This is a genomic window from Streptomyces sp. NPDC026377, from assembly GCF_055567715.1.
On record NZ_JBVHPV010000005.1, the window covers coordinates 1 to 115,343 of the forward strand.

The following is a 115,343-nucleotide window of genomic DNA, read 5'->3' on the forward strand; positions in this document are numbered from 1 at the left end:
ACCACCACAAAGGCATCACCCGCAACCCCACCACCGGCGACCTCGAAGTCACCGAAATCACCCCCCACAACGAACACCACGTCCTCATCCACGACACCCACAACCCCTCCCCCACCACCGCCTTCGCCCTCTCCCGCCTCGCCGACCCCGACACCCTCCACCACACCCCCATCGGCGTCTTCCGCAGCACCCAACGCCCCGTCTACGACACCCAAATGACCGACCAACTCGACCAAGCCATCGAACAACACGGCAAAGGCGACCTCACCACCCTCCTCACCGGCAACGACACCTGGACCGTCACCAACTAGGACCGGCTGGAACCAGCTGGAACCAGCGCGAGACCACCACGCGGGCCCCCGATGGCAAACCGGGGGTCCGGTTCGTTATTGTCCCTCTCGTCCGAACACGTGGGGGGGCATATGAGAGCGCAGCTCTGTTCCGTCGTGCCGTCCGACCTCGTGGGCGCTCCGCACCACGAGACGGCCCCGTCCCTGCCGCCGGGCGCCCCGTGGGAGTTCACCCGGGCCCCCGGCCCCGGCGGGTGTCCCACCGTCGAGGGCGCGCCGGGGAACGGCGGCCCCGTCGACGCCCCTCTTCCCTTGCGCCCACAGTGGTCGGCACAGCAGTAACGCGGCACAGACCACACGCCCTCACCCCTCCCTACGGAGCACCTCCATGCCCCAGCAATGCCCCTTCGCCATCGACGCCTCCGGGACCGACATCCACGGCGAGATCGCCCGTATCCGCGAGCACGGCCCGGTCACCCGGGTCGAGCTGCCCGGCGGCGTGCCCGCCTGGTCGGTCACCAGCGCCGAGGCCGCCAAGAGCCTGATGACCGACCCCCGCGTGTCCAAGGACGCCGAGCGCCACTGGCCCGCCTGGATCAAGGGTGACATCCCGCGTTCCTGGCCGCTGGCCCTGTGGATATCCGTGCGCAGCATGATCACCGCGTACGGGGAGGAGCACAGCCGGCTGCGCAAGCTGACGTCCCGGGCGTTCACCGCGCGCCAGACGGCGGCCCTGCGCCCGACGATCGAGCAGATCGTCTCCGACCTCCTCGACAAGCTGGCCGACACCCCGCCGGGCCAACCGGTCGATCTGCGCCGCGCGTTCGCGAGCCCGCTGCCCGTCCAGGTGATCTGCGAGCTCTTCGGGGTCCCGGAGAGCTCCCGCGACCGGCTCTGCCGCCTCATCGACATCACCTTCCTCACCGAGGTGACCCCCGAGGAGGCCGAGGCGACCGGCCGCGAACTCTACGGAGCGCTCCACGAGTTCATCGCCTTCAAGCGCGCCAACCCCGGCGACGACATGACCACCGGGCTGATCACCACGCACGACGAGGACGACGGCAGCGGCCTGACCGAGGTCGAGCTGGTGGACACGCTGCTGCTGATGATCTCGGCCGGGTTCGAGACCGTGGTCAACCTGATCGACCAGGCCGCGTACGCCCTGCTCACCCACCCCGAGGAGCTGGCCCGCGTCCGGCGCGGCGAGGTCTCCTGGGAGGACGTGATCGAGGAGACCCTGCGCTGGGAGCCGCCGGCCGCCCATGTGCCGCTGCGGTACGCCGTGGAGGACATCGAGATCGGCGGTGTGGTGATCCCCCGGGGCGAGCCGATCCTGATCGCGCTCGCCGGTCCCGGCCGCGACCCCGAGGTGCACGGCGAGAGCGCCGACCGCTTCGACCCGTCGCGTCCGCTGCGCCGCGAGCACCTGGCCTTCGGCCACGGCGTCCACCACTGCCTCGGGGCGCCGCTGGCCCGGCTGGAGGCGACGGTGGCACTGTCGGCCCTCTTCGAGCGCTTCCCGGACGTGGCCCTCGCGGCTCCGGGCGAGCGGCTCGAACAGCTTCCGTCGTTCATCTCCAACGGCCACCGGGAAGTCCCGCTCCTGCTGAACAACCGCTGAGGTGACGCAGTCCTGCTGACCGACCGCCGAGGTGACGGAAGAAGGGGCCCTGCCGGTCCGGTCACGGCGGGCCACTCCCCGTACGGAGGCGGCGCGGGCGGGTCAGGCGAAGGCGGCCGCGTGGTCGCGGGCCCACTCGGCGTACGAGCGCGCCGGGCGGTCCGTCAGCTCCTGGACGTCCCCCGAGACACCGGCCTTCGCCCCGGCCCGCTGGCGCTCGGCGCTGTGCAGCAGCGCCTCGGCCACCGGCCGCGGATAGCGCGTCAGGAGCGCGGCGCGGGCCTGTTCGACGCCGAGCTCCTCGAAGCGGAGCGGCCGGCCCAGGGCGTCTGCGAGGAGCGCGGTCTGCTCGGCGGCGGTGACGGCCGCCGGACCGCAGAGCGCGTAGGCGCGGCCCTCGTGGGTGCCCGGCTCGGTGAGTACCCTCGCCGCCACCTCGGCGATGTCGCGCGGGTCCACGGTCGCGTTGGGCGCGTCCCCGTACAGCGCGCGCACCACGCCCTCCTCGCGCACCGAGCGCGCCCAGGAGAGGGTGTTGGTCATGAAGGCGCGGGGCCGCAGCAGGGTCCAGGCGAGCCCGGACTCCCGTACGGCGCTCTCGTTCTCGCGCTGGCGGCGGGTGATGAGGTCGTCGGCGGCCGGGTCGGTGACGGCCAGCGCGGAGAGCTTGACCAGATGGCGCACCCCGGCCGCCCGGGCGGCCTCCGCGAACCGCAGGTCGTCGGGTTCGCCGATGCTGCCGGTGACCAGGAAGGCCGCCCGTACGCCCGTCAGGGCGCGGTCCAGGCTGTCGCGGTCGGCGTACTCGCCGCCGACCACCTCGACGGCCGGTCCGGTGGCCGTCACCCGCTCGGGACGCCGGGCCAGGACGCGCAGCGGGTGGGCGGGTGCGAGCAGCCGGGCGACCTCGCCTCCCACGGTCCCGGTCGCGCCGGTCACCAGAATCATCGTCGGTCGTCCCCTTCTTCCCTTTCTTCCCCTTCTTCCCCGCGGCCGGTCCCCGCCGTGCCCGTCAGTCGGCGCGCGGCGCCGAGAGCGTGGCGAGGAAGACCAGGCTGTCGTCCTGGTGGCCGGTGACCTGCACACTGGTCATGCCGGGACGCCGGGGCGCCGCGTCGGTGACCTGTATCCAGCAGGTGCTGTCGAACTCCGCGTACCGGTGGAACGCTATGTCTCCGGCGATCGGGACGTACGGCGCGGGTCCCAGGGCCGCGCACGCCGCCTGGCGGGCCGCCTCGAGCAGGAGCATGCCGGGCACGTGGTCGTTGGGGCGCTGGAAGAGCGTGGGGTGCGTGGTGTCCACGCGCAGCCGCCAGACGCGCTCCTGCGGGCACGGCGACAGCACCACGTCGGCGGCGCGGGTGCGGCCCGCGAGGTCGGCGGGGACGGGCAGCGGAAGGTGTCCGGTGGTGCCCGGGGCCGTGCGGTCGCCGCGCAGGCGCCGGTAGACGCCGGGGCTCAGCACCCGGGCCTGCCCCGAGCCGGTGGCCACCAGGCGTCCCAGGCGGCGCAGCACCCAGTGGACCTTGAGCCGCGAGAGCTTGCCGCCGCGCCGTTCGAGGCGGGAGAACTCCAGCTCCACGTCGATGAGCGCCGGCTGGCCGCCGACGTCCAACTGGCTGTCGTTGGCGGTGTATTCGAGGTCGGTGAGCATGAAGTGCCAGTCGAGCGGCACCTCGTAACCGGCGTGCACTATCAGCATCGCGGCCTGCCGCATCGTCTCGACAACCAGCAGCGGGTCGTGCAGGTCCCCCGCGACGGGCTCGAAGAAGACGTGGTCGTGCGGCCAGTGCGCGGTGACCGTGAAGGTGTGCTCGTCCCGTCGGCGCCAGCCGTGCGGGAAGGCGTCGGCCGGCCTCGCCCGGTGGACCAATTCCGGTGAGACCGGGTGCGATTGCGTCATGGTGGTGGGCCCGGCCCCGGTTATGGGTATGGCGCTGGTCAATACTGCTTCTGTTTTGGACATGGCTCCCCCCGAGGCATGTACGAAGAAACATAGTCATGCGTTGCACTGTTAAGATACAAACTAGACGGTTTTTTTCAAGTGCGGGGCGCGGGCGGTCCCGAAGGTTCACGGCGTCGACATGGCGGCGCAACACGAGGAGGCAGCGTGGCGAAGCAGGACCGTGCGATCCGCACCAGGAGGGCCATCCTGGAGGCCGCGGCCATCGTCTTCGAGAAGCAGGGGTTCCAGGCCGCCACGATCACGGACATCCTGAAGATGGCCGGGGTCACCAAGGGCGCGCTCTACTTCCACTTCCAGTCGAAGGAAGCGCTCGCGCACGGGGTCCTGAACGAGCAGGGCTCCGGCCCCTCGCTGCCGCCGCAGCCCGTCAAGCTCCAGGAGCTGATCGACTCCGGCTCGGTGCTCGCCCACCGCCTGCGCACCGACCACCTGGTCCGGGCCAGCATCCGGCTGACCCTCGACCAGCAGGCGACGGGGCTGGACCGCACCGGCCCGTTCCGGCACTGGAGCGAGGTGAACGTGGAGGTGCTGACCCTGGCGCAGCAGCGCGGCGAGCTGATGCCCAACGTGGTCATCTCCGACACGGCCGAGCTGTACGTGGGAGCCTTCGCGGGGCTGCAGATGATGTCGCAGACGCTCAGCGACTACCAGGACCTCTCGCACCGCCACGCGGTCCTGCAGCGCCATGTGATGTCGAGCATCGCGGTGCCCTCGGTCCTCGCCGCCCTGGACTTCTCCGAGGACCGCGGAGCCCGGCTCAGCGCCGAACTGGAGCTGGCGGCCGACGACGAGTGCGCGGCGGCCGCGGTCTGAGACCCGGCCGCCCGCCCCCGCGCGCCGTCACTCGGACGCCGTGACACCGTCCTGCCGCGGGATGTCCATGTTGGGAAGCGCCCCGCCGAAGCGGCGGTCGCGCTGCGCGTACTCCAGGCAGGCCCGCCACAGGTCCCGGCGATCGAAGTCCGGCCACAGCACGTCCTGGAAGACCATCTCGGCGTAGGCGCTCTGCCAGAGAAGGTAGTTGGAGGTGCGCTGCTCCCCGCTGGGGCGCAGGAACAGGTCCACGTCCGGCATGTCGGGGTAGTACAGGTACTTGGCGAAGGTCTTCTCGCCGACCTTCGACGGGTCGAGCCGGCCCGCCTTCACATCCTCGGCCAGCGCCTTCGCCGCGTCGGCGATCTCCGCCCGGCCGCCGTAGTTCATGCAGAAGTACAGCGTGAGCCGGTCGTTGTCCTTCGTCTGCTCCTGGGCGACCTGGAGCTCCTTGGCCACCGAGCGCCACAGCTTGGGCATCCTGCCGACCCAGCGCACCCGGATGCCCAGCTCGTCGAGCTGGTCGCGGGTCTTGCGGATGAAGTCACGGTTGAAGTTCATCAGGAAGCGCACCTCGTCGGGCGAGCGCTTCCAGTTCTCGGTGGAGAAGGCGTACAGCGAGATCGACCCGACGCCCATCTCGATCGCGCCCTGGAGCACGTCGAGGACGCGCTCGGCGCCGACCTTGTGGCCCTCGGTGCGCGGCAGCCCGCGCTCCTTCGCCCAGCGCCCGTTGCCGTCCATGACGACCGCGACGTGCTTGGGCACGAGCTCGCCGGGGATCTTCGGCGGGAGCGCACCCGAGGGGTGCGGCTCGGGGGCCGTGTACTCGCGCCGTGACCGGCCGCCCAGGATTCCGCGTCGTGCCATGTGGCCTTCTTCTCCCTCAGTTCTTCTCTACGTACCGCAGTGAGCGCAGACCGCGCTCCAGATGCCAGTGCAGATAGGCCGACACCAGACCGCTGCCCTCGCGCACATGCCGGGGCTCGCTCGCGTCGGCGGTCGCCCAGTCCCCCGTCAGCAGCGCGCTCAGCAGTCCGACCGCCTCCGCAGAGGGTACGACGCTGCCCGGCACCCGGCAGTCGGCGCAGACCACCCCGCCGCTCGCGACGGAGAAGAACCGGTTGGGGCCGTGGATGCCGCACCGCGCGCAGTCCTCGAAGCTGGGCGCGTAGCCGTTGACCGCGAGCGAGCGCAGCAGGAAGGCGTCGAGGACCAGGGTGGGGGCGTGCTCGCCGCGCGCGAGGGTGCGCAGCGCGCCCACCAGCAGCAGGTACTGCTGTACGGCGGGCTCGCCCTCGTGGTCGGTGAACCGTTCCGCCGTCTCCAGCATGGCGGTACCGGCGGTGTACCGGGCGTAGTCGGTGACGATCGCGCCACCGTACGGAGCGATCGTCTCACTCTGGGTGCACAGGGGCAGACCGCGCCCGACCAGCTCGCTGCCGCGCGCGAAGAACTGCACGTCCACATGGGAGAACGGCTCCAGGCGCGCGCCGAACTTGGACTTGGTGCGGCGCACTCCGCGGGCGACGGCGCGCACCCGCCCGTGTCCGCGGGTCAGAAGCGTGATGATCCGGTCGGCCTCACCGAGCTTCTGGGTCCGCAGCACGATGCCGTCGTCCCGGAACAGACTCATGGGCCCATTGTTTCACCGCGGGCGGCGGGCTCCGTCAGGACGGTGGTTCAGGACGGGGTCCGGGCCGCCGCCAGGAGGCGCGCCACGTCGTCGGCGCACAGCTGGAGCGCGCCGCCCACCGTGGTGAGGACCTCGCGCTCGGCCGGGCGGTAGGGGCCGTCGGCCAGCGCGATCCGGGCGCCCTGGAGCAGGATCGACTCACGGCCGGCCGGGGCCAGGTGCGGGGCCAGCGGCTCCAGCGACTCGTGCAGCTCGATGGCGAGGGCCGCACCGCACGGGTCGGCCTCGGTGTCGGTGAGGAAGCGCCCGGTGTCGGCGGCCAGCGCCTCGATCAGGGTGATCAGCTGCTCCTCGGTGCAGTCGTCGTACCCGGCGGCGCGGACCGTGGCGACGGCGGTCGCGGTGACCGTACGGGAGGAGGTGCCGCCCGCGGCCAGGACGGCGAGGGCGACGGTGTGCACGGCGTCGCGCAGCATCGCCGAGAAGCGGGTGGTGGTGGGGTGGTCGAGGGCGTCCGTGCCGAAGTGGGTCTCACAGGCCGCGCACTCCACCACGGGCCCTGCGGCGCCGCGCGGCAGCAGCGGGACGCCGAGGACGGCCAGACGCCGACGGCCGGTGCGGCGGCGGAAGTTGCGGTCGCCCCCGCACTGCGGGCAGAAGAACTCCCCGTCGCCCACGGTGGTCCAGGCGGTCCGCACCGTCCACACGCGTTCGAGGATGCCCGCGGCGCGAAGGTTCGTCGCGTCGTGTCCCCGGCCTAGCACCACCGCACACCTCCGTAACGGACCGGCAACATTGCCGCGTTGACGTGATGTTAGCCACATCGGCGAGGCGGCGTCAGCACCCCGGAAGGAGGAGTGGCGCAAAGACGGCGCCCCACCGGCCGCCGGGGGCCGGTGGGGCGCCGTGCGAGCTCGGGGGCTACGGACGGGCCGAGCGGTTGACGGCCGAGATGACCGCCTTCAGCGAGGCGCGCGTGGTGTTGGCGTCGATGCCGATCCCCCACAGGACCTGCCCGTCGATCGCGCACTCGATGTACGAGGCGGCCTGCGCGGACGCCCCCTCGCTCATCGTGTGCTCCTGGTAGTCCAGCAGCCGCGCGTCCACGCCGATGGCGGCCAGCGCCTCGAAGAAGGCCGAGATCGGACCGTTTCCGGTGCCGGTCAGGACCGTGTCCGCGCCGTCCACGACCGCCTCGACGGTGAGGGTGTCCCGGCCGTCCTTGTCGGTCGTGGTCTGGCCGGAACGCAGCTGGATGCGGCCCCACTGGTTGGCCGGATTCGGCAGGTACTCGTCCTGGAAGACCGACCAGATCTGGCCGGGCGTGACCTCGCCGCCCTCGGCGTCGGTCTTCGCCTGGATGATCCGGGAGAACTCGATCTGCATCCGGCGCGGCAGGTCCAGCTTGTGGTCGTTCTTCAGGACGTAGGCGATACCGCCCTTGCCCGACTGGGAGTTGACCCGGATGACCGCCTCGTAGGAGCGGCCGACGTCCTTCGGGTCGATGGGCAGGTACGGGACGGCCCACTCGATGTCGTCGACGGTGACGCCCCGGGCGGCGGCGTCCGCCTCCATCGCGTCGAAGCCCTTCTTGATGGCGTCCTGGTGGGAGCCGGAGAAGGCGGTGTAGACCAGGTCGCCCGCGTAGGGGTGGCGCGGGTGGACCTCCATCTGGTTGCAGTACTCGCTGGTGCGGCGGATCTCGTCGATCTGCGAGAAGTCGATCTGCGGGTCGACGCCCTGGCTGAACAGGTTCATGCCCAGGGTGACCAGATCGACGTTGCCGGTCCGCTCGCCCTGCCCGAACAGACAGCCCTCGATGCGGTCGGCCCCGGCCATGATCGCCAGCTCGGCCGCCGCCACGGCCGTACCGCGGTCGTTGTGCGGGTGCACGGACAGGCAGATGAACTCGCGGCGGGTCAGATGGCGGCTCATCCACTCGAACCGGTCCGCGTGCGTGGAGGGCGTCGAACGCTCCACCGTGGCGGGCAGATTGAGGATGATCTCGCGGCCCTCCTCGGGCTGCCACACGTCGCAGACCGCCTCGCAGACCTCCAGGGCGAAGTCCAGCTCGGTGTCGGTGAAGATCTCCGGGCTGTACTGGTAGCCGAAGGTGGTCTCCGGGCCCAGGATCTTCTCCGCGTACTCCATCACCAGCCGGGTGCCGTCCACCGCGATCTGCTTGATGTCCTCCTTGGAGCCGCGGAAGACGACCCGGCGGAAGGTCGGGGCGGTGGCGTTGTACAGGTGCACGGTGGCCCGGTGGGCGCCGCGCAGGGACTCCACGGTCCGCTCGATCAGGTCCTCGCGGGCCTGGGTCAGGACGGAGATCGTCACGTCCTCGGGGATCGCGCCCTCTTCGATGATCGAGCGTACGAAGTCGAAGTCGGTCTGCCCCGACGACGGGAAGCCGACCTCGATCTCCTTGTAGCCCATGCGCACCAGCAGGTCGAACATCTCGCGCTTGCGGGCGGGGCTCATGGGGTCGATCAGCGCCTGGTTGCCGTCGCGCAGGTCGGTGGAGAGCCAGCGGGGCGCCTTGGTGATCCGCTTCTCCGGCCAGGTGCGGTCGGGGATGGGCACGGCCTCGTAGGAGCCGTACTTGTGGATCGGCATCCCGGACGGCTTCTGGGTGTGGGTCGCGTTGGTGACGGGCGTCGGACGACCGACAGACACGGAGTTCTCAGACATTGGCGTAGGGCTCCTCGGGGCCTTCGGGCTGGGGGTCCCCCTGCTCCTGAAGAGCTTGGGGGAGGCCGACTGGTCGAAGCAGCACCAGGTCCCGCGGGGAGGGGGTCGGCCTACGACTACAGGCCCTCGCCGCGGCAGCTAAGGAGAAGCAGCCCGAAACGCATGATGTGCCGCAGCCTAGCCGAGAGGCGCCGAAAGCGCCGGTCCCGTTTCAGTATGCGGGACGTTACGGAAGGGGCCAGGGACCAAAGTCCCGACGCGGGGCCGCGTACCGGGGGCGGGGGCGGGCGTGACGGCGGTGTGACCGCGAGCCGGCTTCGCGCGGGGCCGGGCGGTGCGCCGGGCCCCGCGCGCTGCTAGACAGGGAGCATGCGCATCCAGGTGACCCGCACAGGAGGATTCGCCGGCATCGAGCGCCGGGCCGAGGTCGACACTTCGGGCCGGCCCGACGCGGCCCAGTGGCAGGCCCTGGCCGAGGCCGCCCTCGCCGACGGCCGGGCCGAGCCGTCCCCGGGGGTGCCCGACGGCTTCCACTACGAGATCACGGTCGACGGCCGCACGGTGCACTGCGCGGACCCCCGGCTGTCCGAGGCCCAGCGGACGCTGGTGTCGCGCGTACTGAAAGAGGGTGCGTAGGGGGGCGCCGGCTTGCTTTGATGCGCGGCATGAAGACAAGCACACCCGACTCGCCCGACCCCGCCCGGTCCACGGGGTCCCCGCTCCCCGCCGGCCTCCGGCTCCTGGAGGAGTACTACGACGCGGTGCCGCGCACCTCGGCGCGGGCGGAGGACTTCGGCCCGCTGACCCTGTTCGTACGGGAGGGGGTGGGCTGGCCGTTCTACGCCCGGCCCGCGCTCGGCCGCACCGGGCCGGTGTCGGTGGCGGACGTCGACCGGGTGCGGGCGCGCCAGCGGGAGCTCGGGGTGCCCGAGGCCTTCGAGTGGGTGCACGAGGTGACGCCCGGGCTGCGGGCGGCGGTGGAGGCGTCGGGCCTGGCGGTCCACGCCCACCCGCTGATGGTGCTGTCCCCCGGCGCGCCGGACGCGCCCGCCCATCCCCTCGTACGGATGGTCGGCGCGCAGGACCCGCTGCTGCACGCGGCCCTGGTGGTGCCGCACCTGGCGTTCGCGGCTCCCGGTACGGCGGTGGGGGCGGCGGGGCCCGGGGAGCTGGCGGCCGAGATCGCGGCCCGGGCGGGGGACGGACGCGCTGCGCAGGTCGCGGAGCGCATCCGGGCCGGGCTCACGGCGGTGGCGGCGGCCTTCGAGAACGGCCTCCCGCTCTGCTCGGGCATGCACCAGCCGCTGGGCGGGGTGACGGAGATCGTCGGCGTCGGCACCCTGCCCGCGGCGCGCCGCCGGGGCCTGGGCGCGGCGGTCACGGCACGGCTGGTGCGGGATGCGCGGGAGGGGGGTGCGTCGACGGTGTTCCTGTCGGCGGGGGACGAGGATGTGGCGCGGATGTATGGGGGGTTGGGGTTTGTGCGGGTGGGGACGGCCCTGATAGCAGAGGCCTGAGCCCCCGACCCCGAGCGGGGCCTGCGGCCCCGACCCCGCTGTCTCGCTTTCTTTCCCCCGCGCGCCGGTGGGGGCCGATCGCGCAGTTCCCCGCGCCCCTCAAGGCGGGGCTTCGCCCCGACGCGCGTGCGTGGTGCGGCGGCCCGGAGGTGCCCTTCAGGGGCGCGGGGAACTGCGCGCCCAGCCACGGACGGTCCGCAGACGAAAGGAGGCCCGGGGTGCAGGGGCCGCAGGCCCCGCGACCGGGGGCCGGGGCCGTAGCCCCGGGGGGGGTCAGAAGCCCAGTTTGCGGAGCTGCTTCGGGTCCCGCTGCCAATCCTTCGCCACCTTCACATGAAGGTCGAGAAACACCGGCGTCCCCAGCAGCGCCTCAATGTGCTTGCGCGACTTCATCCCGACCTCCTTCAACCGCTTCCCCTTGGGCCCGATGATGATCCCCTTCTGGCTCGGCCGCTCGATGTACACGTTCGCGTGGATGTCGAGCAGCGGCCGGTCGGCCGGACGGTCCTCGCGCGGCAGCATCTCCTCCACCACCACCGCGATGGAGTGCGGAAGCTCGTCCCGTACCCCCTCCAGCGCCGCCTCGCGGATCAGCTCGGCCACCATCACCTGCTCGGGCTCGTCCGTGAGGTCGCCCTCGGGGTAGAGCGCGGGGCCCTCGGGCAGGAGCGGGACCAGGAGGTCCGCCACCAGCTGGACCTGCTGGTCGCCGACGGCCGAGACCGGCACGATCTGCGCCCACTCGAAGCCCAGCTCCTCCCCGAGCCGCTGCACGGCGAGCAGCTGCTCGGCGAGCGCCTTGGAGTCGACCAGGTCGGTCTTGGTCACGATCGCGATCTTCGGGGTCTTCTTGATCCCCGCGAGCTCCTTGGCGATGAACTTGTCTCCCGGCCCCAGCTTCTGGTCCGCCGGCAGGCAGAAGCCGATCACGTCGACTTCGGCCCAGGTCGTACGGACCACGTCGTTCAGCCGCTCGCCCAGGAGCGTGCGCGGCTTGTGGAGCCCGGGGGTGTCGACCAGGATCAGCTGCGCCTCGGGCCGGTGCACGATGCCGCGCACGGTGTGCCGCGTCGTCTGCGGACGGTTGGAGGTGATCGCCACCTTCTGTCCGACCAGAGCGTTCGTGAGGGTGGACTTGCCGGCGTTGGGACGGCCGACGAAGCAGGCGAAGCCGGCCCGGTGGGGGGCGTTGTTCTCAACAGTACGAGCGCTCATGCCGCCCATTCTCCCCGATCGGCACGCCCCCGCTGTACGCACGCCCCCACGGCTCAGCCGCGCCGCCCCCGCGGCCGCCGCAGCCTCCACCCCAGGACCCCCGCCGCCACGGCCGCGACCAGCGCCGCGAGGCCGAGCCAGGGCAGTGCGAGGAAGGAGGCGCCGCCCGAGCCGGTGACGCCCCTGGCGCTGGCCGTGAGCCGTACGTCACCCCGGTCCACCTGCGGCGACCCGGCCCACGGCTCGGTGAGTCGGACCTTCTCGCCGGGCAGCAGCTCGGCCGGGACCCGGGTGAGCGCGCGGCTGAGCAGCGTCCGTCCGAACAGGCCCGTCGCCCTCAGCTCCACCTTCGGGTCGAGGGTGACGTTGCCCCGGTTGTGCAGGGTGTACGAGATCGTGGTCCGGCTCGTGCCGGTGCCGGGCACCAGCGGCCGGTGCTGGGCGAGGGTGACGTCCTCGACGGCGAGCGCGGGCACGGTGGGCCCGGTGACCCGCAGATAGACGCGCGCGCCGACGGCCTGCCGCACCCCCATGGCCAGCTCCCCCCGCCCGGCCGCGACCTTCTCGTCCAGGGCGACCAGCGCCCCGGGGTGGTCGCCCGGCTCGGCGTCGGCCGGGACGGTGAGCGTGAACGGCACGGTGACCGAGGCGTGCGCGGGGACGGTGACCGCCGGCCGGTCGGGCCTGGTCCAGGCGCCGACGCCGTGCTGCGGTTCGCGCTGGGTGCGCACCGCGAACCCGCCGTCGCGTTCGGTGTTGTACGCGTCGGCCCCGTAGAGCCGGAAGGCCATCGGCGCGGCCGTCTTGTTGGTGACGGTGACCCGGTCGGTGAGGGTGGTGCCGGGGCTCGCGGAGAGGTAGAAGTACGGGCGCCGGTCCGCGCCGGAGGAGACGGGGAAGACGGCCCAGTCGCCGTTGTCGGCGGCGCGCGCGGGCGTACCCGGGGCCGCCAGGAGGGCGACGGCGACGGCGATGACGGCGGCGATCAGCAGCGGGACGGAAGGTCTGCGCACGGTGCGCTCCCCCGGGGACGGGTGGGCCGGCCGGGTGCGCGCCCGGCCCACGGGCGGATCAGGTGGATCTGGGTGGATCAGGCGGATCTGAGTGGATCAGGCCAGCGTGAGTGTCAGCACGCCGGAGTACGCGCCGGGCGCGGTGAACGCGGGAACGTTCAGCGAGACCCGGGCGTCGACGGTGAACTCACCTCCGGTGAGCGCCGCGTTGGGCGTGGTCGCGAGGGTCGCGCCCGCGCTGCCCACGGTGCCCGGCGAGCCCGCCGCGCAGGTCGACGGGGAACCGGCCTTGGTGGTGCAGACCGGCGTCCAGCCGAGCTTCGAGGCGTCGATCTTCGCCCCGGCGGGGCCGGTGAAATCGGTGACCTTGCCGGTCAGGGACCAGCCCGCGGGGCCGCCGCGGAAGTCCTGGACCGTCACCGTCCGGAGCGAGCCACGGGAGAAGCCGCCCTTGCCGAAATCGACGGCGTCCAGGGAGACGGCGTCACCGGTGTGGGTCATGGAGAGCGTGCCCGCCTTGACCGCGGAGGTGAGCTTCTGGCTGTTCGGCGGCGCCGGGGTGTCGTCGACGACGGTGTACGCCGCCGGTCCCGCCCCCTTGTCGTCGCTCCAGCTCGCTCCCTCGTAGGCGACGATGCCGCTGGTCGCCTTGTCGTTGACCGTGAGGGTGGTGGAGAACGCGCCCTGCGCGTCCGCCGTCACGGTCGCCCTGTCGGCGGTCTCCGCCGCCCCGGCCCGGCCCGCGACCGTGACGGTCGCGCCCGCGGTGAACTTCGACCCGGTGACGGTGACGCCCGCGCCGGGCTTGCCGGAGGCGGTGCCCAGCTGGACGGCCCGCTGGTTGGTCTGGCCGCCGCCGGTCGCGGTGACCGTCTCGGAGACGGGCGCGGGCGGGTTGGTGACCGTGCAGGGGGTGTCCAGCTCCATGATGTAGCTGGTGTGGATGTTGTAGTCGCCGGGCGACAGGGTGATGGCGCCGGGTGCGGTGACGGTGAACGTCCCGGTCATGGAGAACGGCGGGAAGGCGCCCTTCCCCGGTACCGGGTCGTTCTTCTTGGGCCCGGCGACCGTGACGTCGCCGCTCTGGGCACCGCCCAGGGTGACCTTTCCGGTGGGGGTCATGATGTCGGCGGGCAGCGCCAGGTCCACCGGGTTGCCCGCGGCGGGCTTGGTGACGGTGTACGTGACCGTGACCGTGTCACCGACCTTCGGCGCGGCCTTGTCCACGGTGATCCGGGCGGACGTGGTGCCGTCGATCGCCGGGATGCCGGCGATGGGCGGTGGTACGCAGTGCGTGGCGAAGTCGACCGGCGTCGCGGCCAGGGCCTGCGCGGGCGCGACGAGCGCCCCGGTCCCGGCCATGAGCGCCGCGGCTCCCAGTACGGCGGCCCAGCGGCGCCGTCTTCGTGGTGAAGGCATGACTGCCCCCCTCTGCGGTCGTGGCGCAGCAGCGGCTCGGCTGCGCCGGCAGGGAGCCATTGACCTGGGGGCGCGAAAAGAAGTCAATGGAATCGAAATCCCATGACTGATGGGCCATCAGATACTGTCAAGATCCGCGTTCCCGCAGGTCAGCCAAGGGGTCAGGGGGAACCCGTCCGGCGGGGACAGGGAGGACCGGCGCCGCTGGCGGCGGCGCCGGTCCGGTGAGACGTGGGGGGCTCGACGTGTGCCCGGGGTCAGCTGAACACGAACGGGCCGGGCGCCTGGGCGGCGGTGGAGGTGCAGGTCACCGGGATCCCGAAGACCACCATCTTCACCGTGCCGGGGTGGGCGTTGGCGGAGAGGCCGGGCGAGACGGTCCCGCTGAGCGGACCGACCGCGACCCCGCTGCCGGCCGCCATGGCGGGGTTGCGCTTCCCGCTGAAGACCAGCGTGCCGCCTCCCGCCTTGGCCATGGTCAAGGTCGTGGTGATGGTGTCCTTGCCCACGGCGAGCGGGGTGGTGATCTCGGCGGAGGTGAGGGTGACGGTGGCGGCCGTGCCGTTCTGGGTGGCCGTCAAGGTGGCCTCACCGCCGCCGTAGAAACCGCAGTCGTAGACCTCGGTGGCCGACCCCGGGGAGACGGCCGCGGCCGTCGGGGCCAGCACCAGTGCACCGGTGGCCAGGCCGCCCGCGGCGAGCGCCGTGAGCACCAGTGGCCTCTTGCGTAACATCGTTTCCCCTTCCCGTACTTCCCGTACCGGGAGAGTTGGCGGAGTGCCGCGCTGAAGCGCATGCGCATGCGCGTGAAACCGGCCGCGGGCGGGGTGCGCACGCCACGCGGGAGGAGGGCGGCCGACGCGGCACGGGGGCCGCGGCTCGCGCCCCCTGCCCGGCTGCCGTATCTGACGGTCCGTCGGATGGATTGCTGTTCATTGACGCGCGGGGGGTGTGGGGGCGCAAGGGGGGCCGGGGGCTTTCTTCGGCCTCGGCCACGGACGGCCGGAACGCGCCGGTACACCGGACCGGATCCGGCCGAGGGTTTGACGCCACGAACCGGCCACGGAGCGGGGGCGGCCTGGGGCCGTGCTGGGTGCCGCCCGCAGCTTTTGGGGGCCTGGTTTCTGTCTGCGGACCGGTGGGGGCTTGTCGCGCAGTTCCCCGCACCCCTGGGGGCGTCCGGGGCTTTGCCTGCGGGCCGTCGTGGGTCGCTCGCGCGGTTCTCCGCGCCCCTTCAGGGCTCGATGGTTGTCTGCGGGCCGGTGGGGGCTCGTCGCGCGGTTCCCCGCGCCCCTATGGGGTAGGCCGCAGTCAGAGAAATGAGCTCGGCCAAGTCTTTGAGGGGCGCGGGGAACTGCGCGAGCAACCCAGCACGGCCCGCAGACGAACGACGGCCTTTCAAGGGGCGCGGGGAACCGCGCGACCAGCCACGCACGGCCCGCAGACAATGGCCCGGCCCCCGAGGGGCGCGGGGAACCGCGCGACCAGCCACAGACCACCCGCAGACGAGCCCCTGGCCCCCGGGAACGGCCCCCCACAGACGCCCACGGGCAAACCTCAGCCCGCCTCCACCCGCGCCCGCAGCTCCCCGTCCGGCCCCGCCACCAGCACCGGCGTAGCCGCCCCCCCGAGGTCCCGCACCGCCGCCCGGTCCTCGGCGGACGCCGTCCCCGCCTCGGTCACCACCGCCGCCGCCTCGAGCGACTTCGCCCCGCTCGCCACGGCCATCGCGACCGCCGTGCGCAGCGCCGACAGCTTGAGCGAGTCCAGCTCCACGGTCCCGGCGACGTACGTACGCCCGGTCTCGTCCCGTACGGCCGCGCCCTCCGCCACCCCGTTGCGCGCCCGGGCGCTGCGCGCCAGGGTGATGATCTTGCGGTCCTCGGGGGCGAGTTCGGTGCTCAGAGTCATAGCGAGAGCATAAGGAGTGCGCCCGGACGGACCCGCGCGCAACCCCCCGCACGCACCCCCGCCACACCCCGCGCCCCCACACGGCCCCGCCCCGGATGCGCTGCTCGGCCAGGGCCCCGTTCATCGCCCTGCTGCTGGGCATCCTGGCCACGACCGGGGACGACCTGTTCAGAGGCGTACGGACGGCGCTCCTGGTGTCGCGGTGATCGTGGTCGCGGCGGCGACCCTGGTGGCGGTCGGTCCTGGCCGCCGCGAGGCCTCGCGGGTCACGCCCGGTCGAGCCGCAGCCGCTCGGACTTCGGCAGCCCCGCCACCACCAGGTCGTACGAATCCTCGATCAGCTCACGGACCAGCCGGTCCGGGAGCCGATCGATGTCCACCGTGTTCCAGTGGCGCTTGTTCATGTGCCAGCCCGGCACGATCGCCGGGTACTCCGCGCGCAGCCGCACCGCGTCGTCCGGGTCGCACTTGAGGTTGGCGGTGAGCGGGGTGCCGCCCAGGTTGCTCAGCGCGAACATCTTGCCGAGGACCTTGAAGACGGAGGCGTCCGGGCCGAACGGGAACTCCTCGGTCGCGGCGTTGAACGCCAGACAGAAGTCCCTGAGCTCCTGAGGGGTCACGCCTCTTCCTCCTCCTTGACGGCCACCGGCTCCACCAGCACGGTCACGATCTTGTTCCGGCGGCCCGCCGGCGACTCGGCCGTCAGCCGCAGCGCCCGCCCGTCGGGCAGGTCCACGACCGCCGTGGCGCCCGCGATCGGCACCCGGCCGAGCGCCTTCGCGAGCAGTCCACCGACCGTCTCCACGTCCTCGTCGTCGAACGCGTCGAGCCCGAACAGCTCGCCCAGATCGCCGATGTCGAGCCGCGCGGTGACCCGGAAGCAGCCGTCCGCCAGCTCCTCGACCGGCGGCAGCTCCCGGTCGTATTCGTCGGTGATCTCCCCGACGATCTCCTCCAGGATGTCCTCGATGGTGACGATCCCGGCCGTGCCGCCGTACTCGTCGATGACGACGGCGACGTGGCTGCGGTCCTGCTGCATCTCGCGCAGCAGGTCGCCCGCGTTCTTGGTGTCGGGGACGAACGCGGCCGGGCGCATCGCGGTGGAGACCAGGTCGGCCTCCGAGTCGCGGTTGATGTGCGTCTTGCGGACCAGGTCCTTCAGATACACGATCCCGACGATGTCGTCCTCGTTCTCGCCGGTCACCGGGATACGGGAGAAGCCCGAGCGCAGGGCGAGCGTGAGCGCCTGGCGGATGGTCTTGTAGCGCTCGATGCAGACGAGGTCGGTGCGCGGCACCATCACCTCGCGCACCAGCGTGTCGCCGAGCTCGAAGACCGAGTGCACCATCCGGCGCTCGTCGTCCTCGATGAGCGACTCCTGCTCGGCGAGGTCGACCATCGCCCGCAGCTCGGCCTCGGAGGCGAACGGGCCCTTGCGGAAACCCTTTCCGGGCGTGAGCGCGTTGCCGAGGAGGATGAGGAGCTGCGGCACCGGGCCCATGATCCTGGCGAGCGGCAGCAGGACGTACGCGGCGGCCGTCGCCGTGTTCAGCGGGTGCTGGCGGCCGATGGTGCGCGGCGAGACGCCGACGGCGACGTAGGAGACGAGCACCATCACCGCGATGGCGACGAGCAGCGCCGTCCAGGTCTGCGCGAAGTCCTCCAGGCAGACATAGGTGACCAGCACCCCGGCCGCCATCTCGCAGGCGACCCGCACCAGCAGGGCCACGTTGAGGTAGCGGGTCGGGTCGGCGGCCACCTGGGCGAGCTTCGCCGCCCCGCGCCGCCCCGACCGTACGGCCTCGGCCGCGCGGAACGACGACGTACGGGCGATACCGGCCTCCGCGCAGGCGGCCAGCCAGGCCACCACGACCAGCGCGACGGCGCCGACGAGCAGCTGCCCGGTCATGAGACGGTCGGCGCCGGGGAGGGGCCGGTGTGGCCCTTCTCCGCCCGCCAGCCGTCCACGATGGCCGCCTGGAGACCGAACATCTCGGCCTTCTCGTCCGGCTCCTCGTGGTCGTACCCGAGCAGGTGGAGCACGCCGTGGACGGTCAGGAGCTGGAGCTCCTCGTCCATCGAGTGCCGGGTCGGCGCGTCCTCGCCCTGCTGCTTGGCGACCTCCGGGCAGAGCACGATGTCACCGAGGAGCCCCTGCGGGGGCTCCTCGTCGTCCTTCATCGGCGGACGCAGCTCGTCCATCGGGAAGGACATGACATCGGTCGGTCCCGGCAGGTCCATCCACTGGATGTGCAGCTGCTCCATGGCCTCGGCGTCCACGACGATCACCGAGAGCTCGGAGAGCGGGTGGATCCGCATCCGCGTGAGCGCGTAGCGGGCGATGTCGAGGATCGCCTGCTCGTCGACCTCGGTTCCGGACTCGTTGTTGACGTCGATCGACATGGTGCGCTCTGACTACTTCCCGTTGCGGTCCTGCTGGCTGTCGTACTTCTCGTACGCGTCGACGATACGGCCGACGAGCTTGTGCCGGACGACGTCCTGGGACGACAGCCGGGAGAAGTGGACGTCCTCGACACCCTCCAGGATCTCCTGGACCTGGCGCAGACCGCTCTTCGTGCCGTTCGGGAGATCGACCTGGGTGATGTCACCCGTGATGACGATCTTCGAGTCGAAGCCGAGACGGGTGAGGAACATCTTCATCTGCTCGGCGCTGGTGTTCTGCGCCTCGTCCAGGATGATGAACGCGTCGTTCAGCGTGCGGCCGCGCATGTACGCCAGCGGGGCGACCTCGATCGTGCCGGCCGCCATCAGCCGGGGGATGGAGTCGGGGTCGAGCATGTCGTGCAGCGCGTCGTAGAGCGGGCGCAGATACGGGTCGATCTTCTCGTAGAGCGTGCCCGGCAGGAAGCCGAGGCGCTCGCCCGCCTCGACGGCGGGGCGGGTCAGGATGATCCGGGTGACCTGCTTGGACTGCAGGGCCTGGACCGCCTTGGCCATGGCGAGATAGGTCTTTCCGGTACCGGCGGGGCCGATGCCGAAGACGATCGTGTGCTTGTCGATCGCGTCGACGTACCGCTTCTGGTTGAGGGTCTTGGGGCGGATCGTGCGACCACGGCTGGAGAGGATGTTCTGGGTCAGGACATCGGCCGGGGTCTCGTGGCCGTCCTCCGCTCTGCCGTTCTCGCTCGCTCTGAGCATGGCGATCGAGCGTTCCACTGCGTCCTCCGTCATCGGCTGACCGGTGCGGAGCACCAGCATCATCTGGTCGAACAGGCGTTGGATGAGCGCGACTTCCGCCGGGGCCCCCGTGGCACTGATCTCATTGCCCCGGACATGGATGTCGGCCGCCGGGAAGGCCTTCTCGATCACGCGCAGCAGCGAGTCCCTGGATCCGAGCAGCATCACCATCGGGTGCTTGGCAGGGACCTCGATCTGGGCACTCGCCTGCGGCTGTGTGGGTGTCTGAGTCATGGGCCGGCTCTGTGGCCTGCGCATACCTCCCGTTGCAGGGTTCTCGCTGCTCGACAACCTCTGGACTACCAAGCGTACGACCTGGCGCTGACAGCGCCGAGAGGTTTTCGGACGGGGCCTTGTGTTGCCCGGACTTTGTCTGCGGGCCGTGGCGGGCTGGCCGCGCGGTTCCCCGCGCCCCTCGAAGGGGCCGGTCTTTGTCTGCGGGTCGGTCGTGGTTGCTCGCGCAGTTCCCCGCGCCCCTAGGGGGTCGTGCCTGCTCCGGCCCGTAAGGAGCACCCTGAGGGAACGCCCGCAGGGCGCCCTGAAGGGGCGCGGGGAACTGCGCGAGCAACCCACCACCGTCCCGCAGGGACAGACGGTGACCAGCCCACGAGGGGGCGCGGGGAACTGCGCGGCCGGCCCACCACCGGCCCGCAGACAAAGACCGGGTGAACATGCGGCGCGGGGAACTGCGTGGGCAGCCCGGCACGGGGGCGCAGGGGGACGGTCACGCCGGGCGGCGGAAGCCGATCGTGGGGACGGCGCGCCGCAACGGCCACGGCCGGGCCGCACCGGGCAGCAGGGCCTCCAGGAACTCGTAGCGCCGCAGAGCCGCCGGATCCTGGCCGGACCGAGTCCGCACGGCCTGCCACCACGCCGCGATCTCCGCCCACCCCGGCGCCGAAAGCGAACCCCCGAACTCCTGGACGGACAGCGCGGCCGTCAGCCCCGCGAAGGCGAGCCGGTCCGCGAGCGGCCACCCGGCCAGCGTCCCGGTGACGAACCCGGCCACGAACACATCCCCCGCCCCCGTCGGGTCGAGCGCCTCCACCGCGATCGCGGGGACCTCCGCGGTCTCCCCGGTCGAGCCGTCCACGGCGTACGCGCCCTCCGCGCCCAGGGTGACCACCGCGACCGGCACCCTGTCGGCCAGCGCGCGGGCCGCCGCGCGAGGGCAGTCGGTGCGGGTGTAGCGCATCGCCTCGCCCGCGTTGGGCAGGAACGCCTCGCAGTGCTCCAGGCCGGTCAGCCCCGCCAGGTCCCAGTGCCCGGTGTCGTCCCACCCCACGTCGGCGAAGATCCGCGCGCCGCGCCGTGCGGCGTCGGCGATCCACTCCTCGGTGCGGCCGGGCACCAGCGAGGCGATCGCGGCACGCGCGCGGGGCGGCACGGCCGGGGCGGCCTCCTCCGGGGGTGCCTCGTGGCCGTGCGAGACCATGGTCCGCTCGCCCTCGTACGCCATGGAGACGGTGACCGGCGAGTGCCAGCCGGGCACGGTCCGCGACAGCGACAGGTCGATGCCCTCGCCCTGCTCCAGCGCGTCCCAGCAGTACTCGCCGTAGTGGTCGTCGCCGAAGGCCGCCGCCAGGGAGGTGTGCAGCCCGAGGCGGGCGAGCGCGATGGCCATGTTGGCGACGCCCCCGGGGCTGGAGCCCATGCCGCGCGCCCAGGACTCGGTACCGCGCACCGGGGCGGAGTCGAGGCCGGTGAAGATGATGTCGAGGAAGACCGTGCCGGTCAGGAAGACGTCGCACTCCGGGTCGCGGGGCCCGCGCACCTTGCCCAGCGGGTCGACACCCGCGCTGTGCCCCAGGTCTGCGCGGTCCTGCTGCTCTCTGCTGGATGTGGTCACGGCGGACTCCCGTTCGCGTACGGATGGGGCCAGTGTGCCCGATCCGTACACGCCGGGAGCCGCCGCCGGGGGTCGGGGGCGCGGCGGGCGGCCGCGTCTACCAGCGCGGCAGCTCCGGCGTGCGCCACCGCTCGTACCCGGGAGCCCGGCGCATCGCGGCGGCGTCGTCGCGGTCGCGGCAGGCGCCGTCGTCGGCCAGCCAGCGGCGGTGGAGCCGGTCGAGGGCGTCGCGGTCGAGGGTGACGCCGAGCCCGGGAGCGTCGGAGACGGCCAGGCGCCCGTCCCGGAAGACGTGGCGGTCCACGATGACGTCCTCACTCTGCCAGGGGTAGTGGCTGTCGCACGCGTAGTCGAGGTTGGGCACGGTCGCGGCGACGTGGGTCATGGCGGCCAGGCTGATGCCCAGGTGCGTGTTGGAGTGCATGGACAGGCCGATGCCGAAGGCACGGCAGATCGCCGCCAGTTCCCGGGTGTTGCGCAGCCCGCCCCAGTAGTGGTGGTCGCTGAGGACGACCTGCACGGCGTCGGTCAGGAACGCCTCGCGGATCTCGGGGAGCGTGGTCACGCACATGTTGGTGGCGAGCGGGACGGAGGTGGCCGCGGAGACCTCCGCCATCGCGCGCGTGCCGGACGCCGGGTCCTCCAGGTACTCCAGTACGTCCGCGAGTTCGGCGGCGACGCGCAGTGAAGTGGCGGTGCTCCAGGCGCCGTTCGGGTCGAGCCTCAGCGGGCGCCCCGGGAAGGCCTCGGCGAGCGCCCGGATCGCGGCGGTCTCCTGCTCGGGCGGGAAGACACCGCCCTTGAGCTTGAACGAGCCGAACCCGTACTCCCGCACGAACCGCCGGGCCTGCGCCACGATCCCCTCCGGGCCGAGCGCCGCGCCCCAGTCGTCCTTCTCCCCCGCCCCGCCCGGGTGTTCGGCCCACCGGTAGAAGAGATAGGCGCTGTACTCCACGCTGTCGCGGACCTTGCCGCCGAGGAGGGTGTGCACGGGCATAGACAGCGTCTTGCCGAGCGCGTCGAGGCAGGCGACCTCGAAGGCGGAGACGACGGAGAGCCGCAGCTTGTCGGCGCTCTGCACTCCGCGCAGCCCGCCGACGTCCAGGGAGTGGTCGACGTAGGCGTCGTCCACGGGCAGCTTGTTCATCATTGTGAACAACCCGTTGAGGTCCGCCAGGGCGTGCCGGGCAGCCAGGAGGGCGTCGGCGTACGGCCGGGCCAGCTCCAGGTACTTGGTGTCGCCGTAGGTCTCCCCGACCCCGATGACGCCATCGTCGGTGATCACTTCGACGACGAGGCGGGGGGTGTAGGGCTGGTGGACGCCCTGCGCGTTGAGGAGCGGGGGGTCGGAGACGAGGACGGGGGTGAGCCGGACATCGACGAGACGGATCGACTGCGACGGTACATCCATAGGAATGGAGACTAGATATGTGAACAATCGAGGTCAAGGGAAAGGGCGCTGACGACGCACGCGGGCACTGCCACTACCCGGCCCCTCACCTTCGGAAACAGAGAAGTGACCTAGATCACCAAGGGTCGGCTTTCACGGGCTCGGGCGGCTTGATACAAATTGGGCCGCGTTCCCGTACGTGACAACACCGGGCGCATCCCCCCTCTTTGCCCCCGTCTCCCCGCCTTCTGCCCGTTCGGGCACCGCTCCTGGGAACGCCCATGTCCGCACGCCCCCGTGCCGCCTGGCCGCTGGTCGCCGTCTTCACGGCCGGCTATCTGGCCGCCTATCTGCTCCCCACCGTCGTGGGCCGCCTCTCGTCGGGCCTCGGCCTGCCGCCCACCGGGGCCGGACTCATCGGCTCCGTCCTGCTGTTGAGCTCCGCGTCGGCGGGCTTCGCGCTGGCGGGGCGGGTGGAGCGGTACGGGGAGCGACGGCTCGCGCGGCTGGGTCTGCTGCTCGCGCTGGCGGGTTACGGAACCGCCGCGCTGAGCTCGCTGCTGCCGCTGGTGGTGGCGGGGGCGGTGGTCGGGGGCTTTGGGTCCGGTACGGCGACGGCGGTGGCGGCGTCGGGGATGGCCGCGCGGCGGGACCCGCACCGGCTGACCACGCTGGGACTGCTGTCGGTCTCGGCGACGGCCGGGGCCCTGTATCTGACGCTCCCGCACCTCGGAGGCGGCCACGGGCTGCCGTTCGTGGCGATCGCGGGGGTGGCGGGGCTGGTGTGGCCGGCGACGGGCCGTCTGGCGGGGCGGGCCACCGCGCCTTCCACGGGGGCCGGGCCGTCCTCGCTCCTGCCGCACCGGCGGACCGGGGCGGTGCTGGCGGCGGCGATGCTGTGCTGGTCCCTGGCGCAGAACGCGCTGTGGGGCGTGAGCGGGCGCATCGGCCTGACCCAGGCGGGGCTGGACGAGGTGACGGTGGGGGCGGTGTTCGCGGTCGCGCTGCTCGCGGGGCTGCTCGGGGTGACGGGCGCGGGGGCGCTGGGCGCGCGGCTGGGGCGGGCGGTGCCGATCGGGGGCGGGACGGTGGTGATCGCGGGGTGCGTGCTGGTGAGCGCGTCCGCGCGGGGGCTGGTGTCCTTCGCGTCCGGCGAGATCCTGTGGAACGTCTTCTACCCGGTGGTGCTGTCGTACTTGATCGCCCTGGCGGCGTCCCTGGACCCGCGCGGCCGCTGGGCGGTCCTGGCGGGCTCCGCGTCGTCGCTCGGGGTGGCGTGCGGGCCGCTGACGGGGAGCGTGCTGTCGGCGTGGGTGGGGTTCGGGGGGATGGGGGTGGTGCTGGGGGCGCTCCTGCTCCTGGTGGCGGCCCCCCTGACGCTCCTGGCCCGCCCCGGCGCGCGCCCGGTCCCGGTGCTGGAGCCTGCGGCGCAGCGGGTGGGGCACTTGGTGGGGCAGCCGGTGGGCGGGGAGTTCGGGCTGTCGGTGTGAGTCCGTCTGCGGGCGAGCGGGGGCTGAGCGCGCAGTTCCCCGCGCCCCTGGGCAGTCCGGCTCGCCCGGCATCCGGAGGCCCCAGGACCGGGGCGCGGCCCCGTCCCACAGGGGCGCGGGGAACTGCGCGACCAGCCCCCACCGGCCCGCACACCACCACCGCCGACAGGCGCCCCCGGAGGGTTCAGGGAACGGGCGGGGTGGGGAACTCGTACGCCTCGACCTCCGCCAGGTACCCCTCCCGCTCCCCCTCCCCCAAAAACGCCGCCACGAACGAATTCCGGGCCAGCGCCCGCAGCTCCTCCTCCGACAGCCCCAGCGCCGCCCCCACCGCATCGAACGTGTCCCCGACGTACCCGCCGAAGTACGCCGGATCGTCGGAGTTCACCGTGCACACCAGCCCCGCGTCCATCATCCGCCGCAGCGGATGCTCGGTGAGCGTGGACACCGCCCGCAGCCGTACGTTGGAGAGCGGGCACAGCGTCAGCGGGATACGGTCGCGGACCAGTCGGGCCACCAGCTCCGGGTCCTCCAGGGCCCGCAGCCCGTGGTCCACCCGCTCCACGCCCAGCACGTCGAGCGCCTCGGTGATGTACGACGGCGGCCCCTCCTCCCCCGCGTGCGCCACCTTCCGCAGCCCCAGCGAGTCCGCCATCGCGTACACCTCGCGGAACTTCGCCGGCGGATGCCCGACCTCCGCCGAATCGAGGCCGACGCCCGTGATCCGGTGCAGATGCGGACGCGCCGCCTCCAGCGTCTCCAGGGCTGACTCCGCCGACAGGTCGCGCAGGAAGCAGAGGATCAGCCGGGTCGTGACGCCGTGGCGCGCCTCGCTGCGGTCCAGGGCCCGACCGAGCCCCTCCACCACCGTCCCGATCGGCACCCCCCGTGCCGTGTGCGCCTGCGGGTCGAAGAAGATCTCCGCGTGCCGCACCCCCTGCGCCGCCGCCCGCGCCAGATACGCCTCCGCCAGCGCCTCGAAGTCCTCCTCCGTACGCAGCACCGCCATCAGCGAGTAGTACAGGTCCAGGAAGGACTGGAGGTCGTCGAAGAGGTACGCCTCGCGCAGCTCCTCGGTGTCGGCGTACGGCAGCTTCACACCGTTGCGCGCGGCCAGTTCGAAGGCGAGCTCGGGTTCGAGGGTGCCTTCGATGTGGAGGTGGAGTTCGGCCTTGGGGAGGGGGAGGGGGAGGGGCATGGAGGTACTTCCTGAAAAAGAGCGGCCCTGCGGCCGGATCGTCGATGTGGTTGCGGCGACGCGGTTACGGCGTACGTCTCGGCAGCGGCACCCGCGTCAGGTCCGCCGCGACCGTCAGCTCCCCCTCGAAACCCGCCGCCCGCGCCTGCCGCGCGAAGTCCGCCGGGTCCGCGTACCGCTGCGAGAAGTGGGTGAGGACGAGGTGGCGCACCCCGGCGTCCCGGGCGGCCCCGGCCGCCTGGCCTGCCGTCAGGTGCCCGTGGTCCTCGGCCAACGTCGCGTCCTCGTCCAGGAACGTCGACTCGATGACCAGCATGTCGCAGCCCTCGGCCAGCGCGGGCACCGCGTCGCAGAGCCGGGTGTCCATGACGAAGGCGAACCGCTGGCCGCGCCGCACCTCGCTGACGTCGGCGAGCGTCACCCCGCGCAGTACGCCCTCGCGCTGGAGGCGGCCCACGTCGGGACCGGTGATGCCGTGCTCGGACAGGAGGGCGGGCAGCATCCGGCGCCGGTCCGGCTCGGTGATCCGGTAGCCGTAGGACTCGACGGGGTGCGAGAGCCGGCGCGCTTCGAGCGTGTACGCGTCGGTCGCGGCCAGCACCGCGTGCTCGCCCTCGACCGGGGCCTGCGCCAGCTCGACCGTCTCGCGGTAGGCCGTCGCGTACCGCAGCCGGTCGAAGAAGTGCCGGCCGCTCGCCGGGTAGTGCGCGGTGACCGGGTGCGGCACCCGGTCGAGGTTGATCCGCTGGATCACCCCGGCGAGCCCCAGCGAGTGATCGCCGTGGAAGTGCGTGACGCAGATCCGGTCGAGGTCGTGCGCGGCCACCCCGGCCCGCAGCATCTGCCGCTGGGTGCCCTCGCCGGGGTCGAAGAGGATGCCCTCGCCGTCCCAGCGCAGCAGATAGCCGTTGTGGTTGCGGTGCCGGGTCGGGACCTGGCTGGCGGTGCCGAGCACCACCAGTTCACGTACGGACAAGGGGGGTTACCGGTCCTGTCCCGCTAGCCGGGCGGCCACTGCAGGCCGCGCCCGCCCAGCACATGGGCGTGGGCGTGGAAGACGGTCTGGCCCGCGCCGGTGCCGGTGTTGAAGACGATCCGGTACCCGCTGGTGTCGATCCCCTCGGCGACGGCGATCTCCCCGGCCTCGCGCAGCAGGTCGGCGGCGACCGCCGGCTCGGCGGCGGCGAGGGAGGCCGCGTCGGGGTGGTGGACGCGCGGGATGACCAGGACGTGCGTGGGCGCCTGGGGGTTGATGTCGCGAAACGCCACGACGGTCGCGGTCTCCCGGACGACGGTCGCCGGGACGTCCCCCGAGACGATCTTGCAGAACAGGCAGTCCGCCTGCGGCTCTCCGGCCACGGTCCTGGGCTCCTCGGTCGCGGTGGGACAAGGGGAAACGGGTGGGCACAATCGATCAGTCAGCAGCATGCTACTGACGTCTGCCCGCCGATCCCCACGCGCCCCGGTCCCGCCGGGCCGTCATTTGCCCTGGAACGTCTCCGTCACGGTCACCGTGACCGTCACCGTCGGGCGGCCGCCCGGCTTGCCCGGCTTCCCCGGGGGCCTCGGCGTGCTCCGGTTCGGCGGCGGCGCGTTGCAGTCGCCCAGGACGCTCGCGCGGAAGACCGTGCGGTCCGCGACCTTCGCCGTCAGATCGCCCCGGACACAGCGGTCCTCGCGCTCCTCCGTCACCTTGCCGGTGACGCTGATCTTCTTGTTGTCGTCGGTGCGGCCCCGGCAGTCGACCGTGGCGACCGTACGGGTCGAACCGGCCGACGGCGTACGGGTCGACGAGCCGCCGTCGACCTTCGCGGTGCAGGTCAGATACCGCACCTTGAAGCCCTCGTGCTCCAGCTTGCTCGTCGCGACCTTGTCGGTGGTCACCGAGACGGTGACCGAGCTCATGCCGCCGACCGGGTCGCAGGCCGCGGCCCCGGCCGCCGCCGAGGCGACCAGGCCGAGCGCGGCGAGCGCGCGCCGGTGCCGCAGCGGCCACGTGACGTATCTCCTTGCCCCCATACGCGCCAGCGTCCCACCCCCGCGCCGGACGCGGTAGACGGCTTTACGACGCGGGGCGGAGGCCGGCCGGGGGCCGGCCTCCGCCCGCGGCCTCACGACCAGCGGCCGGTGCGTCCCATCAGCAGCGCCGCCGCGGCCGTACCCGCCGTGGAGGTGCGCAGCACGCTCGGACCGAGCAGATACGGCCGGGCGCCCGCCTCCGCGAAGAGGGCCAGCTCCTCCGGCGACACGCCCCCTTCGGGGCCCACGACCAGGACGATCTCGCCCCGGACGGGCAGCTCGGCCGTGGCCAGCGGCTCGCTCGGGACGTCGCTGCCCTCGTGCAGCACGGCGGCGAAATCAGCCGTGGCCAAAAACGCGGCAACCTGCTTGGTCGTCATCGCGTCCCGTACCTCCGGGAACCGCACCCGGCGCGACTGCTTGCCCGACTCGCGGGCCGTGGCGCGCCACTTGGCGAGGGACTTGGCGCCCCGGTCGCCCTTCCACTGCGTGATGCAGCGCGAGGCCTGCCACGGCACCACGGCGTCGACGCCCACCTCGGTCATCGTCTCGACCGCGACCTCGCCCCGGTCGCCCTTGGGCAGCGCCTGGACGACGGTGATGCGCGGCTGCGGCTCCGGCTCGTCCGTCAGCGAGTCGAGCTGGACGATCAGCCGGTCCTTGCCCTCGGTCTCCAGGACCACGCAGTCCGCCCAGGTGCCCGACCCGTCGGTGAGGACGACGTCCTCACCGGGCTTGAGCCGCTTCACGGAGACGGCGTGCCGCCCCTCGGGGCCGTCCAGGACGTACCGGCCGCCCGGCCCGGACTCGTGGAAACGCTCGACGACGAAGACCGGGGCGGTCATGACGTACTCCTCATGTGTTTCGGTTTCTCGACGCGGCGGCCACCGCTGCCAGCGCCGCGTCCATCTCGGCCGCCAGGACCTCCACCAGCTCTCCGGCGGGCAGCGCCCGCGCCAGCCGGTGCCCCTGGCCCGCCCACAGCGCCATGCCCTGGGCGTCGCCGGCCGCCGCGGCGGCCCGCCGCAGCCCGGCGGTGATCTGGTGCACCTGGGGATAGGCGGCCGGGGCGTACGGCCCGTGCTCGCGCATGAAGCGGTTGACCAGGCCACGAGCCGGGCGTCCGGAGAACGCCCGGGTCAGCTCCGTACGGACGAAGAGGGGGTTGGTCAGGGCCTGCTTGTGCAGGGCGTGCGCGCCGGACTCGGGGCAGGCCAGGAACGCCGTGCCGAGCTGCGCCGCGTCCGCGCCCGCCGCGAGCACCGCCGCGATCTGGGCTCCGCGCATCAGGCCGCCCGCCGCGACGATCGGCAGCGTCACGCTCTCGCGGACCTGGGTGATCAGCGTCAGCAGCCCGAGCCCGGAGCCGTCGGTCTGCGGGTCGTCGCGGTGCGTCGACTGGTGGCCGCCGGCCTCGGTCCCCTGGACGCACACGGCATCGGCCCCGGCGACCTGCGCGGCCAGCGCCTCGTCGGGGGTGGTCACGGTGACGACGGTGTACGTGCCGAGGGCGGCGAAGGCGGCGAGCACCTCGCGCTCGGGGCAGCCGAAGGTGAACGAGACGGCCGCGACCGGGTCCTCGCGCAGGATCGCCAGCTTGGCCTCGTAGCCGTCGTCGCCGCCGGAATCTGCGTCGCCCAGCGGTGTCCCGTACCAGGTGGCCTCGCCCGCGAGCTGGTTGCGGTACACCTCGACGACGGCCGGGTCGGTGTGCGGCGGCTGCGGCATGAACAGGTTGACCCCGAAGGGGCGCCCGGTGAGCCCGCGCAGCTGCTTGATCTCCTGGTACATGCCGTCGGCCGTCTTGTACCCGGCGGCCAGGAACCCGAGTCCGCCGGCCTCGCAGACCGCGGCGGCCAGGCCGGGGGCGGAGACGCCACCGGCCATGGGAGCCTGCACGATCGGATACCGGCAGAGATCGGTCAAAGCCATGCCCGCATCGTGCCACGGGTGCGCTCGGGCACCGAATCGCCCGTCCCGCCGTGGGCTGGGCCCCGCCCCCGTGGCCTGCGGCCGTCCTGGGCTCCGCCCCGGGTCCGGACTTCCGCCTGCGGACCGTGCGGGGTTGCTCGCGTGGTTCCCCGCGCCCCTGACTACCTGGGGACGCGGGGAACCACGCGAGCGACCGACCGCACAGCCGCAGACGAACAACCGGTCCCAACGGTCACCGACCGTTGAACGCGTCCTTCAACCGGGAGAACAGCCCCTGCTGGCCGGGCTGGAACTGGCCCGTGGGGCGCTCCTCGCCGCGCAGCTTCGCGAGCTGGCGCAGCAGATCCTCCTGCTGCGGGTCCAGCTTGGTCGGCGTGGTGACCTCGACGTGGACGATCAGGTCGCCCCGGCCGCCGCCGCGCAGATGCGTCACACCGCGCGCGTGCAGCGGGATGGACTGGCCCGACTGGGTGCCCGGGCGGATGTCCACCTCCTCCATGCCGTCCAGCGTCTGCAGCGGCACCTTGGTGCCGAGCGACGCCGCCGTCATGGGGATCGTCACCGTGCAGTGCAGATCGTCGCCGCGGCGCTGGAAGACGTCGTGGTTGAGCTCGTGGATCTCCACGTACAGATCACCGGCGGGGCCGCCGCCGGGGCCGACCTCGCCCTCGCCCGCGAGCTGGATCCGGGTGCCGTTGTCGACACCGGCCGGGATCTTGACCGTGAGCGTGCGGCGCGAGCGGATGCGGCCGTCGCCGGCGCACTCCGGGCACGGCGTGGGCACGACGGTCCCGAAGCCCTGGCACTGGGGGCAGGGGCGGGAGGTCATGACCTGGCCGAGGAAGGAGCGGGTGACCTGGGAGACCTCGCCGCGGCCGCGGCACATGTCACACGTCTGCGCCGAGGTGCCGGGAGCGGCGCCCTCGCCGGAGCAGGTCGTACAGACGACCGCCGTGTCGACCTGGATCTCCTTGGTCGTACCGAAGGCCGCCTCGTTGAGGTCGATCTCCAGCCGGATCATGGCGTCCTGGCCGCGACGGGTGCGCGAACGGGGGCCGCGCTGCGCCGCGTTGCCGAAGAACGCGTCCATGATGTCCGAGAAGTTCCCGAAGCCGCCCGCGCCGAAGCCACCGGCGCCACCACCGCCGGAGGACGACAGGGGGTCGCCTCCGAGGTCGTAGACCTGCTTCTTCTGCGGGTCCGAGAGGACCTCGTAGGCGGCGTTGATCTCCTTGAAGCGCTCCTGCGTCTTCGGGTCCGGATTCACGTCCGGGTGGAGTTCACGCGCCAGGCGCCGGAACGCCTTCTTGATCTCGTCCTGCGATGCGTCGCGGCGTACGCCCAGTACGGCGTAGTAGTCCGTGGCCACTTACGACTCCGCCAGGATCTGTCCGACGTAACGTGCCACTGCGCGTACCGCTCCCATCGTTCCGGGGTAATCCATGCGGGTCGGTCCGACCACGCCGAGTTTCGCGACGGCTTCGCCGCCCGAACCGTAGCCGACCGAGACGACGGACGTGGAGTTCAGCCCTTCGTGGGCGTTCTCATGCCCGATTCGTACGGTCATGCCCGATTCTTTGGCCTCGCCGAGCAGCTTGAGGAGCACGACCTGCTCCTCCAGCGCCTCCAGCACCGGCCGAATGGTCAGGGGGAAGTCGTGTCCGAAGCGGGTGAGATTGGCGGTGCCGCCGATCATCAGCCGTTCCTCGGTCTCCTCCACCAGGGTTTCGAGCAGGGTGGCGAGCACCGTCGAAACGGTTCCTCGGTCCTCCGGCTCGAAGGATTCGGGGAGATCCTGCACCAGCTGCGGGACGTCCGCGAAGCGGCGCCCCACCACCCGGCTGTTGAGCCGGGCCCGCAGATCCGCCAGCGAGGTCTCGCCGAACGGCGCCGGACAGTCGACCATCCGCTGCTCGACCCGTCCGGTGTCCGTGATGAGCACCAGCATCAGCCGGGCCGGGGCCAGCGACAGCAGCTCCACGTGCCGCACGGTGGACCGTGTCAGCGACGGGTACTGCACCACGGCGACCTGCCGGGTCAGCTGCGCGAGCAGCCGGACCGTGCGCGCCACCACGTCGTCGAGGTCGACGGCGCCGTCCAGGAAGTTCTGGATGGCTCGCCGCTCCGGCGACGACAGCGGCTTGACGCCCGCGAGGCGGTCGACGAAGAGCCGGTAGCCCTTGTCCGTGGGGATACGGCCCGCGCTGGTGTGGGGCTGGGCGATGAAGCCCTCCTCCTCCAGCACGGCCATGTCGTTGCGCACGGTCGCCGGCGAGACGCCCAGCTTGTGCCGCTCGGTCAGGGCCTTCGAGCCCACCGGCTCCTCGGTCCCGACGTAGTCCTGGACGATCGCGCGCAGGACTTCGAGTCTGCGTTCACTGAGCACCGCGCACACCTCCAGCTGTCGTCCCTGGCCGCTCGGCCCTGGCACTCTGCGCGTTCGAGTGCCAGCGATCCCCGGCCAGTGTACGGCCGACCGGTACACCCCTAGCAAGGGCGGCCGCCCGTGACGCTCGCGGCGCGCTCGAACGCCCCGCCCCGGCCGCCCGGGATAGCGTCGTGTCATGGACGTCCCCTGGGAAGAGTTCGGCTGGGAGCGGCTGGGCGACGGCGTGGGCCGCCGCAGGCTGCCGGGGTGGGACGCGACGGTGGGCCTGGTCGCGGGCGAGGACGCCGTCCTGCTGTACGACACGGGCTCGACCCTGCGCGAGGGCGCCGAGCTGCGCGCCCAGGCGCAGGCGCTGCTCGGGCGCCGGGTGACGCATATCGCACTGAGCCATCCGCACTTCGACCATGTGCTGGGCACGGCCGCGTTCTCGGGGGCCCAGGTGTACGGCGCGGTCGGGATCGACCGGGTCCTGGACGGGGACGCCCTGCGGACCGACGCCGTCACCCACGGGGTCCCGCCCGCGCAGGCCGCCGAGGCGGCTGACCTGCTGGTGCGCCCACACAACTTCGTGACGGGCGAGTGGACGCTGGAGCTGGGCGGGCGGCAGGTGCTGCTGGCCAACGTGGGCCCCGGCCACACCGGCCACGACCTGGCCCTGCTGGTCCCCGCCTCGCCGGGCGTGCCCGGCTCGCCCGAGATCGTCTTCTGCGGTGACCTGGTCGAGGAGTCCGGCGAGCCGCAGGCCGGGCCGGACGCGGTCCGCACCCGCTGGCCCGCCGCCCTCGACCGGCTGCTCGCCCTGGGCGGCGAGGACGCGGTGTACGTGCCGGGGCACGGGGCGGTGGTGGACGCGGCGTTCGTCCGGGCGCAGCGGGTCGGGCTCGCCGAGGAATTCGGCGTGTCATAACGGCGTACACCCATATGGGCACATGATCCACCCGTATTCTCATCGGAATGCGCAGCTACAGCCCGGACCTGACTCCGCCCTGGAAGAAGGGGACCCCGGCTCCCGAGGTGCCCGCCGAGCTCGACCTGGTCGTCGAGGAGGTGACGACCGGGTTCTGCGGGGCGGTGCTCCGCTGCGAGGCGGGGACGGTGACCCTGGAGGACCGCTTCGGCAAGCAGCGGGTGTTCCCGCTGGCGGCCCGGGGGTTCCTGCTGGAGGGCAAGGTGGTCACGCTGGTACGCCCGCCGGCGCCCACGCCCTCGCGCCCGGCGCGCACCGCCTCGGGCTCCGTGGCGGTGCCGGGGGCGCGGGCGCGGGTGGCGCGCGCGGGGCGCATCTACGTCGAGGGGCGCCACGACGCGGAGCTGGTGGAGAAGGTGTGGGGGGACGACCTGCGCATCGAGGGGGTCGTCGTCGAGTACCTGTCGGGTATCGACGACCTGCCCGCGATCGTCGCGGACTTCGCACCCGGCCCCGACGCGCGCCTCGGCGTCCTGGTCGACCACCTGGTCCCCGGCTCCAAGGAGTCCCGGATCGCCTCGGCGGTCACGGGCGAGCACGTGCTGGTGGCCGGGCACCCCTACATCGACGTGTGGGAGGCGGTGAAGCCGGCGGCCGTGGGGATCGCGGGGTGGCCGGTGGTGCCGCGGGGGGAGGACTGGAAGACGGGGGTGTGCCGGGCGCTGGGGTGGCCGGGGAACACCGGGGCGGCGTGGCAGCGGATTCTCTCCGGGGTGCGGAGTTATCGGGATCTGGAGCCGGAGTTGCTGGGGCGGGTGGAGGAACTGATCGACTTCGTGACGTCCCCCACCCCGCCCCTCCCCTAAACCCTCCGGGGGCAGGGCTCCGCCCCGAGCCCTGTTCCGCAGTGCCGGCCCGCGCCCCGGCGGGGGCCGCTCGCGCAGTTCCCCGCGCCCCTTTCGGGCCGGGGATTCGCCTGCGGACCGTGCTGGGTTGCTCGCGCAGTTCCCCGCGCCCCTGAAGATGCCGCTGCGCGGCAATCCCCTGGGCGCCCCGAAGGGGCGCATCCCAGGGGCGCGGGGAACTGCGCGGCCAGCCCACCACCGGCCCGCAGCCAAAATCCAAGGCCCGAAGGGGCGCGGGGAACTGCGCGAGCGGCCGCCACCCACCCGCCGCCGGGGCCGGGCAGGGCCGGGACCGGGGCCGGGCAGGGCCGGGACCGGGGCCGGGCAGGGCCGGGTCAGTCCACCAGGTTCCGCACCACCCCGTCCGCCAACAACCTCCCCCGCAACGTCAGCACCGCCCGCCCCTCCCCGTACGGCCCGGCCTCAAGCAGCCCGTCCGACAGGGCGCGGCGCGACGCCGCGAGACCCGCCGGGCGCAGCAGCGACAGCTCGCAGCCCTCCCGCAGCCGCAGCTCCAGCAGGATGCGCTCCACCCGGCGATCCTCCGCCGAAAGGACCTCCCGCCCCGCCCCCGGCGTACGCCCCTCCGCCAGAGCCGCCGCGTAGGCACCCGGATGCTTCACGTTCCACCACCGCACGCCCCCCACATGACTGTGCGCCCCGGGACCCGCCCCCCACCAGTCCGCGCCCCGCCAGTACAGCTCGTTGTGCAGGCAGCGGCCCGCCTCCGTGGTGGCCCAGTTCGACACCTCGTACCAGTGGAAGCCCGCCTCCGCCAGCACCGAGTCCGCGATCAGATAGCGGTCCGCGTGGACGTCGTCGTCCGTCATCGGGACCTCGCCCCGGCGGATCCGGCGCGCCAGCTGCGTACCCTCCTCGACGATCAGGGCGTACGCGGAGATGTGGTCGGGGCCCGCCCCCACCGCCGCCGCCAGCGACTCGCGCCAGTCCTGGTCCGACTCCCCTGGCGTGCCGTAGATCAGGTCGAGGTTGACGTGGTCGAAGCCCGCCGCCCGCGCCTCGGCCACGCACGCCTCGGGGCGGCCCGGCGTGTGCGTACGGTCGAGGATCTTCAGGACGTGCTGCTTGGCGCTCTGCATGCCGAAGGAGACCCGGTTGAACCCCCCGGCCCGCAACTCCTCCAGGTACGCCCGGTCCACCGACTCGGGGTTCGCCTCCGTCGTCACCTCCGCGTCGTCCGCCAGGCCGAACTCCTCGCGTACGGCCGCGAGCATCCGGACCAGGTCGGCGGCCGGGAGCAGGGTCGGGGTGCCGCCGCCCACGAAGACCGTACGGACCGGGCGCGGGTCGTCGCCGAGCACCTTGCGGGCCAGCCGGATCTCGTCGGTCAGGGTGGCCGCGTAGTTGTCCCGGGACGCCAGGACGCCGCCGGAGCCGCGCAGCTCGGTGGCGGTGTAGGTGTTGAAGTCGCAGTACCCGCAGCGCGTGGCGCAGTAGGGAACGTGCAGGTAGAAGCCGAGCGGCCGCTCCCCTGCGCCCTCCAGGGCGGAACCGGGCAGCGCCCCGTCCTCGGGCATGGGCTCACCATCGGGCAGTACGGAAGGCATGCCCCCATTGTCCGCCACCGCGGACGGCCCCGGGCACGCCCCTGTCCTGGCACACCGCACACCGCACACCGCACACCGAGCGTGCGTGCCGGCGTCGGGGCGCGGACGGCGGGCCGAAGACAGGCTCTCAGCGCGCCTGGAGCACCAGGAGCGCCAGATCGTCCTCCGGCGGCGTGGTGCCGAAGGCGTACACCGCCCGCTTGACGCTCTCCGCGACCCCCGTCGCCGTCATGCCCACGCACCCCGCGAGCACCGCCGCGAGCCCGTCGCCGTCGTCGAACATCTGCCGCCCGGAGCGGCGCTCGGTCACCCCGTCCGTGACGCACAGCAGGGTGTCGCCGGGCATCAGCCGGAAGCTCTCGCTCTCGTACGCCGCCCCCTCCACCACCCCGACCAGCACCTGCGGCACCGCCGCGGCCCGCACCGACCCCTCGGGCCGCAGCAGCAGCGGCAGCGGGTGACCCGCGCTCGCCAGGGTGCACAGGACGCCGCCGCCGCTCTCCGGCGGCACCGGGACCAGCTCCCCGTACAGCAGGGACAGGAAGCGGGCCTGCGGGCCCTCGGTCACCTCGCGGCCGCCCGCCGCCGCGACCATCCGGGCGGCCGCCTCGGCGGCCTCGACGCCGTCGTCGACGAGCAGCTTGTTGAGGCGGTCCAGGACGTCGTGGACCGCGTACCCCTCGCGGGCGAGCAGGCGCAGCCAGGGCCGCACCAGGCCGGTGACGACCGCCGCCTCCGGGCCGCTGCCCTGGACGTCGCCGAGCGCGAAGCACCAGCGGCCGTCGGCGCCGGGGAACAGGTCGTAGAAGTCGCCGCCCGCGACGCCCTCGCCGCTGGGCTGGTAGACCAGCGCGCTGTCGACGCCGGGGATCTCCGCCACGCTCGCCGGCAGCAGTCCGCGCTGGAGGACCCGGCTGATGGTGACCTGGCGGGTGTACTGGCGCGCGGCGCCGATCGCCAGCGCCACCCGGCGCACGAAGTCCTCGACCAGTCCGGTGACCTCGTCGGGGATGCGCGCGGTCCCGGCCCGCCCGAGCATGAGCACGCCGACGGCCCGGCCGCCCGCCACCATCCGGTACGCGAGCGCCGCCCCGTCGTCGCCGTCCTGCGGGGCGGGCCAGGGGATCGGGACCGGGCCGCCGCGCGCCGACTCCGGCAGCCGGGGCGGGTCCTTCTCCAGGACCGCCCGCAGCTCGTCGATCCCCGACTCACGGGCGTGCCACACCCGGGCCAGGCGGGGCTCGCCGGCCGGGCCGCCGGTCTCCGGGTCGAGCCAGATCGCGCACCAGTCGCAGAGCCGGGGCACCAGGAGCTGCCCGGCGAGCGCCGCGATCATGTCCTCGTCGAACTGGCCCGCCAGCAGGTCGGAGGCCTCCGCAAGGAAGGAGAGGGCGCCCCGGTTCACCCAGTCGCGGTCCTGCCCGAGGGGGGCGCCGCAGCCGGGGGCCGCCGGTGTCCCGGCGGCGCGCGGTCCGCGCCGGAGCCGGTCGTCGCGGCCCGGGTCGTCCTCGCCCGGGGAGGCGTCCCCCGCGTCGAGGAGCAGCCGTGCCCAGACCGTCTTCAGGCCGGTGCGGTAGGTGATGCCCCAGCAGTCGGCGAGCGCGGCCACCAGGTGCAGCCCGCGCCCGTCCGGCGCGCCCGGCTCGCGCGGGCCGCGCGGCTCGTGGCGTACGGCCCGGGAGGGGTGGTGGTCGGAGACCTCGACGACCACCGCGCCGGGCTCGTCCCCGGCGGGCGGCTCCAGGCGGCAGACCAGCTCGACGGTGGTGCCGGCGTGCACCACGGCGTTGGTCACCAGCTCGTTGACGAGTATGGCCACCTCCTCCGCGGCCCGTTCGTCCAGCCCGTCGGCGCCGGGCGCGCCCTGGGCGGTCCAGTCGGCGAGGGCGGCGCGCGCGAAGCGGCGGGCGGCGGCGGGCGCGAGCGGGTTGCCGGGCAGGCCGGTGCGGGCGGCGGACGCGGGCCGGCGCTCCGCCGCGCCAGGAGAGGGCACCGGGCCGGGCGGGCGGTTCCCGCTCTCCCGCTGCGTTGGAATGGACCCCACGGTGCGGCTCCTGATCGGTTCTCACATTGCGCACCTCATGACACCGACAGAGTGACAGACTGAGCGTGCCCATAAGCACCGAGTCACTGAAGTGGGCCGGGATGAACAGAGACAGCGCCGCGCCGCCCGAGGGCGGGGAGTGGGTCCGGGCACTGGAGTTGCGCCCGTTGCTGGCCGCGATGACGGCGCTGCGGGACGGCGACTTCGGGGTCCGCCTCCAGGAGACGCACGAGGGGATCCCCGCCGAACTCGCCGCGATCTTCAACCAAGTGGCCGTGCGCAACCAGCACTTCACGGACGAGCTGCAACGGGTGCGCCGCGAGGTCGTGCGCCACGGCCGGCTGGACGAGCGGCTGGCGGCGAGCCCGGGGCAGGGCGCCTGGACGGCCGGGGTGGACAGCGCGAACACCCTGATCGACGCCCTGGTCGTCCCGGCGGCGAACGCCACCCGGGTCCTGGACGCGGTGGCGGGCGGCGATCTGACCCAGCGGGTCGACCTCCACGACGGCAACCGCCAGTTGCGCGGGGATCTGCGCCGGCTCGGCCGCGCCGTCAACAAGATGGTGGACCAGCTCTCCCTCTTCACCGGCGAGGTGACCCGGGTCGCCCGCGAGGTCGGCACCGAGGGGCGCCTGGGCGGACGCGCCAAGGTGCAGCGCCTGAGCGGCAGTTGGCGGGACGTGACCGAGGCCGTCAACACGATGGCCTCCCGGCTGACCGCGCAGGTCCGCGACATCGCGGCGGTGACCACGGCGGTGGCGCGCGGCGACCTCACCCGTACAGTGACGGTCGAGGCGACCGGTGAGCTCCTTGAGCTGAAGCTCACCGTGAACACGATGGTCGACCAGCTCTCCGCCTTCGCGGACGAGGTGACCCGGGTGGCGCGCGAGGTCGGCACCGAGGGTCAGCTGGGCGGGCGGGCGCAGGTCCGGGGCGTCTCGGGGGTCTGGAAGGACCTCACGGACAACGTCAACTTCATGGCGTCGAACCTCACCTCCCAGGTCCGCAACATCGCCCAGGTGACCACCGCCGTCGCCAACGGCGACCTCTCCCAGAAGATCACGGTGGACGCCCAGGGCGAGATCCTGGAGCTGAAGTCGACCATCAACACCATGGTCGACCAGCTCTCCGCCTTCGCCGACGAGGTCACCCGCGTGGCCCGCGAGGTCGGCACCGAGGGCAACCTCGGCGGGCGCGCCCAGGTCCGGGGCGTCTCCGGGGTCTGGAAGGACCTCACCGAGAACGTCAACTTCATGGCGGACAACCTCACCTCCCAGGTGCGCAACATCGCGCTCGTCTCGACGGCGGTGGCCCAGGGCGACCTCGGCAAGAAGATCACCGTGGAGGCGAAGGGCGAGATCCTGGAGCTGAAGTCGACCATCAACACCATGGTCGACCAGCTCTCCGCCTTCGCCGACGAGGTCACCCGGGTGGCCCGCGAGGTCGGCACCGAGGGCAACCTCGGCGGTCAGGCGCAGGTGCGCGGGGTGTCCGGCGTCTGGAAGGACCTGACCGACAACGTCAACTTCATGGCGTCGAACCTCACCTCCCAGGTGCGCAACATCGCCCAGGTGACCACGGCCGTCGCCAACGGCGACCTCTCCAAGAAGATCACCGTGGACGCGCGCGGTGAGATCCTGGAGCTCAAGGACACCGTCAACACGATGGTGGAGCAGCTGCGGGCGTTCGCGGACGAGGTGACCCGGGTCGCCCGCGAAGTGGGCACGGACGGGCGCCTCGGCGGGCGCGCCCAGGTCCTCGGCGTCTCCGGCGTCTGGAAGGACCTCACCGACAACGTCAACTACATGGCGGACAACCTCACCTCCCAGGTGCGCAACATCGCCCAGGTGGCGACCGCGGTGGCCCAGGGCGACCTCTCCAAGAAGATCGACGTGGACGCGCGCGGCGAGATCCTGGAGCTGAAGACCACCATCAACACCATGGTGGACACGCTCTCCTCGTTCTCCTCCGAGGTCACCCGGGTCGCCCGCGAGGTCGGCTCGGAGGGCCAGCTGGGCGGCCAGGCGCGGGTCGAGGGCGTGTACGGCACCTGGAAGCGCCTGACCACCAACGTCAACGAGCTCGCCCTCAACCTCACCACCCAGGTCCGCGCGATCGCGGAGGTGGCCTCGGCGGTGGCCCAGGGCGACATGTCCCGCTCGATCACCGTGGAGACCCGGGGCGAGGTCTCCGAGCTGAAGGACAACATCAACCTGATGGTGTCCAACCTGCGCGAGACGACCCGCGCCAAGGACTGGCTGGAGTCGAACCTGGCGCGCCTGGCGGGTCTGATGCAGGGCCACCGCGACCTGATGGAGGTCGCGGACCTGATCCTGCGTGAGCTGACCCCGCTGGTGAACGCCCAGTACGGCGCGTTCTTCCTGGCCGACCCGGGCAACGAGGGCACCCCGTCCCGTACGACGTCGACCACCAAGGGCCTCGCCTTCATCGCGGGCTACGGCTCCGCCCAGGGCGCGACCGTGGACACCACCGGCATGCCGGGCCACGGACTGGTGCGCCAGGCGGCGCTGGAGAAGAAGCGGATCCTGCTGGAGGAGGCGCCGCCGGACTACATCAAGATCAACTCAGGGCTCGGCGAGGCGTCCCCGGCCAGTGTCGTGATCATCCCGATCCTCTTCGAGGACAAGCTCCTCGGCGTGATCGAACTGGCCTCCTTCTCCCGCTTCTCCGATGTCCACCTGGCCTTCTTCGACCAGTTCGTGAACACCATCGGCGTCGCGATCAACACCATCATCGCCAACTCCCGTACGGAATCGCTGCTCAGCGAGTCCCAGCGGCTCGCCATCCAGCTCCAGGAGCGCTCGGACGAACTCCAGCGCCAGCAGGCCGAGCTCCAGCGCTCCAACGCCGAGCTGGAGGAGAAGGCGGCCCTGCTCGCGACCAGCTCCCAGTACAAGTCGGAGTTCCTGGCGAACATGTCGCACGAGCTGCGCACCCCGCTCAACTCGCTGCTCATCCTGGCCCGGCTGCTCTCCGACAACCCGGACGACCACCTCTCCGACCAGGAGGTGCAGTTCGCCAGCACGATCCACCGCTCCGGCTCGGACCTGCTCCAGCTGATCAACGACATCCTGGACCTGTCGAAGATCGAGGCGGGCCGGATGGACGTGCGGCCCAAGAAGCTGCCGCTCATCAAGGTGCTCGACTACGTCCACGCCACCTTCCGCCCCATCACCCTCGACCGGGGCCTCGCCTTCGAGGTCGCGGTGGGCGAGGACGTGCCGCGCGAGATGTACTCGGACGAGCAGCGGCTCCAGCAGATCCTGCGCAACCTGCTCTCCAACGCGATCAAGTTCACCTCCTCCGGCCGCGTCGAGCTCCGCGTCACCCGGATCAAGGACCCGGACAACGGGGTGGTGCCGGGCGCGGACGACCTGATCGCCTTCGAGGTCACCGACACCGGCATCGGCATCGCGCCCGAGAAACTCCCGGTGATCTTCGAGGCGTTCCAGCAGGCCGACGGGACGACCAACCGCAAGTACGGCGGCACCGGCCTCGGCCTCTCCATCAGCCGCGAGATCGCGGGCCTGCTCGGCGGCCGGATCATCGCCGAGAGCGAACCGGGCCGTGGCTCCACCTTCACCCTGTACGTGCCGGTGCTCCACCCCGGCCATGTGTCCGCCGAGCCGGACCAGCTCCCCCAGCTCACCGCCGACCCGGCCCGGCCTTCCGCCACCGAGCCCGTGCTGATGGCCGAGCAGGACGACGTCTGGCCGCCCACCACCAGGCTGGAGCAGTGGAAGGAGGGCCGGGCGGGGCAGGTGCTGCCCGGCCGGCGGGTGCTGATCGTCGACGACGACATCCGCAACGTCTTCGCGCTCACCCATGTGCTCGGCCGGGTCGGCATGCCGGTGCTGTACGCGGAGAACGGCCGCGAGGGTATCGAGTCCCTGGAGCGCAACCCGGACGTCGAGCTGGTCCTGATGGACATCATGATGCCCGAGATGGACGGATACGAGACGATCGAGGCCATCCGCCGCAGCCCCCTGTGGGCCGATCTGCCCATCGTCGCCCTGACCGCGAAAGCCATGCCTGGCGACCGCGAGAAGTCCATCGCGCAGGGCGCCAACGAGTACGTGCCCAAGCCCGTCGACGTGGACCGGCTGCTCACCGTGGTGTGCGCCCTGCTCGACCCGGAGGGCGAGGACGCGGCGGGCGCCGACCCGGCAGGCACGTCATCCGTACCGAAGCAGTCGAGCGGCGCCGGGGACACCGCCACCGCCGCGCCGACCACGTAGGGCGACACGATGAGTCCAGCGGCACCGTCCGGCGACCGGGAGAGACCGCCGACCGGAGCTGCTGCTCGCCCGCGAACAGCGGCGGGGGCGCTGCTGAGCGCCCCCGCCCGCCGCGCTACACCTCGCGCGAGCCGGAGTACATCTCGTCGATCAGATCCTTGTACTCACGCTCGACGACCGGCCGCTTCAGCTTGAGGCTGGGGGTGAGCTCGCCGTGCTCCACGTCGAGGTCGCGCGGCAGCAGCCGGAACTGCTTGATGGTCTGCCAGCGCTGGAGGCCCTCGTTGAGACGCTTCACATAGCCCTCGATCAGCGCCACCGTCTCCGGGTTCGCGACCACCTCGGCGTACGAGCCGGTGACCCCGTGATCCTTGGCCCAGCCCAGGATCGCGGGCTCGTCCAGGGCGATCAGCGCGGTGCAGAAGTTCCGGTCTGCGCCGAGCACCAGGATGTTGGAGACGAACGGGCAGACCGCCTTGAACTGGCCCTCGACCTCGGCCGGCGCGATGTACTTGCCGCCGGACGTCTTGATGAGGTCCTTCTTGCGGTCGGTGATCCGCAGATAGCCGTCCGCCGAGAGCTCGCCGATGTCACCCGTGTGGAACCAGCCGTCCGACTCCAGCACCTCGGCGGTCTTCTCGGGCAGCTTGTGGTAGCCCTCCATGATGCCGGGACCGCGCAGCAGGATCTCGCCGTCGTCCGCGATGCGCACCTCGAGACCGGGCAGCGGCTTGCCGACCGTGCCCGTCCGGTAGGCCTCGCCCGGGTTCACGAAGGAGGCGGCGCTGGTCTCGGTGAGCCCGTACCCCTCCAGGATGTGGATCCCGGCGCCGGAGAAGAAGAAGCCGATGTCGGGGGCGAGCGCGGCGGAACCCGAGACCGCTGCGCGCAGCCGTCCGCCGAACGCCTCCCGGATCTTGGCGTACACCAGCGCGTCCGCGACCTTGTGCTTGGCGGTGAGGCCGAAGGGGGCGGTCGCCCGGCCGGTGCGCCGGAAGTTGTCCTGACTGGCCTTGGCGTACTCACGGGCCACCTCGGCGGCCCACTGGAAGATCCTGTACTTGGCCCCGCCGGCCTCCCGCGCCTTGGCGGCCACACCGTTGTAGACCTTCTCGAAGATCCGGGGCACCGACGCCATGTAGGTGGGCTGGACGACCGGCAGATTCTCGATGATCTTGTCGACCCGGCCGTCGACGGCCGTCACGTGCCCGACCTCGATCTGGCCGGAGGTGAGCACCTTGCCGAAGACGTGGGCGAGCGGCAGCCAGAGGTACTGGACGTCGTCGGCACTGATCAGCCCGGTCGCCGCGATCGCCTTCGCCATGTACGACCAGTTGTCCTGCGGCAGCCGCACGCCCTTGGGGCGGCCGGTCGTCCCGGAGGTGTAGATCAGCGTGGCCAGCTGGTCGGAGGTGATCGCCGCGATCCGCTCCTTGACCGCGTCCGGGTGCTTCTCCAGATACGCGGCGCCGCGCGCCTCCAGCTCGGCCAGGGTGAGCACCCAGCCCTCGGGGTCGCTCTCGACGGGCTCGGCGCCGGCCGCGTCGAAGACCACGACGTGCTTCAGCTCGGGCAGCTCGGCGCGGCGCTCGCGGGCCTTGGCGAGCTGGGCCGCGTTCTCCGCGAAGAGCACCCGGCTCTCGGAGTCGCCCAGGATGTAGGCGGACTCCTCGGCGTTGGTCTGGGGGTAGATCGTGGTGGTCGCGCCGCCCGCGCACATCGTCCCGAGGTCGGCGAGGATCCACTCGATCCGGGTGGAGGAGGAGAGCGCCACGCGCTGCTCGGCGGTCACACCCAGATCGGCGAGCCCGGCCGCGATCGCGTAGACCCGCTCGGCGGCCTGGCCCCAGCTCAGCGACTTCCACTCGTCGGGCCCCTGCCCGTCGGCGGCCGGGACCGGGTGGCGATAGGCCTCCAGGTCCGGAGTGGCCTCCACGCGCTGGACGAAGAGGGCCGCCACGGACGGTGGCCGGTTCTCGATCAAGGTATGTGTGTCGCTCACGACGTCCTCCGGGCCGGCCTGCGGCAGAGCTGTGGCTGCTTCTTGTTTAACTGGCGAGTAACCATCGGGCCGTGATCAGAGTAGAGCGACCCCGCCCCGCCGCGTAAGAGGCAGCGGAAGGTGGTTTCATAACGAACGGACCCCCGCTCGGAAGAGCGGGGGTCCGTCACGGCACCGGTCGGCTACTCGCCGGTCACTTCTTCTTGCTCGCAGACTCGTCGCTGGACAGCACCGCGATGAAGGCCTCCTGCGGAACCTCCACGGAACCGACCATCTTCATCCGCTTCTTGCCTTCCTTCTGCTTCTCCAGCAGCTTCCGCTTACGGGAGATGTCACCGCCGTAGCACTTGGCGAGGACGTCCTTGCGGATGGCGCGGATGGTCTCGCGGGCGATCACCCGGGAGCCGATCGCGGCCTGGATGGGCACCTCGAAGGCCTGGCGGGGGATGAGCTCGCGCAGCTTGGCGACGAGCCGCACACCGTAGGCGTACGCCGCGTCCTTGTGGGTGACCGCCGAGAACGCGTCGACCTTGTCGCCGTGGAGCAGGATGTCGACCTTGACGAGGCTGGCGGACTGCTCGCCGGTGGGCTCGTAGTCGAGCGAGGCATAACCCCGGGTCTTGGACTTCAGCTGGTCGAAGAAGTCGAACACGATCTCCGCGAGCGGCAGCGTGTAGCGGATCTCGACGCGGTCCTCGGAGAGGTAGTCCATCCCGATCAGGGTGCCGCGCCGGGTCTGGCACAGCTCCATGATCGAACCGATGAACTCGCTGGGCGCGAGGATCGTGGCACGCACGACCGGCTCGTACACGTCCGAGATCTTCCCCTCGGGGAACTCACTCGGATTGGTGACGGTGACTTCCTTGCCGTCCTCCAGAACCACCCGGTAGACCACGTTCGGCGCGGTCGCGATGAGGTCGAGCCCGAACTCGCGCTCAAGACGCTCACGGATCACGTCGAGGTGGAGCAGGCCGAGGAAGCCGACGCGGAAGCCGAAGCCGAGCGCCGCCGAGGTCTCCGGCTCGTACACCAGCGCGGCGTCGTTGAGCTGGAGCTTGTCGAGGGCCTCGCGCAGGTCCGGGTAGTCCGACCCGTCCAGCGGATACAGACCCGAGAAGACCATCGGCTTGGGGTCCTTGTACCCGCCGAGCGCCTCGGTGGCGCCGTGGTGCAGGGAGGTGATGGTGTCACCGACCTTGGACTGGCGGACGTCCTTCACACCGGTGATCAGATAACCGACCTCGCCGACACCCAGCCCGTCGGCGGGCAGCATCTCCGGCGAGTTGGTGCCGATCTCCAGCAGCTCGTGCGTGGCACCGGTCGACATCATCCGGATCCGCTCACGCTTGTTGAGCTGTCCGTCGACGACACGGACGTACGTCACGACGCCCCGGTACGAGTCGTAGACCGAGTCGAAGATCATCGCGCGGGCGGGGGCGTCGGCCACACCGACCGGCGCGGGCACGTCGCGCACCACGCGGTCGAGCAGCGCGTCCACCCCGACACCGGTCTTCGCGGAGACCTTCAGCACGTCCTCGGGCTGGCAGCCGATGAGGTTGGCCAGCTCCTCGGCGAACTTCTCCGGCTGCGCGGCGGGCAGGTCGATCTTGTTGAGGACGGGAACGATGGTGAGGTCGTTCTCCATGGCGAGGTAGAGGTTCGCCAGGGTCTGCGCCTCGATGCCCTGAGCGGCATCGACGAGCAGGACGGTCCCCTCACAGGCGGCCAGCGACCGCGACACCTCGTACGTGAAGTCCACGTGCCCCGGGGTGTCGATCATGTTCAGGATGTGGGTGCTGCCCTGACCCGGCCCCTCGGTGGGGGCCCAGGGCAGCCGCACGGCCTGACTCTTGATCGTGATGCCGCGCTCGCGCTCGATGTCCATCCGGTCGAGGTACTGAGCACGCATCTGCCGCTGGTCGACCACGCCGGTCAGCTGGAGCATCCGGTCGGCAAGGGTCGACTTGCCGTGGTCGATGTGCGCGATGATGCAGAAATTGCGGATCAGAGCCGGGTCGGTACGGCTCGGCTCGGGCACGTTGGTAGGAGTCGCGGGCACGCAGGGTCCTGATTCTTGAGACGCGGGGCGTCTCGTCTCGGGCGATGTCGGATCGATACGTAGCCCCCATCGTCCCATGGGAACGGCACTGCGCTCGGTTTGGGCCGCCAGTCGGCCTGCTGGTAGCCTGGGCAGCTGTGCCTCGTCCGCCCTCTCAGCGGCGAGTGTCACAACCATCTGATACATCGAACCTGAAAAGGCTCTTTCGTGGCGAACATCAAGTCCCAGATCAAGCGGAACAAGACCAACGAGAAGGCGCGCCTGCGTAACAAGGCCGTCAAGTCCGAGGTCAAGACCGCGATCCGCAAGGCCCGCGAGGCTGTCCTGGCCGGCGACGTCGAGGCGGCCGACACGGCTGTCCGCACCGCCTCCAAGAAGCTGGACAAGGCCGTCAGCAAGGGTGTCATCCACAAGAACGCCGCCGCCAACAAGAAGTCGGCGCTGGCCACCAAGGTTGCCGCCCTCAAGGCTGCCTGACCCTGCCCAAGTGACCGGCCCCCGGGCCGCTCGCCTGGCCAGTCTCCAAGGCTGACCACTTGATAGACCACCGGAAGGGACCCAGCGGGCCCTCTCATCCGCTCCCTCCCCGGTACCCAGCACCACCGCCGCACGCGGCCTGCGTTCGCCACGCGGGTGCGGCGATTCTTGAAGCAGAACCCCGTTTCCGTCCGGCTGGGCGGGGGCGGGGTTTTTGTTTTTGAGGTGGGGGGTGGGGTGGCGCAGCCCCGCGAAGGGGTGCAGGGGGCGGGGTTTTGGCTTTTTTGGGGGCGGTGGCGTGGCCCCGAGGGCGGGGTGCAGGGGGCGCAGGCCCCGCGAAGGGGTGCAGGAGGCGCAGGCCCCCGCCGGGTGCAGGAGGCGCAGGCCCCCGCCGGGGTGCAGGAGGCGCAGGCCCCCGCCGGGGTGCAGGAGGCGGAGGCCCCCGCCGGGGTCCGGGGCGTGGCCCCGAGGGCGGGACGCAGGGGGCGCAGGCCTCGCGAAGGGGTGCAGGGGGCGAAGCCCCCGCCGGAGTCCGGGGCGCAGCCCCCGGGAAACCACCTTCGTCCCCCTTTCCCCCGGAGGGTTCAGGGAAGGGGCGGGGCCTAACCAAGCGGTCACCCAGTCACCCCCGAGCCCGCGCCGCCCGCGCCACAGCCACCACCGCCTTCTCCAAGGCGTACTCGGGATCATCCCCCCCACCCTTGACCCCCGCATCCGCCTCAGCCACCGCCCGCAGGGCGGACGCGACCCCATCCGGCGTCCACCCCCGCATCTGCTGCCGCACCCGGTCGATCTTCCACGGCGGCATCCCCAGCTCCCGGGCGAGATCGGCCGGCCGCCCGCCCCGCGCCGACGACAGCTTCCCGATCGCCCGCACCCCCTGAGCCAGCGCACTGGTGATCATCACCGGCGCCACCCCGGTCGACAGCGACCACCGCAACGCCTCCAGCGCCTCCGCCGCCCGGCCCTCCACCGCCCGGTCCGCGACCGTGAAGCTCGACGCCTCCGCCCGCCCGGTGTAGTAGCGCCCGACGACCGCCTCGTCGATGGTCCCCGCCACGTCCGCGCACAGCTGTGACACGGCCGAAGCGAGCTCCCGCAGATCGCTGCCGATCGAGTCGACCAGCGCCTGGCACGCCTCGGGCGTCGCCGAGCGCCCCAGCGCCCGGAACTCCGACCGCACGAACGTCAGCCGCTCCGCCGGCTTCGTCGTCTTGGGGCACGCCACCTCCCGCGCCCCCGCCTTGCGCGCCGCGTCGAGCAGCCCCTTGCCCTTGGCGCCGCCCGCGTGCAGCAGCACGAGCGTGATCTCCTCGGCAGGCGCATCGAGATACGCCTTCACATCCTTGATCGTGTCCGCCGACAGATCGTGCGCGTTCCGTACGATCACGACCTTGCGCTCAGCGAACAGCGAAGGACTGGTCAGCTCGGCCAGCGTGCCGGGCTGAAGCTGGTCGGAGGCGAGGTCGCGCACATCCGTGTCGGCGTCGGCGGCCCGCGCGGCCGCCACCACCTGCTGTACGGCGCGGTCGAGCAGCAGGTCCTCCTGGCCCACGGCGAGCGTGAGGGGAGCGAGCGGATCGTCGGTGGAATTCTTCCTGGTGGCCATCGCCCTCCAGCATCCCACGCCCCCCTGACAGCCCCCGGCCGCTCCCGGCCGACCTCCGTCTGCCCTCCCCCTCCCCTCCCCCCCCACCCCACCCCGTACTGGAGAATGTCCAGGTGAGCGATGTGACCCGACACGTACTGGTGCTGCCCGACCGCGACGCCGCCGACGAGGTGGCCGAGGAACTCCCCGCCCGCTTCGCCGTGACCGAGGAGCCCCAGCTCGTACGCGACGCCCTGGCCGGCGAGGACGACGCCGAGGACGCCCAGTGGCTGGTCGTGGTCGAGGACCCGGACCACCGCCTCGACCCGGCGGCCCTGAACGAACTGGCCGAGGAGTACGAGGGCTGGCTGGAGGCCCCGTAACAACGCCTGCCACCACCCGACGACCACGGCCCGACCCCTGCGGCTTGTGCACCCGCCCGTCTCTCCCGCCTGGGCACTCGCCCGTCCCCTCCGGCCAGGGGGCACCTCCCCTCCCGCCCTGGAGGCACCCCCGACCGCCTGGAGGTGCCCCCTGGCCGCCTCCGGCCCGGGGCACCCCGCGCCCGGCCTCATGGACCACGCCCCAGGGGCACCGCCACCAGTCCGTTCCCCGCCCCACCCCCGCTCCCCCTCCCGGTCACCGCGATGGCGCCGTCCGTGTCCGTGCGCAGTACCCGCGCCCCGGACGAGGCGAGCAGCGACACCGTGGACGGGGCCGGGTGGCCGTACGGGTTGCCCCTCCCCGCCGAGATCAGCGCCAGCCGAGGACGGATCGCCCGTAGCAGCGCGGGGTCCTGGCGGGCCGAGCCGTGGTGGGCGACCTTGAGGACATCCACGGGCGGCAGCTCCGGATGCGCCCGCAACAGAGCCTGCTGGGCGGGCGGTTCGAGGTCGCCGGGGAGCAGCAGTGTCAGTCCGCCCACCCGGACCAGCAACGTGACGCTGGCGTCGTTCGGCCCGTCCGGTGTCACCGCCGGCGGAGGCGGCGGCCACAGCGCCTGCCAGGAGAGGCCCCCCACCGCCCGCCACTCCCCCGGCTCCACCGGGACCACCGGCACCCCGGCCCCGGCGGCGGTCCTGCGGACGAACCGGGCCTGTTCGGGCGGTTCCGCGAATGTCGTCGTCTCGATCACCCCGACGGTCCGGCCTCGCAGCACCCCGGCCAGCCCCGCCACATGGTCGGCATGGAAGTGCGTGAGCAGCAGCAACGGAATCCGGGTGACCCCCAGCGTCCGGAGGCACCGGTCGGCCGGAACGGGGTCCGGCCCCGCGTCGACCACCACCGCCGTCCCCTCCCCGGCCGCCAGCACCGTGGCATCGCCCTGCCCCACGTCGCACATCGCGAACGCCCAGTCCGGCGGTGGCCAGCCGGTGACGATCCTGGTCAGCGGGGCGGGCCGCACCACGGCGAGCAGCAGGAGCACCGCGCACGCGGCCACCGGCCACGGGCGGCGCGGGAGCCGTCTGACCAGGAACACCGCCCCGACCGTGACCCCGGCGAGCAGCACTCCCCCGCCCCAGCCGCCCGGCCACCCCGATTGGGCCCCCGGCAGCGACGCCCCGGTCCGGGCGATACCGGCGATCCACTCCGTCGGCCAGCCCGCACACCGGGCCAGCAGCTCGGCGGCGGGCATCGCGACCGGCGCCACGGCCAGGGCCGCGAACCCCAGCACCGTCGCCGGGGCCACCGCCAGCTCCGCCAGCAGATTGCACGGGACGGCCACCAGACTCACCCGCGCCGCGAACACCGCCACCACGGGCGCGCACACCGCCTGCGCCGCCCCCGCCGCCGCCAGCACCTCCGCGAGCCTGCCCGGCACCCCGCGCCGCCGCAACGCCTCGCTCCATCCCTGGGCGATCGTGAGGAGCGCCCCCGTGGCGAGGACGGAGAGCAGGAACCCATAACTCCCCGCCAGCTCCGGGGCGTACAGCACCAGGACCAGTACGGCGGCGGCCAGCGCCGGGATCAGCGATCTGCGACGGCCCGTCGCGATGGCGAGCAGCGTGACGAGTCCGCAGGCCGCCGCGCGCAGCACGCTGGGCTCCGGTCGGCACACCACCACGAACGCCACGGTGACCACCCCACCGAGCAGCGCCGTCGCCCGCAGCGAGATGCCCAGGCGCGGGGCGAGGCCGCCTCGTTCGGCCAGCGAGGCACGGCTCGGCGGTCCGATCAGCAGTACCAGGACGATCACCAGGTTGCTGCCCGACACCGCCATCAGATGCGTGAGGTCGGTCACCTCGAAGGCCTCCCGCAGCTCGGGCGTGACCCGAGAGGTGTCCCCGATGACCAGCCCCGGCAGCAGCGCCCGGGCATCCGGGCTCAGCCCGTCGGCCGCCTTCCGCAACCCGCCGCGCAGCCCAGCCACCGCACGCTGCAACGCGGTTGGCTCCCCCACGACCTGCGGCGCTGCCCGCTGGGGCACCCGCACCACGGCCGCCACCCACTTGTCGTTCGGTCTCGGTGGCGCAAGTCGAGTGGACACGCGCACCCGCGTCGAGGGCAGCAGCCGCTGCCACGTCTCCGGGGCGATCACCAGAACCGGTGTCCGCACCTGGTCGGCACGGCCGTCCGGCCCGACGACCCGGGTGACCACGCCTTGGATGACCACCGACCGCCCGCCCCACGCCGCCCGCGCACGTACTGGCTTGGGGTCGGAGGCCAGGGTCAGCTCGACGGTGGCGTGCGCGTACTGCCGGGCAAGCTCCGGGACCGGCCCCCGGCGTGCCTCGGCGACGTGCAGCGCGCTCGCGGTGGCCCCGGCCGCCGCGCACAGAAGTACGGCGGCGACAGCGACCCGGTTCGCCCACCAGGGGCCGGCCCTGGCGCTGGTGGCGGGTTCGGGAGTGGCCACAGGGCCGCGAGCCCCGGTCCCGCTCCCGGTCCCGCTCCCGGTCCCGCTTCCGGTTTCGGTTCCGATCCCGCCTCCGCTTGCCCTTCCGGTTCCGGTTCCGGTGAGCGCATCGTCGCTTCCGGCACGGGCACCACGGTTCCGGGCCCAGAATCCGGCGCCGATAAGCGCATCGCTGTCGCCATGGGCAACTCGGTCTCGGGCCCAGGACGCCGCCTCGGCAAGGGCATCGCCGCTGTCAGCGCCTCCGGTCTCGGCGGCGCGGCCCTCCCCACTGCCCCGGCCGGCGCCACCGGCCCGGTCGGCGCCACCGGCCCGGCCACCCTCAACCTCTCTCCCCCGGCGCCGAATCGTCGGCCCCAGCAGCGCCCCCGCCCCCACCAGCAGCGTCAGAATTCCCCACGCCGCCCACTCCCCAGGGACGTGGAGCGCAAGGGCGGCAGCAGCCCAGGCACCGAGCGCGGGCGCGACCAGACGCAGATCCGGCGGGCCTTCCTGACGGGGGTTCGCGGCGCCCAGGGCGCTGTCCGACTCCGCATGGACCACTTGGCGGTTCATGGCCGCACCAAGGGGCGCAGATCCTCGAACCGGCGGTCACCGATCCCCTTGACCTCCCGCAGCTCGTCGACGGACCGGAAGCCGCCGTGCTGGGCGCGGTAGTCCACGATGTGCTGCGCGAGCACGGGCCCCACCCCGGGCAATGCGTCCAGTTGCTCCACCGTGGCGGAGCCCAGGCTGACCGGCGTCCCGGCGACCGCCCCGGCGCTCCCGCCACTGCCCGCCACCGGCGGAGCCCCGCCGGTGACCGCGCCCGGCACCCCCACCACCACCTGCTCGCCGTCCATGAGCAGCCGCGCCCGGTTGAGCCCCGTGACATCCACACCGTCCCGGACCCCGCCCGCCGCAGCCAGCGCGTCGGCGACGCGGGACCCCGAAGGCAGTCGGCGGATCCCCGGGCTCCGCACCTTGCCGCTGACGTCGACGATGATCCCGGCGCCCGGGGACGGCGCAGGCGTCCCGCTCACCCCGGTCCCGGTCATCGCCATCGGGCCGGGCGTGGGCCCCGGCCCGGACCCGGGCGTCCGGGCGGAGGGCGCCACGCCGGAAGGCACCACCCCGGAAGGCACCGGACCCGTCACCCTCTCCGGCACTCGCACGGGCTCGGGCCGTCCCGCCCAGAAGTGGTGCACGGCGAACCCCACGGCCACGACCAGCACCACACTCAGGGCGGCCAGGCTTCTCGGCGTGAGCCCGCACCGCGCCTGCACCCACACGGGCAGCCGCTCCCGCAGAGCCGCCCAGGCTCGTTCCCTTACGCGGGAGAAACCCGAATGCGGAACCGCGGTTGGCGGGGGCGGGACGGGTTCAGGGGGCAGGTAGGAGGGCGGCGGCGAGAGCGCGCGTCCGGGTGGTGCGGCGGCAGCCGCGACCGGAGCGGGCGGATCTGTCGGCGGGGCCGCCGGGAGCAGCGCCTCCGCCCGCCGCCGCGCGGCCGCTCCGGCAGAGGCACGGACCTGGGCGCCGCGCGGGCGACGACCGTGACCATGGCGGGCACGGCCGTCCGAACCCGAAGCGCGGCCCGGCCCGCTCGTTGCGATGCGTGGTGATCGGATAGCCATGCCACGACGGTAGGCAGCTCGGGCCGACCCCGCTGATCACGCCCAATTCCCGTGGAAAACCCGCCGGTTGTGGATAACTCCATCACCCTCAGGGGTGACTCCTCCCGACCGCAACCGCACTCTCAACGCGGCGAGACCACAACCCCCAGCAGCCCCGGCCCCGTGTGCGCGCCGATCACCGCGCCGACCTCGCTGACGTGAAGGTCCGCGAGGCCCGGCACCCGTTCCCTCAACCGGTCCGCGAGCACCGCCGCTCGCTCCGGCGCGGCGAGGTGGTGCACGGCGATGTCCACCCCGCTCGCCCCCGCCCGGTCGACGACGATCTCCTCCAGCCGGGCGATGGCCCGCGAGGCGGTGCGCACCTTCTCCAGCATCTCGATGCGTCCGCCGTCGAGTTGGAGCAGCGGCTTGACCGCGAGCGCCGAGCCGAGGAGCGCCTGCGCCGCCCCGATGCGGCCGCCCCGGCGCAGATAGTCCAGCGTGTCCACGTAGAAGAAGGCGGAGGTGCCCGCCGCGCGCTTCTCGGCCGCGGCCACCGCCTCGTCGAGGGTGCCTGACGCCTCGGCCACCTCGGCGGCAGCGAGCGCGCAGAAGCCGAGGGCCATCGCGACCATCCCGGTGTCCACCACCCGTACCGGTACGGCCGCGTCCTTGGCCGCCAGTACGGCCGCGTCGTAGGTGCCCGAGAACTCGGCCGAGAGGTGCAGGGACACGATCCCGGTGGCCCCGGCCTCGGCCGCGGCCCGGTAGGCGGCGGCGAAGACGTCGGGGCTGGGCCGCGAAGTGGTCACGGAGCGGCGCTTCTGCAGGGCCAGGGCGAGGGAGCGGGCCGAGATCTCGGTGCCCTCCTCCAGCGCCTGGTTGCCCAGGACGACGGTCAGCGGCACCGCGGTGATGCCGTGCCGGTCCATCGTCTGCGGCGGCAGGTAGGCCGTTGAATCAGTGACGATCGCGACATGGCGGGACATGAGCGGGAGGTTACCCGCCGGGGCCGCCGCACGGCAGCCCGGCCCCGGTTCAATGATCGGTTCGGACCCGCCTTGACCGGTTCGGACCTGCGCACGCGCCGGGCGACGGGCCGTTCGGGGCGCCCGCACCCCGCTCGCACGCTCCACTCCGCGCGCCCCGGGCCGGACCCGGCCCCGTTCCACGCCCCGTACTCATACCCCTGCCGCCGTACCGTGCGGTCAGGTGGTCGTCTCCGGTCTGGCCGTCTTCTGCCACGGATACACGGGCGTGGGCTTCGCCGCACCGATCGCCTGCGGGGCCTCGGCAGGTGAGGACGAGGGGGCCGGGGCCGGTCCGGCCGGTTCGCCGAAGGCGCCCGTGGTCGGCCCCTTGGTGGCCCAGTCCCGCAACGCCCCCGACTCGACCTCGATCTCCGCGCTCAGCGCGGCCAGGTCGTCCTCGGCGAACTGCCGGGCCCGGTCGCGGGCCGCCCAGCGCAGCGAGTCCGCCGCGTGCGTGATCCGCTCCGTGCGCTCGCGCAGCTCGGGCATCCGCGTGGCCACGCGCTGCTTGTCGGGCTCACGCTCCAGGCGCTTGAGCTCGTCGTCCAGCTCGTGCCCATGGCCGCTCAGGCGCTCGAAGAGGCTCAGCGACTCCTTGAGGGACGCGTCCTGCTCCACGCCCGCGTGGAGCGCGTCCTGGGTGGCCCGCATCGAGGTGCGCAGGGAGAGCCTCAGCTGGGCGAGCTCGCCGCCCACGCCGACCTGGCCGACGCTCTTGGCCCGGAGCGTGGTGTCCTCGACCGCCTTGCGGGCCTGGGTGACCGTACGCTCCACGCCCCGCTTGGCGGCGCCGACCGCCTTCACCGTCAGGTACGCGCCCAGCACGACGAAGGCCACGAACAGCAGAGCCATGATCGCGATCGCGGCTTCCATGAACGTCCCCTCGTCGGCGGTCGGCCTGCCTTCGCCGGCGCACTCCGCCGGCTCCCTCCCACCGTAAACGGACCGGGCGGGTCGGGGGTTCCCCGGCAACCCCCAACCTGCCCGTAGGGGAAACCCCCGGTACCGCTCGGCCGGTCAGGCACTCGGTCCTTCAGCCGGTCACGCGGGGACGATGTTCACCAGCTTCGGTGCCCGCACGATGACCTTGCGGATCCCGGCGCCGCCCAGCGCCGCGACGACCGCCTCGTCGGCCAGGGCCAGCTTCTCCAGCTCCTCGTCGGAGATGCTCGGCGGGATCTCCAGGCGCGCCTTGACCTTGCCCTTGACCTGCACGACGCAGGTCACGGTCTCGTCGACCACGTAGGCGGGGTCCGCGACCGGGAAGTCCTGGTGAACGACCGAGTCCTGGTGGCCCAGCTTGCGCCACAGCTCCTCGGCGATGTGCGGGGCCAGCGGCGCCACCAGCAGCACCAGCGACTCGGCGACCGGGCGCGGCAGCGGGCCGCCCGCCTTGGTCAGGTGGTTGTTCAGCTCGGTGATCTTGGCGATGGCGGTGTTGAAGCGCATCTCCGCCAGGTCGCCGCCGGCGCCGTCAATGGCCTTGTGCAGGGCGCGCAGGGTCGCCTCGTCCGGCTCCGCGTCGGTGACGGTGACCTCACCGGTCGTCTCGTCGACGATGTTGCGCCACAGCCGCTGCAGCAGGCGGTACTGACCGACCACCGCGCGCGTGTCCCACGGGCGCGAGACGTCCAGCGGGCCCATCGCCATCTCGTACAGGCGCAGGGTGTCCGCGCCGTACTCGGCGCAGATCTCGTCCGGAGTGACCGCGTTCCTCAGGGACTTGCCCATCTTGCCCAGCTCGCGCTTGACCGGCTCGCCCTCGAAGAAGAACTTCCCGTCGCGCTCCTCGACCTCGGCGGCCGGCACCGGGAAGCCACGGGCGTCCCGGTAGACGTACGCCTGGATCATGCCCTGGTTGTACAGCTTGTGGAACGGCTCGGCGGACGAGACGTGTCCCAGGTCGAACAGGACCTTGGACCAGAAACGCGCGTACAGCAGGTGCAGCACGGCGTGCTCGGCGCCGCCCACGTACAGGTCGACCCCGCCGTGCGGCCGGCTCTCGCGCGGACCCATCCAGTACTGCTCGATCTGCGGGTCGACCAGCTTCTCGCTGTTGTGCGGATCCAGGTAGCGCAGCTCGTACCAGCAGGAACCGGCCCAGTTGGGCATGGTGTTGGTCTCGCGGCGGTACGGGCGCGGGCCGCGGCCGTCGCCCAGGTCCAGGGTGACGTTCACCCAGTCCTCGTTGCGCGACAGCGGGGTCTCCGGCGAGGTGTCGGCGTCGTCCGGGTCGAACGTGCGCGGCGAGTAGTCCTCGACCTCGGGCAGCTCCAGCGGCAGCATCGACTCGGGCAGCGCGTGGGCGACGCCGTCCTCGTCGTAGACGATCGGGAAGGGCTCGCCCCAGTAGCGCTGGCGGCTGAACAGCCAGTCGCGCAGCCGGAAGTTGACGGTGCCCTCGCCGATGCCGCGCTCGGCCAGCCAGTCGGTGATCTTCGCCTTGGCCTCGGTGACACCCAGGCCGTCCAGGGAGATCTCCGCGTTGGCGGAGTTGACCAGCTTGGCGTCGTACGACGCGAAAGCCTCGTCCCAGGTGGCGGCGTCGGTGCCGCGGCCGTCCGAGGGCTCGACGACACAGCGCATCGGCAGCTCGAAGGCGCGCGCGAAGGCGAAGTCGCGGGTGTCGTGCGCCGGAACGGCCATGATCGCGCCGGTGCCGTAGCCCATCAGGACGTAGTCCGCGACGAAGACGGGGACCTTGTCGCCGCTGACCGGGTTGACCGCGTACGCGCCGGTGAAGACGCCGGTCTTCTCCTTGGCGTCGGCCTGGCGCTCCACGTCGGACTTGGAAGCGGCGAACGCGCGGTACTTGGCGACGGCTTCGGCGGGGGTGGCGTGGCCGCCGGTCCACACCTCGTGGGTGCCCTCGGGCCAGGCGGCCGGGACGATCGCGTCGACCAGCTCGTGCTCGGGCGCCAGCACCATGTAGGTGGCGCCGAACAGGGTGTCCTGGCGGGTGGTGAAGACGGTGATGGCGTCGGCGTCGCCGGTGGCGGTGTCGACGGCGAAGTCCACGCGCGCGCCCTCGGAGCGGCCGATCCAGTTGCGCTGCTGCAGCTTGATGGCCTCGGGCCAGTCCAGCGCGTCCAGGTCGTCCAGCAGGCGGTCCGCGTAGGCGGTGATGCGCATGTTCCACTGGCGCAGCTTGGCCTTGAAGACGGGGAAGTTGCCGCGCTCGGAGCGGCCGTCGGCGGTGACCTCCTCGTTGGCCAGGACGGTGCCCAGGCCCGGGCACCAGTTGACCGGCGCGTCCGAGGCGTACGCCAGGCGGTAGCCGCCCAGGACGTCGGAGCGCTCGGCGGGGCTCAGCTCGCTCCACGCGCGCGTACCGGGAGCCTGCCGCTCGCCGCTCTCGAACTGGGCGACCAGCTCGGAGATCGGACGGGCTTTCTTCGCCTCGGTGTCGTACCAGGAGTTGAAGATCTGGACGAAGATCCACTGCGTCCACTTGTAGTAGTCCGGGTCGATCGTCGCGAAGGAGCGGCGCCGGTCGTGGCCCAGGCCCAGGCGGCGCAGCTGCGCCTTCATGTTCTCCATGTTGGCCTCGGTGGACACGCGCGGATGCGTGCCGGTCTGCACCGCGTACTGCTCGGCGGGCAGGCCGAAGGCGTCGAAGCCCAGCGTGTGCAGCACGTTGTGGCCGGTCATGCGCTGGTGACGGGCGAAGACGTCCGTGGCGATGTAGCCCAGCGGGTGGCCGACGTGCAGTCCCGCGCCCGAGGGGTACGGGAACATGTCCATGATGAACTTCTTGGGCCGGGCGGTGACCGCCGGGTCCCCGGCCAGGTCACCGCTGGGGTTCGGCGCCGCGTAGGTGCCGTGGGCGTCCCAGAAGTCCTGCCAGCGTGCCTCGATGTCGGCGGCCATGGCGGCCGTGTAGCGGTGCGGCGCCACCGGCTCTGCGGCAGCGGAATTCGTCTCGCTCATGATCCTTAAAGCTCCATCGATCGTCTCTGCCAGCGGCTGCGACATTCACCAAACGAAAAAGCCCCTCGCACAGGAGGGGACGCCGCGCCGATTCCGACCGGCTCTTCTCATCGGTCGGGACTGATCAGCGCGGCTCGCTAAGCAGAAGGCGTACGGCACGCATGGCGTCAGGGTACCGCAGGCCCCGCACGGCCCGCACTGAGCGTTCACGAGGCGCCCCAACGAGCGCGGCCGGAAGAGGTTACTCCGCGTACCGACCTCTTCTGGGGCAACCACTCAAACGCCGTACTGCTTGGTATGAGGCGACCTAGCATGCGGCCACGGGACCACTTTGCTGAACGTTTCGGAGTCGCCCCATGAACCCTCACAGTCCCCGCTCCACCCCGACACTGAAAATCCCGTCCCTGAAAGGACGGGTGAAAGGAGGGACGTCCGGCGCGGTGCTCATCGCCTCGGCGGTGCTCATACCGGTGCTGGCCGCCGCGACCGGCGGCGGTTTCCGTGCCGCGCTGGACTTCACCACCGGCGTGCTCTCGCTGGTCTGCCTGACCTCCTCGGTCGTCTGGGGCCTGCTCGCCACCGACCGGCTGCTGATGACGACGCGCCACCGGCTCGTCGCCCAGGCCGTGCACCGCGCGACCGCGGTGTCCTCGATCGGCTTCCTTCTGGTGCACATCACCGTCAAGATCGCGGTCGGTCATGTGGGCCTGCTCGGCGCCCTGGTCCCCTTCGGGCTCGGTGTGACCGGCTCCGACGGACTGATCGGCCTCGGCTCCCTCGCCGCGGTCCTCATGGTCGTCACGGCCGCCACCGGCGCCCTGCGCAGCGCCTTCGCCCACCCCGACCGGGTGGCGGGCCACTGGCGCTCGGTGCACATGCTGGCCTATCCGGCCTGGTGCTTCGCGCTGGTCCACGGCCTGTACGCGGGCCGTCAGGCGGCCGGCTGGGTCGTCACGCTCTACAGCCTGTCGCTGGCCGGTGTGGCCGGCGCCCTCGTGGTGCGCTCGCTGCCGCGTCCGGCGCGCCGCCGTCTCATGCGGTGGCTGGCGCCGCTCCTCGCGCGCGTGGAGGCAGGCCAGGCGATCGCCCCGGACGCCTCCACGCCCCAGCCGCACCCGGCCGATCCCGCCTCCCCCCGCTACGAGGCGCCCGCGCCGCATCCGTATCCGGCGGACGCGTTCGCGACCGACCGCTTCACCGCCGAGCGCGACCCGGCCGACCCGCTCACGGCCGATCCGTACGGCGGCCAGGAGCTCCGCGGGACCGGCCGGCGCCGTGCCGTGCCCGCCGCGGCGCCCGCGCCCGGCATCTCGGCCGCCTACCGGGCGGTCTCCCTGGCCCCCGCGCCGCCCTCGTACGCCCCGAGCTGGCCGACGCCCACCCCGCGTCCGCCGGAGAACATGCCGCTCCAGGAGAACGGCTTCACGGACCTCGGCGGCGGCCCGGCAGAGGGCGGCTCGGGAGGCGTCGGCCTGTCCGGGACGACGTACACCGGCCCGGCCCCCGGCACGACGGACTACGACTCCACTGCCTACGGCCCGACGGCCTACGACTCCATGGCCCACGACTCCGCCGCTTACGGCGCCGCGCCGCACGGCGGGGCGGATCCCGGCGGCTTCGAGGAGACCGCGCCGCTGCCCACCGTCCCCTACGAAGACAACGGCGCCGCCTTCGGTGCTCCGGGGCCGTTCCCCGGACCGGCCGCGCCGCAGCCCGGAACCTCCCCCCAGTCCAGCCCGTTCCACCAGCCCGTCGCCGGTGAGCCCTGGCACAGCCCCGCAGGAGACCGCCCGTGAACGCGCCACTGCCCGACGTCCCCGAGGTGCGGGTCGTCGGACTCCCGCAACTGACCGCGGGGTTCGACCTCGTCGAGCGGCTCGGCCTCGACATGCACCTGAAGGTGCACGGCCCGCTGGAGCCGGTCCCCGGCGAGCAGCTGGCCCAGCTCGCCGAGGAGATCTCGCTCAACGGGCGCGGCGGCGCCGGGTTCCCGTTCGCCCGCAAGCTGCGGGCAGTCGCCAAGTCCGCGATCCGGCGGGGCGTGCGTCCGGTCGTGGTGGTCAACGCGAGCGAAGGAGAGCCCGCCTGCCGCAAGGACACCGTCCTGGTGAACCGCGCCCCCCATCTGGTCCTGGACGGCGCTCTGCTGGCCGCTGAGGCCCTCGGAGCCCGCACTCTGGTCGTCGCCGTCACCCGGGACTCCACGGAGGCCTCGATCCGCGCCGCCCTCGCCGAGCGGGGGCTGGCGGACCGGCGCGGAACCGCGCTCCGCGCGCGCGTGGTGCGCACTCCGGAGCGGATGGTCTCCGGCGAGGCCTCGTCCGTGATCCGGGCGGCGGGCGGCGGTCCCGCGCTGCCGCCGGGACGCAAGGTGCGTGCCTCGGACACCGGCATCGGCGGCGCGCCGACACTGCTGTCCAACGCCGAGACGTACGCGCAGCTCGCCGTGGCCGCCCGGGTGGGACCACGCCGCTACAGCCACTCGGGGCTGCCCACCGAGCCCGGCACGGTCCTGCTGACGATCTCCGGGGCGGTGGCCCGGCCGATGGTGGTGGAGGTGCCGACGGGTGTGCCGCTGCGGTACGTGCTCCAGCTGGCCGGGGCGCCGCCGGTGCCGCAGGGCGTGCTCACCGGCGGTTACCACGGCAGCTGGCTGGACGCGGCCGCCGCGCACGACGCGGTCATCTCGCGGGACTCGCTGGCGGCGCTGGGCGGCGCGCTGGGGGCGGGCGCGATCCTGCCGATCGGGCCGGAGACGTGTCCGCTGGGCGAGGCACTGCGGATCGCCAACTGGCTGGCGGCCGAGACGTCGGGCCAGTGCGGCCCGTGCCGGCTCGGTCTGCCGGCCGCCGCGGGCGGTCTGGCGGACGTGCTCAACGGCGGCGGCCCGGCCGCCCTGGAGGCGTTGCGCGAGGTCACGGGCGCGGTCAAGGGGCGCGGCGCCTGCAAGCACCCGGACGGCTCGGCCCGCTTCCTGGCGTCCACCGTCAACGCCTTCACCGACGACCTGGCGGCACACGTCCTGGGCGGCGGCTGCGGCCGTCCGACGCTGGGGGTGCTGCCGCTGCCGGGCGACGGCTACCAGGAGGAGGGCATCCCCAGCGGCGAGAAGGTGCTGGTCGACTGGACGCTGTGCGAGGGGCACGGCCTGTGCGCGGACCTCATTCCGGAGCTGATCCGACTGGGCGCCGACGGCTACCCGGCGGTGGCGGACGCGACCGTCCCGATGCATCTGCGGGGGCGCGCGCAGCGAGCGGTGCGCCGGTGCCCCGCGCTGGCGCTGCGGATCGAGGGGGCGCCCGCCGAGCTGCCCGCGCTGGCGGCTCCGGCCCGCAAGGCCCTGGGCAGCGGCCGCGGTTGACCCGCTGAGCCGTAACGGCGAGAAGGCGGCCACCCGGATCGGGTGGCCGCCTTCTTCACTGTGGAGCTAAGGAGAATTGAACTCCTGACCTCCTGCATGCCATGCAGGCGCTCTACCAACTGAGCTATAGCCCCTTGCTGTGTTCGCCGCCCGGTTTCCCCCGGCGACATCGAGAACATTACACGGTCCCCCCGGCACTCCACCAAATCGATTGCCGTTCTGTACGGACAGGGCCGGTAACGTCCCCTTTCGTGACCGTGAACGTGCTCGCGCACACCGCCGCCCGTCTCACCCCCGTCCGCCGCCCCGTGGCGCTCGCCGCGGCGGTCTGCCTGCTCTCCTTCGGCGCCTTCTGGGCCGCCCAGCGGGCCGCCGGGGTCTCGATGATCGACCTGATGGTCTACCGGGCGGAGGGCGGGGCCGTACGCGCCGGGTCGGACCTGTACGCGCTGCGGGCCACGCGCGCGGGGCTGCCCACCACCTATCCGCCCTTCGCCGCGCTGCTGTTCACGCCGCTGACGCTGCTGGGCGTGCCGGAGATGCGCGCGCTCGCCACCGCGGCGAACCTCGCCCTCCTTGTCGCGCTCGCCCATCTGTCGCTGCGGCTGGTGGGACGGCAGCGGCCCGGCGCGGCGCTGTGGGTGGCGGCGCTGACGGTGTGGTGCGAGCCGGTGTGGACGACGCTGCGCTACGGCCAGATCAATCTGCTGCTGGCGGTCGCCGTCCTGTGGGACCTGACCCGGCGCTCCGGCCACCGGGGGGCGGGCGTCGGGATCGGCCTGGCGGCCGCGGTGAAGCTCACTCCCGCCCTGTTCGCGCTGTTCCTGCTGCTCACCGGTCTCGTACGCGCGCGTGGAGCGGGCTGGAACCCGTGGCTGCGCCAGGCGGCGACGGCGCTGGCGGTGTTCGCCGGGGCGACGCTGGCCACCGCTCTGGTGCTGCCCGCCGACTCGCGCCGCTTCTGGACGTCCACGGTGTTCCAGGCAAGCCGGGTCGGCCACGCCGAGGACACCGCCAACCAGTCCCTGCGCGGGGTGCTGGCCCGGCTGCTGCACACCGCGGAGCCGGGAGCCTGCTGGGCCGCCGCCGCGGCCCTCACGGCGGTGCTGGGGCTGGGCGCGGCGGTACGGGCGGAGCTGCGCGAGCGGCGGGCGGGGGCGGTCATGTGCTGCGCGGCCACGGCCCTCCTGGTGAGCCCGGTCTCCTGGTCGCACCACTGGGTGTGGTGCGTGCCGGGGCTCGTGGCCCTCGGTGCCCACCGCACCGGCGGCGCCGTCGCCGCGCTGGTCTTCGGCTCGTACGCCCTGTGGTGGGTGCCGCACGGGGCGGGCCGCCCCGAACTGGCGCAGCACGGCTGGCAGATGGCGCTCTCGGCGCTCTATCCGCTGGCCGGGGCGGTGTGCGTGGCGGCGGTGGCGCTCGGGGCGGGCCGGGCCGGCGGTGGCGTCGGGCTCAGGCCGTGGCGAAGGAGTAGAACCTCTTGAGGGTGCAGTGCGCCTCCAGGAGGCGGCCGTAGATCGGCTCCCCCTCCAGCTCCCGGTAGGTCTCGATGGGGTCGCCTTTTATGATCAGCGCCCGCGCGCACTCCTCGCACCAGTACTGGTAGTCGGCGTTGACCGGCTCCATGTCCCGGACGATGGGCGTACCACTGCCGCACCAGTCGCACTTCCGCCTGTGTGCACCCATCTCAGCTCCAGCTGTGGCCGCAGGCCGTGCACACGTAGGAGAGGCTTCCGCGCCCGACGAGCGGGCGCGCGACACGGGAGGAACCGCGGGAAGGGCGGCTGGTCCGGGTCGCCGTCCGCGCCGCACCGGACAGGTCCGGGACGTCGTCGCGGCTCGCAGGCATCGCGGTCTCCCTCCCGTTCGGTCCGTCGTCCCCCTCCGGCCGTCACGATTCTGCCATGGCCGCGCAAGAGGGTCAGCGACGTCGTGATACGAGACCCGTCAGCGCTCCCACCAGTGCCGCCGCGGAGAGCGCCAGGGAGCATGCCCACAGCGCGCCCCCGGAGGTGTGCGCCCCCGTCGTGAGCCGGTTCAGGAAGAGCGTGCCGAAGGCCGCGACGCCGATCAGCTGGCCGAGCTGGTTCACGGTGGCGAGCAGCCCGCTGGCGTCCGAGGCGTCCTCGGGCCGCACCCCGGCGAGCGCGCCCGCGAAGGTGGGGCTGAAAGCGAGCGCCAGACCGGCGCCCACGCCCGCGTACGTGACGTAGACGACGAGCCCGCCCGTGCCGCCGCCTCGCTGGAGGGCGCCGGTGGCCAGCGTGGAGACCGCGGTCAGCGCGAACCCGCCCGGCACCAGGGCCCGTTGCAGGCGTGCGGGCCAGCGCCGCCAGGTCAGCCCGACCGTGCCGAAGACCACGGCGGTCGGCGCGAAGGTCAGTCCCGCGCGCAGCGCGCTGTAGCCGAGGCCGCCCTGGATGTGCAGGGTGAGGGTGAACAAGAAGCCCGCGTTGACGGCCATCACCACGACGATCCGCAGGACCGCGAGCCCCATGCCGGGCAGGCGCAGCACCCTGGGCGCGATCAGGGGGACGCCGCCGCGCCGGGCCAGGCGCGACTCGTAGGCCCAGAAGGCGGCGAAGAGCAGCACGCTGGAGCCCAGCGACAGCCAGGCCCACAGCGGCCAGTCCTCCTCCTGGCCGAGCACCAGCGGCACCGTGAGCAGGCAGACACTGGCGCCGAGCAGGACAAGGCCCGGCAGGTCGAGGTCGCGCACCCAGCGGGCGGCGCCGCGGTGCTGGTGCCGCTCCCGGGGCAGCCGGCGCACGCCGAGGACCAGCAGGATCAGCCCGAGGGGCACGTTGACCAGGAACACCGGCCGCCAGCTGGTGCCGAAGAGGTCGGCGCTGACCAGGACGCCGCCGACCACCTGTCCGGCGGCGGCGCCGGTGGCGAGCACGGCGGAGTACACCCCGAGGGCGCGCGTGCGTGCCTCTCCGGTGAAGTTGCGCTGGATGAGGCTGAGCACCTGCGGGATCATCAGCGCCGACCCGGCGCCCTGCACCAGCCGGAAGGCGATCAGCTGGCCGGCCGTCCCGGCCAGACCGCAGGCGAGGGAGGCGGCCGTGAAGACGGCGAGGCCCGTCAGATAGAGCCGGCGGTGCCCGAGCAGGTCGCCCAGCCGCGCGCCGGTGATCAGCAGCACCGCGTAGGCGATGGTGTAACCGGCGACGACCAGCTGCAACGCGGCGCCGGACGCGTGCAGTTCGGTGCGGATGGTGGGGGCGGCGACGTTGACGATGAAGACGTCGAGGAGCGCCATGAACTGCGCCGCGAGCACGATGGCGAGCAGCAGCGAAGGCCGGTTGTCAGTGGCACGGTCTTTACTGAGTAGGGGACTTGGGCCCGGACGGAGTGCGGTGGTCATGGCAGCCAGCCTGACCGTGCTCGGATACGGGTAACGAGAGCCCGCTGATGCTGGTACTGACAGCACCTGGCAGCGGCGGGCGACGGGATCGACCATGGGGGACGTGACGACAGTGGCCGCACCGAACGGACGCCGCAGACCGGAACTCGCCGCCTTCCTGCGCAGCAGACGCGCGCGGGTCACACCGGCGGACGTCGGCATGCCCCCGGGCCTGCGAAGGCGCACCCCGGGGCTGCGCCGCGAGGAGGTCGCCCAGCTCTCCGGAGTGGGCGTGACCTGGTACACCTGGCTGGAGCAGGGGCGCCCGATCAACGCCTCGCCGCAGGTCCTCGACGCGGTGGCGCGCACCCTGCGCCTGGACGAGCCGGAGCGCGCGCACCTCTACCACCTGGCGGACGTCCCCTGCGAGCCGGACCGGGAGGCCCCGGTGATGGAGGTGGGCCCCGAGATCCAGGGGATCATCGACGCCTTGGACCCGCATCCGGCGGTGGTCTACAACGGGCGCTACGACATCCTGGCGACCAATCCCGCCTACCGGGACCTGTTCGACATCCCGGAGATCCGCTCGCTGGGCATGCGCAACGTCCTGTGGACGCTGTTCACCGTGCCGGAGCCCAGCTGTCCGGTCCTCTTCCGGGAGAAGGAGCTGCCGGTGATGGTGGCGACCCTGCGCTCGGAGTACGGCCGCCATGCCGGGGAGCCCGCCTGGGAGTCGTTCATCGCCAGGCTCTCCGAGGCCAGCCCCTACTTCGCGCGGCTGTGGAAGACCGGCGACGTGGTGCCGCCGGGCCCGAGGGTGAAGACCTTCCGGCATCCGGCGGTCGGGGAGATACGGATGACGTCGGTGTCGCTGTCCATCAACGGCATGCCGGAGTGCCGAATCGTGACATACACACCGAACGACGAGGAGAGTGGCGCGCGCACGGCGGCGCTGCGGGACATGCGGGAGAAGATCTGGGCGTGAGGCGGCCGCCCGGGCACGGGGCTGGGCGGCCGCCTCACACCCGGGGGCACCCGGACGGGCCCGGGGGGCGTGCGGAGGGGGTGCCCGGGGCGGGGCGAACGGGGGCTGCGGGCCCCGGAAACGCGAAATCCCGCCCGGTCGAACCGACCGGACGGGATTTCCGTACCTGTGGAGCTAAGGAGAATTGAACTCCTGACCTCCTGCATGCCATGCAGGCGCTCTACCAACTGAGCTATAGCCCCGCTGTTCGCTCTGTTTCCCGCGCTCCCGCGCCGCGAACAAGAAGAACTTTAGCCTGTGACCTGCCGGAAAGTGAAATCCGGTGGTCGCACCTCTCCCGGCGGGCACCCGGCGCGCCCGGCGGCGGCCCGCTGGCCGCCGCGGCGCGCCCGGCCCCGGCCCTCAGTCGTCGTCGCCGAAGACCGGCTCGGGGAGCGTGCCGGCGTTGTGCTCCAGCAGGCGCCAGCCGCGCGCGCCCTCGCCCAGGACGGACCAGCAGCAGTTGGAGAGCCCGCCCAGGCCCTCCCAGTGGTGCGACTCCAGGCCGAGGAGACGGCCGATGGTCGTACGGATCGTCCCGCCGTGGCTGACCACCACCAGGGTGCCGTCGTCGGGCAGCTTGTCGGCATGCGCGAGCACCACCGGGGCGGCCCGGTCGGCCACCTCGGTCTCCAGCTCGCCCCCGCCCCGGCGCACTGGCTCGCCGCGCTTCCACGCCGCGTACTGCTCGCCGTAGCGCTGGACGATCTCCTCGTGGGTCAGGCCCTGCCAGGCGCCCGCGTACGTCTCCCGCAGGGCGGCGTCGTGGGTCACCGCAAGCCCGCAGACCACGGCCAGCTCCTGGGCGGTCGCCGCGGCCCGCTGAAGGTCGGAGGCGATGATCGCGTCCGGCTTCAGGGCCGCCAGCAGGCGCGCCGCGCGGCGCGCCTGGCCGAGACCGGCCTCGGTCAGCTCGATGTCCGTGGAGCCCTGGAAGCGGCGCTCCAGGTTCCAGGCGGTCTGGCCGTGCCGCCACAGGACGACGCGGCGGCCCCGGCCCGGTTTCGTGTCGCTGCCGTTCAGCTCAGCTCACCGTCCTCCGTCCCACCGTGCAGCTGGGCGTGCTCGGCGGCCTTGCCGCGGGTCTTCAGGGCGTCCTCGGGAAGCGGCAGCTCGGGGCAGTCCTTCCAGAGCCGCTCCAGAGCGTAGAAGACGCGCTCCTCGCTGTGCTGGACGTGCACGACGATGTCCACGTAGTCGAGCAGGATCCAGCGGGCGTCGCGGTCGCCCTCCCGGCGCACCGGCTTGGCGCCGAGCTCCTTGTTCAGACGCTCCTCGACCTCCTCCGCGATCGACTTGACCTGGCGGTCGTTGGGGGCGGAGGCGAGCAGGAAGGCGTCGGTGATCGACAGCACGTCGCTGACGTCGTACGCGATGATGTCGTGCGCGAGCCGGTCGGCGGCCGCCTGGGCGGCGGCGGTGATGAGCTCGATGGAACGGTCCGTGGCGGTCACAAGCTGGCTTTCGTCGGCGGTCAGATCGATTCAGATCGTTCTCCAGGGTCTCACGGACCGCCGACAGCCCCGAAAGGATTACTTGATCTTGTAGTCCTTGCCGAGCACCACGGAGACATCCGCGTTCGCCGCGGCCTTGCCCTGCCGGACCGCTCCGGCCGCCAGCCCCAGCGTTTTGGCCACCTCTTCGGCCTTCGCCTTCTGGCTCGCGTCACCGTAGGTGACGGAGGACGACGCCGCCGTACTCGCGCCGCCCGCGTCGATGACCGCGTAACCGCCGTTGACCAGGGCGATCCGGGCCTTCTCGGCCGCCTTGGGGTTGCCGCTGCCGTTGCTGACGCCGACCCGGACCGCGGAGCCCTTGTCGGGTGCGGTGACCGAGCCGCCCAGGATGTCCTTGACCACGCTGTCACCGGCCTGCGCGCTGAGCGTGCCGTCCTGCTGGACCGGCAGCAGCGCCGTCTTGTAGGCGCCGATCTTGGCGTGCTCGGCGAGCTTGGCCAGCGCGGCACCGAGGTCGGCCTCGGGCAGCGAGGGGTCGAGGATCTGCGCCAGCGTCTGCACCGTGATCGTCGCGGCCTTCGGATCGTCCGAGATCTTGCGCAGCACCCCGTACATCACCTGCCCGAACCGTTGCAGCTGCTTGGCCTCCGCCTCACCGGGCCCCTTGTACGTGGCGTACGCCACGGCCATCTGCCCGGTCAGCGTCTGGTCCTCGCCCTTCTTCACCACGGGGGCGGCGCCTGCCTTGCTGCCCGGCACATCGGCATCCGTACTGACGTCGATGTTTCCGACCAGGTCGACCAGGTTCTCCAGGAACGGCGTGTCCAGCCGCCAGGTTCCGGTGATCCTGGTGCCGAGCAGGGTGCCGAGCGCCTCGCGGGTCCCCTGCGAGCCGTCGCCGTCCACGGACTTGCCCAGCGTGGTGCGGGTGCCGTCGTCGTTGGAGACGGCGAGGGTGTTGGGCAGCAGCACGGTGGTGCCCTGCTTGGTGGTGGCGTTGTTGACGAGCAGCGCCGTGGAGGTGCCGCCCTTCTGGGTGTTGTGCAGATGGACGACGATCACGTCCCGCTTCTGCGCCCCGACCGCGACCGCCGGCTTCCCCGAGTCCGAGGACGAGGACAGGCCGGGCAGCTTGCCGGCCATCCAGAGGTAGCCGACTCCGCCGACCACCGCGAGCGCGAGGACCACCACGAGCGCGACCACCCGGTTGCGGCCCCGGCGCCGCGCCTCCTCGCGCCGCTCGGTGCGGCTCTCGGTGAACTTCAGCCAGTCGATGACGTCTTCGGAGTCCTCGTCGGGCTCCTCGATGAACGAGAACTGCTCGGTGCGGTAGTCGCGTTCTTCCTTGCGCTGCTGCGGCAGCACCGGGACCTGCTCGGCCACCGGCTCCGGCTCGGGCTCGGCCTCGCGCACAGGGGCCTGCGCCTGCGCGGAAGCCTGGGCGGTCTGGGCCGGGGGCTGCTCGCCGCCCCACTGCTGCGTGTCGTAGGCGTACCCCTGGTGCTGCTGGGGCGCGGAGGGCTGAACGGGCTGCCCGTACGCGTCGTAACCGGAACCCGAGCCGGAACCGGAACCGGAACCCGAGCCGTAGTCGTAGTCGTAGCCGTACGAGGGCTGCTGCTGGGCGTACGGGTCATATCCGTGACCGTCATGCCGGGCTTGCTGCTGCTCCTGCGGGTGGCCTTGATAGTCCTGCTGGTGCTGGTGGGCCTGAGGGGACTGCTGCGGCTGGGCCTGGCCGTACGGGTCGTACGCACCCTGCTGGGGCACCTGCTGGTACACCGGCTGGCCGTACTCGTCATAACCGACAAGCTGCACCTGCGGCGCATAGGGGTCGTAGGGGTCCTGTCGGTCGTTCACCGGGTGCCCTTCTCTCACTCGCCGCGGTAGAGCTGGCGCTTGTCGATGTAGCGCACCACACCGTCCGGAACCAGATACCAGACCGGGTCGCCCTGCGCGACCCTCGCCCGGCAGTCCGTCGACGAGATGGCCAGGGCGGGCACCTCCACCAGCGACACCCCGCCCTCGGGCAGGCCGTCGTCCGTCAGTATGTGGCCGGGCCGGGTCACCCCGATGAAGTGGGCGAGCGAGAACAGCTCGTCCACATCACGCCAGGTGGTGAGGATCTGCGAGAGCGCGTCGGCGCCGGTGATGAAGAACAGGTCCGCGTCACTGTTGAGGGAGCGCAGGTCACGCAGCGTGTCCACGGTGTACGTCGCGCCGCCGCGGTCGATGTCGATCCGGCTCACCGAGAACTGCGGGTTGGACGCGGTCGCGATGACCGTCATCAGATACCGGTCCTCGGGCGCGGAGACGATTTTGTGGCTCTTCTGCCACGGCTGCCCCGTCGGTACGAACACGACCTCGTCCAGATGGAACTGGGACGCCACCTCGCTGGCGGCCACCAGGTGACCGTGGTGGATCGGGTCGAACGTTCCGCCCATCACGCCGATGCGCCGCTTGACCGGACCGGTAGGCACTTCCTGCTCTCCCATGCGTGCAGAGCCTACTGGCCCGGTGGAAACGCCCCGACTCAGCGGTCGCGGTTGAAACGCGTGGTGATCCACAGCAGGAGCAGCAGCGCGAACAGCGCGCCGCCACCGGTGACGTACGGGCTGAGGCTTTCGTGGTTGCCACCGTGCTCGGCGCCCTCGGCGAGGGTGACCAGGTGCGTGGCGGCGGTGCTGGTGAGGCTCATCGTCAGCAGGACCTATCCGGGAGTCGGAGCGGAGACTTCGGGCACATCGTATGCGGGCCGCCCGGGCACTCTCACGCCGACTCAGCCGTTCAGTCCTTGACGACGCCCTCCGCGTCGGGGCCCGCGCCCCGGCGCGGCTCGCCGTCCGGCTTGGCCGCGGCCGCGTCGCCACCGTCGTTCGTGCGGTAGCCGCGTAGCAGCAGCCAGGCGAGGCCGCCCGCACCGAGAATCGACACCAGCAGCAGGATCCGCAGCACATTGCCGGGTCCCTGATGCTCCGAGGCGGCGGCGAGAAGCGTGACGGCGTCCGTCATGGCAGGTGTCTCCTTGGTTATCCACAGGCCCCCGCCCCACGGTAGCCCCACCGCCTAGGGTGGATGTCGTCAGGGGGACGAGCCGAGACTCTCCGACAGGGGGAACACCATGACCGACAACGTCCAGGACAGCGTGCCGAGCAGGCAGCGCCGCCGCTTCCCCGGGATCTCCTCCCGGGCCTATGAACACCCCGCCGACCGGTCGGCGCTGGTGGCGCTGCGCAGGCTCAGCGGCTTCGACACGGTCTTCAAGGCGCTCAGCGGACTGCTGCCGGAGCGCAGCCTGCGCCTGCTGTTCCTCTCCGACTCCGTGCGCGTGAGCGACGCCCAGTTCGCCCACCTCAACTCGATGCTGCGGGACGCCTGTTACATCCTGGACCTGGAGAAGGTCCCCCCGATGTACGTGACCCAGGACCCCCGACCCAACGCGATGTGCATCGGTCTCGACGAGCCGATCATCGTCGTCACCACCGGCCTCGTGGAACTGCTCGACGAGGAGGAGATGCGCGCGGTCGTCGGCCACGAGGTGGGCCACGCCCTGTCCGGCCACTCGGTCTACCGCACGATCCTGCTCTTCCTCACCAACCTGGCGCTGAAGGTCGCCTGGATCCCGCTGGGCAATGTGGCGGTCATGGCGATCGTGACGGCGCTGCGGGAGTGGTTCCGCAAGTCGGAGCTGTCCGCCGACCGGGCCGGGCTGCTCGTCGGCCAGGACCTCCAGGCCTCGATGCGGGGCCTGATGAAGATAGCCGGTGGCAACCACCTCCACGAGATGAACGTGGACGCGTTCCTGGAGCAGGCCGAGGAGTACGAGGCGGGCGGTGACCTGCGCGACTCCGTCCTGAAGATCCTGAACGTGCTGCCCCGCTCGCACCCGTTCACCACGGTGCGCGCGGCCGAGCTGAAGAGGTGGGCCGAGAGCCGTGACTACCAGCGCCTGATGGACGGCCACTACCCCCGTCGTGAGGAGGACAAGGACACGTCGGTCTCCGACTCGTTCCGCGAGTCCGCCGCCTCGTACGCCGAGACGGTCCGCACGAGCAAGGATCCGCTGATGAAGCTGGTCGGCGACATAGCCGGCGGCACGGCGGACCTGGGCGGCAAGCTGTACGGCAGGTTCACGGGCGCGGGGTCCGCCTCGCGCGCCTCGGACCGGCCGCAGGGCGGAGAGCGGGACGGCTGGCAGGACCGGCCTTCCGGCCCGGCGGCGGACGGCGACGGGCCCGGCGGGGCGCAGGAGAGGCCGGGGCCGGACGCCTAGGAGGGACGGCCACCGGAGAGCGCGTACCCATGGGCGCCTACGGCGTCGGCTGGGCGTTCGTGGCGAGGGTGCCGCAGAGGGCCGCGGTGGCGGGACCGGTCGCGTACGGGTCGGTGCCCGCCGGACCGGTCGCGCTGGTCCGCTCGCCCGCGAGCAGGGGCCGCAACTGTGCGGAGACATCGGCCGAGCAGGCCTGCGGCCCGGCCTCCACATAGCTGAACTGCAGCTCGGCCCGGTGCAGCCGCAGGTCGTCGCGGTCGAAGCGGAAGTGCAGCTCACGGCGGACGGTGAAGAGCGAGGCCGCCTTGTCCTGGCCTGAGGCGGCCGGACGCAAGGCGTACGTGAAGGTGTGGTCGGACGTCACGTCGAGGGTGTCCCGGCCGGACTCGGCGTAGTGGAAGGTGCCCTGCACACGTACCTGGGTGTCGGCGAGGGCGACCTTGGCCGGATCGAAGCGCACCAGCCAGCCGGTGGCGGCGTGCCGGCCATCGTCGGCGGGGTTGTCGATGCTCTGGTCGAACTGGGCGATCAGCTCCGGATCGAGCAGGGCCCGCACCTGGTGCACGGACTTCCCCGTCAGCACCTGGGGGTCCAGGGAGGACTGGACCAGATACTCCTTGGCGGTGGTGACACCGGCGATGATCTGGCTCTCGGAGAAGTGGGACGTCCTGCGGACGGCCGGAAGGTTGATGCCGTCGGCGCCGGTGCGGAACTGGGCGGCCGGGCTGTGGTCGAAGAGGCGGGCCGCGTCGATGCCGGGGACGACAGTCTGCGGGGCCAGGGGTATCACGGTCATGCGCAGGGGCTCGGCGGCGACGCTGCCGCCACGGGGCTGGTAGGGGTGGCGCAGGCCCATATAGACGGCGGTGCCGAACGCGATGAAGAGGAGGACCGCCAGCGCGACTATCTGTTTGGTGAAGGGCTTGAAGGACCAGCTGGACCGGCTGCGCACCGCGCGCGCGTGCTCGCGCATCCGTTCCTGTGCGGAGAACTCCTGCAGGCGGGCAGCGCGGACGAACGACTCGTCGAACACGACGGATCGGTACTCGTCCTCACCTCCGCCGGGGAAGCCCTCCGGGGTTCCCTCGGGTGGCTCTCCGCGCCCTGCCATACCTTCAGGGTAGGTCGCGGGAGGGGCCGATAAACGCGCTGCTACGCGACAAGTTCTGACGAGTTCCCACGCGGTTGTGCAGGGTGGGGTCAGAGCCAGGTCAGGGGACGGTCAGGACGACGTCGGGGCGGGGGAAAGGCCTGGTCAGGCGTGGGGTGGGTGGGGCGGGCGGGGTGGGAGGGGGTTGGGGGGCGGGGGGGGAGGGGCCCCCACCCCCAGCCGACGTCAAAACCCCGAGACCCGAGACCCGAGACCCGAGACCCGAGACCCGAGACCCGCGCCCCGAACCCCGAATCCCGCGCCCCGCGCCCGAGCCCCGACAGCCAAGCCCCCACCCCCGAAACCCAACCCCCACCCCAGACCCCGCCCCCTCAAGGCCGCCGGGGCACGGCCGCGACTGGCGGGGCCGAGTAGTCCGCCGAGGCGGTGGGGCCGACGGTGGCTGGAATCGGTGGCCCTGACTTGTCCACGTTGCTGGTGGCGGGGAGCGGGGCGGGGTCGTCGCGGCCGTTGGAGGCGCCCCGGTAGACGGCCACGAAGGCGAGGGCGACCATGCCGATGCCCATGATCAGGGCGAGCAGCCAGGCGACGGGGCGGTGCCAGCGGGCCCGGCCGCGGTAGGGGCGCAGCACGCCGCCGTGCGGGCCGTAGGGTCCGGCTTCGGCGCTGCCGGGGAGGGCGGTGCCGTAGGCGTCGGTGTCGCGGGCGAGGTAGGGGAAGTCGTCGTCGGCTCCCGCGCCCGCTCGGGCTCGGGCCGCTTCAGCCTCGGCGCGGGCCTGCGCCGCGGCCAACAGCCGTTCCACGGCGCTGGGTTCGTGGATCTGCGCGGCCCGTACGAAGTCCTCGTCGAAGACCACGGAGGCGAATGCGTCGTCCGCGCCTCCGCGGTCGTCGTCGGGCTCCCAGCCGTTCGGGAACGGCCTGCCCCCCACGTCGTCCGGCACGGGTTCAGACTAGCCTCGTAGCGGATGTTTTGGGCAGGGAGTGTCCGAACTCTCCCCCTCGGTTGACACGTCCGGCGCCACCTAGGGCGGCAAGCCGGAGGCCGCCCACCGTGGGGAAGGGCCGCGCTTCTCCCGGTCGGGTCCCGTCAGCGCACGTGGCCGTCGCCGGTGACGATGTACTTGGTGGAGGTGAGCTCCGGCAGGCCCATGGGGCCGCGGGCGTGGAGCTTCTGGGTGGAGATGCCGATCTCGGCGCCGAAGCCGAACTGGCCGCCGTCGGTGAAGCGGGTGGAGGCGTTCACGGCAACGGTGGTGGAGTCGACCAACTGGGTGAATCGGCGGGCGGCGGCCTGGGAGGTGGTGACGATCGCCTCGGTGTGGCCGGAGGTCCACTGGCGGATGTGGGCGACGGCGTCGTCGAGGGAGTCGACGACGGCGGCGGCGAGGTCGTAGGAGAGGTATTCGGTCTCCCAGTCCTCGGCGGTGGCCGCGACGACGGTCGCCTTGGTGCCGTCGGCGTAGGTCTGGACGCGCGGGTCGCCGTGGACGGTGACGCCCGCCTCGGCGAGGGCGTCGAGGGCGCGCGGCAGGAAAGCGTCGGCGATGTCGCGGTGGACGAGGAGGGTCTCGGCGGCGTTGCAGACGGAGGGGCGCGAGGCCTTGGAGTTGATGAGGATGTCGACGGCCATGTCGAGGTCGGCCTGGGCGTCCACGTAGACGTGGCAGTTGCCGGTGCCGGTCTCGATGACGGGGACGGTGGACTCCTCGACGACGGTGCGGATGAGGGAGGCTCCGCCGCGCGGGATGAGGACGTCGACGAGGCCGCGGGCGCGCATCAACTCGCGTACGGAGTCGCGGGATTCGCCGGGGACGAGCTGGACGGCGTCGGCGGGCAGTCCGGTGCCGGCGACGGCGTCGCGCAGGACGCGTACGAGGGCGGTGTTGGACTCGTACGCGGAGGAGGAGCCGCGCAGCAGGACGGCGTTGCCGGACTTGAGGCAGAGGGCGGCGGCGTCGACGGTGACGTTGGGGCGGGCTTCGTAGATGATGCCGACGACGCCGAGGGGGACCCGGATCTGGCGCAGGTCGATGCCGTTGGGGAGGGTGGAGCCGCGGACGACTTCGCCCACGGGGTCGGGGAGGGCCGCGACGTCGCGTACGTCGGAGGCGATGGCGCGGACGCGTTCGGGAGTGAGGGTGAGGCGGTCGATGACGGTCTCGCTGGTCCCGGCGTCGCGGGCCTTGGCGATGTCGAGGGCGTTGGCCTCGACGATCTCCTCGGTGCGCGCTTCGAGGGCGTCGGCGATGGCCAGGAGCGCGTCGTCCTTGGCCGAGCGCGGCAATGGCGCGATCGCGGCGGCGGCCGTGCGGGCCCGGCGGGCGGACTGGGTGACCGGGGACAGGTTCTCGGTGGGGGAAGACGCGCTCATGTCCGCAGGGTAATGCGCCGGGCGGTCGCGTTCCGCACGGATTCCACGTGCCGAGACGGGGCTCTCACGGGCCGGTCATGGCGGTTGTACGGGCCGTGCGTGTTCTACGGGGCGTACGGGCCCGGGGGCGCCGGGGGTCGCGGGTGCGGGCGGCGGGCCGGGATGCGGGCCGCCCGGAGCGGGCGCGTCCAGGGCCACCGCGTTCACGTCGGGCGCGCCCAGGACCGCCGCGTTCAGGTCGGGCGCGTCCAGGACCGACGCTTCCAGATCGCGCGCGCCCAGGGCCGGTGCCTCCGCGTCAGGCGCGTCCAGAACCGGCGCACCCGACCGGCCGCCGCCAGAACCGGCGCGTCCAGAACCGGCGCATCCCGACTCCGCGCCGCCAGAACCGGCGCGTCCAGAACCGGCGTGGCCAGAACTGGTGCATCCAAAGTGGTCCCCGCCCCGACCGGCATGTCCAGAATCAGCGCATCCACGCCCCAGCCCCCCAGGACCGCCCCCTCAAAAGGGGTGGACGCCGACAGGTGCGGCTGGAGGTGGTCCGTAGCCCTCGGCGAGGCGCTGGTGGTAGGTCTCGCGGTCGATGACCTCCAGGCCGACGATCTCCCAGGGCGGGAGTTTGGCGGTGGAGCGGTGCTCGCCCCACAGGCGCAGGGCGACGGCCGCCGCGTCGTGCAGGTCGCGGGCCTCTTCCCAGTAGCGGATCTCGGCATGGTCGCCGGCGTATCTGCTGGTCAATAAGAAGGGGTGGTCGTGGGCGAGCTGTTCGAGGCCGCGGCGGACCTCTTTGAGCGGGATTTCGGCGCCGGAGACGCTGAGGGTGATGTGCCAGAGCCTGGGGGTGTCCCCGGGCTTCTCCCGCTCCTCGGTCTGTGTGATGTCGGTCCCCGTGCCCACGCTGGTCAGGGTCCGCCCGTCCTCGCCCACGGCCCTGCGGGCGTGGGTTCCCCCGACTCGGGGCGCCGCCCCCGGGCGCGCTCGTCTCACCGGCGGCCTCCTGTGATGCTGTGAGCTGCGATGCGATGGAGCAACCCCGCGGGTCACCCCCGCGAGTACCCCGAAACAAAGTTGACCAGTCCCGGCCGGGTCGCGGGGCGGTTTTCCTGAAGGTGTCGGTCCGAGGGCCGGACTTTCAGCCGTTTCAGGGGCCGAGGACGACCAGATCGTCCCTGTGTACGACTTCTCGCTCGTAGGCGGGACCGAGTTCGCGGGCGAGTTCCCGGGTGGAGCGGCCGAGGAGTTGCGGGATCTCCTTGGCGTCGAAGTTGACGAGGCCGCGGGCGATGGCGCGGCCGGTGGTGTCGCGCAGTTCGACGGGGTCGCCGGCGCTGAACTCGCCCTCGACGGCGGCGATTCCGGCGGGCAGCAGGGAGGAGTGGCGTTCGAGGACGGCGGTGACGGCTCCGTCGTCGAGGACGAGGTGGCCCTGGGGGGTGGAGGCGTGGGCGAGCCAGAGGAGGCGGTCGGCGGAGCGGCGGCCGGTGGGGTGGAAGTAGGTGCCGGTGTCGCGTCCGGCGAGGGCGTCGGCGGCGTGGCTGGCGGAGGTGAGGACGACGGGGACGCCGGCGGCGGCGGCGATGCGGGCGGCTTCGACCTTGGTGACCATGCCGCCGGTGCCGACACCGGCTTTTCCGGCACTGCCGATCTGTACGTGGGCGATGTCGTCGGGGCCGTGTACTTCGCCGATGCGGGTGGTGCCGGGGGTGCTGGGGTCGCCGTCGTAGAGGCCGTCGACGTCGGAGAGGAGGACGAGGAGGTCGGCGCGGACGAGGTGGGCGACGAGGGCGGCGAGGCGGTCGTTGTCGCCGAAGCGGATCTCGTCGGTGGCGACGGTGTCGTTCTCGTTGACGACGGGGAGGGCGCCCATGGCGAGGAGCTGGTCGAGGGTGCGGTAGGCGTTGCGGTAGTGGGCGCGGCGGCTGGTGTCGTCGCTGGTGAGCAGGACTTGTCCGACGCGTACGCCGTAGCGGGCGAAGGAGGCGGTGTAGCGGGCGACGAGGAGGCCCTGGCCGACGCTGGCCGCGGCCTGCTGGCGGGCGAGGTCGGTGGGGCGGCGGCGCAGGCCGAGGGGGGCGAGTCCGGCGGCGATGGCGCCGGAGGAGACCAGCACTATCTCCTTCTCGCCGCCGCTGCGGGCTTTGGCGAGGACGTCGACGAGGGCGTCGACGCGGTCGGCGTCGAGGCCGCCGGAGGCGGTGGTGAGGGAGGACGAGCCCACCTTGACGACGATCCTGCGGGCCTGGGTCACGTACTGCCTTGCCACTGTCACACCGGGAAATCTATGCCAGGCCGGGGCGGGGGCGCACGGCCGTTTCGAGCGTTGGACGCGGGCGCCGGGCCGGGCGGGGGCTGTGGGGTCCGGGGGGCCGGGGCCGTCCGGGCCCCTGGTGACCCGGGGCCCGGACTTTGGGCCGAAGCCGGACAGGACTCCAGCCGAGCCGTGGCCGAAGCCCGACCCCCGGCCGGAGTCGAATCGGCCCGTGCCCGAGCGGGGGCCGAAGCCCGACCCCCGGCCGGGGTCAGAACCGGGCCGAACCCGAACCCGAACCCGAGCCCAAGCCCCCGGCCCCGGCCCCGGCCCCAAGGCACCCGAATCCCCCGGTACCCCCGATACCCCTCACCCCCGCGGGTGCCGCAGCAGCCACCCCTCCCAGGCTGAGGTGACCATCGCGCGGATGTCGTGGCGGGCGGTCCAGTCGAGTTCCTTGGTGATGAGCTCGGCGGAGGCTACGACGCGGGCGGGGTCGCCGGGGCGGCGGGGGGCGATCTCGGGGGCGGGCTCGGTGATGCCGGTGACGTCGCGGATGATGTCGACCATCTCGGCGACGGAGGCGCCTTCGCCGCGGCCGATGTTGAGGATGAGCGCGGCGTCGGGGTCGGCGGCGAGCCGGCGGGCGGCGGCGAGGTGGGCGGCGGCGATGTCCTCGACGTGGATGTAGTCGCGTACGCAGGTGCCGTCGGGGGTGGGGTAGTCGTTGCCGAAGATCAGCGGTGCCTTGCCCTCGGTGAGGCGTTCGAAGACCATCGGGACGAGGTTGAAGATCCCGGGGTCGCCGAGGTCGGGGGTGGCGGCGCCGGCGACGTTGAAGTAGCGCAGCGAGGCGGTGGCCATGCCGTGCGCCTTGCCGACGGCGCTGACGAGCCATTCCCCGGCGAGCTTGGTCTCGCCGTAGGGGCTCATGGGCCGGCATTCGGTCTGCTCGGTGACGAGGTCGACGTCGGGCATGCCGTAGACGGCGGCGGAGGAGGAGAACAGGAAGCGGCGCACGCCGGCGTCGGCGGCGGCTTCCAGGACTGTCCGCAGGCCCTCGACGTTCTCGCGGTAGTAGTGCAGGGGGCGTTCGACGGATTCGCCGACCTGCTTCTTGGCGGCGATGTGGATGACGCCGTCGACGTCGTTCTCGCGCAGGACGCGGTCGAGGACGGCGCGGTCGAGGACGGTGCCGCGTTCCAGGAGGACGCCTTCGGGCAGCCGGGCCGGGTCGCCGGTGCTGAGGTCGTCGAGGACGACGACGCGCTCCCCGCCGTCGACGAGGGCCTTCACCACGTGAGATCCGATGTAGCCGGCACCGCCTGTGATCATCCAAGTCATGCGGACAGTCTAGGAGGCGGCCGGGGGCGGGTGGCGGGGCCGGGCGCGGCCGTTTCTGTGACTTTTCGTACGAAGGTGTGGGCGGCGTAAGGGCGGACGGCGGTTCCGGAGGCGTGAACCGCAGCACGGGGGTGCGGGCCGGGACAGGTGAGGCGTACGGGAGTTGTGCGCGCGCCCCCGCTGTCCACCGGTCCGCCCCGGACGGGCGGGGCGGACCGGTGTGTCGCTCAGACGGTGCCCGCGCGCGGCGGGACCCTGGTGACCGCGGGGGTGGTGTTCAGGTTGAGCGTGACGAGGGCGACGCCCTCGCTCGCGCCCTGGACGACGGCGGGGGCACCGACCATGAAGCCGGAGGACGCGTCGCCGTGGAGGGTGACCTGCTTGCCGCTGTCGACCATCTCGATGGAGCCGGTGCCGCTGCGGGAGCTCAGCATGACGCCGCCGGTGGCGAGGTCCTGGCCGTCGACGAGGGCGACGGGGCCGTAGCCGGTGACCTTCTGGTCGGGCAGTTCGGTCCAGCGGCCGGCCTGGCCGCCGCGGAGCTGGGCGACGTTGATCTGGTCGCTGGAGGGCTTGTGGAAGGCGAGCAGCACGGAGCCGTCCTGGGCGGTGACCGCGTCGGGGGCGTCGCCGGGCCGGGTCTTGAGGCCACGGACGCCGCGGACCAGGGGGCCGCCGGGGTTCTTCTGGGTCCAGTGCTCGACCCAGCCGAAGGCGGAGCCGAAGACGTGGATGCGGCCGTCGCCGTCGACGGTGGCGGCGAGGCCCTCCTGGATCTGTCCGCCGCCGGTCAGCTTCTGCCACGGCGACCAGGTGCCGTGCTTGTCGCGGACGCGGGTGCTGACGCCCTTGGCGGCGTTGCGCACGAAGACGTGGATGGTGCCGTCGGGGGCGGCCACCGCGGTGGGCGGGCCGGTCAGGCGCGAGCGGCGGGGGTCGGTCTCGGGGTTGCCGAGGCTGGTCCAGCGCTCCTCGAAGGCGCCGCCGGCGCTCTTCTGCTGGAGGACCACTATCTCGCGGGTGTCGTCCTTGTCGGCGGCGCCCAGGCCGGTGAAGCGCAGGCCGAGGACGAGGTGGCGGCCGTCGGCGGCGACGACGGCGCTGAGGGCGGGGGCCAGGGGGCCGCCGCCGAGGTCCTCCGCGGCGCCCCAGCCGCCGCTGTAGGGGCCGGACTCGCGCCAGCGGGCGGCGCGGGTGCCGAGTACGGCGTAGGCGCTCATCCGGCCGTCCTCGTCGATGACGACCTTGGGGCCGGCGGTCGGGTAGCGGCGGTGGGTGGAGCGGACCCAGCCCTTCTTGGACCTCAGGACGCCGTTGAGGCCGACGGAGTAGTCGCCGCAGCCCGAGGCGTTGCCGCAGTTCCAGCTGGAGGCGCCGCCGTAGGCGTTGAGGTACTCGGTCTTCTGGTGGACGGTGTCGCCCGGCAGGTTGTAGGGCCAGCGCTGGTTGTAGTAGCCGCGGAAGGCCTCGGTGAGGAAGCCCGGGGTGCGGCTGCCCTCGCTGCTGCCCTGGCCCCACTGGGCGAGGGCGCGCCAGGTGAACAGGGCGACGGCGGTGTGGTCGGGGTGGTCGGAGTAGCCGACCTGGTCGCTGCCGCGCGGGTGGAGCTTGTCGTGGACCTGGGCGTCGGGGTCCGGGTCGAGGGTGCGCACCAGCGTGGGCCGGTACTTGCGCATCAGGAACAGCAGCGCGTCGGTGAGTTCGTCGCGGCTGAAGGTGTACTTCTCGCGGACCGGGGACTCGGGGGTGGGCTGGGTGCGCAGCACCACGCCGGGGGTGTTCCACAGCTGGGTCATGCCGACCCAGCCGCGGCCGGTCTTCTCGTGCATCCGCACGCCGAGGAAGATCAGTTCGGCGCGGCGGCCCTCGTACTCCAGGACGTTGAGCTCGGCCTCGCGTCCGCCGGGCAGCTTCAGGGCGGTGCGCGTCCAGGGGGTGAACAGGGTCGCGCCGAGCATGCGGGCGTACGCCTGGCGCAGGCCCTGCTGGCGGGCGCTGACGTAGGCGGGCACGTCGGGGCGGGCCTTGGGCTCGCCGGGTGCCTGGTTGACGCCGAAGGAGCCGCCGCCGGTGACGTACACGGAGACGACGGGGACGCCGCGCTCGATGGTGTGGAGCGTGTCGGGGTTCATGAAGAACAGGTCGTCGTCCGGGTGCGCGACGATCGCCATGGCGAGCGGGCGGCCGGGGGTGTCGAAGCTGCTGCGGTGGTCGACCGGCAGCAGCGACACCGGCTTCGGTGGTTGACTGGTGACGGCGGCGGCGCCCCTGGCCGAGGGGTGCTTGCTGTCACACCCGGCGATCGCCCCCGCCGCCACCATTCCCGCCAGCGAAGCCAGCACGGTACGCCGGGAGGCCACTTGGCGTCCCATCTTCGGCCAGCGTCCCATGTCTTTCTCCCACTCCCCGCTCCACGTTCATCTGCGATCAAGCAGACCGCCACCCGAGGAGAGGGCGGAAACTTCGTTTGGGTTCCACTCGATGAAGCAATCGTGATGCATCGATAGAATTACGAAGCAACTTGCCGATCTTACGCATTATTGGCACCATGCAACGCTGACCATTGGCCCAGACGAGAGCTAGGTTCACCGTGAGTGACTCACTGCTGCCCTATGCGGTGGGCGCCGCCAAGCGGGCCCGCCGCGCGGCAGTACGTATGCGCCGACGTGTCGAGCAGATGCATACCGTACCGGCCATCGACGGAGTCAAGCCGCGTCCGCTGCTGCGGCCGGTGCACTTCTCGGTCTCCGGTGGGCGCACCCTGAACTTCGCGGTGACGTTCCCGCGCCGTCCCGAGGCGGTCGGCGCTGCTCATCTGGAGATGTCGCGCGGGCGCAAGGTCGTCCACGTGGAGCTGGAGCAGGAGCCGCAGAGTGACGGAAGTCTCCTTCTGACGGCGACCGTTCCGCTGCGCCATGACGACCCGTCGGAGACCGCCACCCGCGGTCCGGTGCTCTCGTCCGGTATGTGGCGGATGGAGGTCGTCGTCACCGGCAGTGACGGCCGTGAGCTGCGGGCCAAGATCGCCTCGGCCCCGGTGGAGTCCTCCGACGGCCCTACCCTGTCCACGTCGCCCTCCCCCACCAGCGGCGCGGTCTTCCGCCCGGTCCGCTCGGTCGACGGCCGTTCGATGCTGAACGTGCGCGGCCCGCGCCACCAGGCCGAGCTCACCTCGTTCGAGCTGCGCTGGGACCGGATCGTGGTGCACGGCCGGCTCATCGCGCCGAAGGCACCGTTCGAGGAGTACACCGCGGAGGCGGTGCTGCGGCGCGGCGGCAAGTCGGCCGCGGCGGCGGTGGTGTGGGACGGTGACCGCTTCACCTTCGACGTGCCGCTCGCCGAGATGGCGGTCGGCCGCGCCACCCGCACCTGGGACATGCATCTGAAGGCCGACGGGAACCGGATCAAGATCGCCCGGCGGCTGACGGACGTCCGTCACCCCAAGCAGGTCTACCGGACGCCGTTCCGTATCGTCGCTCTCGACAACGGGGCGCTCGCGCGGGTGCACGCCTACGTCACACCGGCCGGCGTGCTCGCCGTGTCCTGTACCGGATTCGGAACCGCCCCCCGTGGCGCAGAGGAAGTTGCATGAAGATCACGTTTCTGCTCACCTGGGGCGACGAGATGGGCGGCACCGAGATGGCCGCCTACACCCAGGCGATCCATCTCGCTCCCCGGCACGAGGTCGAGGTGCTGAGCGTCTTCAAGACCCGCCCGGAGCCGTTCTTCTCGGCCGCCCAGCAGGTCAAGCGGCGCTACCTGGTGGACAGGACCGAATCGTACGGACGTCCGGTGCGCCCCAGCACGCTGGACGAGAACGCCTGTAGGACCCTGGAGTCGCTGCCGAGCGAGATCATCAAGCCGTCCTGGGAGTCGACGTTCGACCGGCTCTCCGACATCGAGATGACGGCCGCCCTCGGCTCGCTCGACTCGGACGTGCTGATCACCACCACCCCGGCGCTGCTGGCCGCCGCCGCCGAGCTCGCCCCCTCCCGGGTCGTCACCGTGCACCAGGAGCACCGCGCCTCCCAGCTGCGCGGCGTCTCCGGTGAGCCGTTGCTGGTCTACGGCCCGCGCGTGGACGCGCTGGTGTCGCTGACCGAGCGCACCAACGACTGGTTCTCCGACTCGCTGCGCGAGTCCGCCCCGGAGCTCGCCGCGATCCCCAACGCGGTGCCCGACGGCTACCGCCCGCGCGCCGACCTGGAGTCCAGGACGATCGTCCTGGCCGCCCGGATGACCCCGGAGAAGCAGCTCGACCACGCCATCCACGCCTTCCACCGGATCTCCGCGGACTTCCCCGACTGGCAGCTGCGGATCTTCGGCGACGGGCCGCAGGAGGTGCGTCTGCGCCGCCTCGTCGAGGGCCTGGGCATGCACTCGCGGATCGAACTGGTGGGCCGCTCCTCGCAGATGGAGCAGGAGTGGGCCAAGGCCAGCGTCTGCCTGCTGCCCTCGCGCAACGAGGCGTTCCCGCTGGTGCTCCTGGAGATGTTCGCGGCCGGCGTGCCGGTCATCGCGTACGACATCGTCACCGGGCCCGCCGAGATCATCCGCCACGACGTGGACGGTCTGCTCGTGCCGCCCGGCGACATCGACTCGCTGGCCGCGGCGATGTCCCGGCTGATGGGCGAGGACGACACCCGGCACGCCTTCGGCAAGGCCGCCCGCAAGGGCGTGTACGAGCGGTTCGGCGGCGAGGACATCACCGCCCGCTGGGAGGAGCTCTTCGCCAGGCTGGTGGCCCGCCGCGACACCCCCGAGCGCCTCGCCCAGCGCGCGGACCGCACCGCGCTGCGCATCGCGGCCGGCGGCACCCGCAGCTTCAGCGTCGCCGCCCCCGTCTCGGCCCTGTCGAACTCGGCGGACGAGCAGAAGGCCCGCGAGGTGATGATCCAGGCGCAGGACCGCAGCGGGACGCTGATCCGCTCGGCCGGCCGCCTCGCCGAGCAGCGCGACGACATCACCGGCCCGCGCATGGCCCAGATCAACCTGGAGATCACCGCCAAGGTCCTGGAGGACGCGGGGATCCCGTACATCCTGCTCCGCCACGACGTCGGTGTCGCCCACCGCGTCGCCGTCCCCGTGGAGATGCGCCGCCGGGTGCTGGAGGCCATGTCGACGGCCCTGCACGGCAAGCCGGTCTACGCCGAGCTGGTCACCCCGCGCGGCGCGGCCCCCGGCGCGGTCCTCGCCGAGCGCCTCGACGGCGTCGGTGAGGTGGCGGGCCTCAGGGTGTTCAAGCCGATCACCTCCGAGAGCCGCACCCTGCGCTACGGCCCGGCCTACGGCTGCGGTCTGGAGTTCTGGGCGGAGTCGGAGGAGGACGGCTGGCGCGAGACGCCCCGCCTGACCACCCTGCTCGGGCGCCGCCTGCCCAACCTGGAGGCCACCGCCAAGCTGCGGGTCGGCGAGCGCGACTACCCGACGCTGGCGCAGTTCACCAAGCAGCTGATGTGGGACGTCGACTACCCGATCGACGTCGTCTACACCTGGGTCGACGACACCGACCCGGCCTGGCAGGAGCGCCGCGACTCGGTGCGCCGCAGCCGCAACATGCCGACCAACGACGCCGACAGCGGCGACGTGCGCTTCCGCAACCGCGACGAGCTGCGCTACTCGCTGCGCTCCCTGGAGATGTTCGCGCCCTGGGTGCGCACCATCTACCTGGTGACCGACGACCAGACGCCGGAGTGGCTGGACACCACTCAGCCCGGCATCAAGGTCGTCAGCCACCGGGAGATCTTCAAGGACCCGGCCTGGCTGCCGACGTTCAACTCGCACGCCATCGAGAGCCAGCTGTACCGCATCGAGGGCCTCGCGGAGCACTTCCTCTACCTCAACGACGACGTGTTCATCGGCCGTCCGCTGGCGCCTTCGTCGTTCTTCCTGAGCAACGGGGTGGCGAAGTTCTTCCGCTCGCCCACCACCGTCCCGCCGACCGAGCCGTCCCCGGACGACGAGGGCTACTTCGCGGCCGCCAAGAACAACCGGGCGCTGCTGGAGAAGGCGTTCGGGCGGGTGGCGACCAACAGCTTCCTGCACGCGCCGCACCCGCTGCGCCGCAGTGTGCTGACCGAGATCGCGGACAAGTTCCCCGAGGAGGTGGGCCGGACCGCGGCCAACCCCTTCCGCGCCAACTCGGACCTGTCCATCACGTCCTCGCTCCACCACCACTACGGCTACCTGACCGGCAGTTCGGTGCCGAGCGCGATCTCGTGCAGCTACATCAACGTGGGCAACTACGACCACCACACGGTGCTGACCCGGCTGCTCGCCGAGCGCGGCCACGACACGTTCTGCATCGGTGAGTCCGCCGACGCGGAGGTGTCGGTGGAGGAGCAGGACCGCGTGCTGCGGGCGTTCCTGAGCGCGTACTTCCCGGTGAAGTCCCGCTACGAGCGCGACTGACGCGGCGGACACGTCGGGTACGCGAAAGGGGCCCGCCCGGACCTTCTGGTCCGGGCGGGCCCCTTTTCGCCTTGAGGGGCGCACCGCCCCCGGGGGGGCGCTACCCCTTCTCGAACGGGCTCGGCACCGGGAAGTACGCGTCCAGGAACGGCGTGATCAGGTCCTTCTGCTCGTGCACGTCCTGCTCGGTGGAGACCGTGTCGTTGACGCAGAACACCGTCTTGTCCCGGTTGGCCAGGAGCCGGCCGAGCCGCGTCTCCGTCCACGGGTGGGTCAAGTCCAGGTAGGTGTAGGGGAGTTCGGAGGGCACCGCGCGCTGCGTGTGGTACGCGTAGTAGTGGTGCAGCGAGGAGGAGATGGAGATGTCGTCCTCCGAGCGGAACCGGCTCGCCTCGGTGTAGCGGTACTCCGGCTCGAACTCGGTCTCGATCTCGGTGAGCAGGCTGCGGCGCAGCGGGTGCGGCATGTGCTTCATCTTCTGCACGACCACCGCCCCGTACCGCTCCTCGATCAGACGGCGGTTGTTCTTGCCCGCGGCGGCCACCGGCGGGTCCTCGGGGGTGCGCGCGCCCAGCGGTACGAGCGCGGGCGAGGGGAAGAACTTGGTGAGGCCGCTGGAGAGGAAGAAGTCCTGCGGGGTGACCTCGTTGCCGAGCATCACGTCGTCGTTGAAGTACAGGAAGTGCTCGGCGAGGCCGTCGATGTGGTGGAGCTGGCTCTCGATGGCGTGCGAGTTGAAGGTGGGCAGCAGCGCCGGGTCCCGGAAGATCTCCTTGTGGCTGACGACCTTGATGCCGGGCCGGGAGGTGTCCAGCCACTCGGGGGTCTGGTCGTCGGTGACGAGGTAGACGTTGCGTACCCAGGGCGCGTACATGTGCAGCGAGCGCAGCGAGTAGCGCAGTTCGTCGCGGCTCAGATAGCGCGCGGCGTTGGCGGCCTCGGCGTGGTAGGTCTCGCCGGTGAACGCGGCGCGGCGGCGCAGCCAGGCGGGGTCGGCGCCGTTGACCCACGTGTAGACGACGTCGATGGGGAAGGTGATCTCGTCGGTGGGGTGGATGGCGAACTCGGCGCGGGTGGGCACCTGGGCCGCCTCGGGGGCCTCGCGCGGGGCGAGGTGGGTGAAGTACGCCTCGGAGACCCGGGTGGTGGGGCCCGTCAGGGCGAGCGACTCGGCGAGCTTGCCGACGCGCGGCGGCACCAGTTGCCCGTCCTCCTCGTGCCAGAACTCCACGTCGCAGCCGTAGCGGTTGCCGAGGATCAGGCGGTGGGTGGGGTCCGTGCGGTACCAGGTGACGCGGACGGTCCCGGCGGTCCTGAACCGGCGCCAGGTGCCGTCCTCGTACCCCGGCAGGGAGGTCTCGGGGACCGGGTTGTTGCCCTTGACGTGGGTGACGTAGCCGGGCTGGTCGCCGCAGAGCGCCTCCAGCACCTTCAGCACGGCCGTGCGGTCGTCCTCGCGGACGGCGACGGCGGCGGCGGTCTCGGAGCGGCCGCGGACGCAGAAGTGGTCGAGGCCGGCCGCGTGCAGGGCGCGCAGCACGGTGTCGAGGTTGGCGCGGCGGGCCTGGAGCGGGGTGATGCCGGGTGCGACGAGCGCGACCTTGGGGTCCTTGCCGACGTGCACGACCGCGCGGTCGGCGCCGGAGGCGAGGGTCTGGTAGCGCTTGGTGACGCGGGCGGCGCGCATCTTCTCGGCGACGGCGGCGCCACCGGCGATGCGCATCTTCACGCGGCGGCGCATGTCGGCGTCGACCTGCGAGACGATCGCCTTGCGGACGCTCTCGGGCACGGCCCGCCGGTAGACCCCCAGCAGTCTCGGTGCCTCGGGATTACGCACGGGGGGCTACTCCTTGACGTTCGGTGGACATCGTACGTTTGCTGAACGTGTCCAGTATGCCGTCGTCCCGGGGGCCGCCGGACGCGGGGTTTTCCCCCGCCCCGCGCCTTCCCGAAAGCCTCCGGCGGCCTGTCGGTCGCCTGCGGGCGGGTTGCCTGAGGGGCGCGGGAAACTGCGCGACCAGCCACGACCGTCCGCAGACGAAAGCCGCCGTACGGCTGCGGACCGTGCTGGGTTGCTCGCGCAGTTCCCCGCGCCCCTGACTGCCCAGGGGCGCGGGGAACTGCGCGCTCAGCCACAGACGGCCCGCAGACGAAGCACGCGCCCCCCGGCAAACCGCAGCCGGACCGGGCCGCTCGGCTAGAACGGCTTGAAGTCGTCGTACTCCTGCTGCGCCTCGTCGCGCTCCGCGTCGCGGTCGCGGCGGCGCTGCGCGGCGGGACGGGGGGCCTCCAGGCGGTGGTCCTCGCCACGGCGGCCGAGCATCTCCGCGCCCGCCATCATCGTCGGCTCCCAGTCGAAGACGACCGCGTTCTCCTCGGGGCCGATGGCCACGGCGTCGCCCGCGCGGGCGCCCGCCTTCATCAGCTGGTCCTCGACGCCGAGGCGGCTGAGGCGGTCGGCGAGGTAGCCGACGGCCTCGTCGTTGTTGAAGTCGGTCTGGCGGATCCAGCGCTCCGGCTTCTCGCCGCGCACCCGGTAGACCTCGGCCGCCTCGTCGTAGGTGACCGTGAAGCCCGCGTCGTCGACCGCCTTGGGGCGGATCACGATCCGGGTGGCCTCCTCGACGGGCTTGGCGGCACGCGCCTCGGCGACGATCTTCGCCAGCCCGAAGGAGAGCTCCTTCAGACCGGTGCGGGCGACCGCGGAGACCTCGAAGACCTGGTAGCCGCGCTGCTCCAGATCGCCGCGGATCATGTCCGCGAGGTCCTTGCCGTCCGGGATGTCGATCTTGTTGAGGACGACGATGCGGGGGCGGTCGTCGAGGCCGCCGTAACTCTTCAGTTCCGCCTCGATGACGTCCAGGTCGGAGACCGGGTCGCGGTCGGACTCCAGGGTCGCGGTGTCCAGGACGTGCACGAGCACCGAGCAGCGCTCGACGTGCCGCAGGAACTCAAGGCCCAGGCCCTTGCCCTGGCTGGCGCCGGGGATGAGGCCGGGGACGTCCGCGATGGTGTAGACGGTGGAGCCCGCGGTGACCACGCCGAGGTTGGGGACCAGGGTGGTGAACGGGTAGTCCGCGATCTTCGGCTTGGCGGCGGAGAGCACGGAGATCAGGGAGGACTTTCCGGCGCTCGGGTAGCCGACGAGGGCCACGTCCGCGACGGTCTTGAGCTCCATGACGACGTCACGGGCCTCGCCGGGCTCGCCGAGCAGCGCGAAGCCGGGGGCCTTGCGCCGGGCGGAGGCGAGCGCCGCGTTGCCCAGGCCCCCGCGGCCGCCCTGGCCGGCGATGAAGGTGGTGCCCTGGCCGACGAGGTCGGCGAGCACGTTGCCGTCCTTGTCGAGGACGACGGTGCCGTCCGGGACCGGCAGGACCAGGTCCTGGCCGTCCTTGCCGGAGCGGTTGTCACCCGCGCCCGGCGCACCGTTGGTGGCCTTGCGGTGCGGGCTGTGGTGGTAGTCGAGGAGCGTGGTCACCGACTGGTCGACGACCAGGATGACGTCGCCGCCACGGCCGCCGTTGCCGCCGTCGGGGCCGCCGAGCGGCTTGAACTTCTCCCGGTGTACGGAGGCGCAGCCGTGGCCTCCGTTACCCGCGGCGACATGCAGCTCGACGCGGTCCACGAAGGTGGTCATGGGCTTTCCTCCAGTACGTACGGAATGTCTGCGTAATGCTGTGGTGCGAATGCCGTGTTTCATGAGAAACACGCGAAAGGCGGACCTTCTTCCCGTACGGGCTCCGTACGGGAAGTGAGGTCCGCCTCAGCGAAAGAACCGGTCAGGCGACCGGAACGATGTTCACGACCTTGCGGCCACGGTGGGTGCCGAACTGCACCGCGCCGGCCTCCAGGGCGAACAGCGTGTCGTCGCCACCGCGGCCGACACCGGCGCCCGGGTGGAAGTGGGTGCCACGCTGGCGGACCAGGATCTCACCGGCGTTGACGGTCTGACCGCCGAAGCGCTTCACACCGAGCCGCTGAGCGTTGGAGTCGCGACCGTTCCGGGTGGACGATGCGCCCTTCTTGTGTGCCATGTCTCCTCAGTCCCTTACTTCGCAGCCGCGGGGATGCCGGTGACCTTGATCGCCGTGTACTGCTGGCGGTGGCCCTGGCGACGGCGGTAACCGGTCTTGTTCTTGTACCGAAGGATGTCGATCTTGGCACCCTTGTGGTGGTCCACGACCTCGGCCGTGACCTTGATGCCGGCCAGCACCCACGGGTCGCTGGTCACAGCGTCGCCGTCGACAACGAGCAGGGTCGAGAGCTCGACCGTGTCGCCAACCTTGGCAGTGGAAATCTTGTCAACCTCAACGATGTCGCCGACAGCAACCTTGTGCTGGCGACCACCGCTGCGCACGATGGCGTACACGCGGATCTCTCTCTCACTCGGGACGGAACCCCTGAAGCCAGCCGCTTCGCACGGGCGGGCCCGTGACGATCCGGAATGGACGAGCGGCCTCTCCCCACGACCGCGGACGGTCGCCGGGAGGGAGGTGCTCAGAGGCGGGCGCGCATGGAAACACGCCGAGGGTCAAGGCTACGGGCCGCCCTCCCCCGGGTCAAACCGGCCATCTCGCGAGCCGGGCCCGCCCCCGTGGGGCCGGACCCGGGGCCCGGCCCCGGAAGGTCACTGATTCAATAATCACTCGTGCACCTGCGTTCGCTGCTCTCCATGCCCCGCATGCTCCGCCACGGCTCGGCCGTGGGCGCGGACCTGCCGCCCGACGAGGCCATCACCCTCGACGCCCCGGACGGCCCGATGGGCGACGCGCTCGCCGCCGTGCACGCGGGCGACCGGGGCCCCGCCGCCGCCCTGCTCGCCGGGACCCGCGAGCGGGCCGAGTGGGAGCGCCGCAGCACCTACGTCACCCAGCTCGCCACCGCCGCCCTGCACAGCCCCGGCTGGCTGGAGGACTGGCTCGCCGAGTCGCCCGAGGACCCCGACGCGGTCCTGGTCAAGGCGGAGCTCTGCGTCCACCAGGCGTGGGAGGTACGCAGCGCCGCGCGGGCGAGCGAGGTGGCGGCCGAGCAGTTCCAGGCGTTCTTCGCGCTGCTCGGGGACGCGGTCCCCGTCGCCTCGGCCGCCGCCCGGCTCAACCCCACCGACCCGGTGCCCTGGCAGATCGCCCTCACCCACGCCCGGGGCAGCCAGGCCTCCCGCGAGGTGTTCGACGCGTACTGGGCGCAGGCCGTCGCCCGCTCCCCGCACCACTACGGCTGCCACGCGGCGGCCCTGCAGTACCTCTCGGAGAAGTGGTACGGCTCGCACGGCGAGATGTTCGCCTTCGCCGAGCGGGCCGCCGAGAGCGCCCTGCCCGGCTCCAAGCTGCACGCGCTGCCGCTGCTCGCCGCCGTCGAGTACGTCATCGTCTCCGACGACCCGCGCCAGAGCCCCGTCGAGCGGACCAGGATCGACGCGGCCGTCGAGCGCGGCCTGGAGCTGTCCACCTGGTACGAGCCGGGCGACCCGGACGCGGCTGACTTCCGCAACCACCTCGTGCTGATGCTGATCCTGCACGAGCGGTGGGCCGAGGCGCTGGACGTGTTCCGGGCGATCGGGGTGGGGGCGCGGACGTATCCGTGGGCGTATCTGGGCGAGCCGCGCACCGAGTTCGTGGAGCTGCGTTCGGGGGTGCGGATGCAACTGGCCTCGCACACCCCGCTGTTCTCCCGGCCCGGGCGGCCGCAGCCCGGTCGGTCTCAACCCGGGCGATCGCAACCCGGGCGGTCGGCCCCCGCCCCCGCGGTCCCCGCCCAGGCCGGCCCCGGTCGGCCGCGCACCCTCGCGATAGTCGCCGCGCCCCCGCACGCCGTAGCCGAGGCCGCGCTGATGTGCGGGGTCTCCCTGCGGATCGCGCCCGCGCGGCCCGGCACGAGTTACGTGGAGCTCGTCCCGGACCCCGCCCCCGGGCGGCGGGCGGCGCTCAGCCGGGAGGAACGGCTGACGGCGGCGGCGGGCAGCTTCACCACGGGCGAGAAGTGGCCCGCGCTGGTCCTGCGCCGCAGCGGGCCCCGGTACGGGCTCACGCTCGTCCAGAGGGGCACGGAGACCGCGGCCCACCAGTGGGACCCGGCGGCTCCCGTCACCGACCACGCGGCGGCCTCCGCGACCGCGCGGGCCCTGGCGGCGGCGTTCCCGGTCCGCGACGTCCGGCCCCTGGTGGCGCTGCTGCGGGGCGCGGACTCCCCCGCCGCCCGCCAGGCCGACCTGGTGGCCGCGCTCGGCCTGCCTCCGCTGCCGCCGGGGTTCGGCGACCGGGACGAGGTCCTGCGCACCGTGCCCGGCGCCCAACTCCTGGCCCGGCGGGGGGTGTTGCGCGGCATCCGCGACTCCCTCGCCACGGACCTGGGCACCCCGGCGATCCCGGTCCCCCGCAGCCGCCGCTGGTGGCGTCTGCGGGTGGCGGCCCTGACGGTCCTGGTCCCGGCGTCCGCGTACGCCTGGACGACCCCCGACTGCTACCGCGCGACGATCCCCACCCTGACGTCCCTGTTCCTGACCGCCCAGCTGCGCACGGCGTGGCGGAGCAGGGGCGGGGGTGGGGGCGGGTAGGGGGCGCTGTCGCGTGCGGGCCGCTGACGGGTTGCCCACGCCCCTTCTCGGCCCGGTGTACATCTGCGGGCCGGTGGTGGGGCGCTCGCGCAGTTCCCCGCGCCCCCCAGGAGGTCCGGCTCCTTCGGCGTGCGAACGGTGACGGGGAACAGGGCCGCAGGCCCGTTCCCTCAGGGGCGCGGGGAACTGCGCGAGCAACCCACCACCACCCGCAGACAAAAGCCCCCACACCCGGCCCCACACACGACACCCCGGCCCACCCCAACACCCCCAGGGGCGCGGGGAACTGCGCGACCAGCCCACCACCACCCGCAGACAAACCCCGGGCAGAACAGGGGCGCGGGGAACTGCGCGAGCAGCCACCGCCGGGCCGATGCCGACAACGCGGCCCGCACGCGCCAGCGGCGGCCCTCGCCGGGTGCGTGGGCACACGGGAAGGCCCGGCCCCCGTACCCCGGGACCGGGCCTTCCCCCCTGTCGTCGCCGACCAGGCTCAGCTCTCCGTCGGCACCTGCTCCGCCGCCTTCTTCGCGGTGGCCTTCTTCGCCGTCGTCTTCTTCGCCGCGGTCTTCTTCGCCGCCGTCTTCTTGGCGACCGCCTTCTTCGCGGTAGTGGCCTTCTTGGCCGTCTTGCGGGCCGTCTTCTTGGCCGGGGCCGCCTCCTCGGCGGCCTCCGCCGCCGACGAGTCCTCGGCCTCGGTCACCGGCTCGGTCGCGGCCACGGCCGCGACCGGCGCGGTCTCGACCACGAGCACCGCCTCCTGCGCGCCCGACGGCGACCCGGCGGGTGCCGTGGCCTTGCGGGTCGCCCGGCGACGGGCCCTCGGCGGGGCTGCGACGGGCGCCTCCTCGGCGACGGGCTCGGCCGCGGCCCGCTCGGGCTCGGCGACCGGCGCCGGAGCCGCCACCGGCTCGGCCACCACGACCGGCTCCACCACGACCGGCTCGGCCGCCGCGGGCGGACCCGCCGGTGCGGACACCTTGCGGGTGGCCCGGCGCCGGGTGCGCCCACGCGGCGCCTCGTCCTCGATGAACGACGCGACCGTCACCGCCTTCGGCTCGGCCTCCTGCACGGGGGCGGGCGCGGCAACCGGCTCCGGCTCCGCCACCACCGGATCGGCCTCGGCCACCGGCTCGACGCCCCGCTTGGGCGCACCCGCCGGAGCCGACGCCTTGCGGCCGGAACGCCGCCTGGAGCGGGAACCGCGGGCCGCGGCCTCCGCCTCGGCGACGCTGCTGTAGAGCTCCTCGTCCGGCACGAACTCCGGCTCGGCGAGCGCGATGGGCGCCGCGACCTCGGCCGCCAGCTCCGCCTCGGTCTCGACGACGTCCGCGTCCGCCTCGACGACCTCGACGTCGGCGTCCGCGTCGACGAGGTCGACGCTCTCGTGCTCGTGCGCCTCGTGGTCGTGCTCGGCACCGCCCCGGCCGCGCTTCTTGGAGCGCTTGCCGTTGCCGCCGCCACCGGTACCGGTCGGCTGCTCCATGTGCACGATCACACCGCGCCCGTTGCAGTGGACACAGGTCTCGGAGAACGACTCGAGCAGGCCCTGCCCGACCCGCTTGCGGGTCATCTGGACCAGGCCCAGCGAGGTGACCTCCGCGACCTGGTGCTTCGTACGGTCGCGGCCCAGGCATTCGAGCAGGCGCCGCAGCACCAGGTCCCGGTTGGACTCCAGGACCATGTCGATGAAGTCGATGACGACGATGCCGCCCAGGTCGCGCAGCCGCAGCTGGCGCACGATCTCCTCGGCCGCCTCCAGGTTGTTCCTGGTGACGGTCTCCTCCAGGTTGCCGCCCTGACCGGTGAACTTGCCGGTGTTGACGTCGACGACGATCATCGCCTCGGTCTTGTCGATCACCAGCGAGCCGCCGGACGGCAGCCAGACCTTGCGGTCCAGCGCCTTCATCAGCTGCTCGTCGATCCGGTACGTCGCGAAGACGTCGACCTCGGAGGTCCACCGGGTCAGCCGGTCCACCAGATCCGGCGCCACGTGCGAGACATAGCCGTGGATGGTCTCCCAGGCCTCGTCACCGCTGACGATGACCTTGGTGAAGTCCTCGTTGAAGATGTCGCGCACGACGCGGACGGTCATGTCCGGCTCGCCGTACAGCAGGCTCGGCGAGCTCGTCGAGATCTGCTTGGCCTTCTTGGAGATCTCCTCCCACTGCTCCTGCAGACGCTCGACGTCGCGGCGCAGCTCGTCCTCGCTCGCGCCCTCGGCGGCGGTGCGCACGATGACGCCCGCGTCCTCGGGGACGATCTTCTTGAGGATGGACTTCAGCCGCGCCCGCTCGGTGTCCGGGAGCTTGCGGCTGATGCCGGTCATCGAGCCCTCGGGCACGTACACGAGGTAGCGGCCGGGCAGCGAGACCTGGCTGGTCAGACGGGCGCCCTTGTGGCCGATCGGGTCCTTGGTGACCTGCACCAGGACCGACTGGCCGGACTTGAGCGCGGCCTCGATGCGGCGCGGCCCGTTGCCCATGCCGAGCGCCTCGAAGTTGACCTCACCGGCGTACAGGACGGCGTTGCGGCCCTTGCCGATGTCGACGAAGGCGGCCTCCATCGACGGCAGCACGTTCTGGACCTTGCCCAGGTAGACGTTGCCGACGTAGCTGGTGGCCTGCTCCTTGTTGACGTAGTGCTCGACCAGCACGTTGTCTTCCAGGACGCCGATCTGGGTGCGCTCGCCGCTCTGGCGCACGACCATCACGCGCTCGACGGCCTCGCGGCGCGCCAGGAACTCCGCCTCGGTGATGATCGGCACCCGGCGGCGGCCCTGCTCGCGGCCCTCGCGGCGGCGCTGCTTCTTCGCCTCCAGACGGGTCGAGCCCTTGATGGACTGCACCTCGTCGGCGCCGGTGCCGGGCTCGGCCTTCTCGCGGGCCGGGCGCGGCTCGCGGACCTTGACGACCGTACGCTCCGGGTCGTCCCCGCCCGTACCGGCCTCGTGGTCGCCCCCGTCACCGCTGCGGCGACGGCGACGGCGACGGCGACGGCTGCTGCTGGTGCCGGCGGCCGACGGGGTGTCCTCGGACTCCTCGTCCTCGTCCTCGAACGCCTCGGTCTCGGCGGACTCCTCCGCCTCGCCCTCGTCGCTGTCGGCGGACTCGCCCCGGCGACGGCGGCGGCCACCGCGGCGACGGCGGCGCGAGGGACGGTCGTCCTCGTGCTCCTCGTGCTCCTCGGCCTCGGCGCCCTCGGACTCCTCCTCGTCGGCCTCCTCGGCGACGGGGGCCTGGGGCTCGGGCGCGGCCTCGGCGCTCTCACCGCGACGGCGGCGGCGACGGCGCGAGCCGCCCTGCGGCTCGGCCTGCTCGGCGACGGGCTCGGCGACGGGCTCGATGGCGGTCTCCTCCGGCTCCTCCTCCTCGTCCGGCACCTCGGCGGCCCGGGCGGCGGCCGCGGCGGCCGTCTCCGGGGTCTGGAACATCGGCTCGTGGAAGACCGGCGCCTGGAAGACGGCGACGGCGGGGCGGGTGGCCCGGCGGCGGGACCGGCCGGTCTCCGCCTTCGGCTCCGCCGCGGCCGCCTCGGGCTCCTTGACGGGCACGTCGGCGGCGGCCGGGGTGAACTGCGGCGCGGTGGCCTTGCGGGTGGCCCGGCGGCGGGTACGCCCACGCGGCGCGTCATCCTCGGCGGACTCGGCGGGCGCGGCCGGTTCGGCGGCGGGCTCCTGGGCGGCCGGGGCCGCGGCGACGGGCTCGACGACCACGGCGGCCTGCTCGGCCTCCTCGGCGGCCTTGGGCGCACCGGCGGGAGCCGTGGCCTTACGGGTGGCACGGCGGCGGGTCCGGGCCGGAGCGGCGGACTCCTCGGCGGCGGCCACCACGGCGGCCTCCTCGGCCGGGGAGGCGACCGGGTCCTCGGCGGCGACGGCCGGAGGCGCACCGGCGGCCGAACTCTCCTCGGCGGCCGGGGCACCGGCGGGCGCGGTGGCCTTGCGGGTGGCGCGGCGGCGGGTGCGCGCCGGGGCGGCGGGCTCCTCGGCAGCGGTCTCCGGCTCGGGCTCGGCGGCGGCCGTGACGGGCTCGGCGGCCACGACGACCTCGGCCTCCTCGGCGGCCTTGGGCGCACCGGCGGGAGCCGTGGCCTTACGGGTGGCACGGCGGCGGGTCCGGGCCGGGGCCGCGGGCTCCTCGGCGGTCTCGGCCTCGGGCTCGACGGCGGCCGGGGCCTCGACGGCCTCGGACGTCTCGGCCGCGGGCGCACCGGCGGCGGCCGTGGCCTTGCGGGTGGCGCGACGGCGCGGACGGGCCGGAGCGGCCTCCTCGGCGGCGGCGGGCGCTTCGGCCGGGGCCTCGGCGGCGGCGGGCGCTTCGGTGGTCCCGGCCGTCTCGGCGGCTGCGGGCGCGCCCGCCGGGGCAGTGGCCTTGCGGGTGGCGCGGCGACGCGTACGCGGGGCGGCGGCCTCCTCGGCGGCAGGTGCCTCGGCCGGGGCGGCGGGGGCCTCGGCGGGCGTCTCGGGCGCGTCGGCGCCCGCCGCTCCCGGCGGTCCCGCGGGCCGCGACGCCGCGCGGCGCCTGCGGCGCGGCGGCAGCGTGTCGCTGGGGCTGTTGTTGTCGTCTCCGGTCACACCGGATTCGTTCTTCTCGTTCTCAAGCATGCGGGCGTAGCTCCCGTCACGCTCCCGGGCGCCGCGCCTGGTTCCGGTCCGGCGGCACGTCCGCGTGATGTGCGCGGGTGCCGCCGTCCGGGGCGCGGGCGCCGCACGGGAGCTGATATGTCCGGCTCGCCGGTTCCGTACGCGATGTACGCACGGCCTGGCGAAAGTCTCCTGGTCAGTGCGCGGCCCGACCCAGGTGGCTCCCGAGTACCAGGGCTGCGCTACAACGACTGCCCTTACGCGGCTGGACCCGGCGCCGTCGCTGAGGTGGTCCCGGCGGCCTTGGATGGAGCGGCCGGGGCTGCCTCGCGGTCGGGCGCGAGCGGGTCGGTCACCGTGCCGGACTCCTCGTCGAAGAGCCCCTGCGCCAGCCTGGTCACCGCTGCGGGGACCGGCGGCGCCAGGTCGGCCACAGCTCGGAGACCGGACAGGACGTCGTCGGGTCGCACGGCAGGTGTCAGGTGCCGTACCACCAGGCGCAGTATCGCACAGGGCTTGCCCAGCGGCCTATCGGCCTGGGGAGAAACCGCCTCCAGGCCGGCCACGGCGCCGCGCGTGTCGAAGGTGCGCATGCCGTTCTTGGTGCGGCGCTGGACCTCGACGGTCTCGGCGGCGAGGAAGGCCGCGACGGCCTTCTCGGCGTCCTCGACGGACACGCCGTCGAGCCGCATCTCCCAGACGGAGGCGGTCAGCCGGTCGGCCAGGCCCGAGGTGCGGGCCTCCACGGCGTCGGTGATGTCGAGCCCGGCGGGCAGCGACTCGTCGAGCAGCGTGAGCAGCGTCGCCGGGTCGCGGTGCTCGGTGAGCGCGATCTCCAGGTACTCGGCCTCGGAGCCGGTACCGGTGGGGGCGGCGTTCGCGTACGACACCTTGGGGTGCGGGGTGAAGCCGGCCGAGTAGGCCATGGGCACCTCGGCGCGGCGCAGCGCGCGCTCGAAGGCGCGCTGGAAGTCGCGGTGGCTGGTGAACCGGAGGCGGCCGCGCTTGGTGTAGCGCAGTCGGATGCGCTGCACCGCGGGTGCGGGCGGCGGGCCTTCGGGCTGTCGCTTGCCCAGTGGTTCTTCTCCTCGTGCGGGGCGGGCGCGGTGGGCGCCGCCCACCTGTCCTGTGGGGGCCCTCCGGTCACAGCCCGCGCGCCGCCCGGCTCATCCCTCCGTCTTGCTGAGGGAGATCTCGGGGGCGGGCACCGCGCCGGAGGCAGTAGTTGTACTACCCAGAGTACGCGTCGTGAGCCGTGCCGGTTCCCGGCGCGGCCCGCCGAAGAGGGTCCGCCGGGCGTCCGCGCGGGCCTGCCGCACGCTCGCACGGGCCGAGGCGAGGGCTTCACGGGCGGTACGGGCCGCGCCGCTGAGCGTGTCGCGCGCGGTGCGGCCCGCCGCGGCCGCCGCGCGCGCCGCCGGATCCCACAGGGTGCGGCGCGCCCAGTGCAGCACGGGGGCGCACAGGGTGCGCCAGACCCAGCGCGCCGGGCGGCCGACGAGCTGCCACCCGAGCCACTTCAGGCCGCGCCCGACGGCCCGCGAGAGGTGTCCGGCGATCCGCCAGGCGTGTCCGAAGGCGGCGCCGATCTCGTGCGCGACGACGGCGAGGGCGTGTCCGACCGGCATCAGCACCCGGCGCCAGAACCACCCGACCGGTACCACAAACAAGATCAAACCCACTCGTACGAGGACGGTTCCGACCGCGCGCAGGACCGCGCCGATCCCGCGCCCGAGCCAGGTGAGCCCCGTCCACAGCCGGGCGCCGACCCAGGTGAGCCCCGTCCACAGCCGGACGCCGACCCAGCCGAGTCCGATCCCCATCCGGCAGCCGAGCCAGGCGATCGCGGCCCACACCCCGCAGACCACCCACGCGAAGCCCGCCCACACGCCGGAGACGACCCACACCAGGCCCGCCCACACGGCGGCGAGAACCCGCCCGGCCCCGCGCCCCACCCAGGCGATTCCCCGGCCCAGCGGGGTGAGCAGATGACGGTGGAGCCATACCGCCGGGGCGGCCACCGCGTACCGCCACACCCACCCCAGCGGTGTGAGCACCAGCACCCGTACGGCGCGGGCCAGGCCCCGGGCCGTGTACGTCAGCGGTACCACCACCAGCGTGCGGCCCAGCCACGCCAGTGCCCGGCCCACCGGCCGCAGCACCGTGCGGTGCAGCGCGCGGCCCGTCGCGGCGAGCGCGTCCCACAGGAGGCGGACCGGGACCACCAGGACCAGGACCACGATCCGTACCGGGAGACGGATCGCGACGGTCAGACAGCCCTCGGGCTGCCGCGGCGGCTGCTGCTGGAGTTCCATGTCTTCTCGGACGCGCCGCAGGCCCCGAACCGTTGCGGTGCGGGGCCTGCTGTGATCAACCGGTGATCGGGCGGTTACTTGACGACGGTCAGCGGGAGCAGCTTCTTGCCCGTGGGGCCGATCTGGATGTGCGTGTCCATCTGCGGGCACACCCCGCAGTCGAAGCACGGCGTCCAGCGGCAGTCCTCGACCTCGGTCTCGTCGAGGGCGTCCTGCCAGTCCTCCCAGAGCCAGTCCTTGTCGAGACCGGAGTCGAGGTGGTCCCAGGGCAGGACCTCCTCGTAGGTGCGCTCACGCGTGGTGTACCAGTCGACGTCCACGCCGTACGCCGGCAGGGTCTTCTCGGCGCAGGCCATCCACCGGTCGTAGCTGAAGTGCTCGCGCCAGCCGTCGAAGCGGCCGCCGTCCTCGTAGACGGCGCGGATGACCGCGCCGACGCGGCGGTCGCCGCGCGAGAGCAGGCCCTCGACGATGCCGGGCTTGCCGTCGTGGTAGCGGAAGCCGATGGAGCGGCCGTACTTCTTGTCGCCGCGGATCTTGTCGCGGAGCTTCTCCAGACGGGCGTCGGTCTCCTCGGCGGACAGCTGCGGGGCCCACTGGAAGGGGGTGTGCGGCTTGGGCACGAACCCGCCGATGGAGACGGTGCAGCGGATGTCGTTCTGGCCGGAGACCTCGCGGCCCTTGGCGATGACGTTGACCGCCATGTCGCCGATCTGGAGCACGTCCTCGTCGGTCTCGGTCGGCAGGCCGCACATGAAGTACAGCTTCACCTGGCGCCAGCCGTTGCCGTAGGCGGTCGCCACCGTACGGATCAGGTCCTCTTCGGAGACCATCTTGTTGATGACCTTGCGCATGCGCTCGGAGCCGCCCTCGGGGGCGAACGTCAGACCCGAGCGGCGGCCGTTGCGGGTCAGCTCGTTGGCGAGGTCGACGTTGAAGGCGTCCACGCGGGTGGAGGGCAGCGAGAGGCCGATCTTGTCCTCGGTGTAGCGGTCCGCGAGGCCCTTGGCGATCTCACCGATCTCGGTGTGGTCGGCGCTGGACAGGGAGAGCAGGCCGACCTCCTCGAAACCGGTCGCCTTCAGGCCCTTCTCCACCATCTCGCCGATGCCGGTGATGCTTCGCTCCCGCACGGGGCGCGTGATCATGCCGGCCTGGCAGAAACGGCAGCCGCGGGTGCAGCCGCGGAAGATCTCCACCGACATGCGCTCGTGGACGGTCTCCGCGAGCGGCACGAGCGGCTGCTTGGGGTAGGGCCACTCGTCGAGGTCCATGACGGTGTGCTTGCTGACCCGCCACGGCACGCCCGACCTGTTCGGTACGACGCGGCCGATGCGGCCGTCGGGGAGGTACTCCACGTCGTAGAACGCCGGGACGTACACGTTGCCGGTCCTCGCGAGGCGGAACAGGACCTCCTCGCGGCCGCCGGGACGGCCCTCGGCCTTCCACGCGCGGATGATGGCGGTCATGTCGAGGACGGCCTGCTCGCCGTCGCCGATGACCGCGCAGTCGATGAAGTCCGCGATCGGCTCGGGGTTGAAGGCCGCGTGGCCGCCCGCGAGGACGATCGGGTCGTCGATGCCGCGGTCCTTGGACTCCAGCGGGATGCCCGCCAGGTCCAGGGCCGTGAGCATGTTGGTGTAGCCGAGCTCGGTGGAGAAGCTGAGCCCGAAGACGTCGAAGGCGCCGACGGGGCGGTGGCTGTCCACGGTGAACTGCGGCACGTGGTGTTCGCGCATCAGCGCTTCCATGTCCGGCCACACGCTGTAGGTGCGCTCGGCCAGGACGCCCTCGCGCTCGTTCAGGACCTCGTAGAGGATCATGACGCCCTGGTTGGGGAGCCCGACCTCGTAGGCGTCCGGGTACATCAGCGCCCAGCGCACGTCGCAGCTCTCCCAGGGCTTGACCGTGGAGTTGAGTTCACCGCCGACGTACTGGATCGGCTTCTGCACATGCGGGAGCAGGGCTTCGAGCTGCGGGAAGACGGACTCGGCGGCAGTCATCTCGACGAACTTTCGTGAGCTGGCAAGGGGGCGACTTACTAGCGTAACCCGCTCAGGAGGTGCCCCCCGCCGCCGCGTTCGCCCGCCTCAGGCCCGCAGCCGCCGGCGCGGCCCGGGCCGGGAGGCCCCGCGCCAGGCCTCCGGCAGCCCGCGCTCCCCGTCGGCGCCGGCCGCCTCCTCCTGCCCGTACAGCAGTCCCCAGGTGAACGCGGACTCGCCCGCCAGCTGCGCCTGGACCGCCAGGGCGCGCAGGGCCTCGCGAGCCACCACGCTGTCCTGGTGGTCGCCCAGCAGTTTCTGCACGGCCTTCATCCGCCGACTGAACTCCTTGGCGGGGGCGCCGAGCGCGGGCCGGGCCGCCTCGGCGGCGTAGCGGGCGCGCTTGGCCGCCTTGCGGGCGTCGTGCAGGGCCCGGTCGCGCTGCTCGCCGGGGGCGAGCTCCAGGGCGTGCGTGATCCGGGCCGCCAGCCGCCGGTAGTCCTTGAGGACCGCCTTGGGCAGCACCTTCGCGGCCGGGCGCTGGGCGGCCGGGCGCAGGGGCGGGGCGGCCAGCAGCGCGTCCAGGGCGTCGAGCAGGGCGAGGTAGCGCGAGCTGTCCAGGGCGGCGAGGGTGGTGCGGCGCGCGTCGGCGCGGCGCGCCACGCTCCACAGGCGCAGCCGTCCTCGGACGGGCCCGAGGACGAGGGTGCGGGGCAGGGCGGCGACGCGGCCCTGGAGGCGTTCGGTGAGCACCTCCTGGTCGCGGTCGACGCCGAGCCGGGCCGCGAGCCACTTCAGCTCCTCGCCGAGCGGGTCGGTGATCGTCCGGTCGAGAACCTTCCCGTAGGACGTGAAGGCGCTGCGCAGGCGGCGGGTGGCGACGCGCATCCGGTGGACGGCGTCGGGCAGCTCGCGCCGGACGGCGGGGTCCTGGGCGACGATGGCGTCGCGCTGGGCGCGCAGAAAGTCCAGCACCTGGTCGCCCGCGGTGGGTCCGCCGGGGTGCGCCACGGCCCGCGGCTCGGGCAGGCCGGGCGTGGCCGGGGCGGTCTCCGCGAGGGCCCGGGCCAGCTTGGAGGCGCTGCGCGCGGGGCGCAGGCCCGCCTTGCGCAGCCTCTTCTCCACCCGGTCGAGGAGGGCGGGGTCGGCGCCGTCGGCGAGTTCGGTCTCGACCTCGGTCCAGGTGGCCGTGGCGCCCGCGCGTCCGGGTCCCAGGCGCACCGCCCGCACGGAGTCGACGCTCACCTCGGCGAGCGGCGTGCCGTCCTCGGCGAGCAGCCGGCGTACGTCGCGGGAGGAGACGAGCCGGACGACGGGGTCCAGCCGGGCGTCGCGGACGCGGGAGCGCAGGAGCGCAGCCAGGGCGTGGGGGACGTCCGGGGAGAGGGGGGCGCGGATCTCGTCGCGGATGCCGGTGGCGACCGGGAACTTCAGATGCCAGCCCGCGTCCTCGCCGCCCGTTCTGCGGCGCAGGGTGAGGGAGTCCGCGGCCAGGCGCAGGTCCTGGGTGTCGTAGTAGACGGCGTCCAGCTCGGCCACGCCCCGCTCCAGGACGCGCGCGACTCCCGGGATCCCGGTGAGGCCGGGGAGCCGTACGTCGTCGCCGGTGGCCTCGTACTTCCGCTCGATCTCGCGACTCGTCTCCGCCATGAACCGAATCTAGACGCGAAACGCGGACTCGGACAGGGCGCCGGACCGGCCGTGGCGGCCGGTCCGGCGCTCCGCACCGCGCCTATGCCGTTATCGGCCGCTGCACCCTGATGGACTGGAGCAGTCCGATGGCGACCCATACCGCGAACATCGACGAGCCTCCGTACGAGACGAAGGGCAGCGGGAGGCCCGCCACCGGCATGATGCCGAGCGTCATCCCGATGTTCTCGAAGGACTGGAAGCCGAACCAGGCGACGATTCCCGCCGCCAGGACCGTGCCGTACAGCTCCGTCGTCTCGCGCGCGATGCGGCAGGCGCGCCACAGGACCACGCCGAGCAGGACGAGGATCAGGCCCGCGCCGACGAAGCCGAGCTCCTCGCCCGCGACGGTGAAGACGAAGTCCGTCTGCTGCTCGGGGACGAACTGGCCGGTGGTCTGGCTGCCCTTGAACAGGCCGGTGCCGGTCAGTCCGCCGGAGCCGATGGCGATACGGGCCTGGTTGGTGTTGTAGCCGACGCCCGCCGGGTCGAGGCTGGGGTTGGCGAAGGCGGCGAAGCGGTTGATCTGGTACTCGTCGAGCAGCCCGAGCGCCGCGACCGCGACCGCCCCCGCCACGCCCGCCCCTATCAGGCCGAGCACCCAGCGGTTGGAGGCTCCGGAGGCGAGCAGCACACCCAGGATGATGATCACGATGACCATGACCGAGCCGAGGTCCGGCATCATCATGATGATCAGGATCGGCAGCACGGCGATGCCCAGGGACTTGAGGACCGTGCGGTGGTCGGGGTGGGGTGTGTCCCCGGCGTCGACGCGCGACGCCAGTATCATCGCCATCCCCAGAATGATGGTGATCTTGGTGAACTCGGAGGGCTGGAGCGAGAAGCCGCCGCCGATGATGATCCAGGCGTGGGCGCCGTTGACGGTCGCGCCCAGCGGGGTCAGGACGGCCAGGATCAGCACCACCGAGATCCCGTACAGCACCGGCACCGCGCCCCGCAGTGTGCGGTGGCCCAGCCAGATGGTGCCGACCATCAGGCCGAACCCGATGCCGGTGTTCATGGCGTGCCGGATCAGGAAGTAGTACGGGTCGCCCTGGTTGAGCTGGGTGCGGTTGCGGGTCGCGGACCACACCAGCAGCGAGCCGATGAAGGAGAGCGCGAGCGCGGAGAGCAGCAGCCACCAGTCGAGCCGGCGCAGCACCGAGTCGCGCGCGGTGAGCTTGGCGAAGGCGGAGCGCTCGGGGGCGTAGCGCTGGACGGAGAAACCGGCCATCAGTCCCTGCGCCCCCGTCCGCCGTTGCGGTTGTCGGTGTTCGCGGTGGCGGGCTGCTGCTCCCCGGCCTTCTTCTCGGGGGCCTTCTGCGCGTCCGGGTCGTACGGCTCGATCTTCGGCGCGTCGATGGAGCCGTCGGCCTGGATCCTGGGCAGGGCCTGCTGCGGCTGGGGCAGCAGGGCGCGCTTGAGGTCCTGGTTGCCCGCGTCGTCGAGCCCGTAGATCGCGTCGTAGATGTTGCGCACGGCGGGGCCGGAGGCGCCCGAGCCCGTACCACCCTGGGAGATCGTCATGACGATCGAGTAGTCCTTGGTGTACGTGGCGAACCACGAGGTCGTCTGCTTGCCGTAGACCTCGGCGGTGCCGGTCTTGGCGTGCATCGGGATCTGCTTCTGCGGCCAGCCGCCGAACCGCCAGGCGGCCGTACCGCGGGTGGCGACTCCCGCGAGGGCTTCGTCTATGTCGTCGCGGGTCGCCCGGGTCATCGGCAGCTTGCCGTGCGCCTTGGGCGTGATCTGCTTGACGGACTTGCCGTCCGCGCTGATCACGGCCTTGCCGACGGTGGGGTCGTAGAGGGTGCCGCCGTTGGAGATCGCCGAGTAGATCGTCGCCATCTGGATGGGGGTGACGAGGGTGTCGCCCTGGCCGATGGAGTAGTTGACCGAGTCACCGGCGCGCATGAGGTTGCCTTCGAGGCAGTTCTCGTACTCGATCTTCTGGACGTAGTCGCCGTCCTTCTTGCCGTGCTTGCACCAGGCGTCCTTGTTGGCCTCCCAGAACCGCTGCTTCCACTGGCGGTCGGGAACCCGGCCGGGGACCTCGCTGGGCAGGTCGATACCGGTCTTGGCGCCCAGGCCGAAGTCGTGGGCGGTCTTGTAGAACCAGTCGGCGGCGTCCTTCTTCGGCTTCATGCCGCCGTCCTTGAGCCACTGGTCGTGCGCGAGGCCGTAGTAGACGGTGTCGCAGGAGACCTCCAGGGCCTGGCCGATGGTGATGCTGCCGTGGCCCTGGGACTCGAAGTTCTTGAAGACCTGTCCGCCGACCGAGTACGAACTGGGGCAGGGGTAGGTGTTGTTGAACGGGTACCCGGCACGCACCGCGGCGGCCGAGGAGACCACCTTGAAGATGGAGCCGGGCGCGGCCTGGCCCTGGATGGCGCGGTTGAGCAGCGGGTAGTTGGAGTCCTTGCCGGTGAGCGCCTGGTAGTCCTTGGCGCTGATGCCGCCGACCCAGGCGTTCGGGTCGTAGTTGGGCAGCGAGGCCATCGCCACCACCCGCCCGGTCTTGGCCTCCATCACGACGACCGCGCCCGCGTCGGCCTTGTAGTTCTCGTTGGTGTTCTTGTCGAACTCCTTGCGGGCCTCGGTCATCGCGTGGTTCAGCTCGTACTCCGCGACGGCCTGCACACGTGCGTCTATCGAGGTGACGATGTTCGAGCCCGGCTCGGCCCTGTCGCTCTGCGCCTGCCCGATGACACGGCCGAGGTTGTCCACCTCGTAGCGGGTCACGCCCGCCTTGCCGCGCAGCTGCTTGTCGTAGGTGCGCTCCAGACCCGAGCGGCCCACCATGTCCGAGCGCAGATACGGCGAGTCGGTGTCCTTCGCCTTGATGATCTCCTCGTCGGTGACCGGCGAGAGGTAGCCGAGCACCTGCGCGGTGTTGGCCTTGCCCGGCGAGGTGTAGCGGCGCACCGCGGTGGGGTCGGCGGTGATGCCGGGGAAGTCCTCGGAGCGCTCGCGGATCTGGAGCGCCTGCTGGGTGGTGGCCTTGTCGGTGACCGGGATCGGCTGGTACGGCGAGCCGTTCCAGCACGGCTTGGGCGTCTTGGCGTCGCACAGGCGCACCTTGTCCATGACGTCCTGCGGCTTCATACCGAGCACGGCCGCCAGCCGGGTCAGCACCGCCTTGCCCTTGTCGGGCATCTTCGTCAGGTCGGTGCGCGAGGCGGAGACCACCAGCCGGGTCTCGTTGTCCGCCAGCGGCACCCCGCGCGCGTCCAGGATCGCCCCGCGCACGGCGGGCTGGACGACCTGCTGCACATGGTTGTTCTTGGCCTCGTCCTCGTACTCCTGCCCGTTGCGGATCTGGAGGTACCAGAGGCGCCCGCCGAGGGTGAGGAGCAGGGAGAAGACGAGGACCTGGATGATGACGAGGCGGATCTGCACCCGGGGGGTGCGTCCCGTCTCGGGGATGTTGCTCACGCTGCCCCCTCGTTCACAGTCGCTTGACGCCCTTGATGCGGCCGGCCCGGGCCGCGCGGTTGCGGGCGGCCCTCACCCGCAGGCCGCCCTTCGGGTTGCCGATCCGCAGCCCGGTGCCGCCGGAGAGCCAGCCGGAGGCGATGCTCGCGCCGTTCCCCGCCGCGCCGCCGCTCCCGGAGGACTCGGCCAGCGGATCGTTGTCGGCCCGTCTGGCGAGCGCCATGATGAACGGCACGGTGAACGGGGCGAGCAGCAGGTCGTAGACGGCGGCCGTGAACAGCAGGTTCACCAGACCGACATGGCGGGCCGCGGTGTCGCCGACGAGGGCGCCCACGCCCGCGTAGAGCAGGGTGGAGCCGATGGCCGCGCAGACCACCACGACCATGGGCCCGGTGGCCGAGCGCAGCCGGCCGTGGTCGGGCTTGGCGAGCCCCGCCGCGTAGCCGACCAGGCACAGGACCAGCGCGTAGCGCCCGGCGGCGTGGTCGGCGGGCGGGGCGAGGTCGCTGAGCAGCCCCGCGGCGAAGCCGACGAAGGCGCCGCCGAGGTGGCCGTAGACCAGGGCGAGGCCGAGGACGGTGAGCAGCACCAGGTCCGGGACGGCGCCCGGCAGCTGGAGCCGCGCCAGGACGCTGACCTGGACGACGAGGGCGACGACGATCAGGGCGGCGGAGAGGATGACCCTGTTGATACGCATCTGGATCAGCTCCTACTGGTCGCCGTCGGCGGCGGTGTTGTCCGCGTTGCCCGCGTTGTTCGTGTTGTTCGGATCTCCGCCGGGGAGCGCGCCGGGCTTGCGGTGGGGATCCGCGTTGGGATCCGGGACCGGGTTGCCGTTCGGGTCATTGGTGGGGATGGGCACGTTCGGGTCGGCCTGGTTGGGGTTGACCGCGTTGCCGGGCGGCGGCGGAGTGACCGTGACGGTCACCGTGGGCGTCGGGACCGGCTTGGGCTTGGCGGGCAGCACCTGGTCGCGCGGGTCGGTGCGCGGGGCCTGGACGACGACGCCGACGATGTCGAGCTTGGTGAACCCGACGTACGGACGCACATAGACGGTCCGCGTCAGATCGCCGCCGGAGGGGTCGACCTTGACGACCTCGCCGACCGGGACGCCGGGCACGAACGGCCTGTCGGACTGCGAGCCGAAGGTCACCAGCCGGTCACCGGCCTTCACCTTGGCCTTGCCGTTGAGCAGCTGCACCGACAGCGGCCGGTCGCCCTGGCCGGTGGCGAAGCCCAGCTCGTCGCTGTTCTCCATCCGGGTGCCGACCGTGAAGTCCGGGTCGTTGGCGAGCAGGACCGTGGCGGTGGACGGGCCGACGGTGGTGACGCGGCCGACCAGCCCCTCCCCGTTCAGCACGGTCATGTCGCGCTTGATGCCGTCGCGCGAGCCGGCGTCGATGGTGACGGTCCAGGAGAAGCCCTGGGCCGCTCCTATCCCGATGACCTGCGCGGCCTTGATGCCGTACTGGCCCTCGCCCGCGGTCTTGAGCATCGCGTCGAGCTGGGTCAGGCGCGAGCGGTTGCGGGCGTCGCTGCCGAGCTTCTGCTTCAGCGCCTCGTTCTCGCGCTGGAGGTCGGCGATCTTGTTGTGGCGCTCCCCCGAGTCGCGCACGGCGCCGATGGCGTTGCCCACCGGATCGACGGCGGCCGCCATGCCGTTCTCGACCGGCCCGAACACCGTGGCGGCGGCCTGCCGGGCCCCGTCCACCGGTGAATTCTCCCCACCCCGGATGTCGACCGTGATCAGCGCGAACGCTACGGCGACCAGCAGCACCAGGAGGAGCCGGCTCTCTCGTGTGTCCCTCACGTGCGGCGGCCGTGCCTTCCTCGTCGGAATCTGTTCGATCTGTATATCAACGATCCGCCGTACGGGTTGGCAGTGCCCCGTACGGGCGGTCCCCCCGGGCCACTGCGACCCGGGGGGACCTCGGCGTTCTCCGTCTAGCGGCGCGGCTGGGCGTCGAGGACCTGCTGGAGGGCCTCGAACTCCTCGACGCACTTGCCCGATCCCAGGGCGACCGAGTCGAGCGGGTCCTCGGCGATGTGGATCGGCATCCCGGTCTCGCGGCGCAGCCGCTCGTCCAGGCCCCGCAGCAGGGCGCCGCCGCCGGTGAGGACGATGCCGCGGTCCATGATGTCGCCGGAGAGCTCGGGCGGGCACTTGTCGAGCGTCGTCTTCACGGCGTCGACGATCGCGTTGACCGGCTCCTCGATGGCCTTGCGGACCTCGGCGGCCGAGATGACCACGGTCTTGGGCAGCCCGGAGACCAGGTCGCGGCCGCGGATCTCGGTGTGCTCGTCCTTGTCGAGGTCGTACGCCGAACCGATGGTGATCTTGATCTGTTCGGCGGTGCGCTCACCGAGGAGGAGGCTGTACTCCTTCTTGATGTGCTGGATGATCGCGTTATCCAGCTCGTCGCCGGCGACCCGGATGGACTGTGCCGTGACGATTCCGCCGAGCGAGATCACCGCGACCTCGGTGGTGCCGCCGCCGATGTCGACGACCATGTTTCCGGTCGCCTCGTGGACGGGCAGCCCCGAGCCGATGGCCGCGGCCATGGGCTCCTCGATGATGTGCACCTGACGGGCGCCGGCCTGGGTGGAGGCCTCGATGACGGCGCGGCGCTCGACTCCGGTGATGCCCGAGGGCACACAGACGACAACGCGCGGGCGAGCCAGGTAACGCCGCTTGTGGATCTTGAGGATGAAGTAGCGGAGCATCCGCTCCGTGATCTCGAAGTCGGCGATGACGCCGTCCTTCAGCGGTCGTACGGCCACGATGTTGCCCGGCGTACGGCCGATCATCTTCTTCGCCTCGGCGCCGACCGCCAGGATGCCGCCGGTGTTGGTGTTGATGGCGACGACGGAGGGCTCGTTCAGGACGATTCCGCGGCCCCTGACGTACACCAGCGTGTTGGCGGTCCCGAGGTCGACAGCCATGTCACGGCCGATGAACGACATGTTGTTGCTCCCCATGAGGATGCGTCCGGCCTTCCCTAATCGAGCGTTGACGGCTTTTTAGGTCGGCGAGGTGGGTGCTGTGGGCGTGAGGCTCCATCGTAGTGCCGCCTGCACGGACACGGCGCGTTGGTCCACCTCTGTTATTGGTGACGACGTGTCGGGGCGATGCGTTCCCGACTTCACCCCGCATATGCCGAAGGGCGACCGAAATTCCTTCGGTCGCCCCAGGTCATGAGCGCTATATGGCTGACAACCGGTCAGGAAGTCAGACGCGACCCGGGAAGAAGATCTTCAGTTCCCGTTCGGCCGACTCCTCGGAGTCGGAGGCGTGGATGAGGTTCTCGCGGACGATGGTGCCGAAGTCGCCCCGGATGGAGCCGGGCGTGGCGGCGATCGGGTCGGTGGGGCCCGCGAGGCCGCGCACACCCTCGATGACGCGCTCACCCTCGACGACGAGGACGACGACCGGGCCGGAGGCCATGAAGCCCATCAGCGGCTCGTAGAAGGGCTTGCCCTTGTGCTCGCCGTAGTGCTGCTCCAGCGTCTCCTGGTCCAGGGTCCGCAGCTCCATCGCCGGGATGGTCCAGCCGGCCTTGCGCTCGATACGGCCGATGATCTCGCCGATCAGGCCGCGACGGACGGCGTCGGGCTTGAGGATGACGAGAGTGCGCTGGGTCATGGTGTACGGCTCCTTGCGGCATACGTGTGCGGTGAGGCGAGGCTACAGGGGGCGTGGGAGGCGCTGACACCCGGACCGGCCCCGTCCCGCCCCGCAGGGGCGCGGGGAACCGCGCGAGCAACCCGCCACGGTCCGCGGACGAACTGCCTACGCCTGCGGCTCCGGCTCCGCCGCCTGGGCGGCGAAACGCGCCTTCGCCGCGTCCACCTGGCGCCCGTAGTGGATCGAGGCCCACCACAGACCGGCGAAGACCGCGCCGAGGAAGAACATGTGCGGGACGACGAAGCCGCTCGCGATCAGGGCGATCTGGAGCGCCCAGCCCAGCTGGAGGCCGCCGGGACGGGTCAGCACCCCGCACAGGAGGAGCGAGAACAGCATGGCGATACCGCTGACCGTCCACACCGTGGACACCGTGAGGCTGTCGTCCTTCATGGCGACCAGACCGGCGAACCCGATGACGAAGAATTCACCGATGAGGGTGGAAGCGCAGAGCGTACGCATCGGGCGTCAGCCCCTTCCCAGGAGCAGCCGGGCCTCGCCGACCGTGATCACGGAACCGGTGACGAGGACCCCCGCACCGGCGTACTCGTCCTCTTCCTCCGCCAGGGTGATGGCCGCCTCCAGCGCGTCGTCCAGCCGGGGCTCGACCACCACCCGCTCGTCGCCGAAGACCTCGACGGCGACCGCTGCCAGCTCGTCGACGTCCATCGAGCGGTGGCTGGTGTTGGCGGTCACGACGACCTCGGCGAAGACCGGCTCGAAGGCCTCCAGGAGGCCCTTGACGTCCTTGTCGGCGCTGGCCGCGACCACACCGATCAGCCGCGAGAAGCCGAACGCCTCGGTCAGGCCCTCGGCCGTGGCCAGGGCGCCCGCCGGGTTGTGGGCGGCGTCCAGGACGACGGTGGGGCTGCGGCGCACCACCTCCAGGCGCCCGGGCGAGACCACCGAGGCGAACGCCTTGCGGACGGTCTCCACGTCCAGCGGGCGGGCGTGCTCGGAGCCGATGCCGAAGAACGCCTCCACGGCGGCGAGGGCGACGACCGCGTTGTGCGCCTGGTGCGCGCCGTACAGCGGCAGGAAGACGTCCTCGTACTCACCGCCGAGGCCGCGCAGGGTCAGGAGCTGGCCGCCGACCGCGACCTCGCGCGCGACGATCCCGAACTCCATGCCCTCGCGGGCCACCGTGGCGTCCGCCTCGACGGCCTTCTTCAGCATGACCTGGGCAGCGTCGACCGGCTGCTGGGCCAGGATGACGGTGGAGTCCTGCTTGATGATCCCGGACTTCTCGACGGCGATCTCGGCCGGGGTGGAGCCGAGGCGGTCGGTATGGTCCAGGGAGATGGGGGTGACGACGGCCACGGAGGCGTCGATCACATTGGTGGCGTCCCAGCTGCCGCCCATGCCGACCTCGACGACGGCCACGTCGACGGGGGCGTCCGCGAACGCCGCGTACGCCATCCCGGTGAGCACCTCGAAGAAGGACAGCCGGTACTCCTGCTGCCCGTCGACCATCTCCACGTACGGCTTGATGTCCTCGTACGTCTCGATGAAGCGCTCGGCGGCGATCGGCGCGCCGTCCAGGCTGATGCGCTCGGTGATCGACTGGACGTGCGGGGAGGTGTACCGGCCGGTGCGCAGGTCGAAGGCGTTGAGCAGCGCCTCGATCATGCGGGCGGTGGAGGTCTTGCCGTTGGTGCCGGTGATGTGGATCGAGGGGTACGCGCGCTGGGGCTCGCCCAGGACGTCCATCAGCGCCGCGATACGGGCGACGGAGGGCTCCAGCTTGGTCTCGCCCCAGCGGGTCGCCAGCTCCGTCTCGACCGCGCGCAGCGCCTTGTCGACCTCGGGGTCGGCGGGGCGGGCGGGGACGGGGTCGGCCTGCGGGGCGCCGCCGTGGGTGCGCAGGGTGCGGCTGCCGGCCTCGATCACCGCCAGGTCGGGGTCGCGGGTGGTCTCGGCCTCGACGATCTCGTCGAAGGGGTCGTCGGGGCTGCTGCTGCGGTCGGGCTGCTCGGTCACGCCCCCAGTCTACGGAGCCCCTCCCCGACCCGGGCCCGGGCGGGGCCCGCGCCGCCACCCCGGGGACGAGGGGTCATGTCAGTCCGGACGGCAGCGTCGCCTCCACTTCGTACGACGTCGCCGTACGCCGAGTGCACAGCGCGCCCCCCACCCCCTCCACCCACTCCCGCATGGACACCGTCCCCGTCCCCGACGACACCGGCACCGTCGACGGTGCCGTGGACGGCACACCGTTGCGGACGTGGACGGTCAGCTCCGCCCCCCGGACCGCGATCGTCACCGAGACCGCCTCCCCCGGCGCGTGCTTCACCGCGTTCGTGAGGCACTCCCGCACCACCCGGTACACCGCCGCCTGGCGCAACGGGGACAGGGCGCGGGCGCGGTCGGAGACGTCCAGGGTCACCGGCGTCCCGGCCCGGCGCGTCTGGGCCGCCAGGGACGGCAGGCCCTCCAGGCCCGGCGTGGCTCGCCGCTCGTCCCCCCGTGTCACGAGGATCTCGTTCAGGATCCGGTGCGCCCGCCGCGCCGTCTCCGCCAGCGAGTCGAAGTCCCGCTCATAGGGCCCTCCCAGGGCGCGCCGGGCCCGTACCTCCGCCGTCACCGCCAGCATCGTCAGCTCGCGCCCCACCATGTCGTGGACGTCCCGCGCCACCGACGCCCGCTCCGCCTGCACCGCCCGGAGCGCCTCCACCTCGCGGACCAGGTCCTGGCGGTACGCGGCGACTCCCACCGCCGACGACAGCACCCCCACCGGCACCACGATGCTCAGGAACGAGCTGAGCGTCTCCCGGTACCCCAGCCAGCCGGGGACGCTGTAGAGCCCGCACGCCACCGCCACGTACAGCACGGTCGCCACCACCGCCGTACGCCGCCCCCGGAAGCGGCCGAGCGAGTACAGCGCGAACTGGATCAGGGTGAGCTGGTGCAGCCACCCGAGGAAGAGCAGCGCTGCCGGATACGGCGCCCACGGCCATCTGCGGCGCAGCAGCAGCGTCGCCGAGCCCGCCGCCAGTACCGGTGGCACCGTGGCCCCGGTCAGGGAGTTGTCCGCCGCCGCCAGGCCCGGCACATCGATGATCATCAGCGCGAACGCGGCCGTCGCGATCAGCACGTCCAGCGCCCGCTCGTCCCCCAGGGCACGACGCAGCGCGGAGGCGGGGGACGGGGCGGACATGTCCTCCATCATGCACAGTCTTTCGGCCCCGGATGGCCGCATTTCGCCCCTTTGCGGCGACCGGGGGCGTGATGTGACCCACGGAGCCCGCCCCACCGGCGCGCGAGGCGGGGCGCGCACGCGAAGGGGCCCCGGACCGTACGACGGTCCGGGGCCCCCGCACACGGCCTCCGCTACGCCTGCGGCAGGTTCGCCAGCTGCGTCGTGATCCGCTCGATGTCCGCCTCGGCCTTGGCAAGGCGCGTACGGATCTTGTCGACCACGTTGTCCGGCGCCTTCGCCAGGAACGCCTCGTTGCCGAGCTTGCCGTTCGCCTGCGCCTTCTCCTTCTCGGCCGCCGCGAGGTCCTTGGCCAGGCGCTTGCGCTCGGCCGCGACGTCGATCGTGCCGGACAGGTCCAGCGCAACGGTCGCGCCCGCGACCGGCAGGGAGGCGGTGGCGTGGAAGCCCTCGCCGGCCGGCTGGAGGCGGAGCAGCTGACGGATGGCCGCCTCGTGCGGGGCCAGCGCCGTACCGTCCAGGGTCAGCTCGGCCGGGACCTTCTGCCCGGGCTGGAGCCCCTGGTCCGAACGGAACCGGCGGACCTCGGTGACGACCTGCTGGACCAGCTCGATCTCCCGCTCGGCGGCCTCGTCGCGGAAGCCGCTGTCGCTCGGCCACTCGGCGATGACGAGCGACTCGCCGCCGGTCAGCGTCGTCCACAGGGTGTCGGTGACGAAGGGGACGACGGGGTGCAGCAGCCGCAGGGTGACGTCCAGGACCTCGCCGAGGACCCGGCCGGAGACCTTCGCCGGCTCGCCGCCCTCGAAGAACGTGGTCTTGGAGAGCTCGACGTACCAGTCGAAGACCTCGTCCCAGGCGAAGTGGTAGAGGGCCTCGGACAGCTTCGAGAACTGGTAGTCCTCGTAGAGGCCGTCGACCTCGGCCACGGTCTTGTTGAGCCGCGACAGGATCCAGCGGTCGACCGCCGACAGCTGCTCGACGGGCGGCAGTTCGCCCTCGACGGTGGCGCCGTTCATCAGCGCGAAGCGCGTCGCGTTCCAGATCTTGTTGGCGAAGTTGCGGGACGCCTGGACCCAGTCCTCGCCGATCGGGACGTCCACACCCGGGTTGGCGCCGCGCGCCAGGGTGAAGCGGACGGCGTCGGAGCCGTACGTGTCCATCCAGTCGAGCGGGTTGACCGCGTTTCCGAAGGACTTCGACATCTTCTTGCCGAACTGGTCGCGGACCATGCCGTGCAGGGCGATGGTGTGGAACGGCGGGGTGCCGTCCATCGCGTACAGACCGAACATCATCATCCGGGCGACCCAGAAGAAGAGGATGTCGTAGCCGGTGACCAGGACGGAGTTCGGGTAGAACTTCGCGAGGCTCTCGGTCTGCTGCGGCCAGCCGAGGGTGGAGAAGGGCCACAGGCCCGAGGAGAACCAGGTGTCCAGGACATCGGTGTCCTGACGCCAGCCCTCGCCCGCCGGCGGCTGCTCGTCCGGACCGACGCAGACGATCTCGCCGTTCGGGCCGTACCAGACGGGGATGCGGTGGCCCCACCACAGCTGGCGCGAGATGCACCAGTCGTGAAGGTTGTCGACCCAGTCGAAGTACCGCTTCTCCATCTCCTGCGGGTGGATCTTGACCTTGCCGTCGCGGACCGCGTCACCGGCGGCCTTGGCGAGCGGGCCGACCTTGACCCACCACTGCATCGACAGACGCGGCTCGATGGTGGTCTTGCAGCGCGAGCAGTGGCCGACGGAGTGGGTGTACGGACGCTTCTCGGCGACGATCCGGCCCTCGGCGCGCAGCGCGGCGACGATGGCGGAACGCGCCTCGAGGCGGTCCAGGCCCTGGAAGGGGCCGTGGACCGTGATGACCGCGTGCTCGTCCATGACGGCGAGGTTGGGCAGGCCGTGGCGCTGGCCGATCTCGAAGTCGTTGGGGTCGTGCGCGGGGGTCACCTTGACGGCGCCGGTGCCGAACTCGGGGTCGACGTGCTCGTCCGCGACGACCGGGATGCGGCGGCCGGTGAGCGGCAGCTCGATCTCGGTGCCGACGAGGTGCCGGTAGCGCTCGTCCTCGGGGTGGACCGCGACGGCGGTGTCACCGAGCATCGTCTCGGCGCGGGTGGTGGCGACGACGATGGAGGCGTCCCCGTCCCCGTACCGGATGGAGACGAGCTCGCCGTCGTCGTCCTGGTACTCGACCTCGATGTCGGAGATCGCGGTCAGACAGCGCGGGCACCAGTTGATGATGCGCTCGGCGCGGTAGATCAGCTCGTCGTCGTAGAGCTTCTTGAAGATGGTCTGGACGGCCTCGGACAGGCCCTCGTCCATGGTGAACCGCTCACGCGACCAGTCGACGCCGTCGCCGAGGCGCCGCATCTGGCCGGAGATCTGGCCTCCGGACTCGCCCTTCCACTGCCAGACGCGCTCGATGAACGCCTCACGGCCCAGGTCGTGGCGGGACTTGCCCTCCTTCGCGAGCTCGCGCTCGACGACGTTCTGGGTGGCGATGCCGGCGTGGTCCATGCCCGGCTGCCACAGCGTCTCGTAGCCCTGCATGCGCTTGCGGCGGGTGAGGGCGTCGATCAGCGTGTGCTCGAAGGCGTGGCCCAGGTGCAGGCTGCCGGTGACGTTGGGCGGCGGGATGACGATGGTGTACGGAGGCTTGTCGCTCTTGGCGTCGGCCTCGAAGTAACCGCGCTCCACCCAGCGCTCGTACAGCTCCCCCTCTACCTGGGCCGGCGCGTACTGGGTCGGCAGTTCGGTCGTGGGCGCTGGGTTCTGCTGCTGAGTGTTCTCGGTCACGGGGCCCAGTTTAGGGGTGTCACGGGCCGGTACTGAAACGGGAATGTTTGGTAACGGTGAGCCCCCCGATACGCCGCTTCGCGCGGGCGTCCGCCAGGATGTCGGGATCGGATAAGCATTCCTAGGGGGATTCCCAGCAATGAGCTACAACCAGCCGGGCCCGTACGGCGGCCAGCCCCAGCAGCCCGGCCCGTACGGTCAGCAGCCGCCCCAGCAGCCGTACGGGCAGCCCCAGCCCGCCTACGGCTACCCGCAGCAGCCCCCGCAGGGCGTCCCGCCCCAGCAGGGCTACGGCTACCCGGCCCAGCAGCCCCAGTACGGCCAGCAGCCCCCGTACGGCGCGCCCATGATGCCGCCGCCGGCCCCGCCCAAGAAGAAGACGGGCCTGATCATCACGGCCGTCGTGGTCGCGGTCGCGGCGGTCGGGGGTGGGGTGTACTTCATGACGAAGGACGGCGGAAGCAGCGTTGCCGATGACGGCGCGCACAAGCTGATCACCCCGGACAGCGTGATCGCGGGCGCGTACAGCATCAACAAGAAGGACCCGTCCGACAAGACCACCGAGAAGGACAAGAAGGACTTCGAGGAGGCGGGTATCAAGAACCCGGCGACGGTCAAGGCGAGTTACAAGGCGTCGAGTGGCACGCCGGCCAAGCAGATGAGCTTCAACGGCGTCTACGGCCAGATCGCGGACCCGGAGAAGTCGATCGATGCCGTCTTCGCGCAGATCAAGAAGAGCGCGGAGAAGGACAAGGACGACAAGGGCACCTTCGTCGGCAGCCCGGAGACCAAGTCCCCGGCGGGCCTCGAAGGGGCCGTCATGAAGTGCCAGTCCGCGAAGATCACGGGCAGTAAGAGCACCGGGGGCAAGGATCTGGAGTTCCCCGTGTGCATCTGGGCCGACCACAGCACCCTCGGTATGGTCACCCTGATCGACCCGGCCGCGCTCCTGGCCGGCACGTCGGGCGTCTCGCTCGACGAGAACGCGGAGACGACGGCGAAGGTCCGCAAGGACGTGCGGGTTCCTGTGAAGTAGCTCGCGACGCAAACTTGCCAAGGGCGCCAGACGGAAAACCCGTCCGGCGCCCTTTGTTTTCCTCGATCACCCAGGCGCGAACGGCACGATCGAGCCAATCCGGCCTTAAGCCGTTGAAGGTCATGAACCCGTCATGATCAACTAGGGCGCGTTCCGGACTGACCGGGCGATTTCCCCTTTGTGACGAGGAGTGTTCTTGTGCTGCGCGCAACACGGCGTGTCCTGACGACGATGGCCCTGGCGTCCACGACTGCCGCCGCATCCCTGCTCATAGCCACACCGGCATCGGCGGTGACGGACGAGTGTGTGAAGGTCGTGGAGCGAGCGGGATTCCCGGTTGGCTCGAAGACGCAGGCCGCGTGCCGGAATCACGCGATTGGCAG

90 protein-coding genes, 2 tRNA genes and 1 pseudogene are annotated in these 115,343 nt (G+C 72.3%); 20 read left to right on the plus strand and 73 right to left on the minus strand.

The features are described 5' to 3' along the window. Positions 1-311: pseudogene (locus ACZ4MU_RS12615) on the plus strand (2-oxoacid:ferredoxin oxidoreductase subunit beta); the annotation flags it as partial. Between the two features lie 367 nt (positions 312-678). After that, on the plus strand, positions 679-1,911 hold the full coding sequence (locus ACZ4MU_RS12620; protein WP_467874671.1) for a cytochrome P450 family protein: 1,233 nt from the start codon (positions 679-681) through the stop codon (positions 1,909-1,911). A gap of 102 nt (positions 1,912-2,013) precedes the next feature. Here the strand turns inward: ACZ4MU_RS12620 and ACZ4MU_RS12625 are convergent, their stop codons facing one another. Both ACZ4MU_RS12625 and ACZ4MU_RS12630 read right to left on the minus strand, forming a co-directional pair. Beyond that, entirely contained in the window at positions 2,014-2,859 is an 846-nt protein-coding gene (locus tag ACZ4MU_RS12625) for an NAD(P)H-binding protein (protein ID WP_467874673.1), read from the minus strand. A gap of 64 nt (positions 2,860-2,923) precedes the next feature. Beyond that, positions 2,924-3,814 (minus strand): ScbA/BarX family gamma-butyrolactone biosynthesis protein, encoded by an 891-nt coding sequence (locus ACZ4MU_RS12630; RefSeq protein WP_467874675.1) that lies wholly within the window; start codon positions 3,812-3,814, stop codon positions 2,924-2,926. 207 nt (positions 3,815-4,021) lie between these two features. On the opposite strand from ACZ4MU_RS12630, the gene ACZ4MU_RS12635 reads away from it, so the two are divergent. After that, complete coding sequence (locus ACZ4MU_RS12635; RefSeq protein ID WP_467874677.1) at positions 4,022-4,690, plus strand: ScbR family autoregulator-binding transcription factor; 669 nt, start codon at positions 4,022-4,024, stop codon at positions 4,688-4,690. Positions 4,691-4,717: 27 nt separating this feature from the next. On the opposite strand, the gene ACZ4MU_RS12640 is transcribed toward ACZ4MU_RS12635, so the two are convergent. From ACZ4MU_RS12640 to leuA, 4 genes are all read right to left on the minus strand, one after another. Beyond that, positions 4,718-5,560 (minus strand): isoprenyl transferase, encoded by an 843-nt coding sequence (locus ACZ4MU_RS12640; protein WP_467874679.1) that lies wholly within the window; start codon positions 5,558-5,560, stop codon positions 4,718-4,720. Positions 5,561-5,576: 16 nt separating this feature from the next. Further along, complete coding sequence (gene recO / locus ACZ4MU_RS12645) at positions 5,577-6,326, minus strand: DNA repair protein RecO (protein ID WP_365114088.1); 750 nt, start codon at positions 6,324-6,326, stop codon at positions 5,577-5,579. A gap of 47 nt (positions 6,327-6,373) precedes the next feature. Beyond that, positions 6,374-7,093, minus strand: a complete 720-nt coding sequence (locus ACZ4MU_RS12650) for a TerB family tellurite resistance protein (RefSeq protein WP_467874682.1) — start codon at positions 7,091-7,093, stop codon at positions 6,374-6,376. Between the two features lie 154 nt (positions 7,094-7,247). Further along, positions 7,248-9,017: a 2-isopropylmalate synthase gene (gene leuA / locus ACZ4MU_RS12655; protein ID WP_467874684.1), complete on the minus strand. Its 1,770-nt coding sequence runs from the start codon at positions 9,015-9,017 to the stop codon at positions 7,248-7,250. Positions 9,018-9,386: 369 nt separating this feature from the next. Here leuA and ACZ4MU_RS12660 point away from each other — a divergent pair, with 369 nt between their 5' ends. Together ACZ4MU_RS12660 and ACZ4MU_RS12665 are read left to right on the plus strand one after the other, a co-directional pair. Then, positions 9,387-9,653, plus strand: a complete 267-nt coding sequence (locus ACZ4MU_RS12660) for a protealysin inhibitor emfourin (protein ID WP_467874687.1) — start codon at positions 9,387-9,389, stop codon at positions 9,651-9,653. A 29-nt stretch (positions 9,654-9,682) separates the two neighbouring features. Next, positions 9,683-10,534 (plus strand): GNAT family N-acetyltransferase, encoded by an 852-nt coding sequence (locus ACZ4MU_RS12665; protein WP_467874689.1) that lies wholly within the window; start codon positions 9,683-9,685, stop codon positions 10,532-10,534. 273 nt (positions 10,535-10,807) lie between these two features. Here ACZ4MU_RS12665 and era read toward each other — a convergent pair whose 3' ends face one another. The 11 genes from era to ACZ4MU_RS12720 form a co-directional block, all read right to left on the minus strand. Beyond that, positions 10,808-11,749 (minus strand): GTPase Era, encoded by a 942-nt coding sequence (gene era / locus ACZ4MU_RS12670; protein WP_467874692.1) that lies wholly within the window; start codon positions 11,747-11,749, stop codon positions 10,808-10,810. A gap of 53 nt (positions 11,750-11,802) precedes the next feature. After that, positions 11,803-12,762: a DUF916 domain-containing protein gene (locus tag ACZ4MU_RS12675; RefSeq protein WP_467874694.1), complete on the minus strand. Its 960-nt coding sequence runs from the start codon at positions 12,760-12,762 to the stop codon at positions 11,803-11,805. Positions 12,763-12,858: 96 nt separating this feature from the next. Then, on the minus strand, positions 12,859-14,181 hold the full coding sequence (locus tag ACZ4MU_RS12680; protein ID WP_467874697.1) for a WxL domain-containing protein: 1,323 nt from the start codon (positions 14,179-14,181) through the stop codon (positions 12,859-12,861). A gap of 257 nt (positions 14,182-14,438) precedes the next feature. Then, positions 14,439-14,915 carry a hypothetical protein gene (locus tag ACZ4MU_RS12685; protein ID WP_467874699.1) on the minus strand — a complete coding sequence of 159 codons (477 nt, stop codon included), beginning with the start codon at positions 14,913-14,915 and terminating at the stop codon, positions 14,439-14,441. An 823-nt stretch (positions 14,916-15,738) separates the two neighbouring features. Then, positions 15,739-16,092 carry a cytidine deaminase gene (locus ACZ4MU_RS12690; RefSeq protein ID WP_467874701.1) on the minus strand — a complete coding sequence of 118 codons (354 nt, stop codon included), beginning with the start codon at positions 16,090-16,092 and terminating at the stop codon, positions 15,739-15,741. A gap of 266 nt (positions 16,093-16,358) precedes the next feature. Further along, complete coding sequence (locus tag ACZ4MU_RS12695; RefSeq protein ID WP_467874703.1) at positions 16,359-16,712, minus strand: MmcQ/YjbR family DNA-binding protein; 354 nt, start codon at positions 16,710-16,712, stop codon at positions 16,359-16,361. Further along, positions 16,709-18,001, minus strand: coding sequence for a hemolysin family protein (locus tag ACZ4MU_RS12700; RefSeq protein WP_467874706.1), 1,293 nt, complete (start codon positions 17,999-18,001; stop codon positions 16,709-16,711). Before ACZ4MU_RS12700 ends, ACZ4MU_RS12695 begins: the two co-directional genes overlap by 4 nt. Further along, the gene (gene ybeY, locus ACZ4MU_RS12705; RefSeq protein WP_385544560.1) at positions 17,998-18,495 is read right to left on the minus strand and encodes an rRNA maturation RNase YbeY; all 498 of its coding nucleotides are present in this window, start codon (positions 18,493-18,495) and stop codon (positions 17,998-18,000) included. The genes ACZ4MU_RS12700 and ybeY overlap by 4 nt, the downstream gene beginning before the upstream one ends. A 12-nt stretch (positions 18,496-18,507) precedes the next feature. Next, the gene (locus ACZ4MU_RS12710) at positions 18,508-19,524 is read right to left on the minus strand and encodes a PhoH family protein (RefSeq protein ID WP_467874710.1); all 1,017 of its coding nucleotides are present in this window, start codon (positions 19,522-19,524) and stop codon (positions 18,508-18,510) included. A gap of 490 nt (positions 19,525-20,014) precedes the next feature. After that, entirely contained in the window at positions 20,015-21,139 is a 1,125-nt protein-coding gene (locus ACZ4MU_RS12715) for a carbohydrate kinase family protein (RefSeq protein WP_467874713.1), read from the minus strand. A 97-nt stretch (positions 21,140-21,236) separates the two neighbouring features. Continuing rightward, positions 21,237-22,550, minus strand: a complete 1,314-nt coding sequence (locus tag ACZ4MU_RS12720; protein WP_467874715.1) for a glucarate dehydratase family protein — start codon at positions 22,548-22,550, stop codon at positions 21,237-21,239. Between the two features lie 260 nt (positions 22,551-22,810). Here ACZ4MU_RS12720 and ACZ4MU_RS12725 point away from each other — a divergent pair, with 260 nt between their 5' ends. Then, complete coding sequence (locus ACZ4MU_RS12725) at positions 22,811-24,019, plus strand: MFS transporter (protein WP_467874717.1); 1,209 nt, start codon at positions 22,811-22,813, stop codon at positions 24,017-24,019. 184 nt (positions 24,020-24,203) lie between these two features. Here ACZ4MU_RS12725 and ACZ4MU_RS12730 read toward each other — a convergent pair whose 3' ends face one another. The 8 genes from ACZ4MU_RS12730 to hrcA all read right to left on the minus strand — a co-directional run bounded on the left by ACZ4MU_RS12730 (position 24,204) and on the right by hrcA (position 31,554). Next, positions 24,204-25,217, minus strand: coding sequence for an adenosine deaminase (locus ACZ4MU_RS12730; RefSeq protein ID WP_467874719.1), 1,014 nt, complete (start codon positions 25,215-25,217; stop codon positions 24,204-24,206). A 64-nt stretch (positions 25,218-25,281) separates the two neighbouring features. Then, a complete protein-coding gene (locus tag ACZ4MU_RS12735) occupies positions 25,282-26,193 on the minus strand; it encodes a ribonuclease Z (RefSeq protein WP_467874722.1) in 912 nt (303 codons plus the stop codon). Between the two features lie 23 nt (positions 26,194-26,216). Continuing rightward, the gene (locus ACZ4MU_RS12740; protein WP_467874725.1) at positions 26,217-26,576 is read right to left on the minus strand and encodes a histidine triad nucleotide-binding protein; all 360 of its coding nucleotides are present in this window, start codon (positions 26,574-26,576) and stop codon (positions 26,217-26,219) included. 120 nt (positions 26,577-26,696) lie between these two features. Further along, positions 26,697-27,236 (minus strand): hypothetical protein, encoded by a 540-nt coding sequence (locus tag ACZ4MU_RS12745; RefSeq protein ID WP_467874727.1) that lies wholly within the window; start codon positions 27,234-27,236, stop codon positions 26,697-26,699. A gap of 92 nt (positions 27,237-27,328) precedes the next feature. Beyond that, complete coding sequence (locus tag ACZ4MU_RS12750; protein ID WP_467874730.1) at positions 27,329-28,081, minus strand: 16S rRNA (uracil(1498)-N(3))-methyltransferase; 753 nt, start codon at positions 28,079-28,081, stop codon at positions 27,329-27,331. A 10-nt stretch (positions 28,082-28,091) separates the two neighbouring features. Beyond that, positions 28,092-29,168 (minus strand): nitronate monooxygenase, encoded by a 1,077-nt coding sequence (locus ACZ4MU_RS12755; RefSeq protein ID WP_467874732.1) that lies wholly within the window; start codon positions 29,166-29,168, stop codon positions 28,092-28,094. A 232-nt stretch (positions 29,169-29,400) separates the two neighbouring features. Then, positions 29,401-30,537, minus strand: coding sequence for a molecular chaperone DnaJ (gene dnaJ / locus ACZ4MU_RS12760; protein ID WP_467874734.1), 1,137 nt, complete (start codon positions 30,535-30,537; stop codon positions 29,401-29,403). After that, a complete protein-coding gene (hrcA, locus tag ACZ4MU_RS12765; RefSeq protein WP_406556377.1) occupies positions 30,538-31,554 on the minus strand; it encodes a heat-inducible transcriptional repressor HrcA in 1,017 nt (338 codons plus the stop codon). A gap of 178 nt (positions 31,555-31,732) precedes the next feature. Here hrcA and ACZ4MU_RS12770 point away from each other — a divergent pair, with 178 nt between their 5' ends. Both ACZ4MU_RS12770 and ACZ4MU_RS12775 read left to right on the plus strand, forming a co-directional pair. Continuing rightward, positions 31,733-32,464, plus strand: a complete 732-nt coding sequence (locus ACZ4MU_RS12770) for an MBL fold metallo-hydrolase (protein ID WP_467874737.1) — start codon at positions 31,733-31,735, stop codon at positions 32,462-32,464. A 47-nt stretch (positions 32,465-32,511) separates the two neighbouring features. Then, on the plus strand, positions 32,512-33,330 hold the full coding sequence (locus ACZ4MU_RS12775) for a DUF3097 domain-containing protein (RefSeq protein ID WP_467874740.1): 819 nt from the start codon (positions 32,512-32,514) through the stop codon (positions 33,328-33,330). 374 nt (positions 33,331-33,704) lie between these two features. On the opposite strand, the gene hemW is transcribed toward ACZ4MU_RS12775, so the two are convergent. Continuing rightward, the gene (gene hemW, locus ACZ4MU_RS12780; RefSeq protein WP_467874743.1) at positions 33,705-34,937 is read right to left on the minus strand and encodes a radical SAM family heme chaperone HemW; all 1,233 of its coding nucleotides are present in this window, start codon (positions 34,935-34,937) and stop codon (positions 33,705-33,707) included. 127 nt (positions 34,938-35,064) lie between these two features. Continuing rightward, positions 35,065-36,981 (minus strand): SpoIIE family protein phosphatase, encoded by a 1,917-nt coding sequence (locus tag ACZ4MU_RS12785; protein ID WP_467874746.1) that lies wholly within the window; start codon positions 36,979-36,981, stop codon positions 35,065-35,067. 179 nt (positions 36,982-37,160) lie between these two features. Here ACZ4MU_RS12785 and ACZ4MU_RS12790 point away from each other — a divergent pair, with 179 nt between their 5' ends. Next, entirely contained in the window at positions 37,161-41,240 is a 4,080-nt protein-coding gene (locus ACZ4MU_RS12790; protein ID WP_467875501.1) for a HAMP domain-containing protein, read from the plus strand. Between the two features lie 115 nt (positions 41,241-41,355). On the opposite strand, the gene ACZ4MU_RS12795 is transcribed toward ACZ4MU_RS12790, so the two are convergent. Further along, positions 41,356-43,242, minus strand: coding sequence for an AMP-dependent synthetase/ligase (locus tag ACZ4MU_RS12795; RefSeq protein WP_467874748.1), 1,887 nt, complete (start codon positions 43,240-43,242; stop codon positions 41,356-41,358). A 193-nt stretch (positions 43,243-43,435) separates the two neighbouring features. Then, entirely contained in the window at positions 43,436-45,301 is a 1,866-nt protein-coding gene (gene lepA, locus ACZ4MU_RS12800) for a translation elongation factor 4 (RefSeq protein WP_358832421.1), read from the minus strand. A gap of 207 nt (positions 45,302-45,508) precedes the next feature. On the opposite strand from lepA, the gene rpsT reads away from it, so the two are divergent. Continuing rightward, on the plus strand, positions 45,509-45,778 hold the full coding sequence (gene rpsT, locus ACZ4MU_RS12805) for a 30S ribosomal protein S20 (RefSeq protein WP_101388267.1): 270 nt from the start codon (positions 45,509-45,511) through the stop codon (positions 45,776-45,778). A gap of 622 nt (positions 45,779-46,400) precedes the next feature. On the opposite strand, the gene holA is transcribed toward rpsT, so the two are convergent. Next, positions 46,401-47,387, minus strand: coding sequence for a DNA polymerase III subunit delta (gene holA / locus ACZ4MU_RS12810; protein ID WP_467874752.1), 987 nt, complete (start codon positions 47,385-47,387; stop codon positions 46,401-46,403). A gap of 113 nt (positions 47,388-47,500) precedes the next feature. Here holA and ACZ4MU_RS12815 point away from each other — a divergent pair, with 113 nt between their 5' ends. Then, positions 47,501-47,749, plus strand: a complete 249-nt coding sequence (locus tag ACZ4MU_RS12815; protein ID WP_467874755.1) for a hypothetical protein — start codon at positions 47,501-47,503, stop codon at positions 47,747-47,749. Between the two features lie 188 nt (positions 47,750-47,937). Here the strand turns inward: ACZ4MU_RS12815 and ACZ4MU_RS12820 are convergent, their stop codons facing one another. From ACZ4MU_RS12820 to leuS, 5 genes are all read right to left on the minus strand, one after another. Further along, positions 47,938-50,223: a ComEC/Rec2 family competence protein gene (locus ACZ4MU_RS12820; protein WP_467874757.1), complete on the minus strand. Its 2,286-nt coding sequence runs from the start codon at positions 50,221-50,223 to the stop codon at positions 47,938-47,940. Positions 50,224-50,774: 551 nt separating this feature from the next. Then, positions 50,775-51,266 (minus strand): ComEA family DNA-binding protein, encoded by a 492-nt coding sequence (locus ACZ4MU_RS12825; RefSeq protein ID WP_467874760.1) that lies wholly within the window; start codon positions 51,264-51,266, stop codon positions 50,775-50,777. Positions 51,267-51,961: 695 nt separating this feature from the next. Further along, positions 51,962-52,807: a DegV family protein gene (locus tag ACZ4MU_RS12830; protein WP_467874761.1), complete on the minus strand. Its 846-nt coding sequence runs from the start codon at positions 52,805-52,807 to the stop codon at positions 51,962-51,964. Between the two features lie 219 nt (positions 52,808-53,026). Continuing rightward, complete coding sequence (locus tag ACZ4MU_RS12835; RefSeq protein WP_467874764.1) at positions 53,027-53,722, minus strand: hypothetical protein; 696 nt, start codon at positions 53,720-53,722, stop codon at positions 53,027-53,029. A gap of 168 nt (positions 53,723-53,890) precedes the next feature. After that, positions 53,891-56,779: a leucine--tRNA ligase gene (gene leuS, locus ACZ4MU_RS12840; RefSeq protein WP_467874766.1), complete on the minus strand. Its 2,889-nt coding sequence runs from the start codon at positions 56,777-56,779 to the stop codon at positions 53,891-53,893. A gap of 416 nt (positions 56,780-57,195) precedes the next feature. Between leuS and ACZ4MU_RS12845 the strand changes: the two genes are divergently transcribed. Then, positions 57,196-58,575 carry a hypothetical protein gene (locus ACZ4MU_RS12845; RefSeq protein ID WP_467874769.1) on the plus strand — a complete coding sequence of 460 codons (1,380 nt, stop codon included), beginning with the start codon at positions 57,196-57,198 and terminating at the stop codon, positions 58,573-58,575. Further along, entirely contained in the window at positions 58,572-60,140 is a 1,569-nt protein-coding gene (locus ACZ4MU_RS12850; RefSeq protein WP_467874771.1) for a ferredoxin, read from the plus strand. Before ACZ4MU_RS12845 ends, ACZ4MU_RS12850 begins: the two co-directional genes overlap by 4 nt. 61 nt (positions 60,141-60,201) lie before the next feature. On the opposite strand, the gene ACZ4MU_RS12855 is transcribed toward ACZ4MU_RS12850, so the two are convergent. Next, a tRNA-Ala gene (locus tag ACZ4MU_RS12855) sits at positions 60,202-60,274 on the minus strand. A 117-nt stretch (positions 60,275-60,391) separates the two neighbouring features. On the opposite strand from ACZ4MU_RS12855, the gene ACZ4MU_RS12860 reads away from it, so the two are divergent. After that, positions 60,392-61,624: a glycosyltransferase 87 family protein gene (locus ACZ4MU_RS12860; RefSeq protein ID WP_467874773.1), complete on the plus strand. Its 1,233-nt coding sequence runs from the start codon at positions 60,392-60,394 to the stop codon at positions 61,622-61,624. On the opposite strand, the gene ACZ4MU_RS12865 is transcribed toward ACZ4MU_RS12860, so the two are convergent. From ACZ4MU_RS12865 to ACZ4MU_RS12875, 3 genes are all read right to left on the minus strand, one after another. Beyond that, on the minus strand, positions 61,593-61,826 hold the full coding sequence (locus ACZ4MU_RS12865; protein ID WP_067158879.1) for a hypothetical protein: 234 nt from the start codon (positions 61,824-61,826) through the stop codon (positions 61,593-61,595). The genes ACZ4MU_RS12860 and ACZ4MU_RS12865 overlap by 32 nt on opposite strands. Position 61,827: 1 nt before the next feature. After that, complete coding sequence (locus tag ACZ4MU_RS12870) at positions 61,828-61,989, minus strand: hypothetical protein (protein WP_467874776.1); 162 nt, start codon at positions 61,987-61,989, stop codon at positions 61,828-61,830. Positions 61,990-62,061: 72 nt separating this feature from the next. Next, positions 62,062-63,423 (minus strand): MFS transporter, encoded by a 1,362-nt coding sequence (locus ACZ4MU_RS12875; protein ID WP_467875503.1) that lies wholly within the window; start codon positions 63,421-63,423, stop codon positions 62,062-62,064. Between the two features lie 181 nt (positions 63,424-63,604). On the opposite strand from ACZ4MU_RS12875, the gene ACZ4MU_RS12880 reads away from it, so the two are divergent. Further along, complete coding sequence (locus tag ACZ4MU_RS12880; protein WP_467874778.1) at positions 63,605-64,474, plus strand: helix-turn-helix transcriptional regulator; 870 nt, start codon at positions 63,605-63,607, stop codon at positions 64,472-64,474. Between the two features lie 169 nt (positions 64,475-64,643). Here ACZ4MU_RS12880 and ACZ4MU_RS12885 read toward each other — a convergent pair. From ACZ4MU_RS12885 to ACZ4MU_RS12915, 7 genes are all read right to left on the minus strand, one after another. Further along, positions 64,644-64,716 (minus strand) — tRNA-Ala (locus ACZ4MU_RS12885). A gap of 160 nt (positions 64,717-64,876) precedes the next feature. Beyond that, positions 64,877-65,536, minus strand: a complete 660-nt coding sequence (locus ACZ4MU_RS12890) for a histidine phosphatase family protein (RefSeq protein ID WP_467875506.1) — start codon at positions 65,534-65,536, stop codon at positions 64,877-64,879. Then, positions 65,533-65,967, minus strand: coding sequence for a ribosome silencing factor (gene rsfS, locus ACZ4MU_RS12895; RefSeq protein WP_365108305.1), 435 nt, complete (start codon positions 65,965-65,967; stop codon positions 65,533-65,535). Before rsfS ends, ACZ4MU_RS12890 begins: the two co-directional genes overlap by 4 nt. A gap of 78 nt (positions 65,968-66,045) precedes the next feature. After that, positions 66,046-67,830 carry an LCP family protein gene (locus ACZ4MU_RS12900; protein WP_467874781.1) on the minus strand — a complete coding sequence of 595 codons (1,785 nt, stop codon included), beginning with the start codon at positions 67,828-67,830 and terminating at the stop codon, positions 66,046-66,048. A 14-nt stretch (positions 67,831-67,844) separates the two neighbouring features. Then, positions 67,845-68,465: a nicotinate-nucleotide adenylyltransferase gene (gene nadD, locus ACZ4MU_RS12905; RefSeq protein WP_467874783.1), complete on the minus strand. Its 621-nt coding sequence runs from the start codon at positions 68,463-68,465 to the stop codon at positions 67,845-67,847. Positions 68,466-68,503: 38 nt separating this feature from the next. Next, entirely contained in the window at positions 68,504-68,668 is a 165-nt protein-coding gene (locus tag ACZ4MU_RS12910; RefSeq protein ID WP_190092478.1) for a hypothetical protein, read from the minus strand. A gap of 89 nt (positions 68,669-68,757) precedes the next feature. Further along, the gene (locus ACZ4MU_RS12915; RefSeq protein WP_467874786.1) at positions 68,758-68,982 is read right to left on the minus strand and encodes a hypothetical protein; all 225 of its coding nucleotides are present in this window, start codon (positions 68,980-68,982) and stop codon (positions 68,758-68,760) included. Between the two features lie 109 nt (positions 68,983-69,091). On the opposite strand from ACZ4MU_RS12915, the gene ACZ4MU_RS12920 reads away from it, so the two are divergent. Further along, positions 69,092-70,243 carry a M48 family metallopeptidase gene (locus ACZ4MU_RS12920; protein WP_467874789.1) on the plus strand — a complete coding sequence of 384 codons (1,152 nt, stop codon included), beginning with the start codon at positions 69,092-69,094 and terminating at the stop codon, positions 70,241-70,243. Between the two features lie 37 nt (positions 70,244-70,280). Here the strand turns inward: ACZ4MU_RS12920 and ACZ4MU_RS12925 are convergent, their stop codons facing one another. The 8 genes from ACZ4MU_RS12925 to ACZ4MU_RS12960 all read right to left on the minus strand — a co-directional run bounded on the left by ACZ4MU_RS12925 (position 70,281) and on the right by ACZ4MU_RS12960 (position 79,710). Further along, a complete protein-coding gene (locus tag ACZ4MU_RS12925) occupies positions 70,281-71,354 on the minus strand; it encodes an SCO2583 family membrane protein (protein WP_467874791.1) in 1,074 nt (357 codons plus the stop codon). A 371-nt stretch (positions 71,355-71,725) separates the two neighbouring features. Then, the gene (locus tag ACZ4MU_RS12930; RefSeq protein ID WP_467874793.1) at positions 71,726-72,298 is read right to left on the minus strand and encodes an SCO2584 family spore wall biosynthesis protein; all 573 of its coding nucleotides are present in this window, start codon (positions 72,296-72,298) and stop codon (positions 71,726-71,728) included. Positions 72,299-72,444: 146 nt separating this feature from the next. After that, positions 72,445-73,728 carry a glutamate-5-semialdehyde dehydrogenase gene (locus tag ACZ4MU_RS12935; RefSeq protein ID WP_467874795.1) on the minus strand — a complete coding sequence of 428 codons (1,284 nt, stop codon included), beginning with the start codon at positions 73,726-73,728 and terminating at the stop codon, positions 72,445-72,447. 233 nt (positions 73,729-73,961) lie between these two features. Next, a complete protein-coding gene (locus ACZ4MU_RS12940) occupies positions 73,962-74,204 on the minus strand; it encodes a hypothetical protein (RefSeq protein WP_467874798.1) in 243 nt (80 codons plus the stop codon). A 25-nt stretch (positions 74,205-74,229) separates the two neighbouring features. Continuing rightward, complete coding sequence (locus ACZ4MU_RS12945; RefSeq protein WP_467874800.1) at positions 74,230-74,715, minus strand: hypothetical protein; 486 nt, start codon at positions 74,713-74,715, stop codon at positions 74,230-74,232. A gap of 154 nt (positions 74,716-74,869) precedes the next feature. Beyond that, the gene (gene proB / locus ACZ4MU_RS12950; protein WP_467874803.1) at positions 74,870-75,997 is read right to left on the minus strand and encodes a glutamate 5-kinase; all 1,128 of its coding nucleotides are present in this window, start codon (positions 75,995-75,997) and stop codon (positions 74,870-74,872) included. Between the two features lie 348 nt (positions 75,998-76,345). Continuing rightward, on the minus strand, positions 76,346-77,320 hold the full coding sequence (gene galE, locus ACZ4MU_RS12955) for a UDP-glucose 4-epimerase GalE (RefSeq protein ID WP_467874805.1): 975 nt from the start codon (positions 77,318-77,320) through the stop codon (positions 76,346-76,348). A 227-nt stretch (positions 77,321-77,547) separates the two neighbouring features. Continuing rightward, positions 77,548-79,710: a PIG-L family deacetylase gene (locus ACZ4MU_RS12960; RefSeq protein WP_467874808.1), complete on the minus strand. Its 2,163-nt coding sequence runs from the start codon at positions 79,708-79,710 to the stop codon at positions 77,548-77,550. 200 nt (positions 79,711-79,910) lie between these two features. Here ACZ4MU_RS12960 and ACZ4MU_RS12965 point away from each other — a divergent pair, with 200 nt between their 5' ends. Then, complete coding sequence (locus tag ACZ4MU_RS12965) at positions 79,911-80,912, plus strand: hypothetical protein (protein WP_467874811.1); 1,002 nt, start codon at positions 79,911-79,913, stop codon at positions 80,910-80,912. Further along, complete coding sequence (locus ACZ4MU_RS12970; RefSeq protein WP_467874813.1) at positions 80,909-83,731, plus strand: stealth conserved region 3 domain-containing protein; 2,823 nt, start codon at positions 80,909-80,911, stop codon at positions 83,729-83,731. The genes ACZ4MU_RS12965 and ACZ4MU_RS12970 overlap by 4 nt, the downstream gene beginning before the upstream one ends. A gap of 100 nt (positions 83,732-83,831) precedes the next feature. On the opposite strand, the gene ACZ4MU_RS12975 is transcribed toward ACZ4MU_RS12970, so the two are convergent. From ACZ4MU_RS12975 to rplU, 4 genes are all read right to left on the minus strand, one after another. Then, a complete protein-coding gene (locus ACZ4MU_RS12975) occupies positions 83,832-85,568 on the minus strand; it encodes a stealth family protein (RefSeq protein ID WP_467874815.1) in 1,737 nt (578 codons plus the stop codon). Positions 85,569-85,928: 360 nt separating this feature from the next. After that, complete coding sequence (gene obgE / locus ACZ4MU_RS12980) at positions 85,929-87,368, minus strand: GTPase ObgE (RefSeq protein WP_467874818.1); 1,440 nt, start codon at positions 87,366-87,368, stop codon at positions 85,929-85,931. Positions 87,369-87,510: 142 nt separating this feature from the next. Continuing rightward, a complete protein-coding gene (rpmA, locus tag ACZ4MU_RS12985) occupies positions 87,511-87,765 on the minus strand; it encodes a 50S ribosomal protein L27 (protein WP_108955339.1) in 255 nt (84 codons plus the stop codon). A gap of 14 nt (positions 87,766-87,779) precedes the next feature. Next, positions 87,780-88,100, minus strand: a complete 321-nt coding sequence (rplU, locus tag ACZ4MU_RS12990) for a 50S ribosomal protein L21 (RefSeq protein WP_015033583.1) — start codon at positions 88,098-88,100, stop codon at positions 87,780-87,782. 303 nt (positions 88,101-88,403) lie between these two features. Between rplU and ACZ4MU_RS12995 the strand changes: the two genes are divergently transcribed. Then, complete coding sequence (locus tag ACZ4MU_RS12995) at positions 88,404-90,284, plus strand: hypothetical protein (RefSeq protein WP_467874821.1); 1,881 nt, start codon at positions 88,404-88,406, stop codon at positions 90,282-90,284. A gap of 493 nt (positions 90,285-90,777) precedes the next feature. Here ACZ4MU_RS12995 and ACZ4MU_RS13000 read toward each other — a convergent pair whose 3' ends face one another. The 15 genes from ACZ4MU_RS13000 to ACZ4MU_RS13070 form a co-directional block, all read right to left on the minus strand. Further along, a complete protein-coding gene (locus ACZ4MU_RS13000) occupies positions 90,778-94,890 on the minus strand; it encodes an Rne/Rng family ribonuclease (RefSeq protein WP_467874823.1) in 4,113 nt (1,370 codons plus the stop codon). A 236-nt stretch (positions 94,891-95,126) separates the two neighbouring features. After that, entirely contained in the window at positions 95,127-95,903 is a 777-nt protein-coding gene (locus tag ACZ4MU_RS13005) for a TIGR03936 family radical SAM-associated protein (protein WP_467874826.1), read from the minus strand. 132 nt (positions 95,904-96,035) lie between these two features. Further along, positions 96,036-97,184, minus strand: a complete 1,149-nt coding sequence (locus ACZ4MU_RS13010; protein WP_467874829.1) for a hypothetical protein — start codon at positions 97,182-97,184, stop codon at positions 96,036-96,038. A 74-nt stretch (positions 97,185-97,258) separates the two neighbouring features. Continuing rightward, positions 97,259-99,187: a TIGR03960 family B12-binding radical SAM protein gene (locus tag ACZ4MU_RS13015; protein WP_467874832.1), complete on the minus strand. Its 1,929-nt coding sequence runs from the start codon at positions 99,185-99,187 to the stop codon at positions 97,259-97,261. Positions 99,188-99,274: 87 nt separating this feature from the next. Beyond that, positions 99,275-100,816 carry a CYTH and CHAD domain-containing protein gene (locus ACZ4MU_RS13020; protein WP_467874836.1) on the minus strand — a complete coding sequence of 514 codons (1,542 nt, stop codon included), beginning with the start codon at positions 100,814-100,816 and terminating at the stop codon, positions 99,275-99,277. 82 nt (positions 100,817-100,898) lie between these two features. Then, the gene (rodA, locus tag ACZ4MU_RS13025) at positions 100,899-102,089 is read right to left on the minus strand and encodes a rod shape-determining protein RodA (RefSeq protein ID WP_467874839.1); all 1,191 of its coding nucleotides are present in this window, start codon (positions 102,087-102,089) and stop codon (positions 100,899-100,901) included. Continuing rightward, complete coding sequence (mrdA, locus tag ACZ4MU_RS13030; protein ID WP_467874842.1) at positions 102,089-104,290, minus strand: penicillin-binding protein 2; 2,202 nt, start codon at positions 104,288-104,290, stop codon at positions 102,089-102,091. The genes rodA and mrdA overlap by 1 nt, the downstream gene beginning before the upstream one ends. Before the next feature lie 13 nt (positions 104,291-104,303). Continuing rightward, complete coding sequence (mreD, locus tag ACZ4MU_RS13035; protein ID WP_467874845.1) at positions 104,304-104,987, minus strand: rod shape-determining protein MreD; 684 nt, start codon at positions 104,985-104,987, stop codon at positions 104,304-104,306. A 12-nt stretch (positions 104,988-104,999) separates the two neighbouring features. Next, positions 105,000-106,100 (minus strand): rod shape-determining protein MreC, encoded by a 1,101-nt coding sequence (mreC, locus tag ACZ4MU_RS13040; protein WP_467874847.1) that lies wholly within the window; start codon positions 106,098-106,100, stop codon positions 105,000-105,002. Between the two features lie 134 nt (positions 106,101-106,234). Continuing rightward, positions 106,235-107,254: a rod shape-determining protein gene (locus ACZ4MU_RS13045; RefSeq protein WP_053727412.1), complete on the minus strand. Its 1,020-nt coding sequence runs from the start codon at positions 107,252-107,254 to the stop codon at positions 106,235-106,237. A 265-nt stretch (positions 107,255-107,519) separates the two neighbouring features. Next, complete coding sequence (gene ndk / locus ACZ4MU_RS13050; protein ID WP_358831444.1) at positions 107,520-107,933, minus strand: nucleoside-diphosphate kinase; 414 nt, start codon at positions 107,931-107,933, stop codon at positions 107,520-107,522. A gap of 147 nt (positions 107,934-108,080) precedes the next feature. Next, complete coding sequence (locus ACZ4MU_RS13055) at positions 108,081-108,434, minus strand: DUF4233 domain-containing protein (protein WP_467874851.1); 354 nt, start codon at positions 108,432-108,434, stop codon at positions 108,081-108,083. A 6-nt stretch (positions 108,435-108,440) separates the two neighbouring features. After that, on the minus strand, positions 108,441-109,952 hold the full coding sequence (gene folC, locus ACZ4MU_RS13060; RefSeq protein ID WP_467874854.1) for a bifunctional tetrahydrofolate synthase/dihydrofolate synthase: 1,512 nt from the start codon (positions 109,950-109,952) through the stop codon (positions 108,441-108,443). 73 nt (positions 109,953-110,025) lie between these two features. Next, positions 110,026-111,126 carry a sensor histidine kinase gene (locus tag ACZ4MU_RS13065; RefSeq protein WP_467874857.1) on the minus strand — a complete coding sequence of 367 codons (1,101 nt, stop codon included), beginning with the start codon at positions 111,124-111,126 and terminating at the stop codon, positions 110,026-110,028. 173 nt (positions 111,127-111,299) lie between these two features. Next, positions 111,300-113,924, minus strand: a complete 2,625-nt coding sequence (locus tag ACZ4MU_RS13070) for a valine--tRNA ligase (RefSeq protein WP_467874859.1) — start codon at positions 113,922-113,924, stop codon at positions 111,300-111,302. Between the two features lie 139 nt (positions 113,925-114,063). Between ACZ4MU_RS13070 and ACZ4MU_RS13075 the strand changes: the two genes are divergently transcribed. Continuing rightward, entirely contained in the window at positions 114,064-114,960 is an 897-nt protein-coding gene (locus ACZ4MU_RS13075) for a hypothetical protein (RefSeq protein WP_467874862.1), read from the plus strand. Positions 114,961-115,343 lie beyond the last annotated feature (383 nt).

Bases quoted from the DNA above. Each gene is read 5' to 3' on its own strand.
- rodA (WP_467874839.1), bottom strand. From the start codon at position 102,089: ATGGCCGGTTTCTCCGTCCAGCGCTACGCCCCCGAGCGCTCCGCCTTC.
- ACZ4MU_RS12630 (WP_467874675.1), bottom strand. From the start codon at position 3,814: ATGACGCAATCGCACCCGGTCTCACCGGAATTGGTCCACCGGGCGAGG.
- ACZ4MU_RS12680 (WP_467874697.1), bottom strand. From the start codon at position 14,181: ATGCCTTCACCACGAAGACGGCGCCGCTGGGCCGCCGTACTGGGAGCC.
- ACZ4MU_RS12665 (WP_467874689.1), top strand. From the start codon at position 9,683: ATGAAGACAAGCACACCCGACTCGCCCGACCCCGCCCGGTCCACGGGG.
- ACZ4MU_RS12825 (WP_467874760.1), bottom strand. From the start codon at position 51,266: ATGGCGATGACCGGGACCGGGGTGAGCGGGACGCCTGCGCCGTCCCCG.
- rpmA (WP_108955339.1), bottom strand. From the start codon at position 87,765: ATGGCACACAAGAAGGGCGCATCGTCCACCCGGAACGGTCGCGACTCC.
- ACZ4MU_RS12685 (WP_467874699.1), bottom strand. From the start codon at position 14,915: ATGTTACGCAAGAGGCCACTGGTGCTCACGGCGCTCGCCGCGGGCGGC.
- ACZ4MU_RS12755 (WP_467874732.1), bottom strand. From the start codon at position 29,168: ATGGCTTTGACCGATCTCTGCCGGTATCCGATCGTGCAGGCTCCCATG.
- ACZ4MU_RS13045 (WP_053727412.1), bottom strand. From the start codon at position 107,254: ATGTCGTTCATCGGCCGTGACATGGCTGTCGACCTCGGGACCGCCAAC.
- ACZ4MU_RS12730 (WP_467874719.1), bottom strand. From the start codon at position 25,217: ATGCCCCTCCCCCTCCCCCTCCCCAAGGCCGAACTCCACCTCCACATC.
- galE (WP_467874805.1), bottom strand. From the start codon at position 77,320: ATGACTTGGATGATCACAGGCGGTGCCGGCTACATCGGATCTCACGTG.
- ACZ4MU_RS12625 (WP_467874673.1), bottom strand. From the start codon at position 2,859: ATGATTCTGGTGACCGGCGCGACCGGGACCGTGGGAGGCGAGGTCGCC.
- ACZ4MU_RS12620 (WP_467874671.1), top strand. From the start codon at position 679: ATGCCCCAGCAATGCCCCTTCGCCATCGACGCCTCCGGGACCGACATC.
- ACZ4MU_RS12935 (WP_467874795.1), bottom strand. From the start codon at position 73,728: ATGAGCGCGTCTTCCCCCACCGAGAACCTGTCCCCGGTCACCCAGTCC.
- ACZ4MU_RS13010 (WP_467874829.1), bottom strand. From the start codon at position 97,184: ATGGAACTCCAGCAGCAGCCGCCGCGGCAGCCCGAGGGCTGTCTGACC.
- holA (WP_467874752.1), bottom strand. From the start codon at position 47,387: ATGGCCACCAGGAAGAATTCCACCGACGATCCGCTCGCTCCCCTCACG.
- ACZ4MU_RS12910 (WP_190092478.1), bottom strand. From the start codon at position 68,668: ATGAGCCTCACCAGCACCGCCGCCACGCACCTGGTCACCCTCGCCGAG.
- ACZ4MU_RS13075 (WP_467874862.1), top strand. From the start codon at position 114,064: ATGAGCTACAACCAGCCGGGCCCGTACGGCGGCCAGCCCCAGCAGCCC.
- ACZ4MU_RS12745 (WP_467874727.1), bottom strand. From the start codon at position 27,236: ATGGGGGCAAGGAGATACGTCACGTGGCCGCTGCGGCACCGGCGCGCG.
- ACZ4MU_RS12970 (WP_467874813.1), top strand. From the start codon at position 80,909: ATGAAGATCACGTTTCTGCTCACCTGGGGCGACGAGATGGGCGGCACC.
- ACZ4MU_RS13065 (WP_467874857.1), bottom strand. From the start codon at position 111,126: ATGTCCGCCCCGTCCCCCGCCTCCGCGCTGCGTCGTGCCCTGGGGGAC.
- ACZ4MU_RS12660 (WP_467874687.1), top strand. From the start codon at position 9,387: ATGCGCATCCAGGTGACCCGCACAGGAGGATTCGCCGGCATCGAGCGC.
- ACZ4MU_RS12865 (WP_067158879.1), bottom strand. From the start codon at position 61,826: ATGGGTGCACACAGGCGGAAGTGCGACTGGTGCGGCAGTGGTACGCCC.
- ACZ4MU_RS12700 (WP_467874706.1), bottom strand. From the start codon at position 18,001: ATGACCGGGCAGCTGCTCGTCGGCGCCGTCGCGCTGGTCGTGGTGGCC.
- ybeY (WP_385544560.1), bottom strand. From the start codon at position 18,495: ATGTCGATCGACGTCAACAACGAGTCCGGAACCGAGGTCGACGAGCAG.
- ACZ4MU_RS12750 (WP_467874730.1), bottom strand. From the start codon at position 28,081: ATGACCGCCCCGGTCTTCGTCGTCGAGCGTTTCCACGAGTCCGGGCCG.
- era (WP_467874692.1), bottom strand. From the start codon at position 11,749: ATGAGCGCTCGTACTGTTGAGAACAACGCCCCCCACCGGGCCGGCTTC.
- ACZ4MU_RS12830 (WP_467874761.1), bottom strand. From the start codon at position 52,807: ATGTCCCGCCATGTCGCGATCGTCACTGATTCAACGGCCTACCTGCCG.
- ACZ4MU_RS12835 (WP_467874764.1), bottom strand. From the start codon at position 53,722: ATGGAAGCCGCGATCGCGATCATGGCTCTGCTGTTCGTGGCCTTCGTC.
- ACZ4MU_RS12880 (WP_467874778.1), top strand. From the start codon at position 63,605: ATGGGGGACGTGACGACAGTGGCCGCACCGAACGGACGCCGCAGACCG.
- ACZ4MU_RS12690 (WP_467874701.1), bottom strand. From the start codon at position 16,092: ATGACTCTGAGCACCGAACTCGCCCCCGAGGACCGCAAGATCATCACC.
- obgE (WP_467874818.1), bottom strand. From the start codon at position 87,368: ATGACCACCTTCGTGGACCGCGTCGAGCTGCATGTCGCCGCGGGTAAC.
- ACZ4MU_RS12995 (WP_467874821.1), top strand. From the start codon at position 88,404: ATGCCCCGCATGCTCCGCCACGGCTCGGCCGTGGGCGCGGACCTGCCG.
- ACZ4MU_RS12640 (WP_467874679.1), bottom strand. From the start codon at position 5,560: ATGGCACGACGCGGAATCCTGGGCGGCCGGTCACGGCGCGAGTACACG.
- ACZ4MU_RS13020 (WP_467874836.1), bottom strand. From the start codon at position 100,816: ATGGCGGAGACGAGTCGCGAGATCGAGCGGAAGTACGAGGCCACCGGC.
- ACZ4MU_RS12775 (WP_467874740.1), top strand. From the start codon at position 32,512: ATGCGCAGCTACAGCCCGGACCTGACTCCGCCCTGGAAGAAGGGGACC.
- ndk (WP_358831444.1), bottom strand. From the start codon at position 107,933: ATGACCCAGCGCACTCTCGTCATCCTCAAGCCCGACGCCGTCCGTCGC.
- ACZ4MU_RS12960 (WP_467874808.1), bottom strand. From the start codon at position 79,710: ATGGGACGCTGGCCGAAGATGGGACGCCAAGTGGCCTCCCGGCGTACC.
- ACZ4MU_RS12710 (WP_467874710.1), bottom strand. From the start codon at position 19,524: ATGACTCAGACACCCACACAGCCGCAGGCGAGTGCCCAGATCGAGGTC.
- ACZ4MU_RS13000 (WP_467874823.1), bottom strand. From the start codon at position 94,890: ATGCTTGAGAACGAGAAGAACGAATCCGGTGTGACCGGAGACGACAAC.
- hemW (WP_467874743.1), bottom strand. From the start codon at position 34,937: ATGCCTTCCGTACTGCCCGATGGTGAGCCCATGCCCGAGGACGGGGCG.
- recO (WP_365114088.1), bottom strand. From the start codon at position 6,326: ATGAGTCTGTTCCGGGACGACGGCATCGTGCTGCGGACCCAGAAGCTC.
- ACZ4MU_RS12925 (WP_467874791.1), bottom strand. From the start codon at position 71,354: ATGGCAGGGCGCGGAGAGCCACCCGAGGGAACCCCGGAGGGCTTCCCC.
- ACZ4MU_RS12790 (WP_467875501.1), top strand. From the start codon at position 37,161: ATGACGGCGCTGCGGGACGGCGACTTCGGGGTCCGCCTCCAGGAGACG.
- leuA (WP_467874684.1), bottom strand. From the start codon at position 9,017: ATGTCTGAGAACTCCGTGTCTGTCGGTCGTCCGACGCCCGTCACCAAC.
- mreD (WP_467874845.1), bottom strand. From the start codon at position 104,987: ATGCGTATCAACAGGGTCATCCTCTCCGCCGCCCTGATCGTCGTCGCC.
- ACZ4MU_RS13015 (WP_467874832.1), bottom strand. From the start codon at position 99,187: ATGACTGCCGCCGAGTCCGTCTTCCCGCAGCTCGAAGCCCTGCTCCCG.
- ACZ4MU_RS12870 (WP_467874776.1), bottom strand. From the start codon at position 61,989: ATGCCTGCGAGCCGCGACGACGTCCCGGACCTGTCCGGTGCGGCGCGG.
- ACZ4MU_RS12920 (WP_467874789.1), top strand. From the start codon at position 69,092: ATGACCGACAACGTCCAGGACAGCGTGCCGAGCAGGCAGCGCCGCCGC.
- ACZ4MU_RS12915 (WP_467874786.1), bottom strand. From the start codon at position 68,982: ATGACGGACGCCGTCACGCTTCTCGCCGCCGCCTCGGAGCATCAGGGA.
- leuS (WP_467874766.1), bottom strand. From the start codon at position 56,779: ATGAGCGAGACGAATTCCGCTGCCGCAGAGCCGGTGGCGCCGCACCGC.
- ACZ4MU_RS12720 (WP_467874715.1), bottom strand. From the start codon at position 22,550: ATGGATGTACCGTCGCAGTCGATCCGTCTCGTCGATGTCCGGCTCACC.
- nadD (WP_467874783.1), bottom strand. From the start codon at position 68,465: ATGGGAGAGCAGGAAGTGCCTACCGGTCCGGTCAAGCGGCGCATCGGC.
- ACZ4MU_RS12725 (WP_467874717.1), top strand. From the start codon at position 22,811: ATGTCCGCACGCCCCCGTGCCGCCTGGCCGCTGGTCGCCGTCTTCACG.
- ACZ4MU_RS12770 (WP_467874737.1), top strand. From the start codon at position 31,733: ATGGACGTCCCCTGGGAAGAGTTCGGCTGGGAGCGGCTGGGCGACGGC.
- ACZ4MU_RS13055 (WP_467874851.1), bottom strand. From the start codon at position 108,434: ATGCGTACGCTCTGCGCTTCCACCCTCATCGGTGAATTCTTCGTCATC.